This window comes from Caulobacter sp. FG121, assembly GCF_057809815.1.
Window position 1 is genome coordinate 1 of the sequence record NZ_JBMDKR010000010.1, and the last position, 113,122, is coordinate 113,122.

Consider the following 113,122-nt stretch of genomic DNA (forward strand, 5'->3'; position numbering starts at 1 on the left):
GTTCAGCACCGGCCATGCGCTGGAACACTACGCCATGGGTCGGGCGCGGCGGGCCATCGAGGCTCTGGCCAAGCTCGCCCCTGAAACGGCGACGGTCCGGCGGGGCGAGACGACAGCGGAAATTCCGGTCCAGGAGCTTGTGGTCGGCGACATCGTGGTGGTCCGGCCCAACGAGCGCATGCCGTCAGATGGCGTCGTCGTGCTTGGCGAGAGCAGCGTCGATCAGGCGCCGATCACCGGCGAAAGCGTGCCCGTCGATAAGCGGGCGGCGCCCGACCCCGCTCTGGATTTCGACAAGGCGAGCCCCGAGCATCGCGTCTTCGCCGGGACGATCAACGGCCCCGGCGCCCTGGACGTGCGCGTCGCCAGGAAGGCGTCGGAGACCACGCTCGCCCGCGTCGTGAAGATGGTCGCCGAGGCCGAGGCCCAGCAGTCGCCGACCCAGCAGTTCACCAACCGCTTCGAGCGCATCTTCGTGCCGTCCGTGCTGGTGGGCGTCGGCCTCTTGATGCTGGCCTGGGTGGTCATCGACGAACCCTTCAGCGTCAGCTTCTATCGCGCCATGGCGGTCCTGGTGGCCGCGAGCCCGTGCGCCCTGGCGATCTCGGTGCCCAGCGCGGTCCTCAGCGCCGTGGCGCGGGCGGCCAGGGGCGGCGTCCTGGTGAAGGGCGGCGGGCCGCTGGAAAATCTGGGCACGCTGACCGCCATCGCCTTCGACAAGACCGGGACCCTCACTGAGGGCAAGCCGAGGATCACCGACGTGGCGACCGCCGAAGGTGTCGATGAGCGCGAACTCCTGTCCGTCGCTGTCGCGGTGGAACGTCTGAGCGATCATCCGCTGGCGGCGGCTGTCGTCCGGGACGGCGGCGTGCGACTGAAGGACCACCCCGTTCCGGTAGCCGACGACGTTCAGAGCCTGACCGGCCAGGGCGTGCAGGCCAAGGTGGCGGGCCAGACGGTGGTGATCGGAAAGCCAAAACTGTTCGAAGACGGTCCCGGCGCCAAACCCTCCGACGCGCTGTGGAGCGAAATCCAGCGGCTCGAAACAAACGGTCGGACGGTGATGGTCGTCAAATCCGGCGACCGATACCTCGGCGCCATCGGCGTGATGGACACCGCAAGGCCCGCCGCCGAGAGCATCATCGCTCGCCTCCGCGCCATGGGGATCACCCGGATCGTCATGCTGTCGGGCGACAACCAGTCCGTGGCCGACGCTATCGCCACCAAGCTCAGCCTGGACGAGGCGATGGGCGGGCTGATGCCCGAGGACAAGGTGCGGATCATCAAGGAGATGAAGGCCAGCGAGGGAAGGGTCGCCATGATCGGCGACGGGGTGAACGACGCACCCGCGCTGGCCAACGCCACGGTCGGGATAGCAATGGGCGCGGCAGGCTCGGACGTGGCCCTGGAAACCGCCGACGTGGCCCTGATGGCCGATGACCTCAATCACCTGCCGTTCGCGGTCGGCCTGAGCCGGAAGACCAGCGGCATCATCAAGCAGAACCTGTGGGTCAGCCTCGGGATGGTCGCGGTCCTGATCCCGGCGACCCTGTTCGGTTTGAAGATCGGGGCGGCGGTGATCTTCCACGAAGGCTCGACCCTTCTGGTCGTGGCCAATGCTCTGCGATTGCTGGCCTACCGGGACAAGGCATAGGATCGGGCACCATGTTCTCCCCCCTGCGAAATCCAGCCTACCGTCGCCTGTTCCTGGCGCAGGTCGCGGCTCTACTCGGCACGGGCCTGGCGACCGTCGCCCTTGGCCTGCTGGCTCACAAGCTGGCCGGGGCCAGCGCCGGCGAGGTTCTTGGAACGGCTCTGGCGATCAAGATGGTCGCCTATGTGGTGGTCGCCCCGTTCGCCAGCGCCCTGGTCGCCCGGCTGCCTCGCAAGACGCTACTGGTCTCGCTGGATCTGGTCCGCGCGGGCGTGGCGATCTGCCTGCCGTTCGTGGGCGAGGCCTGGCAGGTTTACGCCCTGATGACCGTCCTCTACGTGGCGTCGGCGGCCTTCACCCCGGCCTTCCAGGCAATGATCCCGGACCTGCTGCCGGACGAGGCTGACTACACCAAGGCCCTGTCCCTCTCGCGACTGGCCGCCGATCTGGAGAGCATCGCCAGCCCGACCCTGGCGGCCGTGCTGCTGCTGGTCATGCCGTTCAGCGACCTGTTCGGCGGCACGGCGCTGGGGTTCCTGCTGTCCGCCGCCCTGGTGGTCAGCGCCATCCTGCCGGCGTTGACGGTCAACCGGCCCAAACCGTTCCTGCAGCGGCTCACCGGCGGGCTGCGGCTGTTTGCTCACACGCCGAGACTGCGCGGCCTGCTGGCGATCTCTATGGCGACGGCGGCGGGTGGGGCCATGGTGTTCGTCAACACCGTGGTGCTCGTTCAGTCAGGGTTCGGGCTTGGCGAGCGCGAGACCGCCTGGGCGCTGGGCGCTTTCGGCCTCGGCTCCATCGTCGCCGCCGCCCTGCTGGCGCAGCTGGCCGATAGTGTGGGAGACAGGAGCGCCATGCTGACCGGCGCGGGCGTCATGACAGCGGCGTTGTTCGCGGGGCCCCTGTTGGCCTCCAGCTACCCCGGATTGCTCGCGCTCTGGATCGTCACGGGGTTTGGCTACTCCCTGACCATCACTCCATCGGGCCGCACCTTGCGCCGGTCTGCCCATCCCGATGATCGGCCGGCCCTGTTCGCGGCGCAGTTCGCGCTCAGCCACGCTTGCTGGCTCCTGGCCTATCCGCTGGCCGGGTTCGTGAGCGCGAGGGCAGGGACGGGCGCCGCCTTCTTAGGGCTGGCCTCCCTGAGCCTCGGCGGTGCTCTTGTTGCCCTGCTGATCTGGCCGGCCCGCGATCCTGAAGAGATCGCCCACAGCCATGCCGACCTCTCGCCCGATGCTCCACACCGAGCAGATGCTGAAGGGGCAGAAGCTCGGCACGTTCATTCCTACATCATCGACGACTTCCACAGGCGGTGGCCGAGCCCGCGTGCGAGTAACAACACGAAACCTGGCTGATCCCGAAATCGGATCAACTTCTTCGGTCTGCTGCAAATCTGAACCGATGCCGCTACCTTGTCAGCGCTTCATGGCACATGACGGCCGGTCGCCAGACAGGAAGCAACTCATAGGTTGCGCCGTGGCGCCTCTTAACTCACACGGTTTCTGCTACTCGCCACCCAGCACCCGTGGGTACTTGGAACAAGCGGCGGACGTGAGACGAGACCTTGTCGCAACGTCGCGTTAGACTCGGCGTGGAGAGGGGCTTCCGGCCGACACTTCTCCGCCCGCCCGTGGGAGTACGACCTTGAGCAAACCACCGTTCCATCCCGTTGATGTGCATGTGGGCGGCATGATCCGCGCGCACCGTAGGCGGTTGGGAATGAGCCAGTCCCAACTCGCGGATGCGCTCGGGCTCACGTTTCAGCAGGTTCAGAAATATGAACGCGGGAGTAATCGTGTATCCGCGTCGAAGCTCTTTGAAATAGCCGAAGCGCTCGAGTTGTCGATCTCTACGTTTTTTGAGGGGTTGGACCGCAGCGATCCGGAAGGCACATCAATGTCGGGAGAACTGATCCAGTTTGCCAACATGCCTGGCGCGACAAAGCTTATGCACGCCTTCAGGCGGCTGACTCCCAACGTCCGAAAGGCCCTGGCGGACCTCGTCGGGGTCATGCCGCCGGACAGCGACGTTGAGGATAACGCGCACGTTGCGGTCGCCCAGCAGTAACTGCAACATCTCGTCGCGGGTGCGGATTCCAGCGAGTATCGGGCCAGCTTGGGATGGCATGACGCTGGAAATCGACCTGTAGGGGCCGTTCCAGGCCCTGAAGGACAATTCCAATTTCCGATAATGCTTATTAGACGCAATTAATTCGCAGTCGCAGCTAGTGACGAGGCACCGTGAAATCCACGTAGCGCACGGTCTCGTCGCCCATCGAAACGACGGCCGTATCCAGGCCCCTGCCGGTCAGATGATCGAACATCGGCGCAGCCAGGCCCAACTCGCTGGCCATTTCCAACAAGGCGCCCGGGCGCGTGCTTTCCAGGGCGTCCATCGCCGCCTCGAGGAGCTCCGCATTCTCCATCGGCATGTCCGCGTCGTACCGCTCAATCTTGGTCTGGCCGGTCTTGGCCAGGTGAATGTTTCCAGTCCGGTACTGGTCGGCCGAGATCACGCCGAGATCGAACGCCCGTCGAAGCACGGCGCGCGCGCTCACCTTCCACTGAAGCTTAATGTGAAAGATCAGCTCCCAGTTCAGGAAACGCGATCTCGGAAACATGTGCAGGAACGGCGCGCGCGGCAGCAGGAAGGCACTGGCGAAACGATTGGCTTGATCCTCCGTGGGGCGATCCCCAGTCTGGATCCCGCGGTGCATCACCAAGTGACCACACTCGTGGGCCAAGTCGAAGCGCAGCCGACTGAGGCTCTGCTTGGCCTCGCTGCGCACGATGATAGGACGACGGCGATCCATCGACAGCGCGTCAACCCGGTCTGAAATACCAGCGAAATAGGTGACGATGGCGCCGGCATTCTCCACGACCCGCATCATGTTGGTGATCGGCCCGGAGCTTCCGAGGCCCCAATGCTCCCGCGCCGCCTCGGCGGCGACCTCAACGTCGTCGAGGCTCTGAGCCATGGAGTCTGGGAAGTTGACTGTCGGCAGCTCGAGGCGGCTGTCAAGTTCCTCGGTCAAGGCGTCAAGGATCGAACCTCGCGCCAGCACCTGGCTGGTGATCGACGCCGGCGTCGTCGCCTGTTTGCGGAAGTGACACTGCTCGGGCCTGACGGTGGCGCGCGGCGCGACGGAGAAGAACCGCGGCGTGACGCCGAGCGCGCCAGCCAGCGCGGTCACCAGATCGCGGCTGGGTGCCTTGGCCTCGACCTCCAACTGATGGATGAACTGGCGCGTCGCGCCCACCGTCACCCCGATCTCGTCAAGCGAATAGCCGAAAGCAAGTCGCGCCAGTCGCAGCTGCTCCCCTCTAAACGGTCTCTCGGTACTCATGGCTGGCGCCTATCCTGGGAAGTCCCTCCAATCAAGACCGGTCGGCTACGCAGGTTTGGCCTTCGTATCTTGATCGGTGCCCGGAACGCGGACCTCCGGCCTGGGCAGATCGATGCCTTCGGTCGAGGGGGTTGGCAGCGGTAGGCCGACGGCCTCCATGTACGGAACGTCCCAGCAGAAGACCGAGCTCTCGCCACGCAGGCCGACGAACTTGATGCTGGCGATCGAGCCGTCGAAGTCGGTCTCGATGGCGAACCGATATGCCAAGCCGGCACCGTCTTCCTTGCCGAAGATGAAGGCCAGCTGGTTCAACTCGGAGAACGTCTGGCGGAGCGTACGGTCACTCGGCTCGTCCGCTTCGCCCTTGTAGAACCGTACCGGCACATCGCCGATCTTGAAGATGAACTGCTTCGACGGGTCCATGATGGACAGCCAGTCGAAGCCAGCGGTCTCGGCCGCCTTCAGAATCTGGAAGCGGGCGTACTGGAACGCCTTGCAGCCCAGCGTCCATCCGTCGTCGCCGACCGTCTCGTCATGTCGGATGAGCGCGTCGCTCCTGCCCTGGGCGATCAGGCCCGCAACCGCGACGATCACGTCGCGCTGCAGATGCGGGTGGTAGTCCCAAGGATTCGATTCGGACATGACGCCTCCAGATGCCTAGATCATGGGCGATATATGGCTTTTGTCAACCTGACGTGCGGGCCGCGTCTACCGCCTGTCCATGGCCTCGTCCTCTAGCCAGCGCTGCCAATCGAAGCCGATGATCGAAGCCGTCGCTTCCCGCTCCCTTAGCGAGGAAAGGAGGTTTTCGATGTCGAGGCTCGCTGGCGGCCGCCCCATGAGACCCCTCCTGTCAATCTGAAACTAGGCAGATCGCTAGGTGCGGGACAATCAAAGGATCACAACGCCGATTTCTGATCCCCTGTTCAGGTCGCTCCCGGCCTTTGAGGCGTAGGCTACCTAGACACTGACAACCGTCGGGCGAGCCCTAAGGAACACGCCGATTGTTAATAGCGCGTGGGTGTTGCTAAAGCTGTTGAGCTGGAATTCGCACGACTCACCATTGATGTTGCAGATCACCTCGGTCGCGTCGAGTACGGGACCTTTCTTCCGATAGGTCGCGTGCCGCCCAATGAGCCCATAGGCCGCCTGCGGCGTGAGGCCCCCAAACTGGTCCCGGAAGGCGCGCGAGCGGATGAAGTACCGGATCGGCTCGCCATCATCGCCCGCGCCCATGTCCGGGTAGCGGGGATGGGCGCTGACCATGCCGAACACCGCCGCGTCAGGATCGCGGTCTTCGATCATCCGCCAGAAGGTGGTCGTCAGCGTGTTGCCGAAGCGCTTCGCGAGATCTCCAATTACCTTAAAGTCGAGGGCGCTGTCTCGAGCTTCCAGAGCAAAGCGCTTCTGCAGAAAGAGCAGTTGGGCGGCGCCGAAGTTGGCTTCCGCCTCGATCACAGCGTGGCAGAGCGGGTTGAGGGTGTGTTCGTTGTCCCCGAACAGAAACTCGCGATGCCAGGGAATGATGCTGTGGCCAACCTCGTGGCCCTCGATCCAGCGGTGCTTGGGCTTCGGCACCGTCTCGTCGATAAGGATCCGCTTAGCGTCGGGCACCCAGAGCGCCGACAGTTTCGCCTTCGTGACCGCTTCGACGAGCAGCATGGGCCGCGCGAGAATCTGCTTACCCGCCACCGAGAGACGCGCGGCGACATCCTGCAGCAAGGTCGTGTTAGCGGTGCTGTAGTAACCGAGGTTGAGGCCAAGTAGGGCGCGCACCTCGGGCAGCTTGAGCGGCGGCTCCGGATTGCCCAGATCGCTGAGGATGCGCGACACAAGCTCGCGGATATCGTCCGCCTCGTATTCGCCCACCCCCTCCCCGCTCATGGGTCAGGTCGCCTGCTTGGTGAGGTACTTTACGTACTCGTTGAGGGCGCGCTGCTCTTCACGACTGAGCTTCGACATGTCGTCGGATTTGGCCGCGAAGCGCAGCGCCTCGTCCGCAAACTCTTGATCGCGCGAGACGGTCGCCCCGGACAGTTTCGCGAGCGAGCGTTCTGGGACCTTCATCACGGACGCCAACTGGTGCACGACGCGCGGCCGAGGCGGCGCCTGGGGGTTCCGCTCGATCTGACGCAGGTCTTCGACATCGACCCGCGCTCGCCGCGACAATTCTTCGACCGTCCACTGCTGCTGACGGCGGAATTGCCGGACGAACACGCCAAACGCCTCCAGCAAGCCAGGCGGCTGGGCAGCTACCGCGGCGATGTCCGGGGGAAGGAACATCCCGATAGATTCCAACACATGGATGAAGGGGCCAGCGTCCCCGTCTATGTCCGGGTCTGACTCAACCTTACGGCGGAGCCAGTCTTGAGAAATCAACATCTTCATTTTCGCTCCTCTCTCTAACTGACAAACGCCTGGGCCTGGGCCCGGGTCATTTCAAAATATCGCATCTGGGTCTCGTCAGCGCCGAGGTCGGTCATACCGCAGACGTCACGGTACCAGGACTCGGCTTGGGGCAAGGCGTGCAGGCCGATCCGACCATCAAATTCTTGGTCAACGCTCAAGCTGATCGCGGCCGCCATGAGGAGCCGCCCGATCCCTTTGAACTGCGGCTGAGGCACGAGACGAAACCGATTCCAGGGCGCCGTCGCCAAGAGATCGATCTCAACGATATGCTTGCCGCGCCCGCTCGCCTCGCGGGCAAACGTGTCCATGCGGACGAACATCAAGCCCTGAGTGACGTCCTCGGCCTCCACCGCAAAGGAGCTCCAGGCCATCATGTCCCGGCGCTCCAACCGCTTCTGCACCCATTCCCAATGGGCGTCCTGAAGGTTGTGGTCGCCGACTACCTCAAGCGTCAGCTCACCCTTGGCCCGCAATTCGGCCAGGCGCGCGTCAAATATCGGCTTCCACTTCTGGGCGAAATCCTCAACGTGCCGTTCGTCGAGTGACTGCCAAAGCGTGACCTCGACCTCCTGATCCTTCAGGCGGTCCTTAAGCAGGTAGGTCCCGAGCAAGTCCGTCATGACTCAGCTCAGCACCATCAGCTCAGCCTTCTCCTTGGTGGTGGGGTGTTCGACAAACACCTTCTCGCCGCTCTCGAGACGCGCCGAGATTGATTGGTAGAGACGCAAGGCTTGGCGCACCAACGCCGTCTTCGACAGGCCCTTCTCGTCGGCCAGCCGTTCCACAACGTCCATCTCATGGGCGCTGAGGTTTAGCGTCATCGTTCGCTTCTCAATCATCGGGGTCACCAGGGGCGGGGGTGACCTTAAATGGCACCGGCCGGCACCGCTGTCAACACTAATTAGCCAGTATTTAGCTATTGACTCCATATTTCTTAGCTACTATTTCCATACCAGTCCCCCTCGAACGCGAGATTTTCACATGGAACAATCCCCCACCCCCCCACCCCACCATGACGGCAACGGCCCTGCCGAAGTGGTCATCCACGAGACGGCCCACCTCGAGGCGTCCGAGCACGAAGGCGAGATCCAGGTCGACGAAGTCATCGACATCGAGATCTACGTCCGCGAGCAGAAGCGCGTCCCGCTGGCGCGCGCCTACCGCATCCGCATCGACAAGCCCTACTTCGAGGTCACAACGCCGAAGCTATCGGCGCGGGACCTGCTGGAATTGGCCGGCAAGCGGCCGCCGGAAGCCTACGTCCTGCGCCAGATCGTTCACGGCCAGCCGGTGAAGCTGGATCTCGACGACATCATCGATTTCCGCGCGCCGGGCGTCGAGAAGTTCAAGACGATGCTCAAGACCGCGCAGGACGGCGCGATCTGATGGCCCGCCGCGACTTCCGTCTGCCGGCCACTGACGAAGCCTTCTTGGACCACCTGGGCCTGGCCTGGGACACGATCCAGGAAGGCGGCGTCCAATGGGTCGTCCTGCGCAGCTACCGGCTTCCGGCGGGCTATGCGCCCGCCGTCGTCGACGTCGCCATCCAGATCAGCGCCGGTTACCCCGACGCGGTTCTCGACATGGCGTTCTTTCACCCGCACATCCGCCGCGCAGACAGTCGACCCATCCCGATGACCGATGGCCGGATCCAGCTTCTGACCCTGCCCTGGCAGCAGTGGTCGCGTCACAGGACCCCCGCCAACCCCTGGGTCCACGGCGAAGACGATCTCTCCAGCCACGTCCACTATATGGACGCTTGGCTGGCGGCCGAGTTCGAACGGGTGTCGCCATGAGCGGCCGGTTGCGTCTGACCGGGACGCAAACCCGATCCCTGCACAGCCACCTGTTCCCCGGCGACGGCAAGGAAGCCGTCGCCATCGCACTCTGCGGTCAGCACCGCGGGCGCGACCGCCAATTGTTGGTGCACAAGGTCATCCTGATCCCCCACGAGAATTGCGATCTCCGCACGCCCGACACGGTGGCTTGGTCCACCGACCTGATCATCCCAGCGCTCATCGAGGCCGATCAGCGCGGTTGGAGCATCGTGAAATTCCACTCGCACCCGGGCGGCTACAACGCTTTCTCCGAACAGGACGACCGGTCTGACTCCGCCCTCTTTCCGTCGATCGCCGGCTGGATCGACCACGACGTCCGCCATGCCAGCGTCGTGATGCTCCCCGACGGCGCCATGTTTGGCCGGACGGTCGATGAGTTCGGGACCTTCGCGGCCCTGGACGCCATCGTCGTGGCCGGCGAAGCGCTGCACGTCTGGCGTTACGCCGATGTCACCGGTGATGGGCCCATACTGCCGACGCCCGGCTTCGCGCTCCGGCACGCGCAGGCCTTCGGCGCCCAGACGACGCGTCGGCTGGGCGGTCTGTCGATCGCCGTGATCGGCTGTTCGGGCACCGGCAGCATCGTCATCGAGCAACTCTACCGCCTCGGTGTCGGGCGGCTGGTGATTATCGACCCCGACGTGGTCAAGGATCACAACCTCAACCGAATTCTCAACACCACTGCCGCCGACGTCGCCCTGCACCGTCCGAAGGTTGAGGTCATCCACGACGCCCTCATCAAGGTCGGCCTGGGCTCCGAAATCCTTCCAATCGCGCGAAGCCTGTTCTCCGCCGAAGCCATCGCCGCTGTGGCGGACTGCGATCTAGTCTTCGGATGTGTCGACTCCGCCGAAGCCCGCTACCTGATCAACCGGATCGCAGCCTTCTATGTCCTTCCCTACTTCGACGTCGGGGTGGCGTTGGACGCGGACGACCAGGGCCGGATCACCCAGGTTTGCGGCTACATCCACTACATGCAGCCGGACCTCTCGAGCATGGTGAGTCGCGGCGCGGTTTCGATGGAGGACGTCCGCGCCGAGGGCGAACGCCGCCGCAATCCGGCGCACTATGAAGAGCTGCGTCGCGCCGGTTACATCCGCAACGTCGACGAGGACCGGCCCGCCGTCATCAGCGTCAACACGGTCTTTTCCGGTCTGATCGTCAACGAGGTCCTCGCCCGCCTTCACGATTTTCGAGATGATCCGGGCGACCTCTACGCGACGGTCGGATTTAGCCTCAGCCAGATGGCGCTCTACCCCGAAGCGGAGACGGGCATTCCTTGCCGGCTCTTCGCGCGTCACGTCGGGCGGGGCGACACCGACCTACTGCTCGACATGCCCGAATTTAGCCCGCCGGGCGCTGCGTGATGCGGGCGCTCAAATCGCTCGCCACGGCGACAACCGTCGCCTGGCGCAGGCTGAAAGCCTGGCGACCGTTCGACGAGCGCTATCGCGTCAGCTTTGTCGAAGACCTGCCGGACCGGCCGGAACGCCGCCGACTCTATGTCATCGGCGACCCTGGCTTTCCGCTTTACGCGGCTATGGCATGTCCCCGCCGTCAGTGCGCCACGATGCTGACGATGAACTTGGCCCCGGACGACACGCCTCGGTGGACGCTCAGGCTAGAGGCGGGCGAAATTCCCACCCTCGCCCCGTCGATCTGGCGCAAGACCGCGTGCGGGTGCCATTTCTTCCTGCGCCGTGGCCGGCTCGAGTGGTGCCGCTAGATCGACCCCAAGCGCGACCCCCTCGCCCAGGCAGGAAAAAGCCAGCCGACAGCGACACAAGCACCGCGCTCATGCTCGTCGACAGCATGCTCGGGTGCCGCCAACAGGATGCGGTCCGATCGCAAGATCGGAAAGTCCGTCGTAGGCCTGGCCTCGCCGACGGACCGGGGCAACCGACAGGCCCACGTCAGGCCCCGATGCAGGCCTCCAAGAAATAGGCGTCCCCCTCACGGCCCGTCACCCGGCAGACCTCCTGGACCCGCCGGCCGGCGGGCGCGCGGGCGATATGGATCACCAGGTTGATCGCCTGGGCGATGGCGCGATAGGGAATCCGCTGGGTCACCTCCCCGATCAGATCCTCCAGCCGCGTCAGGCCCTCCATGGCGCTATTGGCATGAATGGTCGCCAAGCCGCCGGGATGGCCCGTATTCCAGGCCTTCAGCAGGTCCAGCGCCGAGCCGTCGCGCACCTCGCCGATGATGATCCGGTCGGGCCTCAGCCGCAGCGTGTCGCGGACCAGGTCGGTCATGGTGACCTGCGGCTCGGTCCGCTTGGTCAGCATCTGGATCTGGTCCGCGGCCGAGCATTGCAGCTCGGCCGTATCCTCGATCAGCACCACCCGATCCTCGGCGAAGGCGGGCTCGGCCAGGATGGCGTTGGCCAAAGTCGTCTTGCCCGATCCGGTACCACCGACGATCAGGATGTTCTGACGGCTTTCCGCCGCCGCGCGGATGATCGCCGCCTGACTTTCGGTCATCATCCCGCCGGCGACATACTCGTCGAGGGTAAAGACCACCTCCGGCCGCTTGCGGATCGCGAAGGCCGGGCTGGAGACCACGGGCATGAAAGCGCCCTGGAAGCGCTCCCCGGTCAGCGGCAAGGTCGCGCTGACCCTAGGGTGATCACGGGTCACCACCTCGCCGGCGTGGTCGGCCAGCAGGCGCAGGATGCGGTCGGCATCCGCCGCCGCAAGGTGCTCTCCGGTCCACGACCTCCCCTCCCCGATCCGGTCCACCCAGATCTTGCCGTCGGGATTGACCATCACCTCGACGACCAGCCGCTCGGCGAGGGCGCCGGCGATGACCGGGCCCATCGCCTGGCGCAGGGCCGCGACCTTGCGGTCGGTTACGACAGGATGGTGCTGCGACATGGCGCTCTCCACGGACTTGGGTTGGAAGGGGGCGACGGGTCCACTACAGGCTCCCGTCGTCATCGCCGGGCCGCAGGGCCGCGATCGGCTGGGGCGCCAGGTAATCCTCGGTCAGATGCCCCTCGGGCGCGTCCGCAGCGCCATTACCTGCGCCGGAGCGTGCCCGGGGCGGCGAGACGCCCGCAAAGCTCTCAGGAGCCGCCACCACGGCCCGCACACCCTTCCAGTCGATCGAGGCCCGCCCAGGCAGGTCGGCGGCCTCTGGGCGCTGCTCATAGGCCGCGGGCACGCCGTTGAAGTAGTCCCCCGTCCGCGCCTTGAAGAACGGCTCCTCGTAGTAGCGAATCTTGTCGGCCAGGATCGGCTTGGTGTTGTTGACGAACAGGAACTGCTTCCTGTCGTCCAAGCCCCGCACATCCTCCTCGGAGAGGATGTAGCGCTGCTGCTCCGACTGGGAGGTCGAACGGTTCGCGCGCCCGAAAAGGCTGCGCGGATCGCTGTAGCTCTCGCGCATCTCCAGCGCCTTGCCCGCCCGGCGCGTCACCTTGTCGATACTGGTGGGCTCCGAGGTCGCGAAGCAGGCCGTGATGTGCATGTTGTCGAACAGCGGCGTCTTGTCCCCGTACTTGGAGAACACGTCGTTGAAGCTCTGGCAGATCAGGTGGGCGGTGATCCCATAGCCGGCCATCTCGCCCATCGCGTTTTCCAGGAAGGGAAGACTGCCGAGCTTCGGGAACTCGTCGAGCAGCAGCAGGAGCCGGTGCAGCTTGCGCCGGCGGCGGCTGTCGAAATGCTCATGCTCCATCAGGCTGTTGATCGTCTGGCGCGTGAACACCCGCACCAGGAACGCCAGGCGGTCGGCATGGGCCTGCGGCGTGATGATGTAGAAGGACACCGGCGCCTCGGAGCAGACCAGGTCGCCGATGGAGAAGTCCGACCAGCTGGTCGCGTACTCCACCAACGGATCCGCCCACAGCGAGAGTGACGCCCGGCAGGTGGCCAGGACATTGGATTTCACGCGCTCGTCCATGGTCGAGAGCGCCGTCGCCCCCAGCAGGACCTCGGGGTGGATCTCCGCGATCGGCGCGCCCTTGGCGTCCCGCGCGAGCCCATCCGCTGCATGATAGTCCGGCCGCCAGCGGTGTTGAGTGTTCATCATCGCGTGCAGGGCCGGCTCGATGTTGATCAGCAGCCGCCGGACCTGGGCCAGGTTCTTCTTGGTGTCCTCCTCGCTGTAGAGAACGTGCAGGATGATCGCGGTGAAGAAGTCCGTCGCACTCTGGTCCCAGAAGTTCAGGTCGCCGGCTTTGCGGCCCAGCGGGTCCACCAGGATCCCGACCACGTTCTGGATATCGGCGATCTCCATCGGCCCCTTGCGGACCTCGAAGAGCGGATTCCAGCGGACGGTGTTGGGGTCGGTCGGGGAGAAATAGAAGACGTGACTGAACGTCTTCCGGTGATCGGCGGTGATGTGCCAAAGCTCGCCCTTGCGATCATAGATGAAGGCGCTGTGCGGCCAGGCGATCAGGGTCGGGACCACATGCCCGGCCCCCTTCCCGCTCCGCGACGCGCCCACGATGATCGCGTGCTCGATCCCGCCATAGGTCAGGTATCGGCCATTGAAACGGCCGAGCACCCGGCCGCTGATCTGACCGCTGGTTTGCCCGCCAGGGCCAAAGAGTTTGGCCCTCCGCACGTCATCGACGTCGGCCCAGGCATCCCGGCCAAAGGCCTTGGGCTCACGCTGCGATCGGCGGGTCAGCAGCGCCGCCGCCATCACCGGCCCCATCGCGACGGCCAGGGCAGCCAGGCCCGCCAGATCGAACGGCCTCGGGTAGCTCGGTTGGAAGCGCATGTACCAGCCGACGAACGACCAGGGCGCATAGACCCGCACCGTCCCCAGGTCGAAAGCGCCGGCCCCAAACTCACGCGGATAACCGTAGGTCTGCGCCACCATCTGGGTGGCCAGCGTCAGGCCGAGAAGGATCGACAGGGCCGCCAAAGGCAGGATGATCGAGGCGCGCGCCCGGCCGTTCATCGTCCCTCCCCTGCCCTAAAGGCCCGGAATGAAGCCACGTCCGATGACGTGCCCCAGTCCTCGGTTGAGCCGTTCGACGGCCTGTTGTCGCGCCGGCGCCGGGAAGCGCATCACCGCCTCCCGCGCAGGCCCGCCGATGTCGCGGATGAAGCGGGTTTCGTCGGGGACCTTGGCCGGCACACGAAGCTCGCCCTGCCCCAGCGCCTGGGCAACCCGCAGGTCGTTGAAGGTCCGCGTGGCGCCGGCGATCCGCTTGTCAGCGCGTTTGACTTTCCGCTCCAGGGTCCGCTTGCGACGTGCGACATCAGCGGCGGTCTCCAGCTGCGGTCCCCGGCGCGCCGCCACGTAGGCCTGGCCCTGCGGCGACCGCGCCCAGGACGCGCGGACTTCAAGCTGCAGGTCAACCCGTCGGAGCGCCGCGCGCGCGCGAGCAATGGCGTTCAGTTCGGCGTGTTTCGCCCAGATCATCCGGGCCGGATTGCGCACCCATTGCACCAGACTCAGCCGTTTCGACCGCACCTCGGCGACGCGCCCCTCGACACGAGCGAGCCGCGCCTTGGCGAGCGCACGCTCACGCGCCGCCTCCGCCATCAGCGACCGTTCAATCTGCCCGGCGGTCTCAATCTTCGGCCCGCCCAAGCCCGCCCGCTCAGCCGCCCAGCCGTCGCGCTCGGCGACCATGCGTACCCGCATCTGCTCGGCCTCCTGGACCAGTTTGGCGACCGGCACCGAGATCAGGGGCACGGCTTCCACAAGCCGATCGGCGGTCTCCTGAAAGTCCCGCCGAAGTTCAGCCCGCTTGCGGTTATGCGCGGCCGTATCGCGGTTCTGCTCGCCCCGTTCAGAGGCGATATTCTTGCGCTCCAAGGCCGAAGCCGTGGGTCCAAGGTGGACACCTGGTTCGCGGTCGAGGCCCCGCTCGGCGAGGGACAGATGCGAGACCTGCGGGGCGTCTGGGCCAAGGTGTCGGCGCAGGTGCTGGTTCTGCGTTTCGGCCCACGCCGCGCGCCACTTGCGCACCGCCTGCGGGCTCCACCATTCCGGCGGCTTTCGGCCGAATCCCGCAGGTCCGACAGAGCGCGTCGTGACCAGCACATGGGCGTGGAAATTGCGCTGATCGCCCTCTTTGCCAGGCCGATGCATCGCCACATCGGCGATCATCCCCTGCCCCACCAGATGCTCTGAAACGAAGGCTCGGACGAGGTCGCGCCGCTGCTCGAAGTTCAGTTCGTGCGGCAGGGCCAGGAGCAACTCCCGGGCCGGCACGGCGTCCTTCCGCGACTCCTGCGCCTCGGCCGCATTCCACAATACCTCGCGGTCCCGGAAAGCTGTGGGCGCACCGGCCGGCGCCAGGATTTCCGCGTGCTCGATGCCATCCTTGGCGGCGAAGTCGAACTCCATCGCCAGGCGCTCATCCACCAGCCGGTCGCCTGATCGGTAAGCCGCGGCGGCCACAACCGAGCGGCCCGCCGAACGCTGGATTGTCTGCACCTGGCAAAGGAACGACGCCATCTCTTCCCTCCCCTTGGCCGGCCCTGCCGGCTGGATCGCTAAGGGCCGCGCCCTTGGCTCAAGGCTCCACGGCCGGGTAGGCCGTCGGGGGGCTTGAGGGTGCCGGGCGGAGCCTGGCCGCGGGGTTGGTGGGCGTAGCCCAACCAACCCGTATATGCGCCATTGTCCGTAATTACTGTTCTGCCATGGATAGACCATGACGGCCATTATTGATCGGTTTAGGCCGTCCGGGGCTTTTACGACAACTAAGGTGTGCGCCATGACCACGGTCGATAAGCGTCGAAGAAACACTCGCCCGTCGAAATATCGCCCGCGAACCGGGGCGCAGAAGGAGCAACGGCGCGAGCTTTGGATCGCCCGGACCGAGGACCGCGAGCAGGCTCGGCGGGTCTCAGAAGAAGACGCGCTGAAGCTCCGATTGGACGAGCTGGAAAGCGCGCTTCGCGATGCCGGCCATGACGGCGTGCATCGCCGCCGCCACGCCACACCGCTCGAAGATATCGCCGACGACGAGCAGCGTTTCCTGGTGCTCAAGGCCCGCGTCGAACGGCTCGAAGCCCTGTGGTCGATCAACCAGCGCAAGCGGGAAACCCGCGCCAAGATCATCATCGGCGGCGCGCTGTTGGCCGAGGCCGGCGACGATCTTCTCGCCGGTGACGCCGAGCTCCTCGCGCGCCTGGTCGACATCATAGACCGCCGCGTCGAGGGCATCCGCGACCGCCTCACCGTGCGCGAGCTGCTGGGCAATGTGCCGCTCTCGCTGCGCCCCGGAGGCGACGTTGAAGAGAGCCCCGAGAGCGCCCTCCAAGCCGAAGGTGCGACCCTCCCAGACTTCGATCTGATGGCGCAGTCGGCGATGGCCGACGAGCCGGTCACGAGCTTCCTGCCCAGCGACGTCGATGCGGACTATGCCGACCTTGATGGCTCCTGGCAGGCAGCGTGATCACTGGCGCCACGCGGTCACGGTCCCGTCCTGCCGAACAAAGATCGCATGTGCGCCATCGGCCGTTTGAGGCCGGCGATCACCGCCCTCGCCTGCTCCGTCCGGAGTCTCCGTAGGCGCTGCCACGGCGGCAGGGCCAGGCGCCACGAGGGCACGGTTCTCGCCCGCGAAGATCGCGCCCCCGGCGGACTGCCAAGGGTCAGATGCCGCGCGGCCGCGAGGCGCTGCGGGCGAACGGCCAGCGCCGGGCGTCGAGCCCCCTCCCCTGCCCGCTTCCACGTAGAAGCTATGCGCGCCGATCACCGCCGAAGGCGGGGCGCCACCGAAGTTCACCAGCCCTGCCGAGACCTCGCCGCGGGCCGCCCGGCCGGCCACGATCTGCGGGTTCTGGAAGAACCTGGCGCCATTGGTCGGATCGGGTAACCGGCCCTCCAGGGCCAGGTTGATGATGGTGTCGATCCGCGCCTGCCGGGCCTCCGAGACCGCCGGCAGGCTGCGCCAGCTTCCCCCGGCGCGCATCACCGGCTCGAACTGGCGCCGGGCATTGACGACTGCCTCGACCGACCCGCCCCAGCGGCCATCGGCGAGGCGATTGATGATCGTATAGACAACGCCCGCCAGGCCACTGTCGCCCTGGTTCGCGGCCTCGGCATAGGCGACCCGCGCGATGGCCTCCCGCGCCTCGGGCGAGGAGACCAGCGTGGCCAGGGACCGGGCGGGCGGAGTGGCTCCCGCGAACGGCGTGGCGGGGGCATAGACCCCTGGGCAGTTCACGCCGGTTGGGACGGGCTGAGCCGTCTCGCCCCGGGCCAGGAGGGCGCAAAGAGCAGCAAGGGCCACAGGATCCATCATCGGTCTCCAGAGGAGTGAATTGAGGGGCTCAGCGGCCGAAAGACGCCGAGGATCTCGCGCGTCGTCACCGGCCCGAAATAGCGGCTGTCGAAGCTGTTCGGGATGCGATCGGAGAACACGAAGAACTCGCCGCGCGCCAGCGCGCGGCAACCGGCCCAGCGGGGCAAACCCACACCCCGGCTGTCATGGGAGAGCACCGGCGCGCGACGGATCCCGTTGATCGTCAGCGTCCCGCCGTCGGTGCAGATGTGATCGCCCTCCCCGGCGGCAATCGCCTTCAGGATTGGAATTCGGCGCAGGTAATCCATCTGCCCATCGGCGTAGGGAAAGGCCGGCGCGGGCGCCTGAAAAGCGATGATCGCGCCTCGGGTGGGATGCCCCAGGGTGCGGACATAGAGCCCCAAAGGCTCGCTTGGACTGCGGTTCCAGAGGAGCGCCGGCTGCGGCAGGCTGGCGCCGAGGACCGCCGCTGCAGCGACAGGAAGAATCGCCCACGCCGCCAAGGCCGGGGTCAGCCCCCTCGCCGGGCGGACGGGCGATTTTCTCATGCTGACTTGGCCTTGCCTTCGCGCTCGCAATCGAGCCACAGGCTCGTCAGCGCTTCAGGCCAAGATGTGGCTCATGCCCGGTGTTTGTGGGCTTCGGCCCCTCTCGGGCGCCCAGGCGGGTCACTGATACCCCGACGATTTGCAGAAGTTGCCAATTGGCAACTCGGCGACATCGGAGGGGTCGAGGCGCCCGCTTAGGGCCCAGAATCCGGAAGTTGCCAATTGGCAACTTCAGCCCTTTGGCCGCATCCGGAGCAGCTCGCGCTGGAAGGCCTCGGCGAAATCCGCGTTGCTGGCGTCGGCATCGAGCGCCAGTTCTAGGACCACCTTCTTCGACCCCTTGCGCGCCAGGGTGAAGAGGGTCGCGCCCGCTGCGTTGATCACGGCCGTGACCGGCTTGCCCGCCTTGGTCACAGGTTTCGCGTCACCAGCTGCGGCCCGCTTCAGGAGCGCCAGAACCTTCGGAGCGTCCAAAGGACCCTGCCCCTTGGCGATCATTTCCGCTTGCTGAACCCCCAGGCGCTTGGCCTCGGCCATCACCCGAGGGCGCGACGCGCCGTCAGCCAGGAGAGGCTTGATCTCGCGGGCATGGTTCTCGCGGAGCTGCCGCACATCGCCGAAAGCCTCGACGACGTCGGTCGGCAGCTTGGCGAGGTCGAGAAAGCGCGACAGCCAGGCCTTTGGCACTTCCAGCCGCTCAGCCATCCGCTGCGCGGTGCCGCCGTAGAAGGTTTCAATGGCGTGGCGGTAGTCCAGGGCCCGCTCGTAGTCGCTGATGTCCTTGCGAGACCGGTTCTCGACATCGGCCAGACGGAAGGCCTGCTCATCGGAGAGCTCGCGCTCCTCGACGAGGTAGCGGATATCGCGATGCTCGACATTCTTGAGGTGGCTGACCGCCCAGTGACGGCGTGCGCCGCAAATGACCTCGAAATCGTAGTCCGGGTCACCCTCCACCCGCCGCACGATCGCGGGAAACTCCTGCTCCCCCTGGGAGCGAAGGCTTTCAAGAAGATCGCCGCAGACGCTCTCGTTGAGGAGGTCGTAGCGGCGATTGTGCCGCTCCCACATCCGGCATCGAGCCGGATCAACCAGCTTGAGGGTCTTTTCCTTGATGTCACCGGCTGTGACACGGGCAAGCCCGGTCAGCCGCGTGGTCAAGCGCTCGGTCGCGGGCGCCCCGCGCTCCAGCGTCGGGGTTTCAGTGACCGCAGGGGCCACCAGGCCCGCGAGGATGGAGCGGTTCTTACCTGTGGTGGATGCCATGACCGCCCTCCCCTACCCTAAACCCAGCCGGCGAAGGTCCGGCCGATGGCTGGGCCACGCCTTACGGATCAGAAGCTCGATCTCGCCATTCAGGCGGTCGAGGTTGTTTCGGCAGCGCTCATAGGTCTTCGTCGCCGGACCCGTCAGCTCATAGACGGTGCGCAGCTGCACATTGGCATTGTCGATCTCGGCGGAGTCGAGCAGCGAGGCCGACAGCATGTCGGCGCCAAACACTGCCTCCATCATGTCGCGGATCTGGGTGTGGGCGCTCTTGCCCTCATCGACCTTGGTCGCGACGACGCGGAGGAAATGATAGCCTCGCGCGCCCAGATGGTTCTGCATGACCTCCAAGGTCTCCACGATCATCCGCAGGAAGTGGGCGGTCGAGGCAAAGTCCACGGTCGAGGGCGGTGTCGGGATCAAAAGGGCGTTGGCGGCGCGCAATACGGCCAGCGACAACATGCCCAGCGCCGGCGGCGGATCCAGTAGGACCACGTCATAGTCGATGGCCATACCCTCGACACCGCGACGCAGGCGGTCCAGGGCGTCAGGGTTCCCGCGAAGGCGCGCCGCCGCCTCATATTCCGCTTGGTATAGCCCGAGGTTCGCGGGGATCAGATCAATGCCCGGCCAGGCGGTAGCCCGGAGGCCATACTTGAGGTCCGGCTCTCCGCCGTGACGGAAGAAGGGGAGGAGGGTCTCCTCGTCGTCGATATCGATGTCGGGATTGAACCCGAAGATGGTCGTGGTGCTCGCCTGGCTATCGCAATCGATCACCGCGACCCGGTAGCCCTTGAGCGCGAGGTACTGCGCCACATGACAGGTGAGGGTGCTCTTGCCGACGCCGCCCTTGAAGTTCTGAACCGCCAGGACGATCGGCGGATCCGCGGGACCACGGCGTGGCCGGGTCCCGAAGACGTCGCGCATATGGTTGATCTCGGCCAGGCTGTAGCCTTCCCGCCGCTTCGAGGCGCTAAGCCTGGGGGCGGGGAGGCGGCCATCGGCCTCGGCCTGACGGATCGCTTCAGAGGTCCGGCCCACCATCTCGGCGGCCTTGGTGATCGTGAAGCGCAGATCGACGATCTTCTCTTCGCCGGGCGCGAACACCGTGGCCCGCAAGCGGGTGATGACGTCGTGGGCGCGGTCGCTGAGCGCCGTCATGGCGTCGAGGAGGACGGGTCCAGAGACCGCACTTTCCGCGAGTGCAAGTTTCGCCATGGCCTCCTCCTTTGCAAATCTCCAACGAGATAGCTGGAATTTGCCAAGTTTTCGGTCGGATACAATGAAGAATGAGTTAACAGCGCGCCGAGCCTGAACCCTCATGGTTCAAGGCGACGGCAAGCCAGCCTGTCCGCCGCGCCCCGTTAGAGAATTTCTTAGGGACAAAGTTAGACAGAGTTAGAGGCCGCCAAATGCTCAGGAAACCCATACGATACAAGGGTTTCCGAAAATCCCCGGTCACCAATGCCCCGAGCCGAAGGTCACTGATACCCCGTGCCTCGGGTCACCGTTCCCCCGTGGAATAGGTCACCGTTCCCCCGAGGGTGGGACCTTGCGCTTCTCAAACATGCCATCGACGGCGAGCGTGCGGGCGTCCTCGCGGGTTCGGCGCTCCGAATCAGCAGCCAGGCGAGCCAGATCCGCCTTGATCGCGGCGCGCTCGGCGGCGTCGCGGCGGATGAAATGGACGGCCGGCGAGTTGTCCGCGGCGTTGACGAAACTGACGTCGTATTCGGGCAGGTCGTTGGCGGCGACGATCCGCTTGAGCAGGTAGTTGAACTGCTTCAACGGGCTCTCACTGCCGGTCTTGTCGTGGAGCACGCTCACCCGGCACGTCCAGCCCGACGCCTGGTCGCCGGCGTGCTTGCGGGCGATCCGATAGATGGCGCGCTCAACACCGCCGGAGAGGGCGAAATAGTCGGCGTGCAGCGTCAGCAGCGACCGGTCCTTGATCACCCCCTCATAGACCCAGTTGGACAGGGTGAGCGTCAGACCCTTCGGGGCGCCGGTGACGGCGTCCGACTCCAGCATCCATTCGTCGAGCCAGCCGAACTGCGCCTTGGTGTTGCGCTTAGTCCCCCGGATCGAGGTCTGGATCGTCGTGGCCTCCAGCCGCTGAAGAGCGGCCTGGAGTTCCCGATAGCCCTTGCCGCCGGTGTCGCGCTTGATCGCCTTGAGGAGATCATAGGTCGTGGTGTGCAGGGTCCGGGGCAGGTCGTTCTCGCCGGCCTCCCGCATCTGATTGATGCGTGAGGTCGCCCAGATCAGGATGTCGGCGTCCCAGATGGTGGCGATGCCAAAAGCGGGGTTGGCGCTGACGTGGACCCAGACCTCACCGTCGGGGCTGGTGTATTCGATCGGCTTCAGGCGCTTGCGCTTCGACAGCGAGAAGAACGGTCGCTCCATGACCTCGCGCTGATCCTTCAGCGGCAGGCTGTTCATCCGAGGGACGAACAGATCAAACTCCTGCTGTCGAATCGCGCGCTTAGACATCACCAACCCCACCACGAGCGACGATCTTGGGGAAGGGCAGGGGCCTCGACCCCAGAAGTTGCCAATTGGCAACTTCTCCGAAAACACCGCCTACGGTCCCCGCCGGAGCAGCGCCTTCAGGCGCCCTGCCGACGTGGTTCTGTGGGCCTGAGAGGAGAGCCGCGGTCATGCGTCCCCCATCTCGCGAGGAACGGTGATGTTGTAGGTGCTGTCGAGGCGCCCGCCGGGCTCAAGGACGCGCTTGCCGCTGCCAAGGTCAATCGCGCCCCGCTCGAGGCGGCTCGCCCAGGCATGGCCGTGGCGATCGGCGAACCATAGCGCGAGACGCTTGACCTTGACGCTCCGACAGTCGGCCAGGAGCGCATAGAGCCGCCGTGGGCTGAGGGATGACAGGCCCTGCATCAGGACGTCGGCCTCGTGGAAGGAGGCGACCTGCGGGACGAGGTCCAGGACCTCCAGTAGGGCTCGCTCCGGCGTCGAGACGATAAGCTGGGTCTCCAGGCCGCCTGCCGAAGGGTGCGTGAAGTGTCGCTCGAACCCGCCGGCCTGCGGATCGTCGGCAAGAAGCGGGTCGGCCGTGAACAAGGTCGGCCGGTGATAGACCAGCCCGGGCCCCAAGAGCCTGCGTGCCCAGACAGGCGGCGGTGCGGCGCCGCGGAGGTAGAACGGGTTCGGCCCGTCAGGAGCGCTATAGTGGCCGAGCCCCAGCAGCTCCAAAGCCGTCCGGCCACAGACCGCGAGGAGGGGAGGGCGCAAACGCTGGAGCGACAAGGCGACCGCTATGGCCGAGAGGGCCTGGTCGGATGTGTCGCCAGCGCGCTGATAGGCCCCTCGGACGGGCGCCTGAAGCCAACCGCTTTTGACATACTTGGCGACGAGGCTTCGTGAGTAGCCATGGCGCTGCAGCCAACGGGCGTCCGCTAGGAGGCCATCGGGCAAAAGGCGCTGAAGTCGGTTTAGTTTTCCGTCCATTCGCCAACCCACAGTGCGCGTATTGACAGCATTGTAAACCCGCCGGGTTTAACAGGCGTCAAATTCGCCAACTCAAGGTGAGCGACTTACGCCGATTCCGAACCAGAGCCGAAGCCCGCCCGGCGAACCGGACGGGCTGTTGGCTTTAGGCTGCCTCGGAGACAGGGGCGTCCTGGCGATCGAGGGACTTCAGCTCGTGCTGCGGCGTGGCGACCACGACCTTGGAGAAGAAGCGTTCCTGGCCGTCCTTGTCGGTGTAGCGGTCGTGCCGCGTCTCGCCTTCAACGAAGACCTTGGAGCCCTTCGGCAGGCCACGGCTTTCGAGCCAACCGACCGTGCCCTGGTTCCAGATCTCGACCTGGTGCCACGTCGTGTAGTCCTTCCGCGTGCCTTCCTTCTTCGTGTAGCGGCTGGTGGCGACCCGCAGCGTTGCGACTTTCTTGCCGCCCGCCGTGGTGCGGATTTCCGCTTCGGCGCCGGTAAAACCGATAAGTTGGACCTTGTTCAGCATCGTCTTTCTCCATCTGCCGCCAAGAAAAGCCCCGGCGGCTCGCGGTCCCTGCCGCGATCACGCGACCTGCAAGGGCGGGGAGACGGGCCAGGACAAAGCCCGGGCGGGTTGGAAACCGGTCTGCACGAAGCGACAGCGAAGGAAGGCCGGAGGGTCCGCACCCGCCCGCCTCGCGCCAGCGGGGTCGGCTTTGACCTGGATCGCCCCGCCCTAGGTTGGCGAGATTGATCGCGCGGACCGCAGCCGGCCCGGGCTCCTCCAAGGCGCTGGTGACCGAGCTGAACCTACCACAATCAAGGATAGCGGCCCAAGCCCGCCCGCGGCAAAGGCAAGAGCAGGACCGCGCGTCACACGGTCCACCCGAAGCTGGAAGGGGAGGGGGCGTAGCCGCCGGGGGACCAGGGCGAGGACCGACCAGAGAACCAAGTCGGATCTGGCGACAAGACGTCGGCCAGCCGCAGGATCCGCCGACGCTGAAGGGGACCTGCAGCGACACCATCGCACCGAACAACGGCAGGATAGCCTCGCCGACAAGGGTCAACATCGATCATGCGGTGATTGATCGACGAACCCCTTCCCACCAGCATCGCCCGCCCGTCGAGTCGCTGGGCGTCGCGGGCTCGGTATCTGCATAAGGTTCCTATGAAAACTGACCTCGCTGAGTACCGACAGGCGCGCTCTACGGGACGAATCACCAACCCCAAGCCTGAGTGGCCGCCGGCCCGCCTGGCGCCAGGGCTTGGACTTCGTTCGGTCCCTGTTCCGCCGGGCGTGTCTGAGCAAGGTCGACACCCCGCCGCCTCACGGCGAAAGGGGAGGGGAGTGGCGCCCGCCGAAGCGGGCGCCGAGTTGGGCTAGTGCCGCGTGCTGCCCGTCCGCGAGTGGATCATCTGGTGGAAGTGGGCGATGGCGGCCGTGTCGAGCTCGAAGGGGATCGCGGTGATCTCCTCCTGACGGTCCAGCTCCTCGGCGATGGCCAGAAGGTCCCAGCATTCGGCGACCACATACCAGCTGCCGGTGTCATAGAAGTCGTGGGCGTGTTGATAAACCGCTTGAGCCATCCCCATGCTGACCATCTTTCGTCTCCCTCTTGCGCTGCCGGATCTGCGGGCTCGTTCCCGCGATCTCGCGACCGCCCAGGGCGGGTGAAAGGGAGAGGCCAAAGGACGAATCCCCGTGGAAACCGGCCTGCAGCGCAGCGAAGGTCGGAGGGTCCGCGGGGGTTCGCCTCGTCCATGCGAGGTCGCCTTTGAACCTGACCGTCCCGTCCTAGGTTCGTGAGATTGATCGCGGACGAGCTCGCCCCGCAGCGCCCAACCCGGGAGATGACTGACGGCTTGGCGCCGGCGCCGACATGCGGATCACCACAGCCAGACCCCTGACGCCCTCCGCGCCTTGGTCGCCCGCTTGAACTGGCGGCCGATCGCCGCCTCCCAGTGTAGACAAGTGGTCAAAGTCTAGAAGAATAGTCTCACAAACCCGTCAGACCCCATTGGTTGAATGTCTGTTTTCGGCCTGGAACTCAACGGTGAGAGCCCGATCCAAAGCAGAAGTTCGGCAGTATCTTGGCCAACATCCGCTGCTGACTCCTTGCGGGAGTCGGGAAGGACTGGTTCAGCGACGCCTTCTGACCTTTCCAGTAATCCTGACCGTGCCGACGGTCAGGGACGGGCCGCTTGCCTCTAGCGACGAGCGCTTTGGTCGCCAAGGATCGCCGCCACCTCGTCCGCCATCGCCAGGCGCTGCTTCTTCAGGGCTTCCAGCCGATCGTCGGCGGCGGCTTCGACGCCGGTCTCGATGCGGTGAATGTCGCGATTGACGACGTGATAGCGATCGCAGAGCGCGCTGAAGTGGCGATCCGACTGCCTGAGACGATGGAGCGTCTCGACATTGGCCGGGAATTCCTGGGCGAGCTCGTGGGCGACGTGGGTCATGGACGATCTCCTCTCTGAACTGAAGGCGAGGCTAGATTGGTCCTCAGGGAGGTGAAAATGCGCTGGATCAAGCGTACCGTGGTGGCGTGGGATGGCTCAGAGGGTTTTTCCAGCCAGGCCTGATCGTCGCTGGGTGGTCACTTGATGTTGGACAAATGGCGCGGTCCGGCAACGCGCTAGTCAGGCGTCTGGACCGGTCGCGGCGCCGAGGCGGCGCTGACCCGGCGGTTCGCGCCGGGGCGCTCCGGCAATGGAGACTCCATGGCAGGCATTGATCCAGATCGCGCCTTCTACCCCCTCAACATCGCTGTCTTGACCGTGTCGGACACCCGCACGCTGGAAACCGACACCTCGGGCGGACTGCTGATCGACAGGCTGACAGTCGCGGGCCACACGCTGGCCGCCCGAGCGATCGTCAAGGACGACGTCGGGCCGATCCGAGACCAGGTCGCGGCCTGGGTCGCCGAGGCGGGGATTGATGTCGTGCTGTCCACCGGCGGCACGGGCTTCTCGCCGCGCGATGTGACGCCGGAGGCGGTCAAACCGCTGTTCCGACGTGAGATGGACGGCTTCTCCGTGGTCTTCCACCAGGCCAGTCAGGGCACGGTCGGGGTGGCGACCCTCCAGTCCCGCGCCTTCGCCGGCCAGGCCGGCGACACCTTTGTCTTCTGCCTGCCGGGCTCCACAGGCGCCTGTCGCGACGCCTGGGACCTGGTCCTGTCGATGGAACTCGACAGCCGGTTCAAGCCCTGTTCGCTCGTGGGTCAGATCCCGCGCTTCCGGGACATCTGCCCGTGATCACCTTCGACGAGGCGGCGGTGCTCGTCGCGGGGATCGCCGGTCCGCTGGGAAGAGAATCCGTGGCCCTCGCCGACGCGAGGGGCCGTGTGCTGGCCGAGCCGGTGCTGGCCGGTCGCGCGTCTCCCTCGTCCTGTGTCTCCGCGATGGATGGCTATGCCGTGCGCGAGGCCGATCTCGCGGTGCTGCCGGTCAGTCTGCCGGTCGCCGGCGAGTCCTTCGCCGGGGCAGGGTTCGCGGGCGCGTTGCCCGCCGGCGCCTGCCTGCGCATCTTTACCGGCGCGCCTCTGCCCGACGGCGCGGACCGGGTCATCATCCAGGAAGAGGTGCGGCGGCACGGCGATCAGGCGCTGTTCGCCCATCCTCTGTGCGCGAGGCGGCATCTCAGGGAGGCCGGATCCGACTTCCGGGTCGGCGATCTGCTCGTGCCCGCCGGTCGCCGCCTGAACGCTCAACGGCTGATCGCGGCGGCGGCGGCCAATCTGGGGGCGTTGGAGGTCTTCCGGAGGCCGAGGGTGGCCATCCTGGCCACTGGCGACGAACTGGCCGCGCCCGGATCGCATGACCTTCGGCCGGACGCCATTCCGGAGAGCGTCTCGTTCGGCGTCGCGGCCCTGGCTGAGAATTGGGGCGCCCGGATCGTGTCACGCCGTCGGTGCGGCGATGACTTGGCCTTTCTTCAGGCCGCAGCAGCGGAGGCCGTCGCCGAGGCCGACGTGGTGGTGGTCACCGGCGGCGCTTCCGTCGGCGAGCGGGATTTCGCCCGTGAAATGTTCGCGCCGCTCGGGCTGGAGTTGCTGTTCAGCAAGGTGGCGATCAAGCCGGGCAAGCCGGTCTGGATGGGCCGCGTCGGCGGGACCGTCATCGTCGGCCTGCCCGGCAATCCGACCTCGGCGCTGGTGACCGCGCGCCTGTTCCTGGCGCCGCTGGTGGCCGGCCTGGCGGGACGCAACCCGCGCAAGGCGTGGGCCTGGCGATCCGTGGCCCTGGCCGGGCCGATGGGGCAGGAGGGCGATCGCGAGACGTTTCACCGGGCGCGGCTGGACCGTGGCGAGGTGCTCCTCTCGGACGACCAGGACTCGTCGGCCCAGCGCGCGCTCGCCGCATCGGACCTGCTCGTTCGACGGCGCCCGAACGCGCCGTCCGTCGTGATCGGCGATCGCGTCGAGGTTCTCGATCTCTAGGTGGCTTCAATAAACTGCGCGAACAGGATGTCGTTTTCCAGGCGCATGTGCTCGCGCAGGTCCACCGCGATGTCGCGGCAGCAGCGATAGAGCGTCTGCCAGGTCCGACAGGCGTCCACCGGCGCGGTGAAGTCCGTCGTCAGCGCCGCCAGCCGCACCAGTTGCTCGTCGACGTCGCGATGCTCCTCCTCCATTCGGCCTATCGGATGGCGGATCATTGGATGACCGCCGTCGAGCATCAGCGGAAAAAGCACCTCTTCCTCACGTCGCTGATGCGACATCAGATGGTCCGCCATGATGGCGAGATGGTCGGACAGGCCGCGCGGACAGCGCGGATGGTCCTGATGGACTGCTTCCACCCGGCGCGCCAGGGCGATGGCCTCCGGAAACTGGGTGCGATGGACGTCATGATAACGTCGGAGAATGTGATCGATCAGGGTGGCCGGACCCACGTCGGCCCAGGCCTCCTGCACGATGCGTTCAGGCGCGATAGCGGTATCGAATGGCATCAGGCGTCTCCTTCAACGCAATCCTGAACCTGTCTTCGCTCGTGCGCCTTGAAGGACGCCGGGGCGGCGCTTGACCCGCGACAAGTGGCGACCTGTCGATGATCTTCAGGTGCGACAGGCTGCGCCCCCTATCGGACGCCGCAAGGAGTCGGGAAGCCTGCCGGATCAGTTTCAACGAGGTCTCTCATGGCGTTCGACACCCCGCTGGCCGGCGAAATCTGGTCCAGCAAGTACCGCTTTGCGCCGCACGGCGGGCATGGCGACCAGGTGGTAGAGGATACATGGCGCCGGATCGCCCGCGCGGTTGCCGAGGCCGAAGACCCGGAGCTTCGCGCGCCGGTCGAGGCGGAATTCTACGACGCCTTGCGGGATCACCGCTTCCTGCCGGCCGGCCGGATCATCGCCGGCGCGGGCACCGCCCGCAGCGTCACGCTGTTCAACTGCTTCGTCATGGGGGTGATTCCCGACGACCTGGGCGGCATCTTCGACCATGTCCGGGAGGCGGCGCTGACCCTGCAGCAGGGCGGCGGGGTCGGCATGGACTTCTCGTCCATTCGTCCGGCCGGCGCCTTCGTGTCCGGCGTCGCGGCCGATGCATCGGGGCCGCTCAGCTTCATGGACGTCTGGGATGCCATGTGCCGCACCATCATGTCCGCCGGCCAGCGGCGGGGCGCGATGATGGGCTGTCTGCGTATCGAGCATCCGGACATCGAGGCCTTCATAGACGCCAAGCGGGACGGCGGCCGGTTCCGCAACTTCAACCTGTCGGTGCTGGTCAGCGACGCCTTCATGGCCGCGCTCGCGGCCGGCGGCGACTGGACTCTGACCTTTGGCGGCAAGGTTCACCGGGTGCTTCCGGCCGCGGACCTGTGGGCGCGGCTGATGCGGGCGACCTACGACTGCGCCGAGCCGGGGGTGATCTTCATCGACCGGGTCAACGCGGCCAACAACCTGGCCGATTGCGAGGAGATCCTCGCCAGCAATCCCTGTGGCGAACAGATGCTGCCGCCTTACGGCGCCTGTCTGCTCGGCTCGATCAATCTGGCCCGGCTGGTGAAGTCGCCGTTCGCGACAGGCGCGGCCATTGATGAGGAAGAACTGGGCCAGCTCACGCGGACCGCGGTGCGCTTCCTCGACAACGTGATCGACATTTCCCGCTTTCCGCTCGAGGCCCAGGAGGCCGAAGCGAAATGGAAGCGGCGCCTGGGCCTTGGCGTCACGGGTCTGGCCAACGCCCTGGCCTTTTGCGGCGCCCGCTATGGAGGCGATGAGGCCGTCGACCTGACCCGGCGCTGGCTGGGCGTTGTCAAGCGCGAGGCCTATCGCACCTCCGCCCGGCTGGCGGCCGAGAAGGGGGTTTTCCCGCTGTATCAAGCTTCCATGCTTGAGCGTCCCAACCTGGCGTCGCTTGACGAGGAGACTCGCGACCTCATCAGCGCCCACGGCCTGCGCAACGGCTGCCTGACGTCGATCGCTCCCACCGGCACGACCTCGATCCTCGCGGGCAACGTCTCGTCCGGGGTCGAGCCGGTGTTCGCCTATGCCTACAGCCGCAAGGTTCGCCAGCCGGACGGCTCGAGCCGGGAGGAGCTGGTCGAGGACTACGCCCTGTCCGTCTGGAAGGCGGTCCATGGCGACGATCCGCCGCCGGAAGATCTGTTCGTCAGCGCCCAGACGCTGACCCCCGCCGATCATCTGCGCATGCAGGCGGTCGCCCAGACCATGGTCGACAGCTCGATCTCCAAGACGGTCAACTGCCCGGAAGACATCGACTTCGAAGCCTTCGCCGACATCTACGTCGAAGGCTATCGGTTGGGCTGCAAGGGCCTGACCACCTACCGGCCCAACGCGATCACCGGGTCTGTGCTCAGCGTTCCGCCGTTGGCTACCGTCGCGCCTGTCCGGCCACCGGAGCCACATCTGACGAGCCGCCCGCAGGCGCTGGAGGGCATGACCTACAAGATCAAATGGCCGGAGAGTGATCACGCCGTCTACGTCACCCTCAACGATACCGTCGATGCGCACGGGCGGCGGCCGTTCGAGATCTTCGTCAACTCGCGCAATATGGACCACTACGCGTGGACCGTCGGACTGACGCGGATGATCTCGGCGGTATTCCGGCGCGGCGGCGACGTCTCATTCGTGGCGGAGGAACTGAAGGCGGTGTTTGATCCCCGCGGCGGCGCCTGGCTGGACGGCCGGTATGTGCCCTCGCTGCTGGCGGCGATCGGCGGTGTGGTCGAGCGGCATATGACCGGGCAGTCGCCGACGCCGTGTCATGGGGAAGGGGACCCGGACCCGGCGGCGAGGCCCGCGCCGCGTCTTGCCTGCTGCCCACGCTGCGGGGCGGCGGCGTTGGTCCGCAAGGAGGGTTGCGATACCTGCCTCGACTGCGGTCATTCGAAATGCGGGTGACGGTATCGCCGCCCGCTTGATTTGCGACAAGCGGGCGGCAGCAGCGGCTCAAGGCGGCGCGCGCGAGGGCGGGCTATGGCTGCCTACCTTTCCCAGAGTTCGTGAGTCCCGATCATGCCGTCCGCCGCCGCCCGCCGCCGCTATACAGGGCCGGCTCTCCTGAGCTTCGGCTTTCGGCCCTTCTTCCTGGGCGCGGCGGTATGGGCCGTCATCGCCGTACCGCTGTGGCTCTGGGTCCATCTCGGCGGACAGGGCGGGCCCTCGGTCGACCGCGACTGGCATGTGCACGAAATGCTGTTCGGCTACGTCGGCGGGGTCGTCGCCGGCTTCCTGCTGACCGCCGTACCCAACTGGACGGGCAGGCTGCCGGTCACGGGCGCGCCGCTTGCCGGTCTCGCCGCGCTCTGGCTGGCGGGTCGCGCGGCCATGCTGCTGGCTCCCGCGCTTCCCGCCGCTGCGGCCGTTGATGCGGCCTTCCTCGTCGTGTTCGCCGCCGTGATCTGGCGCGAGGTTCTGGCCGGCCGCAACTGGCGCAACCTGCCGGTGGCGGTGATGGTCACCCTGTTGGCGCTGGCCAACCTGACCTTTCACGCGCGTCTTTCCTGGCCGGACCTGGGTCCGCTGGCCGAGCGCGGCGCGGTGGCCATGATCGCCATGCTGATCGCCTTCATCGGTGGCCGGGTGGTTCCGAGCTTCACGCGCAACTGGATGATGCAGGCGCGGCTGGCGCCCCTGCCGACGACCGAGGACCGCTTCGACCGCTTCGGCGTGATGGCCGCCGCCGCCGGCCTGGCGGCTTGGATCGCCTTTCCCGATCATCCGCTCGCAGGCGTCGGCCTCCTCCTCGGCGGGACGGCGACACTGGCGCGGCTGGCGCGTTGGCGGACCGCGAAGGTGTTGACCGACCCGCTGGTCTGGAGCCTCCACGCCGGTTACGGCTGGCTGGGGCTGGGCCTGACCCTGACCGGCGCGAGCGTGCTGTGGCCCGGCCTGGTTCCGCGCACGGCCGGCCTGCACGCGCTGCTGGCCGGAGCCGCCGGGGTCATGACCCTGGCCATGATGACCCGCGCGACCCTCGGCCACACGGGACGCGCGCGCGAGGCCGACCGGGCGACGACCCTGGTCTATGTCGCGGCCAACCTGGCGGCGGTCCTGCGGGTGGCCGCGGCCTTCGCCGTCGCCCAGCGCGAGCCGCTGCTGATCGCGGCCGGGGGCCTTTGGGTGCTGGCCTTCGCGGCCTTCGTGCTGCGCTACGGCCCGATGCTCGTCCGCCCGCGGCTGGCCAGCTGATGCGCATCCAGGCCTTTGAGAAGGATCAAGGTGGCGCGACCCCGGCGCCCTATGTCGGGGGCGATCCCCGCGAGCCCGCCCCCATGACCCGCCTCATCGACAGTCTTGGCCGCCGGTTCCAGTACCTGCGGCTCTCGATCACCGAGGTGTGCAACTTCCGCTGCACCTACTGCCTGCCGAACGGCTACCAGAAGACCCAGCCCGCCTCGTTCCTGACGGTGCCCGAGATCGGGCGGCTGGTTGATGTCTTCGCGCAGCTCGGCGTGGGCAAGATCCGCCTGACCGGCGGAGAGCCGTCGGTGCGCCGCGATGTCGGCGAAATTATCCGCCGCGTGCGCGCGACACCCGGAATCGACAAGGCCGCCATCACCACCAACGGCTGGAACCTGGCGCGGAACATCGACGACTGGAGCGCCGGCGGCCTGACCAACCTCAACGTCAGCATCGACTCGCTCGACCGCGAGATGTTCCACCGGATCACCGGCCATGACCGCCTGCCGGCCGTGATGGCGGGCTTGGACCGGGCGCTGGAGCTCGGTGTGCCGTCGGTGAAGATCAACGCGGTGCTGCTGAAGGATGCGGCCGGGCCTTCCCAGTTTGCGCGGTTCGCCGATTTCGTCCGTGCCCGGCCCGTCGCCGTGCGCTTCATCGAGCTCATGCGCACCGGCGACAATGCTGACTATTTCGCGCGCCAGCATGTCGGCGGCCATGTGCTGCGGTCCTGGCTCGAGGCCGGCGGCTGGACACCTCGGGCGCGCGGCCATGACGACGGGCCGGCGGTCGAATACGTCCATCCGGATCACGTTGGACGCATCGGTCTGATCGCCCCCTATGGCGCCGGCTTCTGCGACGGCTGCAATCGTCTGCGGGTCACGGCGCGAGGCAGGCTGCGGCTATGCCTGTTCGGCGATGGCGGCATCGACCTGCGCGACCTGCTGGATGAGGACGCCGATCGCGATGCTCTGGCCGCCCGGGTCGTCGGGGCGCTCGGCGGCAAGGCGGCCGGTCATCGGTTGGCGGAGCAGATCACCGGCGACACGCGCCATCTGGCCCAGCTGGGCGGCTGATCAGTTCAGCGCGCCGACAGGGCTGGCGGCGCTGGCGCTGCATTCCCGCGCCGCCATGCCGACCCGGGCGGCGGAGGGGTGCAGATGGCTGTCGATCAGCCGGTCCGGCTTGGCCAGGCGGTCAAGCACGGCGGGCCGGTGGATCAACACCTCGGGGCCGTTCACCGCGACGCCATAGTCCGCGAGGTTGGCGAAGGCGCGCGACAGGTTCTCCGGCGTCATGCCCAGCAAGGAAGCCAGGACCCGCTTTTCATGCGGCAGGACCAGCGTCGGACCGCCGCCCTGGCTGACCTGTTCGGCCAGCAGATAGTTGGCCAGCCGCTCGGAGGCGCCGCGCAGCTTCTGGTTCTTCACGGTTCGCACGAGGCCGCGATAGCAGCCCGAGAGCTCCTCCGCGACGGCCACGGCAAAGCCCGCGTCTTCCTTCATGGCGCGCCGCACGGCCTCACCGGAAATCATCAGAATGTCGGACCGCTCGATCGTCCGGGCGGTCATCAGCGCGTCCGCGTCGAGCACGACGGCGGCGAGAATGAAGGTCGAGACCGGACGAAGGACGGCGAGGGTGGTCTCCTTGTCGTTCCAGGTGCCCTGCAGCTCGGCGAGCCCCTCGATCAGGATGTAGAGGAAATCGACGGGGTCGCCCTCCATCAGCAAGGTCGTGCCGGCCGGGAATTTCTGCAAGAAGCCGCCCGCGATCAAGTTGTCGAAGGTCCGCGGCATGGCGCTCTTGAACAGCGGCAGGGCCCGGACCCGTTCTATGTCAGCGCTGCGCATGGGCATGCCCGTTCTCTCCAATCGTAGAGGTTGAATTCATCGATTCGCGCGCCAGAACGCCTTGATGTGGATCAACTCGAGATGGCGTGATGATCGTCACTTGATAAACATCAAGTCAAGGGCAAACCTTAAGCAAACGGCGCCGGTCATTCGATCAATACTGACCATCAGCCCGCGGAAATATTGCTTTTCATATCCTGATTTCAGACACTCTTTGACCCGGATCAATTGTTCCATCTGATCTCTGCAGCAGAAACACGGCTGTCAGCCGGCGATAGTCGTCGGCGCGGAAGAACGGCTTCGCAGATGGTCGGGGATACGCCCAAAGCGGCGGATGGCGCCGGTTCGGCGCTCTGGATGAGCACCTTCGCCTTCACCGCCTGTTTCGCAGTGTGGACGATCTTCTCGATCATCGGCGTCCAGATCAAACAGGATCTGGGACTCAGCGAGGCCCAGTTCGGCCTGCTGGCCGGCACGCCAATCCTGACCGGCTCGCTGGTGCGGGTCCTGCTCGGCGTCTGGACCGACCAGTACGGCGGGCGGCTGGTCAATCTGATGGTCATGCTGTCGGCGGCTCTGGCCACCTTCCTGCTGTCCTACGCCCACACCTATCCGCAGTTCCTCGTCGCCGCGCTCGGTGTCGGCATGGCCGGCGGCTCGTTCGCCGTCGGCATCGCCTATGTCTCCAAGTTCTTCCCCAAGGAAAAACAGGGCACGGCGCTCGGCATCTTCGGCGCGGGCAACGTCGGCGCGGCGGTGACCAAGTTCACCGCGCCATTCGTGATGATCGCCTTCGGCTGGCAGTCTGTGGCCCAGATCTGGGCCGGGGCTCTGGCGCTGATCGCGGTCGCCTTCTTCCTGCTGACACGCGACGATCCGCAGCTGGTCGAGCGCCGCCGGACCGGCGCCAGGCCGGTCAGCACCGCGATGCAGTTCACCCCGCTGATGAAGCTGCAGGTGTGGCGCTTCTCGCTCTACTACTTCTTCGTCTTCGGCGCCTTCGTGGCCCTGGCCCTGTGGCTGCCGCACTATCTGGTCGGGGTCTACGGCCTGAACATCAAGGTCGCCGGCATGGTCGCCGCGGCCTATTCAATCCCCGGCTCGCTGTTCCGGGTGTTCGGCGGCTGGCTGTCGGACAAGATCGGGGCGCGCCGCGTGATGTACATCACCTTCAGCATCAGCGCCGTCTGCACCTTCCTGCTGTCCTATCCGCCGACCAGCTACATCGTCGACGGCATCCACGGGCCGATCGCCTTCCGCGTCGCCATGGGCCTTGGCCCGTTCATCGTGCTTCTGTTCTGCCTCGGCTTCGGCATGAGTCTGGGCAAGGCGGCGGTGTTCAAGCACATCCCCGTCTACTACCCCGACACCATCGGCTCGGTCGGCGGGCTGGTCGGCATGGTCGGCGGTCTGGGCGGCTTCGTCCTGCCGATCACCTTCGGCCTGCTCAATGATCTGACCGGTGTCTGGACCAGCTGCTTCATGCTGCTGTTCGTGCTGGTCGCCTCGGCCCTGACCTGGATGCACTTCGCCATCCGGCGGATGGAGCGGGCGCGGACGCCGCAGCTGTCCCAGCTACCCGAACTGCCGGAAATGTCCGGCTTGCACCCCAGCCCCTTCTCCGGCCTCATGCCCGACGCTCCGGCGCCGGTCGCGGCCCACAGCTGATTTTCAAGGAGAGCCCGATGGCTTCCGCCCCGACCCCCAAACATGTGCTGGCGGACTGGCGCCCCGAGGATCCGGCGTTCTGGGCCGGGGCCGGCAAGGCGATTGCCAGCCGGAACCTGTGGATTTCGGTCCCCAACCTCCTGTTGGCCTTCTCGATCTGGATGGTCTGGTCGATGGTTATCGCCAAGCTGAAGCTGATCGGCTTCACCTTCACCACGGAGCAGCTGTTCTGGCTGGCCGCGCTGCCAGCGCTGTCGGGCGCCACGCTGCGGATCTTCTACAGCTTCATCGTGCCGGTGTTTGGCGGCCGGATGTGGACCGTGCTCTCGACCCTGTCCCTGCTGATCCCGGCGATCGGCATCGGCCTGGCGGTGCAGAACCCGCACACGCCCTATCTCGTCTTCGTCATCCTGGCCCTGCTCTGTGGCCTGGGCGGCGGCAACTTCGCCTCCTCGATGTCGAACATCTCCTTCTTCTTCCCCAAGAAGGAGAAGGGCAACGCCCTGGCCATCAACGCCGGGTTCGGCAACCTCGGCGTCAGCGTGATGCAATTCCTGATCCCGCTGGTCATCGCGCTGGGCGCCTTCGCCCCGGTGGTCGGCGCGCCGCAGATCGCCGTCGAGAAGGGCGTCCAGAGTCAGGTCTGGCTGCAGAACGCCGGCTTCGTCTGGGTCCCGTTCATCCTCGCCGCCGCCGCCGCCGCCTGGATCGGCATGAACGACATCAGCTCGGCCAAGGCGTCCTTCGCGGCCCAGTCGGTGGTCTTCAAGCGCAAGCACAACTGGATCATGTGCTACCTCTACGTCGGCACCTTCGGCTCGTTCATTGGCTTCTCCGCGGCCTTCCCGCTGCTGGCCAAGACGCTGTTCCCGGCCGTTATGGTGCTCAAGATCGCCTTCCTCGGCCCGCTGGTCGGCGCCCTGTCGCGCGCCCTGACCGGCTGGGTGTCCGACAAATGGGGGGGGCAGAACGTCACCCACTGGGTGTTTCTGGCCCTCGCCGTCGGGGTGCTTGGCGTCCTCTACAGCGTCGGGGCGACCGGCGCGGCGCCGTCCTTCCCGCTGTTCTTCGCCGCCTTCCTCTGGCTGTTCTTCTGGACCGGCGTGGGCAACGCCTCGACCTTCCAGATGATCCCCGCGATCGTTCGCGCCGACATGCCCCGGCTGATGCCGAAGGCTGACCTGGCGACCCGTCTGAAGGCCTCGGAAATGGAGGCGGCGGCCATTGTCGGCTTCAGCTCCGCCATCGGCGCCTACGGCGGCTTCTTCATCCCCATGGCCTTCGGCGACTCGCTCAAGGCCACGGGTGGACCGGCGACGGCCCTGATGATCTTCTTCGCCTTCTACCTCAGCTGCGTGGCGGTGAACTGGGCGTTCTACGCCCGCCGCGAGTCGCTGCTGAACACCCACTCGCTGACCTTCGCTCCGGAGTCCGTGGCATGAGCCATACCCTTGACCGCCTCGCGTTCTTCACGCGCAAGACCGAGCTGTTTTCCGACGGCCACGGGGTGATGAACGACGATGACCGCACCTGGGAAGAAGCCTACCGGTCCCGCTGGCGGCACGACAAGATCGTCCGTTCGACCCACGGGGTGAACTGCACCGGCTCCTGCTCGTGGAAGATCTACGTCAAGGGCGGGATCGTCACCTGGGAGACCCAGCAGACCGACTATCCGCGCACGCGGCCGGAACTGCCGAACCACGAGCCGCGCGGCTGCGCCCGCGGCGCCAGCTACAGCTGGTACCTCTACTCGGCCAACCGGGTGAAGTATCCGCTGGTCCGCTCGCGCCTGTTGCGGCTGTGGCGCAAGGCCCGCGAGACCCTGCCGCCGGTGGCGGCCTGGGCCTCGATCCAGGACGATCCGGCGGCCCGCAAATCCTACACCAGCATGCGCGGCTCCGGCGGCTTCGTGCGGGCCGACTGGGACGAGGTCACCGAGATCATCGCGGCGGCCAACGCCCACACCGTCAAGCGCTGGGGTCCGGACCGGGTGTTCGGCTTCTCGCCGATCCCGGCCATGTCGATGGTCTCCTACGCGGCCGGCGCGCGCTACCTGCAGCTCCTCGGCGGGACCTGCGGCTCGTTCTATGACTGGTACTGCGACCTGCCGCCGGCCTCGCCCCAGACCTGGGGCGAACAGACCGACGTCGCCGAGAGCGCTGACTGGTACAATTCCAGCTTCATGCTGCTGTGGGGCTCCAACGTCCCGCAGACCCGCACGCCGGACGCCCACTTCTATACCGAGGCCCGCTATCGCGGCGCCAAGTCGGTGGTCATCTGCCCGGACTATTCGGAAGCCTCGAAGTTCTCGGACCTGTGGCTGCCGGTGAAACAGGGGACGGACGCCGCCCTGGCCATGGCCTTCGGCCATGTGATCCTCAAGGAGTATCACCTCGACAAGCAGGTGCCGTACTTCCGCGACTACCTGCGCAAGTACAGCGACCTGCCGATGCTGGTGCGGCTGGTTCCCCAGGACGGCGGCTTCGTCCCGGAGCGCCTGCTGCGCGCTTCGGACTTCATCGGCGACCTGGAGCAGGCCAACAATCCCGACTGGAAGACCGTGGCCATCGACGAGGCCACCGGCGAGATCGTCGTGCCCAACGGCTCGATCGGCTTCCGTTGGGGCGAGGACGGCCGCTGGAACCTTGAGGAACGCGACGCCGCCGGCCGCGAGACCACGCTGAAGCTGGGCCTCAAGGACGCGCACGACGAAGTCGCCGGGGTCCGGTTCCCCTATTTCGCCAACACCGCCACCAACGGCTTCGCCTCCACCGACCACCCCAGTGTGCTGACCCGCAACGTGCCGGTCCGCCGGGTCATGCTGAAGGACGGCGAGGCGCTGGTCGCCTGCGTCTACGACCTGTTCATGGCCAACTACGGCGTCGACCAGGGCTTCGGCGGCGACTGCATGCCGACCTCCTACGACGACCTGCAGCCCTATTCGCCGGCCTGGGCCGAAGCCATCACCACCGTGCCGCGCGAGCAGATCATCGCCGTGGCCCGCGGCTTCGCCACCAACGCCGAGAAGACCAACGGCAAGTCGATGGTGATCATCGGCGCGGCGATGAACCACTGGTTCCACATGGACATGAACTACCGCGGCGTCATCAACATGCTGGTGATGTGCGGTTGCGTCGGCCAGTCCGGCGGCGGCTGGGCGCACTATGTGGGTCAGGAAAAGCTGCGGCCCCAGACCGGCTGGGCGCCCCTGGCCTTCGCCACCGACTGGATCCGGCCGCCCCGCCAGCAGAACTCGACCTCGTTCTTCTACGCCCACTCCGACCAGTGGCGCTACGAGACGGTCGGCATCGACGAACTTCTGTCGCCCACGGCGCCGGAGGGGCCGTGGAAGGCCTCGATGATCGACTTCAACGTCCGCGCCGAACGGATGGGCTGGCTGCCCTCGACGCCGGCGCTGAAGGCCAATCCGCTGGACGTGGCGAAAGCCGCGGCGGCGGCCGGGGTTGATGCGCGGGACTACACCCTGTCCGGCCTCAAGGACCGCTCGGTCGAGCTGTCCTGCATGGACCCCGACGATCCTGCCAACTGGCCGCGCAACATGTTCGTCTGGCGCTCGAACCTGCTCGGCTCCTCCGGCAAGGGCCACGAGTATTTCCTCAAGCACCTGCTCGGCGCCTCGCACGGCGTCCAGGGCAAGGACCTGGGCGAGACCGGTCAGGTCAAGCCCGTCGACGTCGTCTGGCATGACGAGGCCCCGGAAGGGAAACTCGACCTGCTGGTGACCCTCGACTTCCGCATGTCGACCACCTCGGTCTACTCCGACATCGTTCTGCCGACGGCCACATGGTACGAGAAGAACGACCTCAACACCTCCGACATGCACCCCTTCATCCACCCGCTGTCGGCGGCCGTGGATCCGGCCTGGGAGTCGAAGTCGGACTGGGAGATCTTCAAGGCGATCGCGAAGAAGTTCTCGCAGGTCGCGCCGGAGGTGCTGGGGGTCGAGAAGGACGTCGTCCTCACCCCGATCCAGCACGACAGCCCCGGCGAGATGGCCCAGCCCTTCGAGGTGAAGGACTGGTACCTCGGCGAATGCGAGGCGATCCCGGGCAAGACGATGCCCCAGATCACCATCGTCGAGCGGGACTATCCCAACCTCTACAAGCAGTTCACCGCACTCGGCCCCCTGCTCGACAAGGCCGGCAACGGCGGCAAGGGCCTGGCCTGGAAGACGGGCCATGAGGTCGACGCCCTGCGCGACCTGAACGGCGCGGTCCTCGCGGCCGGCCTCACCGAGGGCATGCCGAGCATCAGCAGCGACATCGACGCCTGCGAGACCATCCTGATGCTCGCGCCGGAGACCAACGGCGAGGTGGCGGTCAAGGCCTGGCACGCGCTGGAGAAGCAGACCGGCCGCCAGCACGCCCACCTGGCGATCCCCAAGGAGGACGAGAAGATCCGCTTCCGCGATCTGCTCGCCCAGCCGCGCAAGATCATCTCCTCGCCGACCTGGTCGGGCATCGAGAGCGAGAAGGTCTGCTACACCGCCGGCTATACCAACGTGCATGAGCTGATCCCCTGGCGGACCCTCACGGGCCGGCAGCAGCTCTACCAGGATCACCTGTGGATGCGGGCCTTCGGCGAGGCGCTGTGCGTCTACAAGCCGCCGATCGACCTGAAGACCACGCACGTGAAGGGCCTCAAGCCCAACGGCGAGATCGAGATCGTCCTCAACTTCATCACCCCGCACCAGAAGTGGGGCATCCACTCCACCTATTCCGACAACCTGCTCATGCTGACCCTCAATCGCGGCGGGCCGGTGGTCTGGATTTCGGAGACGGACGCCCGCAAGGCCGGGATCGTCGACAACGACTGGATCGAGGTCTTCAACGCCAACGGCGCGCTCACCGCGCGCGCCGTGGTCTCCCAGCGCATCCGTGAAGGCACGACCTTCATGTACCACGCGCAGGAAAAGATCGTGAACACGCCGGGGTCGGAGATCACCGGGCGGCGCGGCGGCATCCACAACTCGGTCACCCGCACGGTGCTCAAGCCGACGCACATGATCGGCGGCTACGCCCAGCTGGCCTACGGCTTCAACTACTACGGCACCGTCGGCTCCAACCGGGACGAGTTCATCGTCCTTCGCAAGATGAACAAGGTCGACTGGCTCGAAGAGCCGCTCGAATCCCGGGAGTTCGGTCAATGAAAATCCGCGCGCAGATCGGCATGGTGCTGAATCTCGACAAGTGCATCGGCTGTCACACCTGTTCGGTCACCTGCAAGAACGTCTGGACCAATCGCCAGGGCGTTGAATACGCCTGGTTCAACAACGTCGAGACCAAGCCCGGCATCGGCTATCCCAAGGACTGGGAGAACCAGAAGAAATGGAACGGCGGCTGGCGGCGCAAGGCCAACGGCAAGATCGAACCGCGCATGGGCGCCAAGTGGCGGATCCTGTCGAAGATCTTCGCCAACCCCGACCTGCCGGAGATCGACGATTACTACGAGCCGTTCACCTTCGATTACGGCCACCTGCAGTCCGCGCCGGAGATGAAGCATTTCCCGACGGCCCGGCCGCGCTCGCAGATCACGGGCAAGCGGATGGAAAAGATCGAATGGGGGCCCAACTGGGAGGAAATCCTCGGCGGCGAGTTCGCAAAGCGGTCGCAGGATTCCAACTTCGAGGGCATCGAGAAGGAGATCTACGGGGCCTTCGAACAGACCTTCATGATGTACCTGCCGAGGCTGTGCGAGCACTGCCTCAACCCCACCTGCGTGGCGGCCTGTCCCTCGGGCGCGATCTACAAGCGCGAGGAGGACGGCATCGTCCTGATCGACCAGGACAAGTGCCGCGGCTGGCGAATGTGCGTCTCGGCCTGCCCCTACAAGAAGATCTATTACAACTGGGACTCCGGGAAGTCGGAGAAGTGCACCTTCTGCTTCCCGCGCATCGAGGTGGGCCAGCCGACGGTCTGTTCGGAAACCTGCGTCGGCCGCATCCGCTATCTCGGCGTGCTGCTCTATGACGCCGACCGCATCGAGGCGGCCGCCTCGACGCCGGACGAGAAGGATCTCTACCAGGCCCAGCTCGACGTCTTCCTCGACCCGAACGACCCGGCGGTGATCGCCCAGGCGCGTCTGGACGGCGTGCCGGAGGCCTGGCTCGAAGGGGCCCGCCGCAGCCCGGTCTACAAGATGGCCATCGAGTGGAAGGTCGCCTTCCCGCTGCACCCTGAGTACCGGACCCTGCCGATGGTCTGGTACGTGCCGCCGCTGTCGCCGATCCAGTCGGCGGCCTCGGTCGGGGCGCTGGAGAACGACGGCCAGATGCCGGACGTCGCCAGCCTGCGCATCCCGGTCCGCTATCTCGCCAACCTGCTCACCGCCGGCAACGAGCCGCCGGTGGTCACCGCCCTGGAGCGGATGCTGGCCATGCGCGGCTTCATGCGCGCCCGCACGGTCGAAGGGGTCACCGATCACGCCCTGGCCGCCCGGGTCGGCCTGACCGCCGCCCAGATCGAGGAGATGTACCGGTACATGGCGATCGCCAACTACGAGGACCGGTTCGTCATCCCCACCACCCACCGCGAGACCGCCGAGGACGCCTACGAGCTCCGCGGCGACTGCGGCTTCTCGTTCGGCAACGGCTGCTCCGGCGGCCGCACCGAGGTTGGCCTGTTCGGCTCGGACCCGCGCTCGCGCGCCAAGCCCCTCATGGAGGTCTGAGATGGCCCTTACCTACAAGGCTTTGGCCGTGCTGCTGGCCTATCCGACCGCCGACACCCAGGATCTCGCCGGGGCCGCCATCCAGGCGATCGAGGACGAGGGCATGGTCCCGGTGCAGATCCGGCGCTCGCTCGCCCGACTGGCCGACGAGCTGACCGACGGCGACCTGTTCGAGCTGCAGGAACGCTATGTCTGGCAGTTCGACCGGACCCGCTCACTGTCGCTGAACCTCTATGAGCACGTTCACGGCGAGAGCCGCGATCGTGGCCAGGCGATGGTCGCCCTGCTGGAGCTCTATCGCAGCAAGGGCGTGGAGCTGTCGGCCAACGAACTGCCTGACAACCTGCCGGTGTTCCTCGAGTTTCTGTCCCTGTTGCCCGAGCCGGAAGCGGCCTCCCTGCTGGGCGAGGCAGCCCACGTCCTGGCCGCCATGGGCGAGCGGCTGCACAAGCGGCAGAGCCCCTACCGGGCGGTGTTCGGCGCGTTGACGGCCCTGGCCGGCGCCGAGGCCGACGCAGAAGCGCTCGCCTCGCTGATGCAGGAGCCGGACGACGATCCGGGCGACTTCGAGACGCTCGACCGGCTGTGGGCCGAGACCGCGGTCACCTTCGGACCTTCCGACGTCGGCTGCCCGAAGGCTGAGAACCTGATCCAGGCGATGAACGCCAGTCCCGCGCCGGTCTCCCGACGCGCCGGCGCGGCCTGAGGAGCGGACAATGGACTTCAATCACATCCTGTTCGGCGTCTATCCGTACGTCGCCCTGTCGGTGCTGGTCATCGGCTCGGTGCTGCGCTTCGACCGTGAGCAGTACACCTGGCGCACCGGCTCCTCGCAGCTGCTGCGCCGGCGTCAGCTGGTCATGGGCTCGGTGCTGTTCCATGTCGGGGTGCTGGCCATCTTCGCCGGCCACTTCGTCGGCCTGCTGACCCCGATCGCCGTGTTCGACGCCCTGCACGTGCCCCACTCCGCCAAGCAGATGCTGGCCATCGTCGCCGGTGGCGCGGCGGGCGCCGTGTGCCTCGTCGGCGGCGCCATGCTGTTGCACCGCCGGCTGTTCGACCCGCGCATCCGCGCCACCTCCAGCTTCGGCGACAGCGCCATCCTGATCATGCTGATGGTCCAGCTGCTGCTTGGCCTGTCGACCATTCCGCAGTCGCTCAAGCACCTGGACGGGCACGAGATGGTCAAGTTCATGGGCTGGGCCCAGGGGATCTTCACCCTGCGACCGGGCGCCGCCGATCTGCTGACCGACGTGCACTGGGTGTTCAAGATCCACATCGTGCTGGGTCTGACGATCCTGCTCGTCTTCCCGTTCACCCGTCTGGTCCACATGCTGTCGGCGCCGGTCTGGTACCTCAACCGCCGGGGCTGGCAGCTGGTCCGCACCCGCCGGGCCGTGCCGCCGCCGCGCGTCGCCGCCCGCCGTCCGGGAGGCCTGTCATGAGCGCCCTTCGCTATGTCGTCACCGACGGCGTCCAGATCCCTGAAAGCCTGATCGCCCAGGAGGCCCAGAACCACCCGGGCGGATCGCCCGAGGAGGTTCGCGCCGCCGCCGCCCATGCGCTGGCGGTCAGGGCCCTGCTGCTCGACCGCGCCGCCGAGCTCGGCCTGGTCGCCGAGCCAGAACTGGATGAGCGGGGCCGCGAGGAAACGCCCGAGGAAGCGCTCGTCCGCGCTGTCCTCGCCGAGGAGGTCGATCCGGAGACCCCGAGCGAGGCGGAGTGCCGTCGGGTCTATGACGCCACGCCCGCCCGCTTCCGCACGCCGGTGCTCTACGAGGCCTCGCATATCCTGTTTGGCATCGAGGGCGACGGCGACTCGGCCATCGAGGCGGCCCGGCTCGCCGCCGAGACCATCGGTCAGGTCCTGCTGGAGACGCCCGCCCGGTTCGCCGATCTTGCGCGGGAGCATTCGGCCTGTCCGTCCGGCGCGGTCGGCGGCTCACTGGGACAGCTCGGTCCGGGCGATCTTGCGCCGGAGGTCGAGCGGGCCTTTGCCGCGCTCCTGCCGGCGCAGATCTCGTCGCGGCCGGTGCGATCGCGCTTCGGCTGGCACGTCCTGCGCCTCGATCGTCGCATCGAAGGTTGTCAGCTGCCGTTCGAACAGGTCGCCGGCCGCATCCGCATGCACCTGGAAAGCCGGGCCTGGATCGCGGCCGCGGTCCAGTATGTGGCCGACCTCGCCGATCGCGCCCGGTCGCGCGGCGTGGGTCTGGTCATCTCGGCCGACGGCGAGCTGTCCGAAGGCGCGACCCTCGGCGACATGATCGCCGACGCGGCCGCCGCGCCGCGCCTGCTGTCCTGGCTGGCCGCGACCGACGCCGGCCTGCTGGAGCGGGTTGAAGCCGCTGCGGCCGCTGACGGCGCGCCCCCTGCCGACTGGGTCCGCACCGCCGTGGCCAACTTCGTCCAGGGCGGCGACGACGAAGCCTGGACCCGCGTCATCTCCGCGGCCCAGGGCGCCGAGGACCCCGCCCTGTCGGCGCTGGGCGCGATCCTCAAGTCCCGGCTGGTCCCCGCCAAGGCCACCTTCACCCTCATCCGGAGACGCTGACCGCCATGCGCCGTCACCCTGCCGCTCTGCTGCCCATGGCGCTCGCCGCCCTTGCCGCGCCCGGCCTCGCCCATGCCGCCGAAGGGCAGGGCGACTGGATCGTCGACGCCCGCCTGCGCTACGAGTTCGTCGATCAGGCCGGCTTCGCCAACGAGGCCGAAGCCCTGACCCTGCGCACCCGGCTGGGCTACGAGACCCCGACCTGGAACGGCTTCAAGGCGCTCGTCGAGGCCGAGAACGTCACGGCCCTGTCGGACCGCTACAACAGCACGACCAACGGCCAGACGAGCTATCCGACCGTGCTCGATCCCGAAGCCACCGAGCTCAACCGCGCCCAGATCTCCTGGTCGGGCCCGAAAGCCGATGTCGTGGTCGGCCGCCAGCGCATCGTGCTGGGCAACGCCCGCTTCGTCGGCAACGTCGGATTCCGCCAGAACGAACAGACCTTCGACGCGGCCCGGGTCGCGTTCAAGGTCAACCCGGGCACGACCCTGACCTGGATCTACATCGACCGGGTCCGGCGGATTCTCGGCGACGACAGCCCCCAGGGGGAATGGGACAGCGACTCCCATGTGATCCAGCTGGAGACGAAGACCCCGGCGGGGCAGCTGACGGCCTACGGCTACCTGCTCGACTTCGGGACCGCCCCGCTGCAGTCGAGCGCCACCTGGGGCGCGCGGCTGAGCGGGTCGCGGCCGCTGGCGGCCGGCCCGTCGCTGACCTGGGACGTCGAGTACGCCCGCCAGACCGACCATGGCTCGAACCCGACCGACTTTGATCTCGACTACCTCGCCCTGGCCGCCGGCCTGAAGAAGGACAGCCGCTACATCACCGTCGGGCTGGAGCGGCTGGACGGCGACGGCCTGCGCGGCTTCGGCACGCCGCTGGCGACGCTGCATGCGTTCCAGGGCTGGGCCGACGTGTTCCTCACCACCCCGGCCAGAGGCGTGCGGGACCTGAACCTGCGCGCCGGGACCACCCTTCCGGTCGGAACGCGCAAGCTGAAGCTGGCGGCGGCGGCGCACGACTTCACCGACGCCGATGGCGGCCTCGACTACGGCCGCGAGATCGACGCCTCGGCCTCGCTGCCGCTGACGCCGACGCTGTCGTTCGAGATGAAGGCCGCCTGGTTCAACGGCGATGCCCCGGCCTTCGCCGACCGGACCAAGGTCTGGATCACCCTGGACCTCAAGCTGTGACCCGCGAGAGGGAGTCGCCCTCGCGCGGCCCCGACGGCGGGATCGAGCCGATCTCGCCGGACCTGATGGCGACCCCTCTCGACTTCTTCTTCGCCGAACACTTCCGGCATCGCCAGCTCTGCGGCCTGATTGACCATCTGAGCACGGCGACCTTCTTCGATCCCGGGCCGATCGCCGAGGTGGTCGACTTCCTCCGCTTCGAGGCGCCGATCCACATCATCGACGAGGAGGAGGACCTCTTCCCGCTCCTGCGCCGCCGCTGCCTCGCCGAAGACGAGGTTGAGGGCGTGCTCGGCGTGCTGTCGGCCGAACATAAGGCCGACGGCCTGCTCGGTCGCGCCGTGCGGACCTACCTTGAACACTGCCTCGACACCCGCGCCGCGCCGGGCGCCCAGCTGGACGGGCGGCGCGATCTCGCCGCCTTCGCCGCCCAGGAACGGCGTCATCTGGCGCTGGAGAACGCCGTGGTCCTGCCGATCGCGCGACAGCGGCTGACGCCGGAGGATCTGGCCGGCCTCGCGCGCCGGCTGGCCGCGCGACGCGGCATGGCGCCGCCGGAGCGGGGCGCGTGATCGCCGAGCTGTTCGACCGCAACCTGCGCTGGGCCGCCGGACGCACGCGGATGGACCCGGAGTATTTCCGCCGGCTGGCCGCCCAGCAGGGCCCCGAATATCTCTGGATCGGCTGCGCCGACAGCCGCGTGCCGGCCAACGAGATCGTCGGCCTCGATCCGGGCGAGCTGTTCGTCCACCGAAACGTCGCCAACCTCGCCCCGCCGCAGGACGCCAACTTTCTGTCGGTGCTGCAGTTCGCGGTCGAGATCCTGAAGGTGCAACACATCATCGTCTGCGGACACTATGGTTGCGGCGGTGTCCGGGCGGCCGTGTCTGGCCAACGCCACGGGCTTATAGATCATTGGCTCCAGCCGGTGGCCTGTCTCTGCCGGCGCGACTCGGTCGAGCTTGATGGCATCCTCGACTTCGACGCACGGGTGAACCTCGTCTGCGAACGCAACGTCCTGGCCCAGGTCGAAAGCCTCGCCGACAATCCCTTTGTCCGGGACGCCTGGGGGCGAGGCCAGCCGCTGTCGATCCACGGCTGGATCTACTCCATTCAGGACGGCCTGCTGCGAGACCTGGAAACGACGATTGAAAGCGTTGCGGACGCTACCGGTCGAGGGCCGCCCGCGCCGAAAGCCCGACGTGGCCGGCCGCGCCGGGGGCGGGCGGAATGACGCGGGACCTTCTGGTCGTGGTTCTGGCCGGCGGGGAGGGGCGTCGCATGGGCGGCGGCAAGCCGCTGCGCCTGTTCCGGGGCCAGAGCCTGATCGCCCAGGCCCTCGACCGGGCGCGCAGCTGGTCGCCACAAGTCGCCGTGTCCGTGCGTTCGCCGGACCAGGTGGGGCCGGTCGCGGCGCCGTTGGTGCTGGACGACCCGGGTATCGAGGGGCCGTTGGCCGGTCTTTCGGCGGCGTTAGCCTACGCTCGCGAAGAAGGGGCAAGTCGGCTCCTGACGCTGCCCTGCGACATGCCGGGCCTTCCCGACGATCTGGCGCGACGGCTGGAGGACGCCTTGGCGCCGGACGCTGGAGTCGCCATGGCTATCTGCGCCGGCCGACTGCATCCGGTTTGCGCGGTCTGGGACGTTGCGGTGCAGGCCAAGCTGCCTGACTACCTTGCCACGGGGCGGTCGTCGCTTCGAGGCTTCGCCGAGGCGGTGAGCATGGCGACGGTGGTTTGGGACAACGGGTCCGCTCCGGCCTTTGAAAACATCAACACGCCGATAGACCTGGCCCGAGTATCGGATAGCGTGCGCAACTAGTACGTCAACGTCAGACGCGCCGGTTCAGGCAGTCAGCCAAGTGGCGGTGCGATTCTGCACCAAGTCGATCGGGCGTGGACGAGGGGCGTCAATTTCCGGTGCCGATTGAGAGGCGTTGTGTTGGCTGGTCTGGATCGAGTGAGGAGCTGGCCGGACAGCGCGTCTAGACGACCGCTTCCTGGACGCAGCTCAATTTCCGCTCCTGGCGCATGGCAGCTATCTGGCCGCGACAGCCGCAATGTCTGCTCCCCACCCTTTTGCGACATTCTGAGAGTCTGCTTCTCGGAAAGGCAAGCGAGCCCCCCGGCAGGCCCGAAGAGCATCGTGGGTACCAAGTTCGGAGTGGGGCCTGAACACGCTCGGCAGCGCCTTCTGCGCCGCCGAGAAATCTAGCCGTTTCCCCGCCTTAGATCCGCGCTCGGATGACGACATGGCGCACACCCTTGTCGCCGGCCTTCTGTCCAAGATTGAGAGCCGGTCCGAAGGGTTGCAGACCCGCGCCGCGCTCGACGTTGAGGGTATTGGCCAGAGTCAGGACGCAGACCGGATCAAGTTCGAGCATCTCGTCGTTGGCCCGGAACGGGGCGGCCCGTCCATAACGGTCAAAATCGGCCTTGGCCAGGACCAGGGTCACGTTCTTGGACTTCACCCACTTGATCGCCAGCTTCTCGGCGCCCTTGGCGCCGGTCGTGGCCAGAGCCATTTCCGGCCACTGCTCGCGAGCCCAGTTGAGAGCATCGAAGATGCGGCCCGCGTCCTCTGCGGTGTCTGCGAGCGGCGATCCGCGGAAGGCGATGATGGTCGCCCCGGGGTCGGCGGCGGAGTGCTTTCGAGCCTTGGCTGAGCGGATGACATCCCGGGCCTCGATCTGTGCGGCGGTTGTCCTTGAAGCTCTGACGTTGCCCTTCCAGGGGCTCCAGACCTCACCAGTCGCCGTCGTATAACTGGCCGCCGCGGCGTCTCGGACGAATTCGAGGGCCATGGTGGCGACATCGGCGGCGCGGGCCTTGCGGGTGGCAGTCTGGAGTTCGGTATCGGCGATCTCCGAGCCGTCGAAATCCCGGGTCAGTCGGTTGAGGTCATCCCTGGCGCGGTCGGCTTCGCGTTCGATCCGTTGCGCCGCCGAATGGAAGGCCCCGATCAGGCTCTCCGAAGCGATTGCCTGGAAATCCTCCAGGGCCGTGTCGATGAAGACATCGAGCACCTCGTTCATCAGGGCGTGGCCGAGTTGGATAAGCGCCTCTTCGTGAGGATGGGGGCGGGGGTCGTCGAGGGTCAGGGCCTGGGCCTCGAAGTAGGTCATCTGGCCGGTCAGGGGAGCGTGTGAAGAAAACTGCATTGCGAGACATCCTTTCGGAGTGGGGTGTGGAGCCTGTCGGCTCGACGACCGTCTCGCGCCGACGGCCCGAGGCCCCCCACAAGGGCTTTGAGCGCAGCGTCCCTTGTGGGGGGCCTCGGACGGTGGCGAGGTCTCAAGAGCCAAAGGGCTGCAGACCGCCACGCAACTGTGTCTCGTGTGGATTTCGCGCACGTCGGGCCGGCCAAGCTGTCCACGAAGGGCCAGAAATGGCCCGCGCCGAAAGACCCCTGACCTCAAAGCGCTAGCGCGCCGTCCTCACCGGCCCCTATGGGGCGGGGTGCATGGCCGCATTGATGCGGCCCTCAAGCTCCAGGCAATGGGCCATCAGCTGATCGAAGGGTTCGGCGTCATCGAACAGCAGGCCATCAGCGACCATGGCCTCATAGTCTGCCGCGAGGACGGCGCGGGCTTCGCCCTCCGGCGCCAGATGAATCGCGCCATGCACGGCCGCCTGATAGTCGATGACCGCCTTGCCCGCGTCCTTTTCGACAAAGAACATGGCCTTGTGATCGGCGACCGCCTGGGCCAGCGCCTGGTCGGCGATGGCAGCTTGCGCAAAACCCGCATCATCGAGCCGCGCCAGGTCATGCCAATGCCGAGCGAAACGGTCACCCCGCAGCCGGCCTTGGGCGCAGAAGACGTGGATGGCTGTCGCCTTCTCCCAGAAGGTGCGCTCAGCCCGCATCACCATTGGCCGCGCGGTCGGAAAGACCACGCCTTCGACAAGTCCCGCGGCGTCGCAGACGACGTCGTGCAGCGCGCTGGGTTCACCCGTGGACCGGGCGCCAAACTCCAGCATGACCGCCGGTGCGACATAGCCCGAGCCGGTGGCCAGAGGTTCGTATTCGACAAAGACTTTCTCGCCTTCGAGCCGAAGCCGCGCGGGCGCCCCCTCGACCGTACGTCTGGCCTGGAGGGTTGGTAGGACGTGATCCTCGACCCATCGCGGGAGCCGCTGGCCGACCGCCTTGGTCCAGCGCCGCTCTTCGCCGCGTGACGCCGGCAGGGCGTCGCCGGTCTCTCCCACCAGGTCCGGCGCGAGCGCGCGGATGTCATAGGTAAGATCGACGTCTTCGGAGAACCGCCGGATCACGCCGTAGGCCTTCGAGAGCGATGTCCCACCCTTGAAGACCAGATGCTCGCCAAGCGGCGAGGAAAAGCAGGGCGTCGAGCGCCCAGACGACCCAGATGTCTTTCTCGAGCAGGTGCGCCGGCCGCCCGGATGCGGACGCGGCGACCGCCAAGGCTTCACGCCGCTCATCGGCCGAAAGCTTGAGAAAGGCCTCAGACATGGGCGAACGACTGGCTCACCTGCTGCGCGAGCCAGGTCGGAAGCAGAGGCGCGGCCTTGGCCAGCGCCTGAAGGTCCGAGGTGGGGAGCGTGCGCCGCAGGGTGAGCAGCGCACCCTCGGCCTTCGAGGGGCCAAGCCACGCCAGGGCGCGCAGGATCTCACCCGCGGGCCGCCCGGCCAGCACGAGTTGCCAGGCCGGAGCGTGCCGCATCTCGACCGATTGGCGGCCCAGCCGCAGCGTCCGGCTCGGACCCGAGGTCAGATAGACGCTGCGCACGGGCACTTGCGGGGTCAGGCCCAAGGCATTGGCCGCTGCTGCGCCGTGCGACGCGACGGTTTCGCCGCGCAGCTCGGCAAGGCCAGCCACGACCTTTTCCGTGGTGGGTGCGCGAGCCCCAAAGCGGCTCTCGACGGGCCGGACATAGAGGCCCCGGCCGGCGCGCAGCAGTTTACCCCGCCGCGCGAGCCGCGACAGAGCCTGGTCGACAGCCGCGCGCTGGCCCAGGTGCAACAACCCCTTGGCGGTCAGCAACGCGCCCTCCGGCACAGTGCGGCTGTGTTCGAGAATCTCTTCCGTCAATCGTTGCATGGGTCACCTGAGTGTCAGAATAAATAGGGCTACTTCTGACAGTTAGCAACCCACGGGTTAGGGAACGGTTTCCACGGCTGACCGACCTCACGCCGCCAGGGATGTGGCGACCGCATCCGCGCGGCTGAAGGCCACCAGGTGATCGACCGCACGCTGCGCATGGCCCGAAGCCTCCAGCAACGCCGCCGGCCGCTCCTTCAAGATCGCCGCCCAATGGGCCAGATAGGCCGCATGGCCATCCAAAAGCTGAGGACGCAAGCCGATCCGCAAGCCCAACGCCGCCGCACCGATCTCGGCCACCAGCTCCTCGAAGGCATAGGCCTCGTCGCCGAACCTGGCCCCAAATTCCCGGTTCAGCCGGTGCGGCGCTCCAGTCCAATGGACGGCCTCGTGGGCGAAGGTCGCCTGATAGTCATCGACCGTGCCGAACGCCTCCGGTGCCGGCAGGCAGATGACGTCGCGGGCGCGGTTGTAGCAGGCCACACCGCCGCCGAGTTCGATCTTGGCGGGGATCGCGTCCAGCAACGCGCTGCGCGCCGCGGCCCGAACGGCGGGATCGATCTTCGGAGCCCGAAGGTAGGGCTCGGGGCAATCTGTCAGCTGCTCGGCGTTAAAAACCGCGTAGGCCTTCAGGTAGTGCAGCACCCTCGGATCGTCCTCGGACGCCCCGGGCGACGCGGCCTCACCGCCGTCGAGAACTCGTGTTTTGTAGAGGATCGCGGGCGAGCTCTTGGCCCCCTTCATGACCGGCGCCCCGATGCCAAGCGCCTGACGGAAGGTGAACCAGTAGGGCGAGGCATAGCCGCCCATGGCCCCCGCGAACGACAGCAGCCAGGCATTGCTGCCGGTGAAGGGCTGGCCATCGGATCGCAGCGGCAGGCTGGGATCGGCGCAGGCGACCCACGCCTGCCTCCAGGGCGGAACACCGCGTTCGATGCGCGCGATGAGATCGGCCATCATCGGCTCAAGGGGATTGGTCATGGGGTCCTCAGGGGTTTTTGCGCCGGGCCCTTTCCCGGATCGCTCAACCCTTTCGGTCCCTGCCTTTGTCCTTTCCCGGCACAGCCGGCCGGCCCGATGCGGCGGGCCCAGCTCCGGCAGGATAGCTACATCAGCCCCAACGCCTTGAAGCTGGCGACGTCAGCCCGCCCGACAACCACATGGTCATGCACCGCGACACCCAGGGTCCTCCCGCCATCGATGACCTTCCTCGTCATCTCGATGTCGGCGGCCGACGGTGTCTGATCGCCGGATGGATGATTGTGCACCAAGATCACGGCCGAGGCCGACAGTTCCAACGCCCGGCGCATAACCTCCCGGGGATAGACCAGGGCATGATCGACGGTGCCGTGGTTCATGATCTCGTCGGCGATCAACTGGTTCTTCTTGTCGAGGAAGAGCACCCGGAACGCCTCGCGCTCGCAGTGGGCCATCGTCAGCTTCAGGTAGCCGAGAAGGGCTGACCATGAGGACATGACCGAGCGTCCTGGCAGTTCGGACGCGGCGAGGCGGCGCGCGGCGTCGTAGAGCAGCTGAAGGTCGAGGGCGACGCCGGCGTCGACGATCATGCACAGAGCGGCGAAGTCAGCCGCCAGAACCCTTCGCAGACAGCCGAAACGACCCAGCAGCGCCGCGGCGTTGGCCGGAGCGCCACAAGGCATGGACCGCGAGAGCAGGAGTTCGAGCGCCTCTGCGTCGTTGAGAGCCGCAAGACCGCCGGCTTCGGCCCTTGCCCGAAGCGATGCGGTCGAGGTGACGGCGCGCGAGGGGCCGGCGTAGCGCGCCGTCACCTCGCCCACGCCTGGAAGGTCGCCGAAGAGATCGGGCGCCTGAAGATGGGGGAGAGCTTGGACATGGGAGCCTTGGGTCGTCGGCGCCGGACCTCTTCCCGGATCGCTCACCCCCCTCGGTCCCTGCCTTTGTCCTTTCCCGGCGCAGCCGGCCGGGGCCCTCGGCGCCAGGCGCTGGAGGGCCGTGAGCGCCAAAGCCCACGGCCCTCGTCGCTCAGGCGGCGGCCGGGAGCAGCGTCTGCGGCGGCCACTTCGCCAACAGCGCCGACAACACCTGCGGTTTCTCCACCGGCACGAAGACGCGAGGCGTGTAGTTGATGATCTCGACGAAACAGCCAAGCAGCGTGAAGGCCGAGCGGTCTGCGGCGGCCCCCACCACCTCGATCCGATGACGATCCATCACCTTGGCGCGTCTCAGCCAAAACCCGCCGGTCAGCATGATCGAGGTGTTTTCAGTCAGGACCAGATGGGCGGCGTTCGAGTCTTCACCGACCACGCTGGCCACGTCGCTCAGGCCCAGCGCGATCTTCAGGCCCGGGACCTGCCCGGCGTCGAGCACCCGGCCCAGCCAGCGGCGACCGTCCGGCGCCTTGAGGCGCCGCACCGACGCCTGCTTGGCCGGCAGGCTCTCCCAGACCGGCAGGAGGAGGCCGGTCACCAGCACCAGCTCGCGCGTGATCCAGGGATCGGCCGCGGCGATCTCGGCGTCCCAGGCGGCCTGCCAGATCGGTTCAGGCACGATCTCCCAAGCCGATTCCTCATAGACTTTGAGGGGCGAGACGCCGCGCTTCTCGGGCCGGATGATCCGTACCGCCGGCACCAGGCGGTCGTCGTCGTCGGTCGTGGTCAGGCCCTTCACCACCAGGCCGGCCCGCCCCGAGCGGGCGTTGACCACATACTCCAGAGTCTCGGGGTTCAACCCGCGCAGCGCCTCGCCGGCGCCGGTCAGCACCCGCCGCGTGCGGACCTCAAAGGTCATGATCTTGGTCTGCGCGCCGGTCAGGGTGTCGGTGCGGATCACCTCCTCCGACTTGATCGCCAGATCGTCGGCGACGATGTCCTCCATCCCCCGGTCGAGAGCGCCAGAGGCCGACGCCCGTTCGAGGATGCTGGCCAGGATCTCGTCGAAGGCGGTGAAGAGACCGTTCTGGTCCTCGATCCGCAGCGCCAGCAGGCGATTGAGGAAGGTGTTCATCGCCGGCATGTCGTCGGACTTCTTGAGATTGCCGTCGGCATCCAGCAGCTTCAGCCCGGTCCTGGTCTCGAACGTCTCGCGGCTCATGGCTTCGACCGACCCGAAGTGCAGGGCCACGAAGAAGGCCTGCAGAGCACGGTGCGCCCACGGACTTTCCAGGTTGTCCTCTGGCCGAAACAGCCCGTTGCCCGCCGATCGGCGCTCACCGCGGGTCAGGGCGCCCAGACTGTCGAGCCGCCGCGCGATGGTGCTGAGGAACCGCTTCTCGCCGTGGATGTCGGTCGTCACCGGCCGGAACAGCGGCGCATGGGCCTGGTTGGTCCGGTGCGAGCGACCAAGGCCCTGGATGGCGCCGTCGGCGCGCCAGCCGGGCTCGACCAGGTAGTGGGCCCGCCGCTGCTGGTTCGCCGCGCCCAGGTCAGCGTGGTAGCTGCGCCCGGTGCCGCCCGCGTCGGAGAACACCAGCACCCGCTTCTTGCCGGACATGAAGGCGTCGGTCTCGGCCTTCGCCGCCGAGGCGCCGCGACGCTCGACGACGCGCCTGCCGCCGCGCAGCACAACCCGGCGCGCCCGGCCGGTGATCTCCGCCACGGCGTCGGTCCCCAGCGTGTCGAGGACCGCGTCCAGCACGCCGCAAACGGCCGGAAGGCACGCGAGGTGGGTGACGAGTTCTTCGCGCAGCCGCAGCGCCTCCTGGCTGGCGACCGGCACACCATCGACCATGACCGGGATCATGGTGACATTGCCCTCCTCGTCCTCGATCGCCTGCATGGCAGTGACCGGAAAGGCCCCCATCAGATAGTCGAGGACCTGGTCCTTCGGCGTCATGTCGATGGTCAGGTTGTTCCACTCCTCCGGCGGAATCTCGGCCAGCCGGCGCTCCATCACCGCCTCGTTGGTCGAGACGATCTGCACCACGGAAGAGCGGCCCTGCGCCAGATCGGTCCTGATCGCCGCAATCAGGGTCGGGGCCTTGAGGCCCGCCAGCAGGTGCCCGAAGAACCGCAGCTTCGCGCCCTCGAAGGCCGAAAGCACCGCTGAAGCCGCCTGGCCATTGGTCGCCTTGCCATCCTCGGTGAGGCCAACCGCCTCCAGGGCCGCCCGCAGATTCTGATGGATCAGCTGGTAGGCATCGGCCCAGGCGTTCCATATCTCGATGTCTTGAGCGGCGAGGGGGTGCCGCAGCGCCTCGTATTCGACGCCGTCGAAGGAAAGGGAGCGGGCGATGTAGAGCCCGAGCGCCTTCAGTTCGCGCGCGATCAGCTCCATCACCGCCACGCCGCCCTTGTCGACGGCATCCATGAAGGCGTCGCGGGTGTTGAACGGCGCCTCCGGCCCGCCCCAGAGCCCAAGCCGCGCGGCATAGGCGAGGTTCTCCGGCGTCGTCGCGCCGGTCGCCGAGACGTAGAGGATCCGGGCGCCGGGTAGACGGTTCTGCAACGCCAGACCAGCCATGCCCTGCTGCGAGGCCTTCTTCGGCCCGCGCGAGCCCTTGCCGCCGCCGGCGGCGTTGGCCATCGCGTGCGCCTCGTCGAAGACGATCACACCGTCGAAGTCAGCGCCCAGCCAGCTGACGATCTGATCGAGCCGGGATGGGCGATCTCCCCGGGCCGGCTGACGCAAGGTCGCGTAGGTGGTGAAGAGGATGCCGCGATCCAGGCGAATGGCGTCGGCCTGCTTCCAGGCGCTCTGCGGGGTGATGTCCGAGCCCGCCCCGCCGATGGCGTTCCAATCGCGCCGGGCGTCCTCAAGCAGGGCGTCGTTCCGCGAGAACCACACGGCCCGAACCCGGCCCTGGGCCATGTTGTCGGCGATGACCCCGGCGATCTGACGGCCCTTGCCGCAGCCGGTGCCGTCACCGAGGAAGAAGCCGCGCCGAAACTGCACCGCGCCCTGGGTGCCCTCGGCCACCAGGTGGACCAGGTGGGCAGCCTCTCCCAGCACCCACGCGCCCGGCAGGCTGCTGGCATGAGCTTCGCCAGCATAGATGATGGTCTCCATCTGGGCGTCGGAGACCAGGCCCTGCTCGACAATCCCAGCCGGTAACACCGGACGGTAGCTCGGGGCGGGCGGAGAGACCGAGGCCATCGGCCCGGATTCCACGAGCGGGGAGGGGTGTGGTCGCGCCTGCGCCAGATCGACCCGCCCGAGCGCGTAGGCCTGGTAGAGGCCGACATCGTGGCCTTCGCCGGACCAGTCCTTCACCGCATAGGCGACCGGCGCCGTGGTGGACAGGAACCCCAGCCGTGACGAAGGTGTCGCCAGCGCCCGGGCCCGAGGCGTCAAGAAGGCGACGTTGGAGACGGCTCGGAACTGGCGAGGCTGAGCCGTGGGGCGAGCAGCGACGCCCGCCGCCAGACGGGCGGCGTCGGCCAGGGTCTCGCAAGCCTGAACCGGGCAGGGGGAGGGGACGCTCCCCTCGGCGCGGTCGATCACCAGAAGCCCGGTCTCGACCGAGGTTCCGTGCTTGGCGTAGGCCCGTTGCGGGAACACCAGCATCGCGATGAGGTGCCCACGGCGGCCGAGGGCCTGCATCGCGCCGCCGTCCTCGAAGAGCCGGGTCGGCACGATCGCCGAGAGCCTGCCGCCTTCGGCCAGGCAATCGAGCGCGGCGTGCAGATGGCCCTCCAGCTGCTGAAACGGCGGGTTGGCGATGACGGCGTGGAAGCTGCCGGAACCGGGCAGGATGTCCTTCAGCAGGACCGCGTCATGGCGGGTGCGCGAGGCTCCCGGAAACAGCCCGTCCAGAATCTCGGCCCGACCGGGGGCCAGTTCGTTGAGGTCGAGCACCGCGCCGCACGCCTCGGCGACGATGGCGAGAAGGCCCGTGCCGGCCGAAGGCTCAAGCACCCGGTCGCCGGGGCGGATCTGGGCGGCGGCCACGGCCAGGGCGCTAAGCTCCGGCGGCGTGGAGAACTGATCGAGCGCCACCTGCTCTTCGCTGCGCCGCGTGTGGGTCAGGGTCAGCTCGGTGACGCTGGCCAGCAGGGCGACGATCTCGGCGGGCGCGTCCTCGAGCCGGCTGATCTGAGGCGCCAGGCGGCGCAGCTGCAACACCACGGCGGCTTCCATGGCGTCGTAGGCATCGCGCCAGCACCAGGCGCCGTCGGCGTCCGAGCCGCCGAAGGACATGGTCATCACCCCCGCCACCAGCTTTCGGTCGAGCGCACGCGAGCGGTTGAGATGGGGAACCATGGCCCGCGCGGCGGCCAGAATGTTGGCGGCCTTGTCAGAGGCGGAACCAGAAACCTGCGCCTGGGCGAAGAGCGGAAGGAAGGCGTTCATGAGAAGCGTCCAGATCACCTGCGGCGGAGGGCTCCTCCCTCCCGTCCCGTCAGGCTCACCTGACGCCTCCCTCCCTCCATCCTTTCCGGGCCCAGACAGCGAAAAGCCCCGCCGGCTGGCGCCGACGGGGCTCTCTGTTCAGGGCCGATAGTCAGCCGATCAGGCCGCCAGTTGTCCCTCCGAGGACTGGGCCGTTTCCGGCGCTTCGGAAGGCTCTTCGTCAGCCGCCGGCTCCTCGACCTCGTCCTCCAGGGAAGCGTGGCTCTCCCAAGACAAGGCCGAGGGCGCCCATTGCCGTTCCGCGGCGGCCTGGGCCACGAAGCAGACCAGCTCGTCCTTCTTCAGGGTCCGCGCCCGATCGTCCGAAGCATCCATCTCCTCAAGCAACGCCATCAGCTGCTTCTTGGAGTGAACCGCCAGATAGCCGGCGTCAGGCGTCCAGTGGCTGGCGATATCGGACCCGCAAAGTTCGGCGATCTCGGCCGCTTCGGCGCGGGCGGCGTGACGGATCGAGCTGGTGCGCGCCTCGCGGACATCGAGCGAGATGGCCACCAGCTCGGCCAGCAGCGCCATCTTCTCCCCGTGCGCCAGGCCCTCGATCCAGGCGATCGGCCGAAGGCCGGAGGTCTTGTAGGCCTCGCGACGCGCCTCAAGTCTGGCCCGCACCTCACCGTCGAGCGCCGGAATGGCCGGGGTTTGGCCACGGCGATAGCCGCTCGCCGAGACCGTCACCGCCGACGCCTCGGCCGAAGCCCCGCCGTGCAGCGCCAGATGCTTGAAGAGCTGGGCCAGGAGGGCGGTCAGCGCGACGCTGGGGTTATCGGCCAGGTCGCGGATCAGGCCGCGCGTGGCGACATCGGTGCGAGTCTCGTGGAAGACGTGACTGGCGCCTTCCACATCGACGTCGGCCTTGGGAAACTCAACATCCGGCTGGCTGCGCCCATAGCGCCCGTCAAGACGCCCGCCTTCGCCGGTCTCCGCCTCCTCATCGGCGTCGTCCTGGGCGATCACCGGATTGGAGAAGAAGCTGGCGACGACGCCGACCTCGGCGTCCGGAGACAGGATCACCGCCCCGATCGTGCCGCCTTCGAGCGAGGCGGCGGCGAGCTGCCGGTCGGCCTGCAGAAGAGCCAACAGGCCCTCGACCTCGTCGGCCGCCAGATCAGCGCCGGCCAAGGCCTCATGCGCCTCCCTGACAACCTGCTGGGCTTCCTTGTAGGCCGCTCGGGCGGTCTCGCTCATCCCCGCGACGTGGACGTAGGGCAGGTTGAAGAAGCCGTCGGGCGCGCGGTAGCCGCGGCTCTGGCCGATGAACACGAGCAGGCCTTCGGCCTGCAGCGCGGTCACCAACGGCTCCGTGCGCTGGCGCCACAGCTCGGTCAGCGTATCGGGGTCCAACAGAACGTCGGGAAGCTCGCCGAACAGGTCGGATTCGACCCGCCCGCCGATGGCCGCGTAGCGCTGCGGCCCCACCAGGGCGAAGCGCGGATCGTTGACGTCGGTGCGGCTCCGCTCGACGCGGGCGGCAAGCTGGTAGTCCTGCAGATAGCCATCGAGGGCGGTCTGGGCGATGTCGGCCTGCTCGTCGGCATCGGTGATCCGGGCCAGCTGACGGGCCTGTTTCAGGGTGATCTTGCCCAGACGCAGGGCCTTCAACGCCTTGGCGTGCAGACCTGCCAGGGCCGAAAGACGCTTGATCTCCAGCTCATCATAGCCGAGCGCGCCGGCGATGGCGGCGGTATCCATCTTCGACTTGCGCAGCTTGCCGATAGCGACGATCACATCGGCGATGTGAACGGGCGTGCGCTCAGCGGCCGTGAGGATGGTCGCCGCGGCCTGACTTTCGCGGGTGGAGAACACCTCGCACTTCACCGGCCAGTCCTGCGCAATCCGGCCGGTGTCCAGGAGCTTGCGGAGCGCGAGCAGCCGGCGGCGGCCGTCCAGCACCATGAAGGGCCGCTCCTTCCTGGCGCCAGGTCGCACGCACAGGGGCACGACAACGTCAGCCTTGAAGATGGTTTCGGCCAACCGATCGATCTCGTCGTCGGCCGGCTCCTTGGCGCGAAGGTTCTCCGGCGCGATCTCAAGATCGCACAGGGGCACGAACTGGGTGTTGGGAACGCCAGCGGGGGTTTCAGCAGCGGGGGTCATGGGGATTATCTCCGGCGTCAGAGGCGAGGGTCATCCTGCCCCTTGGCGCACCCCCTCCAGCCCTCCCTCTCTCCTTTCAGCAGACGGTTCACAGCCACACGTCTGGGCCGACAGGGCGCTGTCCCAAGCGGCGCCAGCGTCTGAATCGCACCGACGGAGCCGGAGGACCAATTTGAGTGGGGAGCGGTATTGGGGCCGCGCAATCGTTCGCATCCGAAGGGCGCCACGAGCGGACGTTGGCTCGGCGGCGGAAAATGGACGCTCAGCGCAGTAGCCATCAATGTCCGCTTCCGCATCGACAAGGTCGAGCGCCTCTTCAGCGCTTTTCGCGACAATTTCAGACTAATTGACGCCGCTGGCCGCGCGGTTGAGGGGGCCGGTGGCGCTAGCTGACTTCAAACCACTTCAAAACTTCTTCGCCTTGGCGAGCAATGCCAGCCCGGTTTTGCGGTCGCGCGCAGAGCGATTACGCCAGCTCCGTTTCCGAGCGATCGCACGGAGAGCGAAAACGCCGCGTGATCGGCCGTCATCTTGACGGCGCTCTGACGGCCTCCGCGCGTCAGTCGCGCGCGTGCACGACCTCGAGATTCGGCATTCCCCAGCATTGATAGCCCATGTCGATCGCCATGATCCCTAGGCCCTCGGTCTCGATTTCTCCGCGTACGCCAGGTCCCAGCGGGTGGGGGGAGCGGATGGCAGGGTTGCCGCCGCCGTAGGCAAACGGCGGGAAGATCAATCCGTCGCGATGGACATCGGCCCGGACCAGCAGCGCCGTGCCGCCGACTGCGTCCAGTCTCACAAGGTCAGGCCCGCCGCGCAGGTCGCTCATTCCGAGAGACCCGTGCGCCCGCCAGGCGTTCAGGTCGTAGGTCTCGCCGCCAGGCTCGCGCACGCAGTGGGGGTGGACGATGTCGCGTTCGGCCCCGAGCAGGCGCTGGATCAGGTCGGCCGGATAGTCGACCACATCGACGTCGAGCCAGAGCACCCAGTCCTGGTCCTGCAGGGCGTGGAACAGGAGATGGTTGCGCGCGCGGGCGAGCGTCTTTCGCCGTGGCAGTTGGTAGGCGTATTCCCAGCGGGGTGTTCCGGGCGGCATCTGCAGGCCGAAATGCTTGCGCCACAGGTCGGCCCCGGCGAACGTCCGGCGCAGGTCCGCCAGTCTGCGCTCGACCTGATCGGCCGTGTCGTCGGCGCTGTCGCCCTCAAGAAATCCCAAGGCGATGCGCGGTCTCGGATAGTTCAGTCGCTGCAGGCCGGCGAAGTAGCCGTCGAGATGTCGCCCCGCGTCCTTCATCGGCGTCAAGATCAGGATGGTCGGGTCGATGCCCATGGTGTCGCCTCGCTGCCTTGCCTCGCGATTTCGCTGCCGGCGCCGCCGCTGTGACGGTATCGGGCATTTCGTCGCCGTCGAGTCCCCGTCCTTGCGCCTTGCCCACGTGACGCCGCCGGGCCAACACTGAAATCCAGCGATTGAACCGGACTCCGTGATCCATGCCGAATGATCTTCTCTCGGAGATGAGGCGCCGATCCACCGGGGCCTTCCCGGAAACCGGCGTGGCGGGGAGGGGGATCGTCACCTGCGCCGGCGGCGCTCGACTGTTCACCAGCGCCTATGTCTTGATCCGGATCCTGCGAGAGACTCTGGCCTGCCGCCTGCCCATCCAGCTCTGGCATTTCGGCGGCGAGGAGCTCTCTCCGGTGATGCGGGCGCTGTTGCTGCGGTATGACGTGGAACTGGTCGACGCCACGTCGGTGCTGGAGCATTTTCCGGCGGACATTCGCGATGGCTGGCAGTTGAAGGCCTACGCCGCCGCCAACTGCCGCTTTGCCGAGGTCTTGTTCCTAGACGCCGACCAGACCCCGGTGCGGGACCCGGAATTTCTGTTCGACAGCCCGCAATACCGGCGGGCTGGCGCGGTTTTCTGGCCGGACATCATCGACCTGCGGGCTGACAATCCCATCTGGGACTGGGTCGGTCTGGCCGGCGAGGCCTGTCGCTCCTGGGAGAGCGGCCAGTTTCTCGTCGACAAGCGCCGGCACTGGGCGGCTCTGCAGATGGCCCTGCTGCTAAATGAGCGGGCCAGCGCCGTCTATGCGATGCTGTACGGCGACAAGGACACCTTTCTGGTCGCCTGGCGGCTAGCTGACGCGGCGGTCGAGGTCGTGCCCCATCTGCCCTTCACCGACCATCGGGTCCTGGTCCAGCGCGACTTCGACGGCGCGCCGTTGTTCCAGCACCGGACGAACAGCAAGTGGAGCTACCACGCCACTCAGTATCAGCTGGACGGGTTCGTCCACATGAAGGCCTGCCTACGCTTCCTCGAGGACCTTCGCGCGGCATGGAACGGCCGGCTGTTCTTCCCGCCCGACCGCAGCCTGGCGGCGCGGGAGGAGGAGGGGCGGCTGGAGCGGACCTCGGGCCTACGCCTGATCCTCCTAGCGGACCACGAAACGGAGCTGGACCTCCTGGAGGGTCACCAGATCGGGCGGGGTCAGAGCGTGGATCGGCAGAACTGGTATGTCATCGAGACCGGCCGGGGCTTCGAGCTCATCCTCCATGACGGTGATCAGGTCACCTATCGCCTGTCGTCGAGCCAGCCCGGCGCCTGGCGGGGCGAACGTGTCACCAGTCCCGAGAATGAGGCGCGGGTGGATGAGGATCGCGCCGGTCGCGAGCCAACCCAGGCCGATGACGGCGTCGGCGGCCTGCTCGCGGCGGTGGTCGACGCCAGTGGCTACCGGGCCCGGGCGACCCCCCGGTCGCGTAGCCAGCTGATATCGGTCCTGAGAATCCTGCTGCACGCCGAGCCCGGTTTGCAGCAAGCGCTGAAGGCCATGGCGGCCCGGTCGGTGGACCTGCGGGAGGTGGTCGAGGAGGTGCTCCGGACGTTCGCCGCGCAACGCATCCAGCCTGTCGACAAGTCCGTGGCGATCAGGGTGCTCGGCGCGGGGTACAGCCCCGCTGACGCCGACGGGCAATGACGAGCACACGGCCCAGAGCCCTGATGCTCGCGCCCGCCATGCCCTCAAATCGGGGCAATGGCCTGGCCATGCGGTTGGGGCAATTTGTGGAGGCGCTCACGAGGGGTTTCGACGTTGACCTGATTGTCGCGCCCGTCGCTGGAACCGTTACGCCCGAGGGGCGGCGATGGGCCGAGAGCCTCGGCGCGCGGGTCGATGTCCTCGAACCGCGAGACATGCTCGATACGCATCTGGCGCTGGTCATGCAGGTCGACGATCCCGAAGCCCGGGCCTTGGCGTTCGCCCGCCTTGGCCTGCCCAGCCTGGCGGCGCGGCTCTCGACCACCGCGGCGTTGCGCTGCCGCGAAATCGTGGCGGGCCGGGACTACGACCTGATCCACGCGTCGCGGAGCTATTGCGCGGCCCTGGCCCTGGCGCTTGGCCGTCGGGCGGGCGGCGGGCACGAACCCGTCCTGACCCTCGATCTGGATGAGGACGACGAACGCGTCTTTTCCGGGCTCGCCGCTCTCGCCGACCGGCGGGGACCGGCGCGGGCCGGCGACTGGGGCAGACTGGAGGCGCAAGCCTTTGGCCGCCTGACCCGCAGCAGCATTCCGCGGTTCGACCGGGTGTGGGTCTCGTCGCCTGCGGACGCGGCCCGTCTGCGCCCAACGCCGCCGAGGCCCGGTCTGAAGGTCGTGCCCAATTCGATCGCAATGGGCAGGCGTTTCCTCCGGCGCGATGACGGCCGGACGCTGATGTTCGTCGGCTCCATGGGCTATGAACCCAATGAGGACGCCGTCGCCTGGTTTCTCGGAGCCATCTGGCCAAGGCTCCGCGCTGCGGCCGGACTTCGTGTACGGGTGGTGGGGTCCAATCCCACGGACCGGCTCCGCCGGCTCGGTCGGCAAGCCGGCGTCGAGATCGTCGGCTGGGCTCCGGATCTGCACCGCCACTACGCGGAGGCGACGCTTTGTATTGCCCCCATCCGGGTGGGCGCAGGCACTCGCATCAAGCTTCTGGAAGCGACCGCTCATGGGGTTCCGATTGTCTCCACCAGCCTCGGCGCGGAGGGGCTTGGTTTGAAGAACGGCCAGCATCTCTGGCTCGCCGACACGCCCCGGCGCTTCGCCGCCGCGATCGATGAGGCCCTGTCGCGGCCGGTCGAACGGGCGCGCCGTTCACTGGCGGCCAGGGCCTGGGTCGGGCGACATTTCGATCGACCGGCCGTCGTGGCCCGTCTGGCGACGGCGTTTCGCGCGCTCTTGTGACCCGACGGGCCTGCTATAATCTGCCCCGTCATACCCGACCATTGGATCGCGATCATGACCGTTGAGCTGACCGCGACCTTCGAGCAGACATCCGGAAGCGAAATCAGCCAGACGTCGGACGGGGTGGTCGTCTACCAGCCGGAACGCGAGCGGGTTCACTACCTCAATCCCACGGCCTCCCTGGTCTATGATCTCTGCCGTGAAACCCAATCCGTCGCGGCGATCGCCGCCTATCTGCAGGATGCGTTTTCCCTGCTCGAGCCGCCTCACGACGAGGTCAGGCTGTGCATTGAGCAGCTGGCGACGGAAGGCCTGATCAGCCGGTGCTGAGCGTCATGTTCCGCACCTTCAGGCGGGACGTTCACGTCCACTGTCCGGACCAGGGCGCCGCGGACCAGCTGGCCTTTATCGGATGCAACGCAGAGATCGAAGGGCCCGCTCGCGAGCGGCTGGATTTGCACATCGAGGCGGTCCACGGATTTCTCAGGCTTGAGAGGTCGAATGGCGCGGCCGTGGAGGGCTCGGCGGTGGTCATCCTGGACGAACTCTACCGTCTGCGGTTCGAGATGGTGCGGGCCGAATGCCCGGGCGGCCTGTTTCTTCGCGCCGGGACGGTGACGACAGACGCCGGCCACATCCTGTTTGTCGGCGAGGGCGGGGCCGGCGTGTCCACGCTGCTGCTTCATCTCGCCGACCGGGGCTGGCCGGTGACCGGCGACGATCAGGTGATCGTCGAGGGGCGGGGCGCGCGGCCGTTTCCCAATGGCCTGCGGGTTCGCCCCGGCGCCCTGAGCTGCCTGTCGCCGCGCGCCGCGGACATCGTGCGGGACTCACCGCGCATACCGGGCTGGTTCGACCAGCCGACCTACGCGATCGCGCCGTCGGCGTTCGGGCGACCCTGGACGATCGGATCGCGACCGCTTCTTCACGTGATCCTGCTGGAAGGCAATCATGGTGGAAGATCCCGACTGCGATCGCTCGACCGAACAATTGCAATGGAAGAGATCTTCAAAGATCTGCTTTTGCCTGCCGAAGGGCGCGCGCGGTCTCTGGCGGCGTTCAATGCTCTGATGTCTTCGGCCGACTGTTGGCGATTGTCGGTTGGCCGCCTTGACGATGCCGAACGCTTACTCCAAGGATTAGCGGGTATTGATGACCAGCTTGGGTCATCGGAGGTGTGGCATGCCGGTTGATGACGAGACCAAGGGTGTGAATCGCCGCCTCCTGCTGATGTCCGCCTGGACCGTCCCCGTGGTGGCGTCTTTCGCCCTTGGCGGCGTGGCAAGCGCCGGGGAGAAGATCTGGGGCGGCACCATGAACTCGTCAGTTGGCGCGGGTGCGATGGCCAGGACGCCGAACGGCTCCCTGGGCTCCCCCGCCAAGACGGCCACCCCCAAACCCAAGTAGCGCTGTTGCGTCGATGCGCCGACCGGAGGGTTGCCGGTTGATGGACGCCTCAAGGGAAGACGTCGCGCCTGGCCGTGTCAGCGCCGCGATGATCGTTCGCAACGAAGAGGCGTTCCTCGACGATTGTCTGCGATCGATCGTCGATGAAGTTGATGAGATCGTCATCGTCGACACCGGCTCCGTCGATCAGACCCGGGAGATCGCGGCGCGCTACGGGGCCCGGCTCATCGAGCGGCCCTGGACTGACGATTTCAGCGCGGCGCGCAACTGCGCGCTCGACCACGCCACCGGGGACTGGATCCTCTACATCGATGCCGACGAGCGGCTGGCGGTTCCATCTCGGGGCGCCTTGAGAGCGGCAATTGGTGATCCCGAGGCCGTGGCGTTTCGGGTGCTGTTTCAGCCGCAGGTCAACTACACGCCCTATCGCGAGATACGGCTGTTCCGCCGGGACGACAGGATCCGGTTCCGCGGCGTGATCCACGAGACCGTGCACCCCGATCTGGAGAGCGTGGCCCGGTTTGACGGGCTGTCGATCGGCTGGGCGGACATTCGCCTGAACCACGTGGGGTATGAGGGCGACCTGACCCCCAAGCATCATCGCAATCTGCCCCTGCTGGAAGCGGCCGTCAGGGTGACGCCGGAACGGGTCTTCCTGTGGATCGACATGGCTCAGGCGCTCGCCGGGCTGGGGCGACGGCCGGAAGCCGTACGCGCCTGCTGGACGGCTCTCAGGGCCGCCGCGGCGCTGCCGGATGAAAAGCAGAACAGCGACGCGGCCCTGGCCTGGCAATGGCTGGTGACCCTGCATCTGCACGCGAACCCTCTCCGGGCCGTCGCCCTGGCGCGTCGCGGCCTGAGCGCCCACCCTGAACACCATGCCCTGCGGCTCATGCTGGCCAATGCCCTGTTCGCCGCCGGCGAAGCCGCGCCGATTCCAGATCTTCTGGATCCCCTAATCGCCATCGACGGGGAGACGTTCGAGGATCCCCTGGTGGCCTATGACAAGCGCATCTTCGGCGAATGGGCGCATGACTTGATGGGCGCGGCCTGCGCCCGTCTGGGGCGCCGCGCCGAGGCGGGCGAGGCGTTCCGCCGGGCCGCGATCCTGGCGCCGGACAGCCTCGCGTACCGGACCAAAGCGGCGGCATTCTCCTAACGGTCTGCCGGCGGCGCCGCCGCCACGATCAGGGGGTGGCTAAACCCTGTTATCTGATAACGTGATCGTCCGGGGTTGTTTCAGGGAGTGCAATAAAGATGAAGGTGTCCGCTTCAGTAGCGTTGGCTATGGTCGTCGCGCTGACATGCCTCCCCGCCCAGGCGGCGCCCGCTCCCCCGGTGGCGAGCGCGCCCGTTGGTCTGAAGAGGACCATCGCCGTAGAGAGCTTCGGCGGGGCGGAGGTGTTCGGCGGCCTCGTGGCCGGAGACGGACTTTCAGCGCTGCTGACCGATCTGCTGGTGGCGGACGGTCGCTTCGTGGTAGTTGAGCGCAGCGCGCTCGCCGGCATTCAATCCGAACAGCAGCTGGGGCAGAGCGGTTCGACGACCAGCGAAACCGCCGCCGGATCGGGCAAGTTGATCGGCGCCAGCTATCTGATCCGCGGCGCGGTGACCGCCTACAACCCCAACGCCGGCGGCGGAGGCGTACGCATGGGCGGCATACCCGGCGGCTCGGCCCTGGGCCTGGGCGCCGGCATGCAGGGCCGCAAGACCACGGTGACTGTGTCCCTGCGGCTGATCGACACCACGACGGGCCAGGTGGTCGCTACCACCAGCGGCGATGGCGTCGCCAAGACCACCGAAATGGACGCCGGCCTGGTTGACCTCAACAACGGCGCGACGCTTGGCCTGACCCGGCTCAAGGGCACTGCGATGGGCAAGGCGGCTGAGGACGCCATGCGCAAGGCGCTGGCCAAGATCGTCCTGGACACCCAGCGATCACCCTGGACGGGGCTGGTGGTCGATGTGCGCAGCGACACTGTAATCCTCAACGCCGGCGCCGACCAGAACGTCACCGCCGGCATGACATTTGGCGTCTATCGCCGCGGCGAGACGCTCACTGACCCTGGCACCGGCGAGGTGCTGGATGTCGACATCCAGCGCCTTGGATCGGTTCAGGTGGAAACGGTCCGGGAAAAGGTCTCGATCGCCCGGATCGTCGAGGGGCAATCACCGCAACGCGGCGACCTTCTCAAGGCGGAATAGATCGGGTTTGGGGGAAGTATCATGAAGCTGCATCTGGCCACGGCGCTTGGCGCACTGTTGCTCTGCCTCGCCGGCCCTGCGCTGGGTCAGCTTCCCAAGGGCCCGATTGATCCGTTTCCCGGACCCGGCCCTCACAAGGTCATTGATCTGTCGATCAACAAGCGCGCCACCGGCCCCGTCGTCGCGGGCCAGACCGCGACCTTCGTGCTGGATGTGACCAACAGCGGCAACGCCGCCGTCAACAGCGGGATGGGCATCCAGGTCATTGATCCCTTGCCCAACGGCTTCAGCGGTCCGATGACCGGCTTCGGCTCCGGCTGGTCCTGCGGCCAGGTCGGCGGAAGCCTGATCTGCAACTGGGTTGGCGGGACCATCCTCGCCGGCGCGCCGTTTCCGCCGATCACCATGACCGCGGTGGCAGGCAACCGCGAGGGCTACGAACAGTGCGCCCGGGTCCGGATCTCCAAGGTCCAGGACATGCGCCCGGGCAACGACAACGATTGCGTCACCGGACGGGTCGAAAGGCCCCAAGGCGGCCGTTACGACGTGCGGATCCGCAAGGACGGTCCCGCGACCGTCGTCCTCGGCCAGATCGCCACCTTCACGATCCAGGTCACCAATCAGGGGCCCTCACCCGTGGGCGGGACCATCGGCCTGACGGTGACCGACTCCGTGCCGGCCAACTTCACCAACGTCGCGGCCACCGGTGTCGGCTGGAACTGCATCCTCGCCGGTTCACAGCCCACCCAGGTGACCTGCACCTATGTCGGCGCCCCGGTGAACGCCACCCTGCAGTTCCCGGTCATCACCATCACCGGCAAGGTCGAGAAGGGCGGACCCTATCTCAACTGCGCCGAGGCGGACTTCCGCAAGGCCGAGGACGGCAATCCGCGCGACAACAGGGACTGCGCCGAAGGCCGCGTGACGGAAGGCGGCAAGGGCTACGACGTCGGCATCCGCAAGACCTACACGCCCTCGCCGGGGACGGGTCAGCCGGCGACCTTCACCCTCAATCCGTTCAACAACGGCCCTTCCGCGGTGTCCGCCGCCAGCGGCGTCCAGGTCACCGACACCCTGCCGGCGAACTTCCAGCCCAACATAACCGCCAGCGGAACGAACTGGAACTGCTCCGTCGCCGGCGGTGGCCCATGGACCGTCATCTGCGGCTACACCGGCCCATCCGTCGGAACGGGGCCGCTGCCGCCGATCCAGATCCAGGCCATGCCCGGCGAACCGGGCAAGTTCACCAATTGCGCCGAAATAGGCTTCGATAGAGAAACTGATCGCAATCCGCGCGACAACCGCGGCTGCGTGGACGGCGAGGTTTCGCGGCCGACGGGCGGCAAGCCGGACATCGACATCTCCAAGACGGCCCTTGAGCAACCCTGGTCATGGCCGGCGGGGACCGGCGTCTATCGGTTCAAGATCTCCAACATCGGCGACGCCGCCGTGCCGGCCGGACACACGGTCACGCTGACCGAGACCATGCCAGCGGGGATGGTGCTGATCTCGATGCCCAACGCCTGGAGCTGTACGCCAGGGGCGGGGACCGCGGGACCGGCGACCATTACCTGCACCTATGTCCTGACCGCCGCGCTCAACCCCGGGGCCTTCATCCAGTTCGACATGACCGTCGGGTTCAACGGCAAGAAGGAACCGCGCTACCAGAATTGCGCCTCCGTCGCGGTCGCCGGCAAGACCGGGGCGTGGCGCGAGATCAACATGGCCAACAACCGCGACTGCGAACCGACCGAGGTTAGCGGCGGCAACAGCTATTTCAACATCGGCATCGACAAGACCGGACCCTCGGCCCTGACCGTCGGCCAGACGGGGACCTACACCCTGACGGTGACCAACGCGTCCACCACGCCGCTGGACCTCACCACCTATACGCCGCCGCCCTATGTGACGGTCTACACGCCCGTGATCACGGTCACCGACACCCTGCCGGGGATCTTTAACCCGCCGGTGACGGTCAGCGGCGGCCCGAACTGGAACTGCACGGCCACGGGTCTGGCGATCAGCTGCACCTACATCGGCGGCGGCATTATCCCGTCGGGCGCGCTCCTGCCGCCGATCACGGTGAGCGCCACGGTCGGCAAGACCGGCATGACGCAGAATTGTGCCGTGGCCAGTCTCGGCGGCGGCTGGTTCATCGTCGACATCGCCGCGGCGAACAACACCGACTGCGTGCCCGTGGTGGTCCGCGATCCGGTGCAACCGCCGAGCCTTCAGATCAACAAGACCGTGCTCGACGACTGTTTCCAGAACGGCAACGGCAATGACATTCGGTGCACCTTCCGCATCACCGTGACCAACACGGGCGGCAGCGCCTGGACGGGCCCGGTGCAGTTCACCGACACCATCCAGCCGCAGGGCGCCAGCAACACCGTCCTGGTGGGCGGCCAGCCCGCCGGCTGGACCTGCTCGGGCAGTCAGCCGATGGTCTGCAACACCAACGCGCCCGTCACCATCGCCGGCGGCGGCAGCGTCTCGGCCGACTTCACTGTCGACATCATGTCGCCAATCATTCCCACCCAGAACTGCGTCAGCCTGGTCTCGCCGATCGCCCTGGGGCCGGTCTGCGTGCCTTTGGGCAACTCACCGCCGCCGCCGCCGCTCTTCCTCGAGAAGGTGGTTGATCAGGATTGCACGGGTTCGACGCCGTTCACCGCCTGCAAGTTCTCGATCCGGGTCTTCAACTACACTTCGACGCCCTACACCGGGCCGCTGACCCTGAGCGACACGATCTTCGGGCCGTCGGGACCGCTGGGCGGCGGCGTCAGTCTCGCCTCGCCCCTGCCGCCCGGCTGGACCTGCACCGGCGCGCAGCCGGCGCTCTGCAGCATCGCCAACATCACCGTTCCGGCGATGGGGAACCTCCTCGTCCCGCTGAACATGACCGTGAGCAGCGCGATCCCGCCGACCAACAACTGTGTGACCCTGACCGTTCCGCCGAACGGGACCGCCTGCGTCAACATGGGCTCGACCCACTTCGACCTGGGCCTGGACAGCAATCTGCTGCCGGCGCCCAACTCGGGAAACCAGAAGGAGTTCAGCTTCTGGGTTTCCAGCAGCCCGACGGTGATCAACGGCTCGGTGCTGGTCTTCAATGGTTCGGTGACGACCAGCGGGACCCTGTCGCCGATGCTGGTCAGCCCGACCGGCTGGTCCTGTAGCGGACCGTGGACCGGCTTTGTCTGCAGCAGGACGGTGACAACGGGCGCGTTCTCGGGCGCGCTGATCCCCCTGCGCCTGCGGACTACCTATCCGCCCGGGGACGTGGGCCTGCCGGTGACCTTCACCGGTCAGATCCAGATGAACGGCAACGGCGACCCGGTCACCTCGAACAACAGCCGGACAGTCACCACGACCCTTCCTTGAGCCACCCCTGAGGAGTCTGAGCATGGCGACGCAAATTTCCGACCGCGACCGGACGTTCAGGGGACGACGGTTCCTCGCCCCGGCCGCCGCGATTCTGGTCGGTCTGGCCTCGGCGGCGCCGCCCTCCGGCGTGGCCGCCCAGGCCTCGAACAACCCGATCGTCCAGGTCATCTGCGTGGTGAACGGCGGAACGGCGCAGACGGTGCGCGTGACCTATCCGGCCATGGCGGTGAAGAACCTGCATGTCTTCACGCCGATCTCCGGTGGTTCGAACGTCGTCATCTACCCGTCCGGCGCGGCCAATCAAGTTTACAGCCTGGTGGTGCCGGCCGGCAGCTACAAGATGAAGTACGCGACCCAAACGAGCTACGGCGGCTATCCGCCCGGCCTCAACACCTACAACCCCGTCATCGTCATCCCACCGTTCAAGATCGTCGGGCGAATCTGCGAGCGCAGCCAGGCCGTCGGAACACCGTCGTCGTGACAGAGGATAGAGCCATGCTGAAGTTTTATGGGGTGATCCTGGCCTTCGCGGCTTCGAGCCTGATCGGTGTCTCGGCGCCGGTGGCCCGGGTCTCGCCGGGTAAGACCGGGCCCGACTGCGCTGCCGTGTTCCGCGCCAACCAGACAACGATCGAGACCCTCGCCGGTCAGGGGAACACCACCGACATCCAGGCCATCTTCGTCAGAGCCGGTTGCCCCGCGCCCTCCGTCGGTCTGCCGTCCGCGCAGCAGCGCGCGCCCAGTGCGACGAGCGTCAAGATCAAGTGCCGGTTCAAGCTGCTGCCGCCCTCACTGATCTGCACCTTCTGAACCGGGCGATCCTGCGGAACTCCACGATCACGCCTAGCCAGCAACACGATCGGCCGCTGGAACGCGCCTGCCTTCTTTGCTTGACCCAGCAGCATGGGACAATGTCTCGATGCGCTTCTGAATCAGTGCCACCTTCAACTATCAGCACTGCCTAAATCGTCGATCAGCCTTCACGAGCGGCCCAACCAACCCGTTAGGGCGACGTCGCGACTTGGGTCGAATGCCGCCTCGTTCCAATCGCCAAGGTCGCCGGGCGGCAGCTCGACCCAGGCCTTCAGGCCGGCCCGGACCAGTTTGGCGCGCAAGTGCTCAGCCGAAGCCTCACCATCCTTGCCGCGATCCGCAGCGATCAGCACCGAGCGCACGCCGGGCGGCGCGACCCAGCTTCGCAGGTTGCGGGTCGACATCAGCGACCAGGCCGGAAGCGAGAACCGTTCACCGGCCGAGAGCGTGGTGAACACCCCCTCGGCGACCAGCATCTCCGGCGCCGCCTCATCGATCCGAACCGCTGCCCCGGCGGGTACGGCGCCGACCGTCTTGCGGTTCAGACGCAGGTCCGCCGCCCGATGGGCATTGGGCGCGAGATAGGTCAGCTCGACGGCGGTGAAGAGCCCCATGGCATCGCTGACACCCACCAGGAGGGCGGGGCGATGATGGCGGCTCTCCGCGGCATAGGCCGAGACCGGCGCATGGCCGCAATGGCGAAGCACCTGCGGTCCTGGCAGGGCGCGCGTGATCGCCCGCAGCTGGCAATGGCGTTCGGAAGGGGTGTTCGGCACGGCCTTTCCAGCCTCCCAGATCCGCCGGGCGGCGTTCAGGCGCTCGATCGTCGTGCCGGTGTTCCCGGCCGCCGAGGCGCGGCGCGATTGGCTAAGGGTGGTCGGGGCGTTGTGAGCGTCCACCAGGCCCTCGCCGCGCAGGTGATCGAGCACCGCGCGCCAGTCGCCATCCCCGAAGGTGTGGACGATGATCCGCCCCTCCTTCAGCAGCAGCGAGACGGATCGGTCGGCGGCGCTGTGGCCCGGCGCCGGAATATTCGCCCTCTGGCCGCGATCGTAGAGATCGCCGCCCAGGGCCTGGACGATGGGTCTCAAGGACATGGCGACCTCCCGGGACTGCCTGACCAAAGTTCACCCACCCCAGGCCTGCCTCCACCCTTTCCGTCCGCGGCCGCCGGCCGCTCGGAATCTGACCCCGGGGGCGTTGCGGGGGCAGCCCCCGCTGGTGGGGGTAGGGGCAGGCCGCAACGCCTGCGACTTAAGGGGGAGGGCGCTCCCCCACCAAATCCAGAGACGCCAATCACTCGCTGAACCCGAGATCCCTCTCGGCATCGCAACTCGCAGGCCTGAAATTGACGGGATAGCCCGGGAAATGGCGGCGCAAAATCGTCACAGGCGGCGATCAGGAGGGCGACAGCCATGTGCTTTTATAGCAAGATAAGCCCATCATGAGTTTGGGGCATCCCGTGATGAACACTGATCAGATCGCGGGGGACGAGGGCCGGAGCGAAGAAGCTTGGGTCATCGGCGCGAACCCTGAGCTGGCCATCCGGGCCCGCAATGTCTCGATGTATCTTGAGCGCGGCGGCTCCCTCAAAGAGGTCCGGCTGACCGAGAGCGAACACGGCGACTGGAGCGTCTGGCTGCGCCTGGCCGGACGCACCGGAGAATACCGGCTCGCCAAGTTCAAGTCCGACGCCCCCAAGCTCTATCGCGACGTCAGCCTGGCGGTCGCCGCCTGCCGCGACGATTTCGGCTATTTCGGGCCGATCATTCTGTCGACCGACCGTCATCCAGGCGACGTTTCCGGATAGGCTCTCAACGGTGCCTAGCCATCCACATTATTCGTCATAATTGATGATTTGACGTGGAGTCTGCTTTTTAACTCGGCAAATTTGCCTAGTTTTCTGAAACCAGACAACTCTTTAATCTTGACGAACTATCATCGCTGGGTGATGTAATTCCGCAAAGGCGACGACTTATGCGATTTACACCCCTACTGACGGATGATGCACTCCTTGTGGAACTCGGCGCCGGTTTGGAGCGGGCGCGACTGGAGCGCAACCTGACCCAGGCGCAGGTCGCCAAGCAAGCCGGGGTCTCCAAGAGCACCCTCGAACGGCTGGAAGGGGGCGCCTCCAGCCAGCTTACCAATCTGATCCGGGTTCTGCGGGCCCTCGATCTTCTGGAGGGGCTCAACCAGCTTCTGCCAGAAACGCCAATCAGTCCAATTGAACAGCTGAAGCTGCGCGGCAAGACCCGCCAGCGCGCCTCCACCCCCAGAACCGAGCGTGCGGGCAAGACGGCTCCCTGGCGCTGGGGTGATCGGACATGAGCACCCTGGCCCAGGTCAATTTGTGGGGCAGCCGGATTGGCGCCGTATCCCTTGCGGACGGCGCCGCCGATGCGGTCTTCGAGTACGATCCCGCCTTTGTCGGTAGCGGCATTGAACTCTCACCCCTCAAGATGCCGCTCGGTCGCCAAATCTACAGCTTCCCGGGCCTTGCTCACCGTTCGTTTCATGGACTGCCCGGGTTGCTGGCCGACTCATTGCCGGACAAGTACGGCAACGCCTTGATCGACGCCTGGCTGGCGACCCAGGGGCGGACGCCCGAAAGCTTCAACGCCGTCGAACGGCTTTGCTACACAGGCGAGCGGGGCATGGGCGCGCTGGAGTTTTCACCCGTTCTCGGCCCAACGCCTCAACGCGCCACCAAGATCGCGATCGACGCGCTGGTCGAGCTTGCCTCCGAAGTCCTGACCCATCGCAACACCCTGGCCACGTCGTTCGCCGACGCCTCCAAAGCCAATGCTTTGAAAGAAATCCTGCGCGTCGGCACCTCCGCGGCCGGAGCGCGGGCCAAGGCGGTCATCGCCTGGAATCCCCAGACCAACGAAGTCCGTTCCGGCCAGATCTCCGCCGGCGACGGCTTTGATTACTGGCTGCTGAAGTTCGATGGCGTCGAGGGCAACAAGGACAAGGAGCTGGCGGACCCGAAGGGCTACGGCACGGTGGAGTTTGCCTATGCGCAAATGGCCCGGGCCGCAGGCATCACGGTCAGCGAATGCCGGCTGCTGGAGGAGGGAGGACGGCGCCACTTCATGACCCGGCGCTTCGATCGCCTACCGGGCGGCGACAAGCTGCACATGCAGTCACTGGCGGCTCTGGCCCACTTCGATTTCAACGATCCGCTCAGTTATTCCTATGAGCAGGCTCTGCTGGTCATCCGCCAGCTCGGCCTGACGATGGATGAGACCGAGGAACAGTTTCGGCGGATGGCGTTCAACATCGTCGCCCGCAACCAGGATGACCATGTCAAAAACATCGCCTTCCTGATGGACCGCGCCGGCGGCTGGAGCCTGTCGCCAGCCTTTGACATCACTTGGAGCTACAACCCCGACGGGGCCTGGACCTCGAAGCACCAGATGTCGATGAACGGCAAGCGAGACGGCTTCACGCGCGAGGATTTCCGGGCCTGCGCCAAAACGGCGGGCCTGAAGCGCGGCCGCGCCGAGCTGATCCTCGACGAGGTCATGGCCGCCGTCCTGCGTTGGCGAGATTTCGCCGATGCGGCGCAGGTCGCTCCAACCTGGCGCAATGACATCGCCAGCACGCTACGCACGGAAATTCCCGCCTCCTGACGCCTGGGGCCGGAGGACTAACCGCCTTCGGTCGGAGCAGGACCTGCGCCTGTCAGGCGCCGAACGGCCGGCTCATTCGAGGCGGCCTTCAACAGGCCGTCCCAGCTGTCCGGCGGAGCGCCCTTGTCCAACATCCCCCGGAAGACAGCATAGGCGTCGGTCTTGGCGCCATAGGTTCGCAAGGTCGTCTCGTCGTTGACCCAAGCGTAGACGATGATCCTGCTTTTGGAGTCGTAGCGGAAGAACAGGCGAAACCGGCCGCCGCCGAACTTTGCGCGAAACCAGTGCTTCCTATCCGCGCCCAGGGTCGTGCCCTGGCGATATTCGGCGCGGGCGGGATCTTCGGGAATGACCTCGAAGATCAGGCGCCGCAGCGCCGCCAGCAGCTTGGCATTCGCCCCGGATTGATAGTTCTCGGGCTTCCTGGCCCTCTCCCGCTCGACCGCCGCCACCAGTTTGTCGAGCTGATCGAGAAGGAGCGGGTGGGCAAACAGGTCCCAGCCTTGGACAGCGACCATCGGTTAGAGCGCGACCTCACCCTCAATGGGGGCATTGAGATCGATTTCCAATCCAGCGGTCAGGGCCTCGATCCGGCCCCGCAGGTCCGACGAGATCGACTGAACCCGCTCCGGATGGGTGCGAATATCGGTCGCCAGGAACTCCAGAAAAGCGCCCAGCGCCGGGTCATCCGCCGCCTCGACGCGGTGAAGACTCACACCGTGCTCGTCGATCCGGTAGGCGATCTTGCCCCCATAGTCGGCCCCGAGCGCCTGACGGACCGCTTTGGGTATGGTGGTCTGACCTTTGGCTGTGATGGTGGCGACCTTCTCAATGCTCGGCATGGCAAAGACTCCTCAACCAGAATGTAAGGGAAAATCCTTACATTCACAAGTGGCGAGATCGGTCACGGCCGGCCAGCCCAGACTTTTCGGGGATCCAGTTCGTCCGCAATGAAGCGCCGCAGTCGATCATCCCGGTCTGCGTCATCAAGGGCCTGGTCTTCGAGCGCCATCGAATGGCTGATTGCCGCGAGCTCCCTGTGGGCGACTGCCCGAGCAGCCATCTCATAGCTCCGCTCAAGCGGCTGCCGTGGAACGAACACGTAGACCAGTTCACAATCGAGCGCCTCTGCCAGACGCCTCAGGCTAGCCAGCTGGATCGTGCCCTCCTGTTCGGACCGTTCGAGCTTCTGGACGGTCGACTGGGAGACACCCAAACGCCGGCCAAGCTGCCCACCGGTCATGCCGAAGGCCTCACGGATAGCCCGAATCCAGCCCCGTGGTGGTCGCCTGGTATTGAGTGCCCGATAGGGGGCCAGCACGCGGTCCAGAGAGCGGCGGGCCTCGGCTGCAGTTTTGGAACGGTCCATAACATGGCCTATAGGCTGTTTTAGCCGGCTATGAAAACACCCTGTGGGCCATATACCATTCGCTGAAACGCCGCGGCTCATCGTTTGCGCACCGTCAGCACCACCTGGTCAACGAAGACGCCGACGGCTTCGGCGGCCAGCTTGATGGCCTCGATATAGTCGCGCTTGATCCGGTCGGCAGCGATGCCGGTCGGGGTCGAAAGCGTGATCACCCCGTCGCTGATGCCGTGGAATCCGACGCGGTTGAACCAGCTCCCGTGGGCGCCGTCTTTGATCAGTCGACGCAGCTCGGCGTTGATCTCCGGCCAAGGCGCCTCATCGGCGCCTGGAGCGAACATCAGGGGCAATGGCGCCGGTTTCGGGACCGGGACGGGCGTCGGGATCTGGTCGGCCGGCGGGATCTCCCCCTTCACCCGCATGATCCGGGCGAGGTTCAGCCGCAGATCGGGCGCGCCCTGGGCGGTTCGGGTGACCATCCAGCCGAAGTATTTGCAAGGGCTCTGGATGGCCGGATCTTCCAGCGCGATGGCCAGCATCGCGATCACTCGTGGCCCGTGGCGGGCCCAACCCCAGCCGACCGACAGGGCGTTGTTGCGTTCGATTTCAGGAAGCCAGGTTTCCGCCGCCGCGGCGATGCGGGCGACATCGGCAGGCCCTGCGCTGGCGGGGTCGGCGAGGATATGATCCCCCACCAGCGCGGCCAGTCTCGGACAGACCTGGACGGCGGCCCTGAGCTCCTGGCGCACCATTTCCGCCGCTGCGGAGGGTGCGGATTGTGCGCCACCCAAGCCGCTTGCTCCCTTCGGAGAGCAAATGGCGCTGGACGTGCCGTCGCTGTGGTGTTGGCCCGAGGATCCGTTGCGTTTGCTGCTTGCGGGAGGCGGAGCCGGACGCGCGAAGGATGAACTTCGCGGCGTAGGCGCGTCCTTATCCTGTACAGAGGAACTGTCGTTCTTATGGGACTGTTCTAGGCGCCGGGATATAGGCGCCTGGGCGGCATATCTCTGCGCAAACACCACTGGCTCAAGGTACTGGGCTCGGCGAGCTTGCGCCGCCTCGCGAAACGCGGCGTCAGCGGTTTCCATTTCGTCCAGGCGCGCCACGAGTGGGGCCAGGTCATAGGCTTCGACGCCGGCGGGGCGGTTAGCACGATTGTAGTCACGGACCATGTAGCCGGCCGCCTCCAGGCCGCGCCGGTTGGCCCGCGCCGTGCTCTCGCTACAGCCGAGGTAGTCGGCGATCAGCGCCGTGCTCGGCCACACGCAGGCGACGTCCTTCTCCAGGCGGTCCTGATTGAGGTGCTCGACATAGAGCAGCAGGGTCATCCGCTGCTGGATGGTGAGCGTAGGCGTGCCCTTCAGCACGGCCGCGGCGATGCGCGCGATGCTTTCGCCCGGGCTCCAACGCCAGGCGCGGGCCTGCTCGCAGACCGCGTCGAAGTTGGGGGCTCGCTTGGCGAATCCTGGTCGCCAGTCGTCCTCGGATAATGCGCTTTGCATGTCGTCCCTTCGTGCTGGGACGAGGCCGTTTCGACGGTTCGAAACCGGCAGGCAGAAGACAACAGGTCTCCCATTCGGGCCTTGACGACGCAAAAAGCGCCTTCTAGGTTGGTCCCGATCAACAAGCCGCTCTGACACGGCATCCTGCGATTTCCGAAAGCCTCCAGCTCCAACTGGGGGCTTTCGCCGTTTTGGGGTCTCGTCTAGGTCAAGGTGAAGTCCTCATGGGCGACCAGGCGCGCGCAGAAGATCTGGCGCGCGACTCAGTCGGGCTCAGCGTTCAGTGAGTCTGGGCGAAGCTGAAGGCTTGGAATTGCACCATTTCGACCAAAAAGGGCCGATTCGGGCGGTTGACGGATATTCAGAAACGAGTCCCTGACGACCGACTCAGGGATCTACCGCTTGTGGTCGGAGGACTTCACAGGGCCAGCCGTGGTAGGTCGGCGCCGCCGATCGGCGCGGGGCCAACGCTACGACGCCCCACTCGGCGGGTTGGCCTTGCGCCACGCCTGGAAGCCTCGATCCGCCTCCATGAAGGTCGACAGGATGTGGGGCACGAGCTGTTCGAGCGCGATGTCCTGGGCGTTGCTCTGGGCGTAGGCGCGCTGATAGTCGACCAGGTCGACGGCGAGCTTGCCGCGCAGCCGCAGGCGCAGGTCCGTCACCTTCTCCTCGAGGTCGATCTTAGCCAAGGACAGGGTAGGCTTGACGGGTCGCGTCATGGGCGTCTCCTTTGATGGACTGAAGGAAGCGGTTGATCGCCGCGAAGGCGAAGTCCGTCAGCTTGAGATTGAGGCCGTCGGTGTGCCGGCGAATGCGCAGGCAGAGCGGCCGGGACAGGCGCACCGAAACCCGGTCCTTGGCCCCGCGAACGGCGGGGAAAGCGATCTCGACGCCGCTCTCCAGCGCCTCCACCAACTCTCGAAACGCGCGCTCATAAATGAGCCGCACACAGCCACGAGGATTCTTACGCGTATTCAGTCGTTCGGCGGCCGACACCATGTCCTGGTGCAGGCCCTCGGACAGGAACAGCCCGAGCTTCTCTGCGGTCTGGGTCACTGGAACTCTCTCTTACTGGTAGGGGGCGAGGATCATGTCCTTGTTGACGATGACCTGGAGGGGCCAGCCAGCGCGCACGGTGATCGTGGCCTGGCGGTTCAGATCACGCTCAGTAATCCTTTGACCGACCTGCTGGGCCTGGTTGGAGACGCCGCTGGCGGCGCTGCTGACCACCAAGCCGCCGGAGCTTCGGTCGCCGGCGTCCTGGGCGGACGCCGCGCCGATGCTGAAAATCGTTGAAAGCAGGATGCCGCGCGCCAGCTCGCCAAAATGCCCGTCCGTGCGGTCGCGAAGGCCGCTGGCGCCGGCCAGGTCGGTCCCGGTCATCGAGCCGATATTGATCGACCGGCCGTCGGGCATGACGATCCGGTTCCAGGCGATCAACGCCCGCTGCTGACCGTAGGCGACCTGGCTGTCGTACTGACCGATCAGCCGGGCGCCCTGCGGGATCAGCACGACGCGCCCGGTGACGTGATCGTAAACCGGACGAGTCACCTGGGCGATGACCTCGCCCGGGAGATCGGAGTTGATCGCGGTGATGAGAGCGGCCGAGATCAGGGTTCCCGCCTTCACCTCCCATGGACTGAGCGGCGGCAGCAGCGGGTTGGCCAGGTAGTCTTCGGATTGGGAGCCGGCCAGAAACTGGCGCTTGGCGCCCTGGCCATTCTGCGGTTGCACCTCCGCCGACCGCTCGACCGGCGGTGCGGCCCGGCCGGCGAGCCCCGCCAACCCCGCCGCGGGCGCGGCCACATCCCTATCGGCCACCTGCACCGGCTGTCCGCCGAAGAAGGGACCGGCCGCGCGCGCCGCCCGGGCCTGATCGCGAGCTTCCTGAACGGCGGGGTCCACCGGCGGCGCAGGGGGCGCGGCAGCGACGCCGGCCGCCGGCTGTCCCGCCATGTCCGCGCTGGGCGGGGGCAGGGTGGCCATGCCCGGCGCGGAGGCCTGCAGGCCCGGATCGCCGTACCCCTGCGCGAAGCGGTTGGCGATCTCGGGACGCTGCGGCGTCTGAGTATCGGCCGCCGCTTGCGGATCCTGGTCCTTGGCCGCCCGCGTGTGGGACCCGCCAAAGCCGAGATAGAATCCCAAGGCCACGACGCTGGCCAGCGCGGCGGAGCCGGCCAGCAGGTATTTGCGATTCCACCGGGTCACCGGCGGACGGGGACCAGTCAGCACGCTGGCCGGTGAGGCCTTGCGCTCCGGCGCAACCATCGGTCCAACGCCCTCGGAGGGCGGGTCGGGGGGCAGATGGCTCATATCAGCGCGCCCCGCCGGTGCGGGATATCCGCACCACGATCTGGCGTCCCTCGCCGAGCCGCAGTTCCGCGACATCGATCATCCGGTCGACGACGTAGTAGCCGTTGGCGAACCGGTAGTTGACCAGCTCGGCCTGCTTGTTCGGGCCGATCAGGAAGAGCGGCGGGGCCTCTGTGGCCGCGAGGTCGGCGGGGAACTGGATGTAGGTCTTCAGGCCATCATCAAAGACCCGCAGGGGCTGCCAGCGGGGACCGCGCCGGGCTCCGATCGGTTGGATCCGATAGGCGAAGTTCAGGCGGTCGATGGCGATGCTGCTGGCCACGACCGCCTGGTCGGCCGCCGCGCGAGCCGCCTGCGCGTCGCGCATCTCTTCCTGCGGATAATTCCAGCTGATCACGCTCGTATAGGTCTCGCCCTCATGGCTGACCGCTTCGAGCAGATAGGACCGCTGGTCCGTCGTCAGGATGATGTTGGTCCGCAGGCCGCCGCGGATTGGCTTGACGAAGACGATCACCTGCTGTCCCGCCCCGGCGCCCTGGACTGTTTCGCCGAGCACCCATCGCACCGTGTCGCCGGCCGCCTTGGAGATCAGCTTCTCACCAGGCCGAAGGGTGATCGCGGTCAGAAACCGCGGGCTGGTGTGGACCACATAGAGCCGTCCCGGCTCGAAGTCGTAGTAGAGCGCGGCGTTGAGGTATGCGCCGGCCGAGGGCAACGACCGCGCATCGTCATTGCCCGCCTGGACGGTCCGCAGCACCGGCGAAGCAGGGACCGCGCGGCGCACAGGCCGACGGCGAGGCGGCGGAACCGAAACGGCCGTGGCGGCTGCTCGTGGCGGCGCAACTACCACGGTCAAGGCGCGCGGCGGCGCGGACGGCGGAACGGCCCGCGCAGGCATCGGCTGAATCTGGGCCGAGACGTTGGAACTGCCCGCGAGAGCGAGCCCAATGACGAGGCTGGTGGCGCCGCAGGCCCGGAGGAATGTGTGTGTCATGACTAAAGCTCCCGGCTCCACTGAAACGAGGTGATGTAGATGCCGAGGGGGTTGGCCCGGAGTTCGGCCTCGTTTTTCGGCGCGTTGATCTTGGCGGTGAACAGGCCCGTCCAGTTCTCGGTGGCGCGGGTGGCGCCCTGGTCGAAAGTCGTCTCCCGCCATTGCACCTGGTAGGTGTTGGGGCTGCGGGCGAGGACGGAGACGATCTCGACGCTGACCGCCTGAGCCCCGGCGTTGGCGAAGGGGTCGTGGGTCTTGGCGTAGTCGTTGAGCTGACCGATGGCGGAGCCCGCCACGAACCGATAGGCGGCCGTCCAGTTGTCGCGGATGACGATCGCATCGATGCTTTTGGAGCGGGTCCGCGTCACCCAGTCGGCCAGGAAGTAGCCGGTCTCCGCCGTCGATGGCTTGTAGCTTTGCCCGGCGACCTCGATGCGACCCGGCCTGCCGTACTTGTCGATCGGAACCACGAAGGTAGCGATGTTGGTGTTGCTGGCCTGGTAGATGAACCCGCCAAGCGACAGGGCCGCCAGACCCAGCGAGCAGAAGGCGGCGAGCCGCCAGTTCTTCGCCTGCGCGACGGCCGAGCCGATGCGATTATCCCACTCCTGCGCGGCGCGCTGATAGGGGCTCTCGACCGGTGCGGAGCTGCCGTAACGATCTTGCGGTCTCCTGAAGGCGTTCAACATGGCGGTTCTCCAGGGGCTCTAGGACTTGGGTTCATCGTCGGGACGGATCGGCGAGGCCGACATCCCGGGGCTATTCGAGTCGCCGCTGGCGGCCGCGGTCGCGGCGCTGGTGCGCGCCGCCGAGCCCAAACCGCCCCGGCGGGTCCGGGCTCGCGCGACGATCGGCGACGTAGAATCGCCGTCGCCGGCGGGGGCTTCCGGCCTGGATGCCGACGGGCCGCCCGAATCCGGCGGGGGCGCGCTGCGGCTGGCAGAGGCCGGACTAGGAGTGGGCGCCGGCCCTTGGCTGGGAGACGGGCTCGGGCCGCCGCCGCCGCCGCCGCCGCCGCCGCCAGGGGCTCCTCCACTTGACGACAGGCCGCCAGACGCAGCCCGCGCTGCGGCCACCTTGGCGCCGCCCGCCGCCGCGCCTTGCGCGATTGCGCCGCCCGCCATTCGAGCCGCGAGGCCGACGCCGGCGACACCGGCAGCGACACCCGCCGCGCCCATCAGGGCGCTGCCGGCGTTGAGCTGCGGGCCGCCACTGATCAGCGCGCCGGCGATGGCGGGGATCTTCAGCGCCAGCATCACCATGACGACGGCCCCAAGGAGCAGCCCGACGTCCTCGTTGATGTCAGGAGCGGCCGAGACCGTGTAGCTGTCGAATACCGTGGTGCCGAGACTGACCACGATGGCCAGCGCCATGAGCTTGATACCAACCGAGATGACGTAGCCGATCGCGCGTTCGCTCATGAACGAGGTCTGGGTAAGCACGCCGAACGGCACCGTCACGAAGGCGATCAGGGTAACGATGTGGAACTCGATGATCGTCACCACGATCTCGATGGCGAGGATGACGAAGGCGATCAAAATTCCAATGGCAGCGACCAAAGCCATCAAGACAACGTCGATATGGGCAAAGAACTCGATCGGTCCCGGAGCCACCTCTTTGACGTAGAGCATGAGGCCCTTGACCACCTCGATGCCCGAAATCACGATCTTGGAGGGTGAGGTCGTGAAGTCCGCCAAGCTCATCGCTCCGCCACCTGCCTTCAGACCGAGCGCGGCAAAGCCGTTGACGACCGTCTTTGTCAGGCTCGCCCACTGGGTGACCAGGAAGGCGAAGAAGCCCACGAGGAGCACCTTGCGGACGAGCGAGGCTAATACGTTCTGGTTTTCATCGATCGCCCAAAGCAGCGCCGTGATGGTGATGCTGATGACGACGAGCGCCGCCAGCGTTCCAGCCACATCGCCTTGGATCAGCCCAAAGCCTGCATCCACCTGGCTGCGGAAGCGGTTCAGAAAGTCGTCGAGTACTGCGGGGTCGGCGGTCGCCATCATCGTCTCCTGGACACGCGCCTAAAGGCCGCTTGGGTTTTCGACCCGGCCGCGAGGCTTCTTGACGTCCCAGAAGCGGTTACTTTCGACGGCGCCCGCCGCGGCCAGAGCGTTCACGCAGTTGCCGGACTTGCCGAGGCCGCCCGGATCGTTGCGGCATCGCTCGAGCATCGCCCCTCGCTCATCGGCGTGGGCGAGGTAGTAGGCCTTGTCATGGGCAGGCCCAGCCGGGTTACATCCGGCGAGCGTCAGCGCGACCAGGCCCAAGAATCCGAGCCGGCGCATTACAGATCCCCCGGGTTCTTCACGCGGCTGGCGGGGTGCTGGACGTTCCAGTACCGCTGACTCTCGGCCGCCGCCGCCGCTCGGGCGCCTTGCGCTTGGGCCTCGGCGGTCTGCTGAGCCCGCCCCTGCGTGATCAGGATGGTCTGGAGCTGGGTGAGCTGGGTGCTGAGGCTCGCCAGCAACTGATTGGTCGCCTGTATAGCCGCCGTCTGCCCCGCGGCGTTCTGGGAAGCGGCGACCGCCGCGTTGACGGCCCCGGCGGTCGTCGGCTGCGAGCGAACGATCAGGTTCTGGGTCGCCATGGCCTCTTGGAGGGTCTGGCGGCTGTTGGCCTGCCATCCGGCGAGCGCCTGCCGTGTCTGGGCAAAGCTCATCCCCTTCAGGTCGGTCGGATAGGCCTGCTGAAACTGCTGGGCGAGGTTTTGGCCCTGATAGCCGATGCCCTGCGCGGTCTGGAGAAGCTGCGTCGCCTCGGATGCGATCTGTTGCAGCGGACCCGTGACGTCGACGCCAAGCTTCTGCAGCATGGCCGCCTGGCTGGCGACCTGCTGCTGAAGTTGCGTGATCATCTGGAGCTGTTGCTCCACCTGCTTGATGGCCTGGACGATGGCCTGCGGGTCGATGACAGCGATCTGCGCCTGCGCCGCCGGCGGCGCTGTCGTGCTGAGACCCAGACTGAGGACCGCGACAGCGGCGGTAGTGGCGACAAGCCTACGCATGGCGAGAGTCCTCCGAGGGGGGTGGGGAAGGGGAAGTGACCAGCGGTCCAGAAGCGTCCGCGCGCTCGAAGAGCGGCTCGGTCAGCGCGCGGAACAGGGCCGCGGCGGCGAACAGCACAATCCCGAACACCAGCAGGAAGAAGTTGTGGTGCAGTGGCGTCGCGAAGATCGCGACGAAGCCGGGCGCACAAAGAGCCAGGAACAGTAGCCGCCGACGCCGGCGTGTCCGGGTCCAGCGCGATGGCGCCCGAGACGCAAGACCCGCGAAGGCGTTGATCCAGGGGGCGACGTGAGGCTGGCGGCCAGGATGGGCCTCGGCCGTTTCATCGGGTTGGCGAGGCATGGTCATGCGACCCTCGCCTCGACGAGTTGGTCGCTAAGGTATTTCGCGACGTCCGGGTGTCCGACCGCCGCGAAATAAGCCGGCGCAAACCCGGCCCGCCCGTGCTCCTCAAGGAGCGCCGTAATGAGCTGCTGATCGCCGGGCGAAGAGGCGCCCACAGTCGCCAGGGCCAGGGGTCCAAGGCCCAGCTCGAACAGCCGGTTGCCGGTGCTCGACTGATAGTAATATTCCCGCTTGGGCGTGGCGTTGGCGATGATCCTGACCTGCTGCGCGTTCAGGCCGAACGCCTCGTAGAGCGCCAGGATCTGTGGCGTCTGGGCATCTGGGTTGGGCAGGAAGACCCGGGTCGGGCAGCTCTCGATAAGGGCCGGCGCGATCGACGAGTTGGCGATGTCGGCCAGGCTCTGGGTGGCGAAGACCACGGCGACGTTGAACTTGCGCAGCGTCTTCAGCCACTCGCGGATCTTCGCGGCGAAGGCTCCCCGATCCAGGAAGAGCCAGGCCTCATCGAGGACCAGCAATGTCGGCCGGCCGTCGAACCGCTTCTCGAGGCTGCGGAAAATGTAGGTGAGAACCGGGGCCAGGGCGGCCTTGCTGGTCATCAGGTCCGACATCTCGAAGGTCTGCCACCGGGCGTCCGACGAGAGGTTTTGTTGGGCGTCAAGCAGATGGCCGTGCGGCCCGCTAAGGGTGAAGGGCGCCAAGGCCGCCTTCACTGTGTGATCCTGGATTGTCGCTGCCAGCAACGTCAGGGTGCGCTGTTCACGGGGGCCGGCCGCGAGATTCTTGATCGCGCCCCAGATCTCTTCCTTTACCGGCGGCGTGATCTCCACGCCCTCGGCGGCGACCAGATCCTGCACCCACTCCTGCGCCCAGGCGCGGTCCTCGGCGCCGTCGATCTCCGCCAACGGCTGGAAAGCGAGTTCGCCCTGGTCGCCGCCAAGGTGAAAGAACTGCCCGCCGGTGAGCAGCGTGGCCGCGCGCGAACTGGCGCCTTTGTCGAAGAAGAACACCTGGGCCTCGGGGTAACGAAGCCACTGGGTGGCGATCGTATTGAGCAGCACCGATTTGCCGGCGCCGGTCGGGCCCACCACCATCGTGTGGCCGACGTCGCCTTGGTGCAGGTCGAAGCGGAACGGCGTCGATCCAGCGGTTCGCGTGACCATGAGGGGTGGCTGGCTGCCGGGATGGCCGCGCTTGGCGCACTCGGCGGTGAGGTGTTCATTGCGCGTCGGGCCGGGCCAGATGGCCGACATCGGCATCATGTCGCAAAGGTTCAGGGAAGAGACGAATGGCCGGCGCAAGTCGGCATAGGCCTGCCCCGGCAAACTTCCGAGCCAGGCCTCGACCGCGTTGATGTCCTCGACCTTGCAGACGAAGCCCACCCGGTTGATGGCGCCCTCCACCTCACGAACCCGGTCGGCCAGCCGGTCGGGGTCGCGGTCCATCAGAGTGACGGTCGCGGTGAAGTAGCCGATGGAGGCGAAGTCGCCGCCGAGGATCGCCAGGGCGGCGTCGGCGTCGTCAGTCTTGGCGGCCGCGTCCGGGTCTTCCAGTTGGGAAGGCTCGTGGGTGATGGCCTCCTTGAGCAGGGCCATGACCCCCTTACGCTTGGCGAACCAGCGTTTGCGCAGCGTGGTCACGGCCCGTCGGGCGTCTTCCTTGTCGAGCGGCATATAGCGGCACACCCAGCGATAGCCGACGCCCAGCTCGTTGAGGCGGTCGAGCAGTCCGGGGGACGAGGTCGTCGGGTAGGCGCGCACCGATATCGTGCGGATGAAGCTCTTCCCGAGCCTGGGAAATAGTCCGCCCTGGAAGTCATCGTCGGTGAGGAAGGCGTCGAGATAAGCCGGCGTTTCGGGGGTGCGGACGTAGTGGGGCTTGGTCGAAACGCACCCGTGCAAGTAGGTGAGCGTCTCATCGTCCGAGAGCTCCCGCACGCGGGGCATGATGGCGGTCAGGATATCGACGACCTGACGAACCGTGCCGAGGAAGTCATTGAGGGCGGCGCGATACATCCCAGCTGCGCCGCGGCCGGATGGCGCGTTCTCTAGCAGGAGGCTTTCGGTGGTGGTGACCGCCTCCTCGGGCGGCAGGTAGGTGAGGGTGAGAAAATAGCGGCTCTCGAAGTGCCGTTCCTCCGCCTCGAACGCCGCGCGCCGTTCATCGTCGATGAGGTCGGACACCGGGTCTGGAAACTCGCCGGCCGAGTAGTCCTGGGAGGCCGCACGGAGCGCCTCGATGTGTAAACACCAGCGCGAGCCGAGACGGCGAAGGGCGTTGTTGAGCTGGGCACGGATCGCCACAAGGCTGGCATCGGTCGAACTGGCGAGGTCCGGTCCCCGGAAGCTGAGGGTCTTCTGGAAGCTGCCATCCTTGTTCAGGACGAGGCCGGGGCCGATCAGCGCGACCCAGGGCAGATGGTCGAACAGGCGCTCAGCCTTCGGGCGGTATTCCTTCAAATAGAGCAAAGTGAAGTCTCCTCCGAGAAAGCCGAGTGCCAACATCGGGCTGGCGCCGTTGAGCCAGGACAAAGGGGGAGGGGAGCCCAAACGCGCGGGCCGCCCCGACGAAGACAGGCTGCAGGCCGTCAGGCGTCCCAGTAGGGCTTCTGCCGGATGTGGCGGCCGAGCACGTCGAAGAAGTGGGGGTCGCGCTTGGTTAGCCAGTAGGCGCAGAAGTGGACCGCGAGGCCCAAGGGGATGCCGATCATCGGGACCTGGAGCCCCAGGGCGAGGGTCGCGGTCACGGTGCCGTTCAACACCGCGATCATCCGGGGCACGCCGCCGATGGTCACCGGCTCGGACAGCGAACTGTGGAAGCCGATCTCAAAGCCTTCGATCCGGGATCCCGCCATCCTAAAACACCGCGCCGGCGGTCAGGTTGAAGAAGCTGGTCACGAAGGTCGTCGCCGTGAACGCGATGGCCAGGCCGAACACGATTCCGATGCCTTTGCGCATGGCCGACCCGCCCTCTGCGAAGGCAAAGCCAAGTCCGGTGATGACGATGGCGATCACACCGATCGCCTTCGCCACCGGCCCGGCGAGCGAATTCATGATCGTGGTCAGCGGTCCTTCCCAAGGCATGGCCGTGCCGCTGCCGGCCGCCAAGGCCGGCTCCGCCATCACGAGAGCCGCCCCGACGGCGAGCAGCAGAACAGCCCCCATCGGGTGGCCCAAAGTGATCCAACGACAATTTCTGGAGATGGGTCTCATCACTGGATCCTTCCGTCTCGACAGCCCGTGAAGGCCGGGCCGCCCAACCGTGGGTTGGAGCAGACGGTGGGTCAAGGCCTTTTATTACCTAAAAGGCTCCTAATGTGCTTATTTGTGTAATTTAGAGTTGTGCCAGCAGACGCGGCTGCGGGGTCACTCCGGCGATCAATCAGATCGGCGCGAGCGACAGCTCCATCTCGAAGGGGCCGCCCTCTTTCCCCTACGTAAGGGGCCATTTTTAGGCGGAAGCCCGAGTTCTGTGGGCTGTTGATTCGCCGTGCCAGATGGATCGCCTGAGCCGGGCGGCCGACTTCCCAGACCATCACGTCGTTCGGGTTGATCAAATAGGAATAGGCGGCCGCAACAACCGCGCGACACGCACTGTATGCGTGATCCCGGCACCGGATGGCGCATCGGCGATCGTTAGAGCCGTTCGAGCGAGGCTTTCAGCTTCTCGCCAACGATGGCGGCCTGGGTCTTTAGGGCGGGATTGTCGATGGACTGCATGGATGCGGCGGGATCGATGGCGGCGACCTCTACCCGACCATCATCTGCTTCCTGAACGATGACATTGCAGGGCAACATCAGGCCAACCTTGTCCTCCAGCAACAGGGCTTCGTGGGCCAGGGCTGGGTTGCACGCGCCGAGGATCAGGTAGGGGCGGAACTCGACGCCGATCTTGGTCTTGAGCGTCTGACGGATGTCGATCTCGCTGATGACGCCAAAGCCCTCGTGGGCCAGCGCCGCCTTCACCCTGACGACGGCGTCATCGAAAGGCGCGGCGAGCGTCTTTGAGAAATAGTAGCTCATGGCGGGTCCGATCCGTTGAGGCGAGGCACGCGACCTAGTGCGCCATTCCGCCGCAAAGGCTCTTGTCGGCCATGACCCGCTGCTCGGGGGTCAGGACCCGATAGAGGCCGGTGACCGCCGTCCGGACCTTGTGAAGCGCCTTCAGGTGCTCTTTCATCATCATTTCGTGGTGGGCGAGGCGCTCGGGAAGAGGCTTGGACATCATCATCGCCATCATGCCGTCGCCGCCCATCATGCCGGGCATGCCGCCGGGCTTTATGGGCATCGGCATGGTCATGCCGGCGGGCATGGGGTGCGTGTCGGCCTTCACGGCCGCCGCGAAGGCGTTCGAGGCCCGGAGTTGCCTGTCAGTGATGCTGAGCTCGGTCCTCAGGCCTGACAGGCGCTGCTCGGACAGGCCCATGCAGTGCAACGGCCCCATGCCCATCATTCCATCCATGGCCATCATGCCGCCCTTTGCGGCGGGGGCGGCCGGTGCGGCGGGAGCGGCTGCTGGATCGGCGGCCGGGCCGTGATCACGAGGCGGCGCGGGTTGTTCAGCCGCATAGGCCGAGGTTGCTAACCCGAGGGCGGCGACGAACAGCAGGGGCTTGAAGGACATGGACATGGCGTTTGGCTTTCTGGACCAGGCTGGTCCGATCAGCGCAATATCCACCGACCTGTCCCTGCATCCTTGATCTGTCGCAATCACACCGCCGGGCGTTACGTTCCAGTTTGAGCGAGAGATGGGCGGTCGGACGCCGCTTGGTCTGCCAGATCACCGGTTCATGCGGCGGCTCCGATTCCGGCTTTCGCGCGAATGGGTCATGCGCGTGGATCCAAATTCGCGCCGGACGTTCATCCATGTGGTCCAAAGGGAAGCCTTGGGGACTGAGGTCGGCCTTCCCAGGTTGAGCATGCTGGGAAACACGGGCGGAGAATGACAGTGGAATCCTGGGCCGGAGCCGAGCTGCTGAACAGAGGGTGCTTCTGCATCACGCTTGATCGCAAGGCTCTGCAAAGTTCGCTGGATCGGGAAGCCGGGGCCGCGGGATTCGCGGCGAGCCTGGCTCGCTCTCATCCGCTGCTGTTTTCGAATGTCCCGGTATTCGTGCCGGCCGAGACCATGGCCGAGATGGCGCGGGTGGTGACCGCGGTCGAGGCCGCCGCCCGGTTGCCCGGATACCAGGACGCGGCCCTGGCCTGGGCGCCGGCGATCGCCCAGGCGGAGTTTGGCCCCCTCGGCGCCCTCATGGGCTACGACTTTCACGTCACGCCGGACGGTCCACGGCTGATCGAGGTGAACACAAACGCCGGCGGCGCCTTTCTCAACGCCGTCCTGGCGCGGGCCCAGAGCGCCTGCTGCGCCGAGGTCCTCGCGCCGTTCGATATTCGTCCCTCGGAAGGGTTCGGAGACCGGATCGCCGACATGTTCGTCGCTGAGTGGCGGCGTCAGGGACGACCCGGCCGGCCGGCGACGATCGCCATCATCGACGACCAGCCGGAGGAACAGCATCTCTATCCGGAGTTCCGGCTGGCAAAGGCTTTGCTGGAGTCGCGGGGGTTCAGGGCCATCATCGCCGATCCGGGCGATCTGACCATGACCGGGGGCCGTGTCGCGGTTGGCGGCGAGCCTGTCGATCTCGTCTACAACCGGCTGGTCGACTTCGCCCTCGACGAGCCGCGACACGCGGTGCTGCGGGCCGCCTACCGGGCCGGCGCGGTGGTCGTGACTCCAAATCCGAGGGTCCATGCCCTCCTCGCCGACAAGCGCAATCTGACGCTCCTGTCCGACGCGGACCGCCTCCGGCGCTGGGGGCTCCCGCAAGCTGATATTGAGCTTCTCGACAGCGCCGTACCAAAAACCGTGATCGTCTCGGCCGCCAACGCCGATGACCTCTGGCGGGACCGGCGGCGCCTGTTCTTCAAACCGGCCGGCGGCCACGGCAGCAAGGCCGCCTATCGCGGGGACAAGATCACCCGCGGGGTCTGGGACAGCATTCTGGCGGGCGCCTATGTGGCCCAGACCTTCGCCGCGCCGGGACCGCGGATGATCGAGCACGGAGAGACGCGCTCGGAGCTGAAGGTCGATGTGCGGCTCTACGCCTATTCCGGGGAGGTCTTGTTGGCCGCCGCGCGTCTCTACCAGGGCCAGACCACGAACATGCGAACGCCTGGCGGTGGGTTTGCCCCGGTTCTGGAAGTTCGCGCGGCGCCGACGGCCGTCTGTACCTGAAGAGGCGCAATCCACGCCCGATGGCTGGCCAGATAGGCGCGGGGCCGACGATCGGCCGCCGCGCGCATCTGGCCCGCAAGCCGAACCTCTATTGAGGCGTGGGGGCCGGCGCCGTGGGAGCGCTCGCCGACGTCATCATCGCCGCGCACTTGTCGTGCATGGCTTCCATCTCGGCCTTGGTCTGCGGCTTGCCGCCGGGCCAGGTCGGGGCGCCGGTCTTGTCGCGGCCGTGGTCGTGGGGCGCCTTCGGGGCCATCTGGTCGCCCATGACCGACTTGCACATGTCGTGCATCTGCGCGTCGGTAAGCGGCGCGGCGGCGGCAGGCGTCGCGGCTGTATCGGCCGGGTGGTGGGGATCCTGGGCCAGCGCGGGAGCGGCCATCAGCAAGGCGGCGCTGGCGGCCGCCATCAACATAGTTCTCATTATCGGGCCTCCCTATCGCGCTCAACCAGCGCTGCCCGGTACGACGTGTTCGGCGCGGATCATTACGGGTGGCGGGACGCCAGCGACGCCGCTCGGAGCGTTGGCCGCGCTGTAAGAGTTCGCCATCGGCGACGTCATTCCTCCCTGTTGGTCGTGGGCGCCGTGGCGCCGATGCGGCTCGATTGAAGGGCGGTTTCATGGCTGAGCTTTGGGTCGACCAGTGGAGGCCGGGGTACGGGCCGCTGCGGCGCGACGCGGCGACAGTAGTGCGCATCGAGGCCCTCGCGGCGCGCCTGGTTGAACGCCACGCCTGGCCGGACCGGGAGTCGGTCTACCGGGTTCTCGCCGCCGCCGACCGACTGACCAGCGCAGCGATGTGGGTCGTCGGCCATATGACCTATGCCCGAAAGGTGGACCTGAGCGGTGCACCGCTCCCCGCCGAAGACTTCAAGGCCGCCCCCGAAGGCCACATGGGCGGGTCGCTGAACATGGTCCCGGCCTTCGTGGGCTATCTCGCCGCCAACGTGCTGTCCGGCAAGACGCGGTCCTGGATCATGGGGCAGGGCCACTGCGTGGCGGCGATCGAGGCGGTCAACACCCTGACCGGCGATGTCTCGCCCACGCAGAAGGGTCGCTACGACCGCACCGAGGCCGGCCTCTCGCAGCTGGTCTCCGACTTCTATTCCTACGCCATCGGCGCTGACGGGCACCCCTCCGTTCCCCTCGGCAGCCATGCCGGTCCCAGCACGGCCGGAGCCGTGTCCGAGGGAGGTTATCTGGGGTTCGCCGAAGTCGCCGAGACGGCCTTGCCGTCGCCCTTGTAGGCTCGCTGGGCCAGGACCTGGACGTCCGACGCTGACATCGCCCCCATCGGCTTTCCGGTGGTCGCCGACAGAATGACCGGATCGCCACTGGCGGGTTTCAACGACCACACGGGTCCGCGCGGAGTCGCCTTCAGCTGGGCCTCGACCGGCTGAAGACCGGCCCGCCGGGTGACCTCCGCGACAGGCATCGCCGCATCAATGGCGAGCGGCGAAGGCTTTGCGTCTGCCACATGATGCTCGCTGCGCACCCGTTCGATGGGAATGGCCGTCATCACCACACCCCCGGCGACCCAGAAGAGCACCTGGATGCCGACGATCAGGGCGATCTACTTGTGCAGCTGTATCGACCAACGAAGCATGGCTCACTCATTCAGACAGGGCGCGCGCAGACAGGGCGCGCGACAGGATGCTGGCTCCCGGCTGCGCTCACAATGGCAATGATCACCGCTCTCGGGCGGCAGGTTGAGTCCGGCCCATAGTCAGACGGGCGGCCACGGTCCGGGTCATTCAGATCACCGGCTCGTGCGGCGGTTCTGGCGGAGGTTTGCGCATGAAAGGGTCGTGAGCGCGCATCCAGTTCCGCGCCGGGCGCTCGACCAGATGGTACGTCGCCATGGAAACAACCAGCGTGGCGGCGAAAACGCCGATCCAGGCGAACCAGGCCGCCGCTCCGCTGATCCCGGGCGCGACCCTGTCGAGTGCGTGGAAGTAGGCGATGTCGACCGGCAGGTGGGTCATGTAGACCGAGTAGGAGACCTCGCCGAGGTAGACCAGCCAGGCGGCGCTCATGATCCCGCGCGCACTGCTCTTCGACGCTTCAGCCAGCGAGAAGATCAGCAGGCCGAACGCAGGCCAGATCAGGGCGTCGCTGAGGCCGAGCGATGCGGCGATGATGATCCAGCCAACCGCCGCCGCCGCGCCGCCCAGGGCGAGCCCACGCGGCAGGGAGATCGTCCTGCCGAGTTGATAGAGCGCCGCGCCCAGAAGGAAGGCGGGGATGATGCGGATGAAGCCCAGGCGGGTCACCTCCGATAGCGGCAGGCCGTGGCTTTCCACAGCCCAGAACGTCAGGGCGAACACGCCCAGCGCGACGAGGACCGCCGCCCAGGCCGCCCGCTTGAACGCGAGCACCAACATCGCCGCCGCCGGGAAGGCGAGATAGGCGAACCATTCCGCCGAGATTGACCAGGAGGGGAAGTTCCACTGCACCGAGGGCGTCGTGCCCCAGGCATGAATCAGCAGCAGATGCTGCGGCAGCACCGCCGGGTCGAAGGCGACGGGATCGAAGGTAGCGCCCATCTTCATCCCCACCAGCCAGATGCCGATGGTCGCCGCCAGCGTTACCAGATGGACCGGGTAGATGCGCGACAGCCGCGCCCACAAAAACGAGCCGTAGTTGAACGTCTTCGCCTCCCATCGGGAGAGATAGACGTGGCTGAGGATGAACCCGGACAGGATGAAGAACAGATCCACGCCGAGGTAGCCCTTGGCGACCAGGCCGAGCCGGTCGACATCCAGTCCGAGGTGGTCGCGGAAGTGATAGGCCAGCACCCAGATCGCCGCCACGATCCGCAGCGATGTCAGCGGCCGGATGTCGTTCGGATACATGGCTCGCCCCCGCTCGGCGGCCTTTCCGCAGCGCCGGTCAGGCGCATGGGTCAGGCAGTCCTTGAAGGGCTATACGGCTGGCGGGCGCCGACCCCTCATGATCGGCGCCCCGTCGTTCGCGGACCCTAGAGTTTCACGGCGCGAAGCCTGAGCGCGTTGCCGATGACGCTGACCGAGGACAGCGCCATGGCCGCCGCCGCGATAGCCGGTGAGAGCAGCAGGCCGAAGACCGGGTAGAGAACCCCCGCCGCGATAGGCACGCCGCCGACGTTGTAGATGAAGGCGAAGACCAGGTTCTGGCGAATGTTGCGCATCACCGCTCGCGAGAGCGTCCGTGCTTTCAGGATACCGGTCAGGTCGCCTCCCAACAGGGTCACACCGGCGCTCTCGATGGCCACGTCTGCGCCCGCGCCCATGGCAATGCCGACATCGGCCGCCGCCAGGGCTGGGGCGTCATTGACGCCGTCACCGGCCATGGCCACGACCCGGCCTTCGCCGCGCAGACGCTGGACGACCGAAGCCTTGTCCTGGGGCAGCACTTCGGCCGCGACCTCGGTGATGCCGAGGCGATCGGCGACGGCCCGCGCCGTGGTCTCGTTGTCGCCGGTCATCATGACGATGCGCAGGCCGGCGGCCTTCAGTTCGTCGATCGTCGCCCGCGCGTTGGCCTTGATCGGGTCGGCGATGCCGATGAGGCCGCCGAGGGCGCCATCCAGCGCCACCAGAACCACCGTCGCGCCCTGACGACGCAGGGCGTCGGCCTCCGCCTCGAGGGGCGCGATGTCCGCGCCCTGTTCCTGGACGAAGGATCGGCTGCCGATGGCGATCTTGCGGCCATCCACCACGCCGACGACGCCGCGGCCGACCGGGGAGTCGAAGTCGGTCGCCTCTGCGAGAGAGACGTTTTCGTCCTTCGCCGACCGCAGGATGGCGTCGGCGAGGGGATGTTCGCTGCCGCGCTCAAGACTGGCGGCAAGGCGGAGCAGCTCAAGCCGATCAAGGCCGGACACGGGCTGCAGAGCGGTCACCGCCGGACGGCCTTCGGTGAGGGTGCCGGTTTTGTCGACGACGAGGGTGTCGACCTTCTCGAAGCGTTCGAGGGCCTCGGCGTTCTTGATCAGCACGCCGGCCTGGGCGCCCCGGCCGACCCCAACCATGATCGAGATGGGCGTGGCCAGACCCAGCGCGCAGGGACAGGCGATGATCAGCACCGACACGGCGGCGACGAGGCCATAGCTGAACCGGGGATCGGGTCCGACGATTGCCCAGACCGCGAAGGCGATCACGGCGACGGCGATGACCGCCGGCACGAACCAGCCCGACACCTTGTCCGCCAGACGCTGGATCGGTGCGCGGCTGCGCTGGGCCTGGGCGACCATCTGGACGATCTGCGACAGCAGGGTGTCGGCGCCCACCTTGTCGGCGCGCATGACGAATGACCCGGTCTTGTTGATCGCGCCGCCGATGACGGCCTCTCCGACCGTGCGGGTCACCGGCATGGACTCGCCGGTCACCATGGACTCGTCGAGCGAGGCCCGCCCTTCGACAATCTCGCCATCCACGGGAACCTTCTCGCCCGGGCGCACCCGCAGGCGGTCGCCGACGACGATGAGATCCAGGGTGGCTTCCTCATCGGTCCCGTCCGGGCGGATGCGCCGCGCCGTCTTGGGCGCGAGGTCGAGCAGGGCCTTCAAGGCCCCCGAGGTGCGTTCACGGGCGCCCAGCTCCAGCACCTGCCCAAGCAGGACCAGTGCGGTGATCACCGCCGCCGCCTCGAAATAGACCGGGACACTGCCATCCATGTTGCGGAAGGCGGCGGGGAAGACGCCGGGCGCGGCGACCGCCACCACGCTGTAGGTCCAGGCGACCCCGACGCCCATCGCGATCAGGGTGAACATGTTGAGGTTGCGAGTCTTGAGCGAGGCCCAGCCCCGCTCGAAGAACGGCCATCCTGCCCACAACACCACCGGCGTCGCCAGGGCGAACTGCACCCAGTTGGACAGCTGGCCCGGCATTAGTGCGTGCAGGTTGAAGAGATGGCTGCCCATCTCGATTACGAAGACCGGCAGGCTTAGCGCCACCGCGACCCAGAACCTCCGCGTCATGTCCGCGAGTTCCGGGTTGGGACCGGAGTCGGCCGTGACGGTTTCCGGCTCTAGCGCCATCCCGCAGATCGGACAGGAGCCGGGGCCGACCTGACGGATCTGCGGATGCATGGGGCAGGTGTAAATCGTTCCGGCCGGCGCGGGCGGGGCCTCGGCGCGATCCTTGGACAGGTATTTTTCCGGATCAGCCTGGAACTTCGTCTGGCAACCGGCCGAGCAGAAGTAGTAGTCCGCGCCCGCATGGCTGGCATGGTGCGGCGTGGCCGCGGGATCGACCGTCATCCCGCACACGGGGTCGAGGACGCCGTTCGCCACCTTCGCTTTGCCGGCGCAGCAGCTATGTCCCGCGTGATCTTCGCCGTGTTGATGGTCGGCCATGGTCGCCTCCAGTTGACTTGCCTTCGATACCCCCAAGGGGCATATTGCGTGTTGGATGTATACCCCCACGGGGCATTTTTCAACTACCCCGTTGGGGTATAGTTCGGACGAGATCGAGAGGTTCCATGCAGCGTGAAAACAAACCCAAGCTCCTCAACCGCCTGAACCGGATCGAGGGTCAGGTTCGTGGCATCGCCCGGATGGTCGATGAGGATCGCTACTGCATCGACATCATGACGCAGCTCCAGGCGGTGCGAGCGGCCATGGCCAAGGTCGAGACCGAACTGATGCGCGAACACATCGACCATTGCGTCACCTCCGCCTTCAGCAGCGGAGACCCGGAAGACCAGCGACAGAAGGCCGATGAACTCGTCACGCTGCTACAGCGGTCGATGCGATGAGCGCCGCCACCTTCAACTACGCGGGCCGTCAGGTATGCCCTCATGAAGGCGAGGGGTTCGGCGAGGCCGCGCGTAAGTCTGGAGACAAGCGGCATGGTCGGCGGGCCGAACCTATGGAGAGACCCGGATGAACCCCGGACTGCGTAATCTCCTGATCACGGTCGTCCTCGCCGTCCTGGCGGCTGGAGGCGGCGCTTCGCTGTGCGCCTACTATGTGATCAGCCACCAGACCGCCGGACCTTCGCTGCACGACATGGTCCACCGGGATCTGAAGCTGACCCCGGAGCAGTCGCGCAAGCTCGACGCCATTGAGGAGAAATACGCGGGCGAACGCAAAGGGTTGGAAGCCGATGTCCGCGCGGCCAACCGTGAACTGGCCGCTGCGATCCGCGAGGGCCACAAGGACTCGCCGCAGGTCGAGGCCGCCATTGATCACCTGCACATGGCCATGGGTGCTCTGCAGAAGGCGACCATCGCTCATGTGTTCGACATGCGGGCCGTCCTGACCCCGGAGCAGGCCAAGGCGTTCGACGCGGAAGTGATCGCGGCGCTGACCCAAGAGGATCGGTGAACCCGGACCTAGAAGCTCCCGATGACCAGCTTGCCGCCAGTGCAGTCGCCGGCGACGGGCGCGCCTTCGCTCGACTGATCGCCCGCCACAAGGACGCGCTCTATCGGTTCATCCGCCGCTACACCGGCAACCCTGACGAGGCCTACGATCTCCTCCAGGAGACCTTCGCGGCGGCCTGGACGGCCCTCAGTCGCTATGACGCCGCCCGATCCTTTCCGACCTGGCTGCGGAGCATCGCGCTCAACAAATGCCGGGACTGGTCCAGGCGACGCGCAGTGCGTCGTTGGCTCACATGGAGCGATCCCATTGATGGCCAGGTTGGACTGAACCTGACGGACGATACGCCGTCGCCCGAGGCGGCGGTGCTGGACCAGCAACGCCTATCCCGACTGGACCGAGCCGTGGCGAACCTGCCGCAAGGGCTCAAGGAGCCGCTGATCCTGACGGCCCTTGAAGAACTCAGCCACGAAGACGCCGGCCGCATTCTCGGGTTGACCGCCAAGGCCATCGAGCTGCGGGTCTACCGGGCGCGCAAGGCGCTGGCGGAAGCTCTGGCCCTCGACGAGGTCTAGGCTTTCTTCGCGTGCGACGACCAGTGGATGTGGGTGATGAGCCAGGCGCCCTTCACCCGCTTCAGCACCATGGTTTCCGTGCCCTCCCGGTCCACCGGCTTGCCTTCATAGGTTCCGGTCGTGCGGCTCTGGGTCATGACCACGGCGAATGAGCCGCTGGTCGAGACGCGCCGGCTGACCACCTGGTCGGTCATGCCTGCGCTGTAAGCGATGTCGCCCGGCAGGTGGCCGGTGACGTATTCGTCCTTCGAGACCTCCACCCAGCCCTGCTCGTAGATAACCGCGTCGTCGGCCATTAGCGCGGCAACAGCGACGGCGTCGCCACGCTTCATTGCTGTATGAAACTGTTCGACGACCTGGAGCGGCGACATCGTCGCGGCCTCGGCCGGCGGCGCGCTGGGGCCCGCAAGCAAGACCACCGAGCCGCTGAGCGGCAGAAAGGCCAAAGCGAAGATCCGGAAGGGCTTCGCGAGGGAAGCTCGCCTGGCGACGATTGCCGAGGTGGGTCTTTCAGGGGTCATGGATCTGCCTTTTCCTGGCGAAGCAATGCGACAGCGCGCGGGGGACTATCTGGGCTCGACGCCGGCCGGCCGACGCGCCGGGAGGACTTCCTGTTCCCCGTTCGGACGATTGCGTTCCAGATCAGCAATCAACTGCTTCATTTCGGCGATCTCGCGAACCTGGGCCTCGATGATGCCATCGGCCAGCTTCCTGACCCGGGGGTCGCGAATCTTCGCACGCTCGCTGGTCATGATCGCAATAGAATGGTGCGGGATCATCGCCTTCATATAGGCGACGTCGTCAACGGTCGTCTGGCTGCGGACCAGCCAGAGTGACCCAGCGAACACCAAGACCGCCGTGACGATGATGGCGAGGTTCAACCTCGCGTTCTGATACATCTTGAGCATGAAGAGAAGCATGGTCAGCGCCATTGTCGCGCCCATGAGAAGCGCCATCCAGGCTCGAGTCTGGCTAAACCAGACATGATCCAGGGCATAGGTGTTCAGGTACATCAGACCGAACATGACCAAAGTCGAGGTCGCGATCATTGCGGCAAAACGGGTGTAGCTCATAACAACAATGGCTCTTGGTTGCTGCGCTGAAGTCGTCTGTCTAAAACCTCAGAAGGGTCACGGTTCCAGTCGGATCAGAACCATGCGCGCACGCCGATGACGAAGCTGGTCGCCTGGTCGTCCTTGCCCAGCGCGCGGGCATAGTCGGCCGTGCCGCCGAACTTGCGGTCAAACGAGACGCCGACGTAGGGGGCGAACTCTCGCTTGATCTCGTAGCGGAGCCGCAGGCCCAGCTCGATGTTGGCGACGCCGGAACCCAGCGCCAGTTCGGGAATATCCCGGCCGGACAGGTTGGCCTCGACGCGGGGCTGCAGGATCCAACGCTGGGTCAGGCGCAGGTCGTAGGTTCCCTCCAGTCGGCCGAGCAGCTCGCCCTTGCTGGACAGGAACAGGGCGCCCGATGTCTCGAACCAGTAGGGCGCGACACCTTCGAAACCGACCGTGGCGTAGGTGCGCTTCGGCCCCGACTGGAAATCCTGTCGAAGGCCCGCCTGAAGATCGAAATAGGGGCTGACGGCGCGCGAATAGAGGGCCTGCACCTCGGCGGCTTCCAGCTCGTCAGCGCCTTCGCCCTCGGTCTTCGCGACGAACCGATTGAGATCACCGCCGACCCAGGCTTCGCCCTCCCAGCGATAGCCGTTCTCGCCGTCACGAACCTGGAGTTCGCCGAGGCTGAGCATCACCTTGGAAATCAGGCTGCCGCCGTGCTCCATCCGCAGCTGAGCGCGGGCGCGGGCCATCGCGGCGGGATCGAATACGCCATCGGCGGCATAGTCTGTCGGAACCGGCGGGGCGGGCTCATCCCCCACCTCAGCGTCAGCGCCGCCGTGATCCATGCCTTCCATGCCCGGCATGCCGGCCATGCTGTCGGCAGCTTGCTCGCTTCCGGGCATGGAAGGCATCGTGTCGGCCGCTGCCGACGCATCGTTCGGCCCCGGCTCGGCGGCAGGCGGGGACACGGCCGGGCTTGCCGGCATGGTCGGGGGCATCGGGTGGCCAGAGTGCTGGGCAAGGGCGGGGCCGGCGGCAGCCGCCAGCAGCACCGTCAGGATCGCGGCGGCCTTCATGCGCCGTCTCCCGACATCGGGCGGATGCTGACCACCCGGAACATGCCCGCGTGCATGTGGTAGAGCATGTGGCAGTGGAAGGCCCAGTCGCCGGGGGCGTCGGCGGTTAGGTCGAAGGTCACTTTGCCGCCCGGCGCAACCGTCACGGTGTGCTTGCGTGGACGCCTGCCCTTCGGCCCGACCAGCAGCTCGAAGAAGTGGCCGTGGATGTGCATCGGGTGGGCCATCATCGAGTCATTGACCAGCGTCACCCGCACCCGCTCGTTCATCCGGAAGGGGATGGGTTTGGTCACCTCGCTGTAGGTCTCCCCGTCGAACGACCACATGAACCGCTCCATGTTGCCGGTCAGGTGCAGCTCCAGCGCGCGTGACGGGGTCCGCGTGTCCGGGTTGGGATCGAGCGCCTCAAGGTCGGTGTAGAGCAGCACCTTGTGACCGACATTTTCTAGGCCTTGGCCAGGCTCGCCAGTGCGGTCCACGGGCATGGGCGAGATGGTCTGGACACCCGGCCCCATGGCCACCTGCGGGGCATTTTCGCCGTTGCGCATGGACATATCCATGTCCATCGCCATGCCGCCCTCACCGCCCATATCCATGCCGGACATATCCATTCCCATGTCCTTCATGGTGGCCAGCGGACGCCCTCGCAGGGGCGGGACGGCCGCGACCATTCCCGAACGGGGCGCGAGGGTAGCGCGGCCCATGCCCGAACGATCAACCGCCTCAGCGACAAGGGTGAAGGCCCTGTCCTGCGTCGGCTGGACGATGACGTCGAAGGTCTCGGCGATCGATATCTGGAACTCCTCGACATCGACCGGTTTGACGTTTTGCCCGTCCGACTGGACGACCGTCATCGAAAGGCCGGGGATGCGGACGTTGAAGATGGTCATGGCGGCGGCATTGATGAACCGCAGCCGCACCCGCTCGCCCGGATTGAACAACGCCGTCCAGTTGTCGTCGGGGCCGTGGCCGTTGATCAGGAAGGTGTAGACCGACCCGGTGACATCGGAGACGTCGGTCGGGTCCATCCGCATCTTCGCCCACTCGACCCGATCCTTGAGGTTCTGGTCCTGGCCGGCGAGCAGGTCGGCGACGGTCTCTTTCTGGAAATTGAAGACCCCGGCCTGTTGCTTCAGCTTCCGGAAAATCTCGTGTGGATGCATGAAGGCGAAGTCGGAAAGCACCACCACATACTCGCGGTCATAGGCGACCGGATCGGCATCTTTGGGTTCGATCACGATGGGACCATAGTGCCCCTCCTGCTCCTGAAGGCCGGAGTGGCTGTGATACCAGTAGGTCCCCGCCTGCTGGACCGGGAACTCATAGACGAAGGTCTCGCCGGGCTTGATGCCCGGGAAGCTGACACCGGGAACGCCGTCCATCTGGAAGGGCAGGATGAGGCCGTGCCAGTGGATCGAAGTGTCCTCGTCCAGGTCATTGGTCACCGCGATGCGGGCGATCTGGCCTTCCTTCAGCCGGATCAGCGGCCCCGGCACGGTGCCGTTGATGGTCACCGCATGACCCTTGCGGCCATCGACCGGCCAGGCCGTATGGCCGATGCGCAACTTGATATCTCCGCCGGAAACGGTGGGAAGGTCTCTGACCAGGCCGGGGGAATTACTTCGCGCCCAGGCGGGGAAGAGGCTGGTCATCGCCAGCCCGGCTCCCAATAGGCCGGCGTTCTTCAAGAGCATGCGACGGGCGATTGTGGGCATCAAAACCTCGGTTGGACGGAGCCGGCGAAGCGACGGCTTCCTGTCAGTTTTTCGGATCGCCCCACGCCCCCGAGGACAATCCAGCGCAATAGGGGAACGTCAGAACTTCATATGCGCGGCGCCGTGAGTGACCACCGCCCCGAAATAGGCCTGCACCAGGATCAGCACCACGGCGACGGCGAGCAGCGCCTCATAGCCGCGCGAACTCAGACGCATAGCCGCCTGGTCAGCTGGCCTTTTGAGGAACCACAGCGCCAACATCAGAAATGGCATCGCGGTGCCTAGCCAACGGTGGATCGTCAGGACGAGACCGTCTTCAGGTGTCGGCAATCCCGCGTTCAGCCATCCCAATGGCGCGGCGACAAATGCGCCCGCGACGGCCACGGCGAGCAGGGTCTTGTTGCTCGCGGTGTGGATCGGACGACGCCGGACCACAGCCAAACACTCCAGGAAGGCCACCGTTACGAGCAGCGCTATCGGAAAGTGAACGATCGCGGGGTGCCACATGCCAAGCCAGGCCATCAACCGACCCTCAAAGGTCTTGGGCCTCGTCATATCCATGCCGGACATCATGCCGCCGTCACCGTCACCTGACGGCCAGGCCATGTCGGTGACAGGCATATCCTCGGGCGATACTGGCCCAGCGGCTGGCCCCGTCGTTGCGGCCGCTACCGGCGCGGGATGTTCCTCGCCCTCGTGGGCGCTGAGGGGCGAGACGGCGATGCCCGCCGCTAGCACCAGTCCCAGCAGGCCGGTCAGCCAAGGCCTCACAGTCGTGTTCGTCATGGCATTCGCCCCGTTGTCTCTTCGGTGGTGGTGGCGGAGGGAACCGTCAGGACCACCCACGCGCCTTGCCTCACATCACATGGATTTCGGAGACGACCGGCTTGCCGTGTTCGTTTTTCAGAACGAAGTGGACCTTCTTGCCGACCGTGACGCCCTTCAGAACAGCGGCGGACTCGACCTTGAACTTCATCGTCATGGCGGGCCACTTCAGCGCGGCGATAGGTCCGTGCGCGATCACCACCGTGCCGGCCTTGACGTCCACCGCCTTGATCACGCCTTCGCCGGACGCGGCCTGGGGCGCGGCGCCATGGTCTTCGCCGTTGTGGGCCAGAGCGGGAACGGTCATCCCGGCGGTCGAAAGGGCAGCGGTCAGCGCCGCGATCATCAGACTGGACTTCATCACAAACTCCTCAGGTCTCTCGGTTCGGTGCGCCTTGGCGCTTCAGGTGGGTATACGCGCCCGTCCCGGGCAGCCCTCATCGCCTGGGTGATGAGGGAGGAAGAAAAACCCTGAATCATCTGGGGGATTTGAAAAGCTGGCGCGTATAATTGAGGGAGCGCACCGCTCTGGACGCCGGACATGAACGACCGATTGGACAGCTTGCTGACGCAGCTCCGCGACCAGGATCTGGATCGCGAGCTGAGCGCTGTCGAATATGATGTGCGGCAGCGCATTGCGCATGACCGGGCGGCCAGGACAGGTCTCGCACCAACCCGCATGGCGGCGGTCGGCGTAGCGCTCCTCTTGGGAACCAGCGTCGGCGGCCTGACCGCCGCTTCGGCCATCGCCGCGCCCAAGCCGTCGATCTTCGCGAGCGCCGACGCCCTCGCTCCCTCGACCCTGCTTGAAGGGCGGCGATGATCTAACCTCTGCTCGACCCGCCAAGTGCGGTCAGTGAGCGACGTGGCCGTGTCTGTGATGCAGATCGGGAAAGTGCGGATGGCTGTGGATCAGGCGGGAATGTGCGTGCCTGTGCGTATGCGGTTCTCCGACCGGATCATCTGGATGATGCTGGTGTTGATGGTGATCGTCATGGACATGGGCGTGCTCATGCTCCAGCGGCTCGTGGACATGATCGTGGTCGTGACGCTCGACGAGGTGCAGATACAGGCCCACCGCCATCAACGCCGCCGCCAGCGCCAGAGGAACGGTCAGGGCCTCGCCGAACATGGCGATAGCCAGCAACGCGCCGATGAACGGCGCTGTCGAGAAATATGCCCCCGTCCGGGCCGTGCCGAGGAAGCGAAGCCCCAGGACGAACAGCACCAGACTGACCCCGTAACCGAGGAAGCCGACCACGCCTGCCGCCGCGGTAAGCCCTATGGATGGCAGCTTCGCCCCCAACGACAGTGCGAGGGTCAGGTTCACGGCTCCAGCGACCAAACCCTTGATCATGGCGATCTGCACAGGATCCGAGCCGCTGACCTTGCGGGTCAGATTGTTGTCGATGCCCCAGGCCAGACAGGCTCCGGCAATGGCGAGCGAGCCGGTGCCGACGCCGCCGAACCTCTGACCCGGCTGCCACGACAGCAGCACAGCACCGCCGAGGATCGCCAACGCGCCGAGCAGCAGCCGTCGATCCACGTTCTCGCGGAAGGCCAGCCAGGCGATGGCCATGGTCGCCAGCCCTTCGAGATTGAGCAGCAGAGCGGCGGTCGAGGCTGCCGTGGTGGTCAGGCCGATCATCAGCAGAAGGGGACCGGCGACGCCGCCTGACAGCACCACCAGCGCCATCCAGCCCACATCCTTGCGGCCAAGCTGAGCCTCGCCGGTCGATCGACCGATGAGTCCACGGCCGAAGTGAATGATCGCCAGTCCAAGGCCAGAGCCCAGATACAGCAGCCCCGCCAGTAGCCACGGGCTAACGCCGTCGCCTAGCAGCGCCTTGGCCAGCGGCGTGCTGGCCCCGAACAACGCCGCTGATGCGAGGGCGAGTGGGGCGCCCGGCCACGCCATGTAGGACTTCAGGTTCATTCGGTCCTCGGCAAGGGGTTGAGTTTAGATTGACCACGCGAGGGCCCCCAGCATGCCTAGCTGGGGCTACTGCGCCTGGATAGCCGTCACCTCACCCGTTCCGCCGGCCATCTTCAGTTCGAAAGAGACCTTGTCGCCGACCTTCACGGCGTCGAGCAGGCTGGCCGGGGTCGCCTTGAACTCCATCTCCATGGCGGGCCATTTGATTTCGGCGATCGGGCCGTGGTCGAGGGTGATCGTGCCGGCGGTCTTGTCGATGGCCGTGACCGTGCCGGTTCCCTTGGCCATCATCGCGCCGGCCATGTCCATGCCGGGGGCCATGCCGTCAGCGCCTGGGGCCGCCGTCGGGGCCGCCTGTTCGGCATTGACCGCTGGCGCGGGCGTCTTCTCGCCACAGCCCGCGAGGACTGTTCCCATAGCGGCGACGGTCAGGATCAGGGTGAGGCGCTTCATGGTGTGTCTCCTTGTTGAAGCGGTTGAACGGAACGGGCGCGACGCCGCCGCAGCAGCAGCCAGGCGGCGGGAACGATGAGCATCGACAGCAGCGGCGCGGTCAGCATGCCGCCGATCATCGGGGCGGCGATGCGGCTCATCACCTCCGACCCGGCCCCATGGCCGAGCAGGATGGGTAGCAAGCCCGCGAGGATCACCGCGACGGTCATGGCCTTTGGTCTTACGCGCAGCAGCGCGCCTTCCCTCACGGCGGCCTCGACCTGAGCGATGTCCGGGTGGTCGCCACGTTCGGCCAGGGCGTGCTTGAGGTAGATCAGCATCACCACCCCGAACTCGGCGGCGACACCTGACAACGCGATGAACCCGACGCCGGTTGCGACCGACTGGTTGTAGCCGAGCAGATAGAGGGTCCAGATGCCCCCGGTGAGGGCGAACGGCAGCGTGCCCATGATCAACGCCGCCTCGTCGAACCGCCGGAAGATCACATAAAGCAGGACGAAGATGATCAGCAGCGTGGCCGGCACGACCAGCTTCAATCGCGCCATGGCCCGCTCCAGGAACTCGAACTGACCGGAGTAGGCGATGGAAACGCCGGGCGAGAGCCGGACATCCCTGGCCACGGCCGTGCGCAGGTCCTTGACTACGGACGCCAGATCGCGCCCGCGCACGTCTACATAGACCCAGGTCGAGGGCCGCCCGTTCTCGGTCTTCAGCATCGGCGGGCCGTCGGCGACCGTGACCGCCGCCACGGTTCCCAGCGTGATCTGCTGGCCGGAGGGCGTCAGGATCGGCAGGGCCCGCAGGCCGTCCAGGCTATCCCTGATCTCGCGCGGATAGCGGACGCTGATCGGGTAGCGGGCCAGGCCCTCGACCGTCTGGCCGATGGTCTCGCCGCCGATCGCGCCGGCGACGATTTCCTGAACGTCGGCGATGTTCAGGCCGAACCTCGCGGCGGCGGCGCGGTCGATGTCGATGTCCACGTAACGCCCGCCGGTCAGCCGCTCGGCCAGAGCGGAGCTGACGCCCGGCGCGCGCCGGGCCACCGCTTCCACGTCGTGAGCGATACGGTCCAGCTCGGCCAGGTCGGCGCCGGACACCTTGACCCCGATGGGGCTCTTGATGCCGGTTGCCAGCATGTCGATGCGGTTGCGGATCGGCGGCACCCAGACGTTGGCCAGGCCCGGAACCTGCACCGCCCGATCCAGTTCATCGACCAGCCGCTCCGGGGTCATGCCGGGCCGCCACTGGTCACGCGGCTTGAACTGGATGGTGGTCTCGAACATCTCCAGTGGCGCCGGATCGGTGGCGCTCTCGGCGCGGCCGGCCTTGCCGAACACGCTCTTCACCTCCGGCACGGTGCGGATCATGCGGTCGGTCTGTTGCAACAGCTGCGAGGCCTTGGCCGCCGAGAGGCCCGGCAGGGCCGAGGGCATGTAGAGCAGGTCGCCCTCGTCCATCAGCGGGATGAACTCGCCGCCGAGCTGGGACAGGGGCCAGGCGGTGGTGGCGAACACCAGCGCGGCGATGACCAGCGTTGTCCGGGGCCGGTCCAGCACCCAGTCCAGCGCGGGTCGGTAGATCGCGGTGAGCCAGCGGTTGAGGAAGTTGTCCTGCTCCGCCGGGATGCGGCCGCGGATCAGCCAGCCCATCAGCACCGGCACCAGGGTCACTGACAGCAGCGCCGCGCCTGCCATGGCGTAGGTCTTGGTGAAGGCCAGCGGCGAGAACAGCCGACCCTCCTGCGCCTGCAGGGTGAACACCGGCACGAATGACAGGGTGATGATCACCAGGCTGAAGAACAGCGCCGGCCCGACCTCGACGGCGGCGTCGGTGATCACTCGCCAGCGTTCCTCGCCTTCGAGGCGCTCGCCGGGATGATCGTGCTCCCAGCGCTCGATCTTCTTGTGGGCGTTCTCGATCATTACCACGGCCGCATCGACCATGGCCCCGATGGCGATGGCGATGCCGCCCAGCGACATGATGTCGGCGTTCACCCCCTGCAGCCGCATGATGATGAAGGCGATCAGCACCCCCAGCGGCAGGGTCAGGATGGCCACCAGCGCCGAGCGGACGTGCCAGAGGAACAGGCCGCAGACCAGGGCGACGATGAGGAACTCCTCGCCGAGCTTGGTGGTCAGGTTCTCGATGGCCCGGTCAATCAGCTGCGACCGGTCATAGGTGGTGACCACTTCCACGCCCGGCGGCAGGCCGCGCTTCAGCTCATCGAGCCTGGCCTGCACCGCCTTGATGGTGGCGCGGGCGTTCTCGCCGGAGCGCAGAATGATGACCCCGCCGGCGACCTCGCCCTGGCCGTCCAGTTCGGCGATGCCGCGCCGCATCTCCGGCCCGATCTGAATCGTCGCGACGTCGCCGAGCAGAACCGGCGTCCCTCCCGCGGCGCGCAGCGGCACGGCGCGGAAATCGTCCAGGGTCTTCAGATAGCCGCTGGCCCGGACCATGTACTCGGCCTCGGCCAGCTCCAGCACCGAGCCGCCAGTCTCGCCGTTGGCGCGGTTGATGGCCAGGGTGACCTGCTGGTGGGTGACGCCATAGGCGGCCAGTTTCACAGGGTCGAGCACCACCTGGTACTGCCTGACCATGCCGCCGATGCTGGCCACCTCGGCCACGCCAGGCAGGCTCTTCAACTCATAGCGCAGGAACCAGTCCTGCAGACTGCGCAGCTGCGAGAGGTCGTGGCGGCCGGTGCGGTCGACCAGGGCGTATTCGTAGACCCAGCCGACGCCGGTGGCGTCCGGGCCCAGGGCTGGCCGCGCGGCGGCCGGCAGCCGGCCCTGGACCTGGTTGAGATATTCCAGCACCCGGGAGCGGGCCCAATAGAGGTCGGTCCCGTCCTCGAACAGCACATAGACGAAGCTGTCGCCAAAGAAGGAATAGCCACGCACGACCTTTGCGCCCGGTACGGACAGCATGGTCGTGGCCAGGGGATAGGTGACCTGGTTCTCGACGATCTGCGGGGCCTGGCCGGGATAGCTGGTGCGGATGACGACCTGCACATCGGAGAGATCCGGAAGCGCGTCGACGGCGGTGGTGCGCACCGCCCAGACACCGGTTCCGATGACCGCCAGAGCCGCCAGAACGACGAAGAAGCGATTGGCGACCGACCAGCGGATGAGGGCGGCGATCACGGCCGATCTCCGATCGGACGGGCCGCGACGCCGGCGAGGCTGGCCTCGGAGTCGATCAGGAACTGACCGGAAGCGACAACCTTCTCGCCGTCCGCCAAGCCGGCGAGAACTTCGGTCTTGCCGCCCGCTTCACGGCCCGTCCGGATCTCCGCGGGTTGGTAGCGGCCGCCGTCGAGGGCCAGCATGACCAGGGTGCGCTTGCCGGTGCGGATGACGGCTTCCGACGGGACCAGCAGGGCGGGACTTGCGGTCGCGCCGAGCTGAACCGTGGCGAACATGCCGGGTGTCAGTCGACCGCTCCGGTTGGAAAGCTCGATCCGCGCGGTCAGGGTCCGGGTCTCACCCTGCGCCTCGGGAAGCAACGTCGAGACACGGCCGGCGAAGGTCTCGCCGGGGAAGGCGGCGAGCGTCACGCTGACCGGCGAGCCCGCCCGAACCTGACCGGCCAGGGCTTCCGGGATGGCGGCGTTGACCCAGACCGTGCCCAGCCCGCTGACCTCGGCCAGGGTCTGGCCGGCCATGACGGTCATGCCGGCCCTGACGCTCAGGGTGCGGATCACCCCGCCGGTCGGGGTCGAGATGGTCACCACCGTTTGCGGCCGGCCGGTGCGTTCGATCCGGTCGATCAGTCCATCGGACATGCCGAGCAGAACCAGTCGCTGCCGCGCCGCTCTCGCCAGGCCCGCGTCGCCGGTGCGGCGGACCGCGAGATACTCGGCCTGGGCGCCGCCCCATTCGGTGACCAGCACGTCGGCCAGCGGCGCCCCGGCGCCGACGAGGTCGCCCGGCGCGCGGTTGTAGACCCTTTGCACGAACCCCGCGGCCCGCGCCTGCACGATGGCCACGTCGCGCTGGTTGAAGTCCACCATGCCCGTCGCCGTGAGACCGGAGGGCAAGGTTCCGCGCGTGACGACGACAACCCGGCCGCCGAGGTTCTGCAGGCTGGCCGGATCGATGCGAACCCCGGCTTCGCCGGTCTCTTCGGCATATTTCGGGATCAGATCCATGCCCATGGAAGACTTGCCCGGTCCGGGGTAGCGCTCCGCCGGCAGCATCGGGTCATGCCAGTAGAGGATCTTGCGCCCGGCCTCCTTGGCCGGCGGCGCCGGATCGGCCGATGGCGAACCCAGGCGCGCCAGGCCATAGCCGCCCGCGCCGGCGATCAGCACCAGCGCCACCGCCGCCATCGCGACCTGGGTCCGTGAAAATCGATCGAACGCGCTCATGATGCGTCGCTCCCGTAGGTGATGTTGATCCGCACGGCCTCGCGCAGCGCGTCGGCCTCCTTGTCGAGGAGATCGAGCTTGGCGTCGGCGAGGGCGGTGAAGGCGGCCAGGACGTTCGGCAGGCCGGCGGTTCCGGCCGCATAGCTCGCGGTCTCCAGGTCTGCCCGGCGAAGCGCCAGCGGCAGTCGGCTGTCTCGCGCCCGCGCCCAGAGTTCCCGACGCATCTGCCAGGTGGCGAGGTCACCATCCAGCTCGGCGGCCAACTGCCGTCGCGCAATCTCCCGATCAACCCTCGCGCGGTTGGCGTCGGCGGACCGGGCGTCGATCATCGGCCCTTGCCGCTCTCCCTTGCGAAGCGGAAGAGACACCGTGACCCGCGCCGAGACCATGTCGCCGAACGTCGGGTCCCGGCGCTGGTAGGCCAGTTCCCAGCTCCAGTCCGGCGCCAGCGTGGCCCGCGCTCCCGACAGATCCGCGTCGGCCAGCCTGGCGCCCGCGTCGTAGGCCAGCAGGGTGGGATGGCGGTCGAGGCCCGCCCGCAGCAAGACCGGGTCAACCTCCCACCGCGGCGGCTCGCCGCTCACCGAGGCCTCCGGATCGCCTGTCCACCGCACCAGCGCCGCCCTGGCCTTCGCGAGGTCGGCCATCAGCGCACTGCGACGATCGGCGATGGCCAGCAGCCATTCGGCCGGATCGATGGTCTCGGCGGGCCTTGCCCCGCGCATCACGGCCGAGGGCGCCGTGCCGAGAATTGGCGTGAGGGCCTTCTCCACCTCGTCCAGCGCCGCCAGCCGCGCCTTGGCGTAGTAGAGGTCGACCCAGGCCTGGGCGACGGCCAGCCGGACCGCCCTCCTTTCAAGGCCTGTCTGGGCGTCCGCCATCCCAATCTCGGCGCCGGCGCGTTCGACCGCCGCCCGGCGGGCGAGGCGGCTGGGCATGTCCTGCATCACGCCGACGCTGGCCATGGTCATTTCGTCCGCCCCAAAGCGACCCGCCATGGGGCCGCTGATTGGCAGGTTCTCGACCCCCAGGGCCAGTTTGGGGTCGGGCAAGGACCCGGCGCCGCGGCTGGCCGAGCGCGCCGCGTCAACGCGCAGGGCGGCGGCCTTGAGGCTCGGCGCGGTCTCGCCGGCGCGGGCCAGCGCTTGATCAAAAGTCAGCGGCTCGGCGTGGGCCGATACGGCGGTGGCGCTCAGGGCAAGCAGCCACGCCAGTTTCAAGGGAGACATGCTCCAAACTCCTCATGACGGCGCGCGAGCGCCAGCGGCCGGCGCACAGAGGAGCCGGCGGTCAGTCGAGGGTCAGAGCGCGATGGGAGGTCGTATGTCCCGGTCGGGCGGCAGGGACGCAAGCGTCCGCGTCGGGGCCTGGAAGAGATCGGCCTGGTCGAAGGCGATAGTCGCGACATCGACGCTCGCGGCGGGCAGCGCGGCGGCCGTGGCGAAGCAGGCCATGCCCGGCTTGCAGGGCGCCGTCTGGTCGGGGGCCCCCTTGCCATGATCGCAGCAATCCATCTCGGCGTGGTCCGCCATAGACATGCCGGTCGCTTCCATCTGGCACGGTGTCGCCGACATGGCGCGCGCCGAGGGCGCAGCGACCAGCGGCAAGGCCAGCGCGGCGGTCCAGACCAGCAGAAGGGCGAGCAATCGGATCAGACGAAATCTCCTGAGCATCAACGATGCCCCCAAGTGGCAGGAGACTCAATGACTCAAGTCAATAGCTGTCGTCCTGCTGCCCCAATCGCGGAGCATCCGGGTCCTGGATTGTCAAAAAGGCAAACGAACTATGATCAATAATCGGCTGAGTGAGGACCTCGCCAAAGTTCCGGCGGTCACGCTGGGATTCTGGATCATAAAAGTCCTGGCGACCACGCTGGGCGAAACAGGCGGCGACACGCTGTCGATGACCTACAATCTCGGCTACCTGATCAGCAGCGCCATTTTCGTCGTTCCGCTGATTGTCCTTGTGTTCGCTCAGGTGGCCGCTGGCCGCTTTCATCCTTTCCTGTACTGGGCGACGATCATCGCCTCGACCACGGCGGGGACGACGATGGCGGACTTCGCCACGCGGTCACTCAGCATCGGCTATGCTGGCGGATCAGCGCTGCTGCTAGGCTGCGTTCTAGTCTCGCTCCTTGCCTGGCGGCTTGCGACCGGCAGCGTCGCTGTCGAGACCGTAAGCGGCGCACGGTCTGAAATCTTCTACTGGATCACGATCACCTTCTCCCAGACTCTGGGCACGGCGCTGGGCGACTGGGCAGCGGATGACGGTGGGCTGGGTTACCTTGGCGGCGCGGCTGTCTTCGGAGGAACGCTGCTTGTACTGGTCGGAATCTGGCGGTTCACCAGCGTGAGCCGGGTACTGCTGTTCTGGGTTGCGTTTATCCTGACCCGGCCGTTGGGGGCCACGGTTGGCGACTTCCTGGATAAGCCGCTCGCCAAGGGAGGTCTGGACCTAAGCAGGCCGTTGGCGTCGGCCGTTCTGCTGGCTGCGATTATTGCGTTTGTCATGCTGATCCCGCAACGCCCCGGCGCGCACCCCCGAAGCAGCTAGCGGAGCTGGTCCAACCGCTCGATCCTGTCGGCGAGGTGGGCGAGCTCAACCTCCACCCATGGCAAACAAAGATCAGAATCGTTCGCAAAAAGACTTGCGCCTCTAGTGGCTTGAGGGTTTAGGCCGGGTCCAGCCTTCGAAGGATCTTCCATGTCTCTTTCGCCAGATCGCCGAGAACCCGGACTGCATCGTTTCCTCGGCCTTCTTCCGGTCGCTCTCGCCGTCGTTTTCGCGCTTCTGTTGGGCACGAACGCCCAAGCCGCCGTGACACCGGCGGAGACCGTGTGGCGGCTTCTCGATTATGTGGCGGTTGATTATCCCGGCGCCGTTCGAGACGGGCGCATCATTAGCGCCGCCGAATACGCGGAGATGTCGGAGTTCTCCGAGACGGTCGTCACGCAGATGGCCACCTTGCCGCCAACCAAGGGCAAGCCGGGTCTTCTGAAGCAGGCCGAAGCCCTGAAGCTGGCCATCGCAGCGAAGCGGTCGCCCGCCGAGGTCGCCGGTCTGGCCCGTGGGTTGGCGACCGACCTGTTGGCGGCCTACCCCGTGCCACTCGCCCCCTCAACGGCGCCTGATCTGGTGCGGGGCGCCACCCTCTACAGCGAAAATTGCGATTCCTGCCACGGGGCGACCGGAGATGGAAATGGCCCGATGGCGAAAGGGCTCGACCCCGCTCCCATCGCGTTCACAGATCAGGACCGAGCCCGAAACAGAAGCGTGTTCGGTCTCTATCAAGTCATCGAGCATGGGCTGGACGGGACGGCTATGCCGAGCTTCGCTCACCTTTCGTCGGGCGACCGCTGGGCGCTGGCGTTCTATGTCGGCGGCCTGTCCCAGAACGAGAGGGCCAGGAGCCGGGGAGAGGCACTATGGAAGGCCGACGCGGACCTTCGCGGCCAGTTCCCCAATCTGGAAACACTGACCAAGACCACACCTGCGGAACTGGCCCGGACGGTTGGAGTCGGCAATGCTGACGACCTCATGGCCTATCTGCGGCGGTCGCCCGGTGTGCTGGCCGAGAAGCGCGATGCCTCGCTGGCGTTCGCCAGGAGCAAGCTGAGGGCCACGGTCAACGCCTACGCCGCCGGAAAGACCCGCGATGCGGGGGCCATGGCCCTATCCACCTACCTGGATGGCATCGAGCCGTTCGAGCCCGCTATCGCCGCTCGTGATCCCAAGCTTCTGGCCCGGATCGAGGCTGCGATGGGCGAGTTCCGTTCCCGGATCGGTCGAGGCGGCTCCATCGATAGCGTCCGGCAGCAGGCGACTCTGATCGAGGGACTTCTGGATGATGGCGATTCGGCGCTTGCCCCGGCCCAGGCCGACACGACGGCGGCGTTCGTCGGCGCCTTCACCATCCTGCTGCGCGAGGGGCTCGAAGCTCTCCTGATCGTCGTCGCCATGATCGCCTTCCTCAAGAAGGCCGAGCGACAGGATGTGCTCCCCTATGTCCACGGTGGATGGGTGGCCGCACTTGCTGCCGGTGTCCTCACCTGGGCAGCGGCGACCTTCTTCATCTCCATCAGCGGTGCGCAGCGTGAGTTGACCGAGGGCTTCGGCGGCCTGTTCGCTGCAGCCGTTCTCCTGAGCGTCGGGATATGGATGCACGGGAAGAGTCAGGCGGACGCTTGGCAGCGATACATCAGGGAACGCCTGTCCAAAGCCCTGTCGCGGGGCTCGGCGTGGTTCCTGTTCCTGCTGGCCTTCGTGGTGGTCTATCGCGAAGTCTTCGAGACGATCCTGTTCTTTGCCGCTCTGTGGAGCAAGGAGACGGCGGGCGCGGTGCTGGGGGGTTCGGGGCTGGCTCTGGCGGCCTTGGCGGCAATTGCCTGGGCCATGCTGCGTTACAGCAGCCGCCTCCCCATCGCCAAGTTCTTCGCCTTCAGCGCGGCGCTGGTCGCCATCCTGGCCTTCGTTCTGGCAGGAAAGGGTCTCGCGGCCCTTCAGGAAGCCGGGATAGTTGCGGCTA

Annotated in this window: 108 protein-coding genes (1 of these 108 cut by a window edge); 45 read left to right on the forward strand and 63 right to left on the reverse strand. The window is 66.8% G+C overall.

Annotated elements, in window-relative coordinates; all coding sequences use genetic code 11:
- From ACODSL_RS18420 to ACODSL_RS18430, 3 genes are all read left to right on the forward strand, one after another.
- Positions 1-1,654: heavy metal translocating P-type ATPase (locus ACODSL_RS18420; RefSeq protein WP_488902192.1), on the forward strand; the 1,654-nt coding region annotated here is incomplete at its 5' end.
- Between the two features lie 11 nt (positions 1,655-1,665).
- Positions 1,666-3,009, forward strand: a complete 1,344-nt coding sequence (locus ACODSL_RS18425; protein ID WP_488902193.1) for an MFS transporter — start codon at positions 1,666-1,668, stop codon at positions 3,007-3,009.
- A gap of 289 nt (positions 3,010-3,298) precedes the next feature.
- Positions 3,299-3,721, forward strand: a complete 423-nt coding sequence (locus ACODSL_RS18430) for a helix-turn-helix domain-containing protein (RefSeq protein WP_488902194.1) — start codon at positions 3,299-3,301, stop codon at positions 3,719-3,721.
- A gap of 157 nt (positions 3,722-3,878) precedes the next feature.
- Here the strand turns inward: ACODSL_RS18430 and ACODSL_RS18435 are convergent, their stop codons facing one another.
- The 6 genes from ACODSL_RS18435 to ACODSL_RS18460 all read right to left on the reverse strand — a co-directional run bounded on the left by ACODSL_RS18435 (position 3,879) and on the right by ACODSL_RS18460 (position 8,230).
- The gene (locus ACODSL_RS18435) at positions 3,879-5,000 is read right to left on the reverse strand and encodes a helix-turn-helix domain-containing protein (RefSeq protein WP_488902195.1); all 1,122 of its coding nucleotides are present in this window, start codon (positions 4,998-5,000) and stop codon (positions 3,879-3,881) included.
- Positions 5,001-5,045: 45 nt separating this feature from the next.
- Positions 5,046-5,642 (reverse strand): hypothetical protein, encoded by a 597-nt coding sequence (locus ACODSL_RS18440; protein ID WP_488902196.1) that lies wholly within the window; start codon positions 5,640-5,642, stop codon positions 5,046-5,048.
- A gap of 318 nt (positions 5,643-5,960) precedes the next feature.
- Positions 5,961-6,869 carry an ImmA/IrrE family metallo-endopeptidase gene (locus ACODSL_RS18445; RefSeq protein WP_488902197.1) on the reverse strand — a complete coding sequence of 303 codons (909 nt, stop codon included), beginning with the start codon at positions 6,867-6,869 and terminating at the stop codon, positions 5,961-5,963.
- Positions 6,870-6,887: 18 nt separating this feature from the next.
- Positions 6,888-7,388 (reverse strand): helix-turn-helix domain-containing protein, encoded by a 501-nt coding sequence (locus ACODSL_RS18450; RefSeq protein ID WP_488902198.1) that lies wholly within the window; start codon positions 7,386-7,388, stop codon positions 6,888-6,890.
- 14 nt (positions 7,389-7,402) lie between these two features.
- Positions 7,403-8,029: a hypothetical protein gene (locus ACODSL_RS18455; RefSeq protein ID WP_488902199.1), complete on the reverse strand. Its 627-nt coding sequence runs from the start codon at positions 8,027-8,029 to the stop codon at positions 7,403-7,405.
- Positions 8,030-8,032: 3 nt separating this feature from the next.
- Positions 8,033-8,230, reverse strand: a complete 198-nt coding sequence (locus tag ACODSL_RS18460) for a transcriptional regulator (protein WP_488902200.1) — start codon at positions 8,228-8,230, stop codon at positions 8,033-8,035.
- A 160-nt stretch (positions 8,231-8,390) separates the two neighbouring features.
- Here ACODSL_RS18460 and ACODSL_RS18465 point away from each other — a divergent pair, with 160 nt between their 5' ends.
- The 4 genes from ACODSL_RS18465 to ACODSL_RS18480 are packed head-to-tail and all read left to right on the forward strand — an operon-like array spanning position 8,391 to position 10,973.
- Entirely contained in the window at positions 8,391-8,795 is a 405-nt protein-coding gene (locus ACODSL_RS18465; protein ID WP_488902201.1) for a multiubiquitin domain-containing protein, read from the forward strand.
- Positions 8,795-9,205 carry an E2/UBC family protein gene (locus tag ACODSL_RS18470; protein ID WP_488902202.1) on the forward strand — a complete coding sequence of 137 codons (411 nt, stop codon included), beginning with the start codon at positions 8,795-8,797 and terminating at the stop codon, positions 9,203-9,205. The genes ACODSL_RS18465 and ACODSL_RS18470 overlap by 1 nt, the downstream gene beginning before the upstream one ends.
- Positions 9,202-10,614, forward strand: coding sequence for a ThiF family adenylyltransferase (locus ACODSL_RS18475; protein ID WP_488902203.1), 1,413 nt, complete (start codon positions 9,202-9,204; stop codon positions 10,612-10,614). The genes ACODSL_RS18470 and ACODSL_RS18475 overlap by 4 nt, the downstream gene beginning before the upstream one ends.
- Positions 10,614-10,973 (forward strand): ubiquitination-like system serine protease family protein, encoded by a 360-nt coding sequence (locus ACODSL_RS18480; protein ID WP_488902204.1) that lies wholly within the window; start codon positions 10,614-10,616, stop codon positions 10,971-10,973. The genes ACODSL_RS18475 and ACODSL_RS18480 overlap by 1 nt, the downstream gene beginning before the upstream one ends.
- A 187-nt stretch (positions 10,974-11,160) precedes the next feature.
- On the opposite strand, the gene trbB is transcribed toward ACODSL_RS18480, so the two are convergent.
- The 3 genes from trbB to mobQ are packed head-to-tail and all read right to left on the reverse strand — an operon-like array spanning position 11,161 to position 15,673.
- The gene (gene trbB, locus ACODSL_RS18485) at positions 11,161-12,123 is read right to left on the reverse strand and encodes a P-type conjugative transfer ATPase TrbB (protein WP_488902205.1); all 963 of its coding nucleotides are present in this window, start codon (positions 12,121-12,123) and stop codon (positions 11,161-11,163) included.
- 43 nt (positions 12,124-12,166) lie between these two features.
- Positions 12,167-14,161 (reverse strand): type IV secretory system conjugative DNA transfer family protein, encoded by a 1,995-nt coding sequence (locus tag ACODSL_RS18490; protein WP_488902206.1) that lies wholly within the window; start codon positions 14,159-14,161, stop codon positions 12,167-12,169.
- 15 nt (positions 14,162-14,176) lie between these two features.
- Positions 14,177-15,673, reverse strand: coding sequence for a MobQ family relaxase (mobQ, locus tag ACODSL_RS18495; protein ID WP_488902207.1), 1,497 nt, complete (start codon positions 15,671-15,673; stop codon positions 14,177-14,179).
- A gap of 259 nt (positions 15,674-15,932) precedes the next feature.
- On the opposite strand from mobQ, the gene ACODSL_RS18500 reads away from it, so the two are divergent.
- Positions 15,933-16,616 (forward strand): hypothetical protein, encoded by a 684-nt coding sequence (locus tag ACODSL_RS18500; RefSeq protein WP_488902208.1) that lies wholly within the window; start codon positions 15,933-15,935, stop codon positions 16,614-16,616.
- Here ACODSL_RS18500 and ACODSL_RS18505 read toward each other — a convergent pair whose 3' ends face one another.
- The 9 genes from ACODSL_RS18505 to ACODSL_RS18545 all read right to left on the reverse strand — a co-directional run bounded on the left by ACODSL_RS18505 (position 16,617) and on the right by ACODSL_RS18545 (position 25,189).
- Positions 16,617-17,465 carry a cell wall hydrolase gene (locus tag ACODSL_RS18505; RefSeq protein ID WP_488902209.1) on the reverse strand — a complete coding sequence of 283 codons (849 nt, stop codon included), beginning with the start codon at positions 17,463-17,465 and terminating at the stop codon, positions 16,617-16,619.
- Positions 17,465-17,971 carry a S26 family signal peptidase gene (locus ACODSL_RS18510; RefSeq protein WP_488902210.1) on the reverse strand — a complete coding sequence of 169 codons (507 nt, stop codon included), beginning with the start codon at positions 17,969-17,971 and terminating at the stop codon, positions 17,465-17,467. Before ACODSL_RS18510 ends, ACODSL_RS18505 begins: the two co-directional genes overlap by 1 nt.
- A 276-nt stretch (positions 17,972-18,247) precedes the next feature.
- On the reverse strand, positions 18,248-19,279 hold the full coding sequence (locus ACODSL_RS18515) for a ParB/RepB/Spo0J family partition protein (RefSeq protein ID WP_488902211.1): 1,032 nt from the start codon (positions 19,277-19,279) through the stop codon (positions 18,248-18,250).
- Positions 19,280-19,291: 12 nt separating this feature from the next.
- Positions 19,292-20,497, reverse strand: coding sequence for an AAA family ATPase (locus ACODSL_RS18520; protein WP_488902212.1), 1,206 nt, complete (start codon positions 20,495-20,497; stop codon positions 19,292-19,294).
- Between the two features lie 309 nt (positions 20,498-20,806).
- Complete coding sequence (locus ACODSL_RS18525; RefSeq protein WP_488902213.1) at positions 20,807-21,772, reverse strand: replication initiator protein A; 966 nt, start codon at positions 21,770-21,772, stop codon at positions 20,807-20,809.
- Between the two features lie 165 nt (positions 21,773-21,937).
- Complete coding sequence (locus ACODSL_RS18530) at positions 21,938-22,744, reverse strand: type IV toxin-antitoxin system AbiEi family antitoxin domain-containing protein (RefSeq protein WP_488902214.1); 807 nt, start codon at positions 22,742-22,744, stop codon at positions 21,938-21,940.
- Positions 22,745-22,889: 145 nt separating this feature from the next.
- Positions 22,890-23,255 (reverse strand): single-stranded DNA-binding protein, encoded by a 366-nt coding sequence (locus tag ACODSL_RS18535; protein ID WP_488902215.1) that lies wholly within the window; start codon positions 23,253-23,255, stop codon positions 22,890-22,892.
- A gap of 854 nt (positions 23,256-24,109) precedes the next feature.
- Entirely contained in the window at positions 24,110-24,322 is a 213-nt protein-coding gene (locus ACODSL_RS18540; RefSeq protein WP_488902216.1) for a hypothetical protein, read from the reverse strand.
- A 615-nt stretch (positions 24,323-24,937) separates the two neighbouring features.
- Positions 24,938-25,189 (reverse strand): HP1242/YdcH family protein, encoded by a 252-nt coding sequence (locus tag ACODSL_RS18545; protein WP_488902217.1) that lies wholly within the window; start codon positions 25,187-25,189, stop codon positions 24,938-24,940.
- A 261-nt stretch (positions 25,190-25,450) separates the two neighbouring features.
- Between ACODSL_RS18545 and moaB the strand changes: the two genes are divergently transcribed.
- A complete protein-coding gene (gene moaB / locus ACODSL_RS18550; RefSeq protein WP_488902218.1) occupies positions 25,451-25,987 on the forward strand; it encodes a molybdenum cofactor biosynthesis protein B in 537 nt (178 codons plus the stop codon).
- A complete protein-coding gene (locus ACODSL_RS18555; protein WP_488902219.1) occupies positions 25,984-27,171 on the forward strand; it encodes a molybdopterin molybdotransferase MoeA in 1,188 nt (395 codons plus the stop codon). The genes moaB and ACODSL_RS18555 overlap by 4 nt, the downstream gene beginning before the upstream one ends.
- On the opposite strand, the gene ACODSL_RS18560 is transcribed toward ACODSL_RS18555, so the two are convergent.
- Positions 27,168-27,680 carry a hemerythrin domain-containing protein gene (locus ACODSL_RS18560; RefSeq protein ID WP_488902220.1) on the reverse strand — a complete coding sequence of 171 codons (513 nt, stop codon included), beginning with the start codon at positions 27,678-27,680 and terminating at the stop codon, positions 27,168-27,170. The two genes, ACODSL_RS18555 and ACODSL_RS18560, sit on opposite strands and share 4 nt — an antisense overlap.
- 186 nt (positions 27,681-27,866) lie before the next feature.
- Between ACODSL_RS18560 and ACODSL_RS18565 the strand changes: the two genes are divergently transcribed.
- The 3 genes from ACODSL_RS18565 to moaA all read left to right on the forward strand — a co-directional run bounded on the left by ACODSL_RS18565 (position 27,867) and on the right by moaA (position 32,452).
- A complete protein-coding gene (locus ACODSL_RS18565) occupies positions 27,867-30,095 on the forward strand; it encodes an adenosylcobalamin-dependent ribonucleoside-diphosphate reductase (protein ID WP_488902221.1) in 2,229 nt (742 codons plus the stop codon).
- A 114-nt stretch (positions 30,096-30,209) separates the two neighbouring features.
- Complete coding sequence (locus tag ACODSL_RS18570) at positions 30,210-31,385, forward strand: NnrS family protein (RefSeq protein WP_488902222.1); 1,176 nt, start codon at positions 30,210-30,212, stop codon at positions 31,383-31,385.
- Between the two features lie 83 nt (positions 31,386-31,468).
- Positions 31,469-32,452 carry a GTP 3',8-cyclase MoaA gene (gene moaA, locus ACODSL_RS18575; protein ID WP_488902223.1) on the forward strand — a complete coding sequence of 328 codons (984 nt, stop codon included), beginning with the start codon at positions 31,469-31,471 and terminating at the stop codon, positions 32,450-32,452.
- On the opposite strand, the gene ftrB is transcribed toward moaA, so the two are convergent.
- Positions 32,453-33,232, reverse strand: coding sequence for a transcriptional activator FtrB (gene ftrB, locus ACODSL_RS18580; protein WP_488902224.1), 780 nt, complete (start codon positions 33,230-33,232; stop codon positions 32,453-32,455). It lies immediately after the preceding gene.
- 351 nt (positions 33,233-33,583) lie between these two features.
- Between ftrB and ACODSL_RS18585 the strand changes: the two genes are divergently transcribed.
- From ACODSL_RS18585 to mobA, 11 genes are read left to right on the forward strand one after another with little or no spacing between them, the layout of a single operon-like run.
- Positions 33,584-34,894, forward strand: coding sequence for an MFS transporter (locus tag ACODSL_RS18585; RefSeq protein WP_488902225.1), 1,311 nt, complete (start codon positions 33,584-33,586; stop codon positions 34,892-34,894).
- Between the two features lie 17 nt (positions 34,895-34,911).
- Positions 34,912-36,336 (forward strand): MFS transporter, encoded by a 1,425-nt coding sequence (locus tag ACODSL_RS18590; protein WP_488902226.1) that lies wholly within the window; start codon positions 34,912-34,914, stop codon positions 36,334-36,336.
- A complete protein-coding gene (locus ACODSL_RS18595) occupies positions 36,333-40,064 on the forward strand; it encodes a nitrate reductase subunit alpha (RefSeq protein ID WP_488902227.1) in 3,732 nt (1,243 codons plus the stop codon). Before ACODSL_RS18590 ends, ACODSL_RS18595 begins: the two co-directional genes overlap by 4 nt.
- Positions 40,061-41,584 (forward strand): nitrate reductase subunit beta, encoded by a 1,524-nt coding sequence (gene narH, locus ACODSL_RS18600; protein ID WP_488902228.1) that lies wholly within the window; start codon positions 40,061-40,063, stop codon positions 41,582-41,584. Before ACODSL_RS18595 ends, narH begins: the two co-directional genes overlap by 4 nt.
- 1 nt (position 41,585) lies before the next feature.
- Entirely contained in the window at positions 41,586-42,290 is a 705-nt protein-coding gene (gene narJ / locus ACODSL_RS18605) for a nitrate reductase molybdenum cofactor assembly chaperone (RefSeq protein ID WP_488902229.1), read from the forward strand.
- Positions 42,291-42,300: 10 nt separating this feature from the next.
- Entirely contained in the window at positions 42,301-43,029 is a 729-nt protein-coding gene (gene narI / locus ACODSL_RS18610; RefSeq protein WP_488902230.1) for a respiratory nitrate reductase subunit gamma, read from the forward strand.
- The gene (locus ACODSL_RS18615) at positions 43,026-44,138 is read left to right on the forward strand and encodes a peptidylprolyl isomerase (RefSeq protein WP_488902231.1); all 1,113 of its coding nucleotides are present in this window, start codon (positions 43,026-43,028) and stop codon (positions 44,136-44,138) included. The genes narI and ACODSL_RS18615 overlap by 4 nt, the downstream gene beginning before the upstream one ends.
- A gap of 5 nt (positions 44,139-44,143) precedes the next feature.
- Positions 44,144-45,337: an alginate export family protein gene (locus ACODSL_RS18620; protein WP_488902232.1), complete on the forward strand. Its 1,194-nt coding sequence runs from the start codon at positions 44,144-44,146 to the stop codon at positions 45,335-45,337.
- Entirely contained in the window at positions 45,334-45,909 is a 576-nt protein-coding gene (locus tag ACODSL_RS18625) for a hemerythrin domain-containing protein (protein WP_488902233.1), read from the forward strand. The genes ACODSL_RS18620 and ACODSL_RS18625 overlap by 4 nt, the downstream gene beginning before the upstream one ends.
- Positions 45,906-46,571, forward strand: a complete 666-nt coding sequence (locus ACODSL_RS18630) for a carbonic anhydrase (protein WP_488902234.1) — start codon at positions 45,906-45,908, stop codon at positions 46,569-46,571. Before ACODSL_RS18625 ends, ACODSL_RS18630 begins: the two co-directional genes overlap by 4 nt.
- Positions 46,568-47,158 carry a molybdenum cofactor guanylyltransferase gene (mobA, locus tag ACODSL_RS18635; RefSeq protein WP_488902235.1) on the forward strand — a complete coding sequence of 197 codons (591 nt, stop codon included), beginning with the start codon at positions 46,568-46,570 and terminating at the stop codon, positions 47,156-47,158. Before ACODSL_RS18630 ends, mobA begins: the two co-directional genes overlap by 4 nt.
- A gap of 406 nt (positions 47,159-47,564) precedes the next feature.
- Here mobA and ACODSL_RS18640 read toward each other — a convergent pair whose 3' ends face one another.
- The 8 genes from ACODSL_RS18640 to ACODSL_RS18675 form a co-directional block, all read right to left on the reverse strand.
- On the reverse strand, positions 47,565-48,497 hold the full coding sequence (locus ACODSL_RS18640) for a DUF2493 domain-containing protein (protein WP_488902236.1): 933 nt from the start codon (positions 48,495-48,497) through the stop codon (positions 47,565-47,567).
- 286 nt (positions 48,498-48,783) lie between these two features.
- Positions 48,784-49,611, reverse strand: a complete 828-nt coding sequence (locus tag ACODSL_RS18645; RefSeq protein WP_488902237.1) for a nucleotidyl transferase AbiEii/AbiGii toxin family protein — start codon at positions 49,609-49,611, stop codon at positions 48,784-48,786.
- 191 nt (positions 49,612-49,802) lie between these two features.
- Positions 49,803-50,399 carry a DUF6088 family protein gene (locus tag ACODSL_RS18650; RefSeq protein ID WP_488902238.1) on the reverse strand — a complete coding sequence of 199 codons (597 nt, stop codon included), beginning with the start codon at positions 50,397-50,399 and terminating at the stop codon, positions 49,803-49,805.
- Positions 50,400-50,486: 87 nt separating this feature from the next.
- Positions 50,487-51,380, reverse strand: a complete 894-nt coding sequence (locus ACODSL_RS18655; protein WP_488902239.1) for an ArdC family protein — start codon at positions 51,378-51,380, stop codon at positions 50,487-50,489.
- A 125-nt stretch (positions 51,381-51,505) separates the two neighbouring features.
- Entirely contained in the window at positions 51,506-52,189 is a 684-nt protein-coding gene (gene radC, locus ACODSL_RS18660) for a RadC family protein (RefSeq protein ID WP_488902240.1), read from the reverse strand.
- A gap of 214 nt (positions 52,190-52,403) precedes the next feature.
- Positions 52,404-56,669, reverse strand: coding sequence for a strawberry notch-like NTP hydrolase domain-containing protein (locus tag ACODSL_RS18665; RefSeq protein WP_488902241.1), 4,266 nt, complete (start codon positions 56,667-56,669; stop codon positions 52,404-52,406).
- Between the two features lie 159 nt (positions 56,670-56,828).
- Positions 56,829-58,820 (reverse strand): ParB/RepB/Spo0J family partition protein, encoded by a 1,992-nt coding sequence (locus ACODSL_RS18670; protein WP_488902242.1) that lies wholly within the window; start codon positions 58,818-58,820, stop codon positions 56,829-56,831.
- Positions 58,821-59,379: 559 nt separating this feature from the next.
- Positions 59,380-60,150: a glycosyltransferase family protein gene (locus tag ACODSL_RS18675; protein WP_488902243.1), complete on the reverse strand. Its 771-nt coding sequence runs from the start codon at positions 60,148-60,150 to the stop codon at positions 59,380-59,382.
- Between the two features lie 185 nt (positions 60,151-60,335).
- Between ACODSL_RS18675 and ACODSL_RS18680 the strand changes: the two genes are divergently transcribed.
- The 10 genes from ACODSL_RS18680 to ACODSL_RS18725 all read left to right on the forward strand — a co-directional run bounded on the left by ACODSL_RS18680 (position 60,336) and on the right by ACODSL_RS18725 (position 70,861).
- On the forward strand, positions 60,336-61,802 hold the full coding sequence (locus ACODSL_RS18680) for an alpha-mannosyltransferase (RefSeq protein WP_488902244.1): 1,467 nt from the start codon (positions 60,336-60,338) through the stop codon (positions 61,800-61,802).
- 23 nt (positions 61,803-61,825) lie between these two features.
- Positions 61,826-63,052: a glycosyltransferase gene (locus tag ACODSL_RS18685; RefSeq protein WP_488902245.1), complete on the forward strand. Its 1,227-nt coding sequence runs from the start codon at positions 61,826-61,828 to the stop codon at positions 63,050-63,052.
- A 54-nt stretch (positions 63,053-63,106) separates the two neighbouring features.
- Positions 63,107-63,382 carry a PqqD family protein gene (locus ACODSL_RS18690; RefSeq protein WP_488902246.1) on the forward strand — a complete coding sequence of 92 codons (276 nt, stop codon included), beginning with the start codon at positions 63,107-63,109 and terminating at the stop codon, positions 63,380-63,382.
- Between the two features lie 5 nt (positions 63,383-63,387).
- Complete coding sequence (locus ACODSL_RS18695) at positions 63,388-64,245, forward strand: hypothetical protein (protein ID WP_488902247.1); 858 nt, start codon at positions 63,388-63,390, stop codon at positions 64,243-64,245.
- Positions 64,235-64,459 carry a hypothetical protein gene (locus tag ACODSL_RS18700; RefSeq protein ID WP_488902248.1) on the forward strand — a complete coding sequence of 75 codons (225 nt, stop codon included), beginning with the start codon at positions 64,235-64,237 and terminating at the stop codon, positions 64,457-64,459. Before ACODSL_RS18695 ends, ACODSL_RS18700 begins: the two co-directional genes overlap by 11 nt.
- 40 nt (positions 64,460-64,499) lie before the next feature.
- Positions 64,500-65,618: a glycosyltransferase family 2 protein gene (locus ACODSL_RS18705; protein WP_488902249.1), complete on the forward strand. Its 1,119-nt coding sequence runs from the start codon at positions 64,500-64,502 to the stop codon at positions 65,616-65,618.
- A gap of 128 nt (positions 65,619-65,746) precedes the next feature.
- Positions 65,747-66,664 (forward strand): CsgG/HfaB family protein, encoded by a 918-nt coding sequence (locus ACODSL_RS18710; protein WP_488902250.1) that lies wholly within the window; start codon positions 65,747-65,749, stop codon positions 66,662-66,664.
- Positions 66,665-66,685: 21 nt separating this feature from the next.
- On the forward strand, positions 66,686-70,048 hold the full coding sequence (locus ACODSL_RS18715; RefSeq protein ID WP_488902251.1) for a hypothetical protein: 3,363 nt from the start codon (positions 66,686-66,688) through the stop codon (positions 70,046-70,048).
- 22 nt (positions 70,049-70,070) lie between these two features.
- Positions 70,071-70,532, forward strand: a complete 462-nt coding sequence (locus tag ACODSL_RS18720; RefSeq protein WP_488902252.1) for a hypothetical protein — start codon at positions 70,071-70,073, stop codon at positions 70,530-70,532.
- Between the two features lie 14 nt (positions 70,533-70,546).
- Entirely contained in the window at positions 70,547-70,861 is a 315-nt protein-coding gene (locus tag ACODSL_RS18725; RefSeq protein ID WP_488902253.1) for a hypothetical protein, read from the forward strand.
- Between the two features lie 170 nt (positions 70,862-71,031).
- Here ACODSL_RS18725 and ACODSL_RS18730 read toward each other — a convergent pair whose 3' ends face one another.
- Entirely contained in the window at positions 71,032-71,961 is a 930-nt protein-coding gene (locus tag ACODSL_RS18730; protein WP_488902254.1) for a DUF7146 domain-containing protein, read from the reverse strand.
- Between the two features lie 368 nt (positions 71,962-72,329).
- Between ACODSL_RS18730 and ACODSL_RS18735 the strand changes: the two genes are divergently transcribed.
- The 3 genes from ACODSL_RS18735 to ACODSL_RS18745 all read left to right on the forward strand — a co-directional run bounded on the left by ACODSL_RS18735 (position 72,330) and on the right by ACODSL_RS18745 (position 74,502).
- The gene (locus ACODSL_RS18735; protein ID WP_488902255.1) at positions 72,330-72,674 is read left to right on the forward strand and encodes a hypothetical protein; all 345 of its coding nucleotides are present in this window, start codon (positions 72,330-72,332) and stop codon (positions 72,672-72,674) included.
- 206 nt (positions 72,675-72,880) lie between these two features.
- Complete coding sequence (locus tag ACODSL_RS18740) at positions 72,881-73,195, forward strand: helix-turn-helix domain-containing protein (RefSeq protein ID WP_488902256.1); 315 nt, start codon at positions 72,881-72,883, stop codon at positions 73,193-73,195.
- The gene (locus ACODSL_RS18745) at positions 73,192-74,502 is read left to right on the forward strand and encodes a type II toxin-antitoxin system HipA family toxin (protein WP_488902257.1); all 1,311 of its coding nucleotides are present in this window, start codon (positions 73,192-73,194) and stop codon (positions 74,500-74,502) included. Before ACODSL_RS18740 ends, ACODSL_RS18745 begins: the two co-directional genes overlap by 4 nt.
- 17 nt (positions 74,503-74,519) lie before the next feature.
- Here the strand turns inward: ACODSL_RS18745 and ACODSL_RS18750 are convergent, their stop codons facing one another.
- The 18 genes from ACODSL_RS18750 to ACODSL_RS18835 all read right to left on the reverse strand — a co-directional run bounded on the left by ACODSL_RS18750 (position 74,520) and on the right by ACODSL_RS18835 (position 88,665).
- Positions 74,520-75,020, reverse strand: a complete 501-nt coding sequence (locus ACODSL_RS18750) for a type II toxin-antitoxin system YhaV family toxin (RefSeq protein ID WP_488902258.1) — start codon at positions 75,018-75,020, stop codon at positions 74,520-74,522.
- Between the two features lie 3 nt (positions 75,021-75,023).
- The gene (locus tag ACODSL_RS18755) at positions 75,024-75,344 is read right to left on the reverse strand and encodes a type II toxin-antitoxin system PrlF family antitoxin (protein WP_488902259.1); all 321 of its coding nucleotides are present in this window, start codon (positions 75,342-75,344) and stop codon (positions 75,024-75,026) included.
- Between the two features lie 62 nt (positions 75,345-75,406).
- Positions 75,407-75,871: a mobile mystery protein A gene (locus tag ACODSL_RS18760; RefSeq protein ID WP_488902260.1), complete on the reverse strand. Its 465-nt coding sequence runs from the start codon at positions 75,869-75,871 to the stop codon at positions 75,407-75,409.
- 77 nt (positions 75,872-75,948) lie between these two features.
- Complete coding sequence (locus tag ACODSL_RS18765) at positions 75,949-77,463, reverse strand: DnaA N-terminal domain-containing protein (RefSeq protein WP_488902261.1); 1,515 nt, start codon at positions 77,461-77,463, stop codon at positions 75,949-75,951.
- 377 nt (positions 77,464-77,840) lie between these two features.
- Entirely contained in the window at positions 77,841-78,092 is a 252-nt protein-coding gene (locus ACODSL_RS18770) for a DUF2274 domain-containing protein (RefSeq protein WP_488902262.1), read from the reverse strand.
- Positions 78,055-78,429: a hypothetical protein gene (locus ACODSL_RS18775; protein ID WP_488902263.1), complete on the reverse strand. Its 375-nt coding sequence runs from the start codon at positions 78,427-78,429 to the stop codon at positions 78,055-78,057. The genes ACODSL_RS18770 and ACODSL_RS18775 overlap by 38 nt, the downstream gene beginning before the upstream one ends.
- 12 nt (positions 78,430-78,441) lie before the next feature.
- A complete protein-coding gene (locus ACODSL_RS18780) occupies positions 78,442-79,686 on the reverse strand; it encodes a TraB/TrbI/VirB10 family type IV secretion system protein (protein WP_488902264.1) in 1,245 nt (414 codons plus the stop codon).
- A gap of 1 nt (position 79,687) precedes the next feature.
- On the reverse strand, positions 79,688-80,680 hold the full coding sequence (gene trbG / locus ACODSL_RS18785) for a P-type conjugative transfer protein TrbG (protein ID WP_488902265.1): 993 nt from the start codon (positions 80,678-80,680) through the stop codon (positions 79,688-79,690).
- Positions 80,681-80,682: 2 nt separating this feature from the next.
- Complete coding sequence (gene trbF / locus ACODSL_RS18790; RefSeq protein WP_488902266.1) at positions 80,683-81,369, reverse strand: conjugal transfer protein TrbF; 687 nt, start codon at positions 81,367-81,369, stop codon at positions 80,683-80,685.
- An 18-nt stretch (positions 81,370-81,387) separates the two neighbouring features.
- Positions 81,388-82,686, reverse strand: a complete 1,299-nt coding sequence (gene trbL, locus ACODSL_RS18795) for a P-type conjugative transfer protein TrbL (RefSeq protein ID WP_488902267.1) — start codon at positions 82,684-82,686, stop codon at positions 81,388-81,390.
- A gap of 21 nt (positions 82,687-82,707) precedes the next feature.
- On the reverse strand, positions 82,708-82,971 hold the full coding sequence (locus ACODSL_RS18800) for an EexN family lipoprotein (RefSeq protein ID WP_488902268.1): 264 nt from the start codon (positions 82,969-82,971) through the stop codon (positions 82,708-82,710).
- Entirely contained in the window at positions 82,971-83,690 is a 720-nt protein-coding gene (locus ACODSL_RS18805; protein ID WP_488902269.1) for a TrbJ/VirB5 family protein, read from the reverse strand. The genes ACODSL_RS18800 and ACODSL_RS18805 overlap by 1 nt, the downstream gene beginning before the upstream one ends.
- Positions 83,683-84,039 (reverse strand): hypothetical protein, encoded by a 357-nt coding sequence (locus ACODSL_RS18810; RefSeq protein WP_488902270.1) that lies wholly within the window; start codon positions 84,037-84,039, stop codon positions 83,683-83,685. Before ACODSL_RS18810 ends, ACODSL_RS18805 begins: the two co-directional genes overlap by 8 nt.
- Positions 84,036-86,504, reverse strand: a complete 2,469-nt coding sequence (gene trbE / locus ACODSL_RS18815; protein WP_488902271.1) for a conjugal transfer protein TrbE — start codon at positions 86,502-86,504, stop codon at positions 84,036-84,038. Before trbE ends, ACODSL_RS18810 begins: the two co-directional genes overlap by 4 nt.
- Before the next feature lie 119 nt (positions 86,505-86,623).
- Positions 86,624-86,890, reverse strand: a complete 267-nt coding sequence (locus ACODSL_RS18820; protein WP_488902272.1) for a VirB3 family type IV secretion system protein — start codon at positions 86,888-86,890, stop codon at positions 86,624-86,626.
- 1 nt (position 86,891) lies between these two features.
- A complete protein-coding gene (locus ACODSL_RS18825; protein ID WP_488902273.1) occupies positions 86,892-87,200 on the reverse strand; it encodes a TrbC/VirB2 family type IV secretion system protein in 309 nt (102 codons plus the stop codon).
- A gap of 471 nt (positions 87,201-87,671) precedes the next feature.
- A complete protein-coding gene (locus tag ACODSL_RS18830) occupies positions 87,672-88,058 on the reverse strand; it encodes a DUF302 domain-containing protein (RefSeq protein ID WP_488902274.1) in 387 nt (128 codons plus the stop codon).
- 34 nt (positions 88,059-88,092) lie between these two features.
- On the reverse strand, positions 88,093-88,665 hold the full coding sequence (locus tag ACODSL_RS18835) for a Spy/CpxP family protein refolding chaperone (protein ID WP_488902275.1): 573 nt from the start codon (positions 88,663-88,665) through the stop codon (positions 88,093-88,095).
- 318 nt (positions 88,666-88,983) lie between these two features.
- Here ACODSL_RS18835 and ACODSL_RS18840 point away from each other — a divergent pair, with 318 nt between their 5' ends.
- The gene (locus ACODSL_RS18840) at positions 88,984-90,273 is read left to right on the forward strand and encodes a hypothetical protein (RefSeq protein ID WP_488902276.1); all 1,290 of its coding nucleotides are present in this window, start codon (positions 88,984-88,986) and stop codon (positions 90,271-90,273) included.
- Positions 90,274-90,361: 88 nt separating this feature from the next.
- Here ACODSL_RS18840 and ACODSL_RS18845 read toward each other — a convergent pair whose 3' ends face one another.
- Positions 90,362-90,697, reverse strand: coding sequence for a hypothetical protein (locus tag ACODSL_RS18845; protein WP_488902277.1), 336 nt, complete (start codon positions 90,695-90,697; stop codon positions 90,362-90,364).
- 197 nt (positions 90,698-90,894) lie between these two features.
- On the opposite strand from ACODSL_RS18845, the gene ACODSL_RS18850 reads away from it, so the two are divergent.
- Positions 90,895-91,521, forward strand: a complete 627-nt coding sequence (locus tag ACODSL_RS18850; protein ID WP_488902278.1) for a phosphoketolase family protein — start codon at positions 90,895-90,897, stop codon at positions 91,519-91,521.
- Here the strand turns inward: ACODSL_RS18850 and ACODSL_RS18855 are convergent.
- The 3 genes from ACODSL_RS18855 to ACODSL_RS18865 all read right to left on the reverse strand — a co-directional run bounded on the left by ACODSL_RS18855 (position 91,470) and on the right by ACODSL_RS18865 (position 95,612).
- Entirely contained in the window at positions 91,470-91,793 is a 324-nt protein-coding gene (locus ACODSL_RS18855; RefSeq protein WP_488902279.1) for a hypothetical protein, read from the reverse strand. The two genes, ACODSL_RS18850 and ACODSL_RS18855, sit on opposite strands and share 52 nt — an antisense overlap.
- Before the next feature lie 235 nt (positions 91,794-92,028).
- Positions 92,029-93,129, reverse strand: coding sequence for an acyltransferase family protein (locus tag ACODSL_RS18860; protein ID WP_488902280.1), 1,101 nt, complete (start codon positions 93,127-93,129; stop codon positions 92,029-92,031).
- A gap of 125 nt (positions 93,130-93,254) precedes the next feature.
- Positions 93,255-95,612 (reverse strand): heavy metal translocating P-type ATPase, encoded by a 2,358-nt coding sequence (locus tag ACODSL_RS18865; RefSeq protein WP_488902281.1) that lies wholly within the window; start codon positions 95,610-95,612, stop codon positions 93,255-93,257.
- A 125-nt stretch (positions 95,613-95,737) separates the two neighbouring features.
- Here ACODSL_RS18865 and ACODSL_RS18870 point away from each other — a divergent pair, with 125 nt between their 5' ends.
- The 3 genes from ACODSL_RS18870 (at position 95,738) to ACODSL_RS18880 (ending at position 97,156) form a co-directional block, all read left to right on the forward strand.
- Positions 95,738-96,013 (forward strand): metal-sensitive transcriptional regulator, encoded by a 276-nt coding sequence (locus ACODSL_RS18870; protein ID WP_488902282.1) that lies wholly within the window; start codon positions 95,738-95,740, stop codon positions 96,011-96,013.
- 127 nt (positions 96,014-96,140) lie between these two features.
- Positions 96,141-96,584, forward strand: a complete 444-nt coding sequence (locus tag ACODSL_RS18875) for a Spy/CpxP family protein refolding chaperone (protein ID WP_488902283.1) — start codon at positions 96,141-96,143, stop codon at positions 96,582-96,584.
- The gene (locus ACODSL_RS18880; RefSeq protein ID WP_488902284.1) at positions 96,581-97,156 is read left to right on the forward strand and encodes an RNA polymerase sigma factor; all 576 of its coding nucleotides are present in this window, start codon (positions 96,581-96,583) and stop codon (positions 97,154-97,156) included. The genes ACODSL_RS18875 and ACODSL_RS18880 overlap by 4 nt, the downstream gene beginning before the upstream one ends.
- Here ACODSL_RS18880 and ACODSL_RS18885 read toward each other — a convergent pair.
- The 6 genes from ACODSL_RS18885 to ACODSL_RS18910 form a co-directional block, all read right to left on the reverse strand.
- Positions 97,153-97,602 (reverse strand): YybH family protein, encoded by a 450-nt coding sequence (locus ACODSL_RS18885; protein ID WP_488902285.1) that lies wholly within the window; start codon positions 97,600-97,602, stop codon positions 97,153-97,155. The two genes, ACODSL_RS18880 and ACODSL_RS18885, sit on opposite strands and share 4 nt — an antisense overlap.
- Before the next feature lie 120 nt (positions 97,603-97,722).
- Complete coding sequence (locus ACODSL_RS18890; RefSeq protein ID WP_488902286.1) at positions 97,723-98,229, reverse strand: DUF305 domain-containing protein; 507 nt, start codon at positions 98,227-98,229, stop codon at positions 97,723-97,725.
- A 74-nt stretch (positions 98,230-98,303) separates the two neighbouring features.
- Entirely contained in the window at positions 98,304-99,296 is a 993-nt protein-coding gene (locus ACODSL_RS18895; RefSeq protein ID WP_488902287.1) for a copper resistance protein B, read from the reverse strand.
- Complete coding sequence (locus tag ACODSL_RS18900; protein ID WP_488902288.1) at positions 99,293-101,011, reverse strand: copper resistance system multicopper oxidase; 1,719 nt, start codon at positions 101,009-101,011, stop codon at positions 99,293-99,295. The genes ACODSL_RS18895 and ACODSL_RS18900 overlap by 4 nt, the downstream gene beginning before the upstream one ends.
- A gap of 99 nt (positions 101,012-101,110) precedes the next feature.
- A complete protein-coding gene (locus ACODSL_RS18905; protein WP_488902289.1) occupies positions 101,111-101,632 on the reverse strand; it encodes a DUF2231 domain-containing protein in 522 nt (173 codons plus the stop codon).
- Positions 101,633-101,867: 235 nt separating this feature from the next.
- The gene (locus ACODSL_RS18910) at positions 101,868-102,197 is read right to left on the reverse strand and encodes a copper-binding protein (RefSeq protein WP_488902290.1); all 330 of its coding nucleotides are present in this window, start codon (positions 102,195-102,197) and stop codon (positions 101,868-101,870) included.
- 180 nt (positions 102,198-102,377) lie between these two features.
- Here ACODSL_RS18910 and ACODSL_RS18915 point away from each other — a divergent pair, with 180 nt between their 5' ends.
- On the forward strand, positions 102,378-102,659 hold the full coding sequence (locus ACODSL_RS18915) for a hypothetical protein (protein ID WP_488902291.1): 282 nt from the start codon (positions 102,378-102,380) through the stop codon (positions 102,657-102,659).
- Between the two features lie 30 nt (positions 102,660-102,689).
- Here the strand turns inward: ACODSL_RS18915 and ACODSL_RS18920 are convergent, their stop codons facing one another.
- The 6 genes from ACODSL_RS18920 to ACODSL_RS18945 all read right to left on the reverse strand — a co-directional run bounded on the left by ACODSL_RS18920 (position 102,690) and on the right by ACODSL_RS18945 (position 110,270).
- A complete protein-coding gene (locus ACODSL_RS18920) occupies positions 102,690-103,772 on the reverse strand; it encodes a DMT family transporter (protein ID WP_488902292.1) in 1,083 nt (360 codons plus the stop codon).
- Positions 103,773-103,838: 66 nt separating this feature from the next.
- Positions 103,839-104,225 carry a copper-binding protein gene (locus tag ACODSL_RS18925; RefSeq protein WP_488902293.1) on the reverse strand — a complete coding sequence of 129 codons (387 nt, stop codon included), beginning with the start codon at positions 104,223-104,225 and terminating at the stop codon, positions 103,839-103,841.
- Positions 104,222-107,371: an efflux RND transporter permease subunit gene (locus ACODSL_RS18930; RefSeq protein ID WP_488902294.1), complete on the reverse strand. Its 3,150-nt coding sequence runs from the start codon at positions 107,369-107,371 to the stop codon at positions 104,222-104,224. Before ACODSL_RS18930 ends, ACODSL_RS18925 begins: the two co-directional genes overlap by 4 nt.
- Positions 107,368-108,597 carry an efflux RND transporter periplasmic adaptor subunit gene (locus ACODSL_RS18935; RefSeq protein ID WP_488902295.1) on the reverse strand — a complete coding sequence of 410 codons (1,230 nt, stop codon included), beginning with the start codon at positions 108,595-108,597 and terminating at the stop codon, positions 107,368-107,370. The genes ACODSL_RS18930 and ACODSL_RS18935 overlap by 4 nt, the downstream gene beginning before the upstream one ends.
- Complete coding sequence (locus ACODSL_RS18940; RefSeq protein WP_488902296.1) at positions 108,594-109,826, reverse strand: TolC family protein; 1,233 nt, start codon at positions 109,824-109,826, stop codon at positions 108,594-108,596. The genes ACODSL_RS18935 and ACODSL_RS18940 overlap by 4 nt, the downstream gene beginning before the upstream one ends.
- A 72-nt stretch (positions 109,827-109,898) precedes the next feature.
- Complete coding sequence (locus tag ACODSL_RS18945) at positions 109,899-110,270, reverse strand: hypothetical protein (RefSeq protein WP_488902297.1); 372 nt, start codon at positions 110,268-110,270, stop codon at positions 109,899-109,901.
- Between the two features lie 112 nt (positions 110,271-110,382).
- Between ACODSL_RS18945 and ACODSL_RS18950 the strand changes: the two genes are divergently transcribed.
- A complete protein-coding gene (locus ACODSL_RS18950) occupies positions 110,383-111,150 on the forward strand; it encodes a COG4705 family protein (RefSeq protein WP_488902298.1) in 768 nt (255 codons plus the stop codon).
- Between the two features lie 150 nt (positions 111,151-111,300).
- Positions 111,301-113,122, forward strand: partial view of an FTR1 family protein gene (locus ACODSL_RS18955; protein ID WP_488902299.1) — the 5' portion only. The gene runs 143 nt beyond the window's last position; only the first 1,822 of its 1,965 coding nucleotides appear in the window; it begins with the start codon at positions 111,301-111,303; its stop codon lies off the right edge, out of view.

Coding starts and splice junctions, on each gene's coding strand:
- ACODSL_RS18700 (WP_488902248.1), top strand. CDS start 64,235: ATGCCGGTTGATGACGAGACCAAGGGTGTGAATCGCCGCCTCCTGCTG.
- ACODSL_RS18455 (WP_488902199.1), bottom strand. CDS start 8,029: ATGACGGACTTGCTCGGGACCTACCTGCTTAAGGACCGCCTGAAGGAT.
- ACODSL_RS18945 (WP_488902297.1), bottom strand. CDS start 110,270: ATGCTCAGGAGATTTCGTCTGATCCGATTGCTCGCCCTTCTGCTGGTC.
- ACODSL_RS18875 (WP_488902283.1), top strand. CDS start 96,141: ATGAACCCCGGACTGCGTAATCTCCTGATCACGGTCGTCCTCGCCGTC.
- ACODSL_RS18905 (WP_488902289.1), bottom strand. CDS start 101,632: ATGCCTGTCACCGACATGGCCTGGCCGTCAGGTGACGGTGACGGCGGC.
- ACODSL_RS18830 (WP_488902274.1), bottom strand. CDS start 88,058: ATGAGCTACTATTTCTCAAAGACGCTCGCCGCGCCTTTCGATGACGCC.
- mobQ (WP_488902207.1), bottom strand. CDS start 15,673: ATGGCGTCGTTCCTTTGCCAGGTGCAGACAATCCAGCGTTCGGCGGGC.
- ACODSL_RS18435 (WP_488902195.1), bottom strand. CDS start 5,000: ATGAGTACCGAGAGACCGTTTAGAGGGGAGCAGCTGCGACTGGCGCGA.
- ACODSL_RS18725 (WP_488902253.1), top strand. CDS start 70,547: ATGCTGAAGTTTTATGGGGTGATCCTGGCCTTCGCGGCTTCGAGCCTG.
- ACODSL_RS18425 (WP_488902193.1), top strand. CDS start 1,666: ATGTTCTCCCCCCTGCGAAATCCAGCCTACCGTCGCCTGTTCCTGGCG.
- ACODSL_RS18895 (WP_488902287.1), bottom strand. CDS start 99,296: ATGAAGGCCGCCGCGATCCTGACGGTGCTGCTGGCGGCTGCCGCCGGC.
- narJ (WP_488902229.1), top strand. CDS start 41,586: ATGGCCCTTACCTACAAGGCTTTGGCCGTGCTGCTGGCCTATCCGACC.
- ACODSL_RS18525 (WP_488902213.1), bottom strand. CDS start 21,772: ATGTCTAAGCGCGCGATTCGACAGCAGGAGTTTGATCTGTTCGTCCCT.
- ACODSL_RS18770 (WP_488902262.1), bottom strand. CDS start 78,092: ATGACGCGACCCGTCAAGCCTACCCTGTCCTTGGCTAAGATCGACCTC.
- ACODSL_RS18715 (WP_488902251.1), top strand. CDS start 66,686: ATGAAGCTGCATCTGGCCACGGCGCTTGGCGCACTGTTGCTCTGCCTC.
- ACODSL_RS18505 (WP_488902209.1), bottom strand. CDS start 17,465: ATGGATCCTGTGGCCCTTGCTGCTCTTTGCGCCCTCCTGGCCCGGGGC.
- ACODSL_RS18925 (WP_488902293.1), bottom strand. CDS start 104,225: ATGAAGCGCCTCACCCTGATCCTGACCGTCGCCGCTATGGGAACAGTC.
- ACODSL_RS18595 (WP_488902227.1), top strand. CDS start 36,333: ATGAGCCATACCCTTGACCGCCTCGCGTTCTTCACGCGCAAGACCGAG.
- ACODSL_RS18755 (WP_488902259.1), bottom strand. CDS start 75,344: ATGCCGAGCATTGAGAAGGTCGCCACCATCACAGCCAAAGGTCAGACC.
- ACODSL_RS18440 (WP_488902196.1), bottom strand. CDS start 5,642: ATGTCCGAATCGAATCCTTGGGACTACCACCCGCATCTGCAGCGCGAC.
- ACODSL_RS18870 (WP_488902282.1), top strand. CDS start 95,738: ATGCAGCGTGAAAACAAACCCAAGCTCCTCAACCGCCTGAACCGGATC.
- ACODSL_RS18450 (WP_488902198.1), bottom strand. CDS start 7,388: ATGAAGATGTTGATTTCTCAAGACTGGCTCCGCCGTAAGGTTGAGTCA.
- ACODSL_RS18475 (WP_488902203.1), top strand. CDS start 9,202: ATGAGCGGCCGGTTGCGTCTGACCGGGACGCAAACCCGATCCCTGCAC.
- ACODSL_RS18805 (WP_488902269.1), bottom strand. CDS start 83,690: ATGCGTAGGCTTGTCGCCACTACCGCCGCTGTCGCGGTCCTCAGTCTG.
- ACODSL_RS18680 (WP_488902244.1), top strand. CDS start 60,336: ATGAGGCGCCGATCCACCGGGGCCTTCCCGGAAACCGGCGTGGCGGGG.
- ACODSL_RS18545 (WP_488902217.1), bottom strand. CDS start 25,189: ATGACCCACGTCGCCCACGAGCTCGCCCAGGAATTCCCGGCCAATGTC.
- ACODSL_RS18940 (WP_488902296.1), bottom strand. CDS start 109,826: ATGTCTCCCTTGAAACTGGCGTGGCTGCTTGCCCTGAGCGCCACCGCC.
- ACODSL_RS18730 (WP_488902254.1), bottom strand. CDS start 71,961: ATGTCCTTGAGACCCATCGTCCAGGCCCTGGGCGGCGATCTCTACGAT.
- ACODSL_RS18750 (WP_488902258.1), bottom strand. CDS start 75,020: ATGGTCGCTGTCCAAGGCTGGGACCTGTTTGCCCACCCGCTCCTTCTC.
- ACODSL_RS18620 (WP_488902232.1), top strand. CDS start 44,144: ATGCGCCGTCACCCTGCCGCTCTGCTGCCCATGGCGCTCGCCGCCCTT.
- ACODSL_RS18860 (WP_488902280.1), bottom strand. CDS start 93,129: ATGTATCCGAACGACATCCGGCCGCTGACATCGCTGCGGATCGTGGCG.
- ACODSL_RS18810 (WP_488902270.1), bottom strand. CDS start 84,039: ATGACCATGCCTCGCCAACCCGATGAAACGGCCGAGGCCCATCCTGGC.
- ACODSL_RS18920 (WP_488902292.1), bottom strand. CDS start 103,772: ATGAACCTGAAGTCCTACATGGCGTGGCCGGGCGCCCCACTCGCCCTC.
- ACODSL_RS18650 (WP_488902238.1), bottom strand. CDS start 50,399: ATGCAACGATTGACGGAAGAGATTCTCGAACACAGCCGCACTGTGCCG.
- ACODSL_RS18590 (WP_488902226.1), top strand. CDS start 34,912: ATGGCTTCCGCCCCGACCCCCAAACATGTGCTGGCGGACTGGCGCCCC.
- ACODSL_RS18855 (WP_488902279.1), bottom strand. CDS start 91,793: ATGACGGCCATTCCCATCGAACGGGTGCGCAGCGAGCATCATGTGGCA.
- ftrB (WP_488902224.1), bottom strand. CDS start 33,232: ATGCCCATGCGCAGCGCTGACATAGAACGGGTCCGGGCCCTGCCGCTG.
- trbB (WP_488902205.1), bottom strand. CDS start 12,123: ATGTCGCAGCACCATCCTGTCGTAACCGACCGCAAGGTCGCGGCCCTG.
- moaA (WP_488902223.1), top strand. CDS start 31,469: ATGACCCGCCTCATCGACAGTCTTGGCCGCCGGTTCCAGTACCTGCGG.
- ACODSL_RS18900 (WP_488902288.1), bottom strand. CDS start 101,011: ATGCCCACAATCGCCCGTCGCATGCTCTTGAAGAACGCCGGCCTATTG.
- ACODSL_RS18460 (WP_488902200.1), bottom strand. CDS start 8,230: ATGACGCTAAACCTCAGCGCCCATGAGATGGACGTTGTGGAACGGCTG.
- ACODSL_RS18735 (WP_488902255.1), top strand. CDS start 72,330: ATGAACACTGATCAGATCGCGGGGGACGAGGGCCGGAGCGAAGAAGCT.
- ACODSL_RS18865 (WP_488902281.1), bottom strand. CDS start 95,612: ATGGCCGACCATCAACACGGCGAAGATCACGCGGGACATAGCTGCTGC.
- ACODSL_RS18565 (WP_488902221.1), top strand. CDS start 27,867: ATGGCGTTCGACACCCCGCTGGCCGGCGAAATCTGGTCCAGCAAGTAC.
- ACODSL_RS18490 (WP_488902206.1), bottom strand. CDS start 14,161: ATGAACGGCCGGGCGCGCGCCTCGATCATCCTGCCTTTGGCGGCCCTG.
- ACODSL_RS18950 (WP_488902298.1), top strand. CDS start 110,383: ATGATCAATAATCGGCTGAGTGAGGACCTCGCCAAAGTTCCGGCGGTC.
- ACODSL_RS18570 (WP_488902222.1), top strand. CDS start 30,210: ATGCCGTCCGCCGCCGCCCGCCGCCGCTATACAGGGCCGGCTCTCCTG.
- ACODSL_RS18480 (WP_488902204.1), top strand. CDS start 10,614: ATGCGGGCGCTCAAATCGCTCGCCACGGCGACAACCGTCGCCTGGCGC.
- narI (WP_488902230.1), top strand. CDS start 42,301: ATGGACTTCAATCACATCCTGTTCGGCGTCTATCCGTACGTCGCCCTG.
- ACODSL_RS18685 (WP_488902245.1), top strand. CDS start 61,826: ATGCTCGCGCCCGCCATGCCCTCAAATCGGGGCAATGGCCTGGCCATG.
- ACODSL_RS18710 (WP_488902250.1), top strand. CDS start 65,747: ATGGTCGTCGCGCTGACATGCCTCCCCGCCCAGGCGGCGCCCGCTCCC.
- narH (WP_488902228.1), top strand. CDS start 40,061: ATGAAAATCCGCGCGCAGATCGGCATGGTGCTGAATCTCGACAAGTGC.
- ACODSL_RS18915 (WP_488902291.1), top strand. CDS start 102,378: ATGAACGACCGATTGGACAGCTTGCTGACGCAGCTCCGCGACCAGGAT.
- trbF (WP_488902266.1), bottom strand. CDS start 81,369: ATGTTGAACGCCTTCAGGAGACCGCAAGATCGTTACGGCAGCTCCGCA.
- ACODSL_RS18835 (WP_488902275.1), bottom strand. CDS start 88,665: ATGTCCATGTCCTTCAAGCCCCTGCTGTTCGTCGCCGCCCTCGGGTTA.
- ACODSL_RS18695 (WP_488902247.1), top strand. CDS start 63,388: ATGTTCCGCACCTTCAGGCGGGACGTTCACGTCCACTGTCCGGACCAG.
- ACODSL_RS18615 (WP_488902231.1), top strand. CDS start 43,026: ATGAGCGCCCTTCGCTATGTCGTCACCGACGGCGTCCAGATCCCTGAA.
- ACODSL_RS18520 (WP_488902212.1), bottom strand. CDS start 20,497: ATGGCGAAACTTGCACTCGCGGAAAGTGCGGTCTCTGGACCCGTCCTC.
- ACODSL_RS18800 (WP_488902268.1), bottom strand. CDS start 82,971: ATGCGCCGGCTCGGATTCTTGGGCCTGGTCGCGCTGACGCTCGCCGGA.
- ACODSL_RS18820 (WP_488902272.1), bottom strand. CDS start 86,890: ATGGCGGGATCCCGGATCGAAGGCTTTGAGATCGGCTTCCACAGTTCG.
- ACODSL_RS18665 (WP_488902241.1), bottom strand. CDS start 56,669: ATGAACGCCTTCCTTCCGCTCTTCGCCCAGGCGCAGGTTTCTGGTTCC.
- ACODSL_RS18465 (WP_488902201.1), top strand. CDS start 8,391: ATGGAACAATCCCCCACCCCCCCACCCCACCATGACGGCAACGGCCCT.
- mobA (WP_488902235.1), top strand. CDS start 46,568: ATGACGCGGGACCTTCTGGTCGTGGTTCTGGCCGGCGGGGAGGGGCGT.
- ACODSL_RS18850 (WP_488902278.1), top strand. CDS start 90,895: ATGGCTGAGCTTTGGGTCGACCAGTGGAGGCCGGGGTACGGGCCGCTG.
- ACODSL_RS18675 (WP_488902243.1), bottom strand. CDS start 60,150: ATGGGCATCGACCCGACCATCCTGATCTTGACGCCGATGAAGGACGCG.
- trbL (WP_488902267.1), bottom strand. CDS start 82,686: ATGGCGACCGCCGACCCCGCAGTACTCGACGACTTTCTGAACCGCTTC.
- ACODSL_RS18935 (WP_488902295.1), bottom strand. CDS start 108,597: ATGAGCGCGTTCGATCGATTTTCACGGACCCAGGTCGCGATGGCGGCG.
- ACODSL_RS18530 (WP_488902214.1), bottom strand. CDS start 22,744: ATGGACGGAAAACTAAACCGACTTCAGCGCCTTTTGCCCGATGGCCTC.
- ACODSL_RS18720 (WP_488902252.1), top strand. CDS start 70,071: ATGGCGACGCAAATTTCCGACCGCGACCGGACGTTCAGGGGACGACGG.
- ACODSL_RS18780 (WP_488902264.1), bottom strand. CDS start 79,686: ATGAGCCATCTGCCCCCCGACCCGCCCTCCGAGGGCGTTGGACCGATG.
- ACODSL_RS18825 (WP_488902273.1), bottom strand. CDS start 87,200: ATGGGGGCTGTTCTGCTGCTCGCCGTCGGGGCGGCTCTCGTGATGGCG.
- ACODSL_RS18655 (WP_488902239.1), bottom strand. CDS start 51,380: ATGACCAATCCCCTTGAGCCGATGATGGCCGATCTCATCGCGCGCATC.
- ACODSL_RS18560 (WP_488902220.1), bottom strand. CDS start 27,680: ATGCCATTCGATACCGCTATCGCGCCTGAACGCATCGTGCAGGAGGCC.
- ACODSL_RS18535 (WP_488902215.1), bottom strand. CDS start 23,255: ATGCTGAACAAGGTCCAACTTATCGGTTTTACCGGCGCCGAAGCGGAA.
- moaB (WP_488902218.1), top strand. CDS start 25,451: ATGGCAGGCATTGATCCAGATCGCGCCTTCTACCCCCTCAACATCGCT.
- ACODSL_RS18670 (WP_488902242.1), bottom strand. CDS start 58,820: ATGACCCCCGCTGCTGAAACCCCCGCTGGCGTTCCCAACACCCAGTTC.
- ACODSL_RS18745 (WP_488902257.1), top strand. CDS start 73,192: ATGAGCACCCTGGCCCAGGTCAATTTGTGGGGCAGCCGGATTGGCGCC.
- ACODSL_RS18540 (WP_488902216.1), bottom strand. CDS start 24,322: ATGGGGATGGCTCAAGCGGTTTATCAACACGCCCACGACTTCTATGAC.
- trbG (WP_488902265.1), bottom strand. CDS start 80,680: ATGACACACACATTCCTCCGGGCCTGCGGCGCCACCAGCCTCGTCATT.
- ACODSL_RS18585 (WP_488902225.1), top strand. CDS start 33,584: ATGAGCACCTTCGCCTTCACCGCCTGTTTCGCAGTGTGGACGATCTTC.
- ACODSL_RS18845 (WP_488902277.1), bottom strand. CDS start 90,697: ATGAGAACTATGTTGATGGCGGCCGCCAGCGCCGCCTTGCTGATGGCC.
- ACODSL_RS18690 (WP_488902246.1), top strand. CDS start 63,107: ATGACCGTTGAGCTGACCGCGACCTTCGAGCAGACATCCGGAAGCGAA.
- ACODSL_RS18760 (WP_488902260.1), bottom strand. CDS start 75,871: ATGGACCGTTCCAAAACTGCAGCCGAGGCCCGCCGCTCTCTGGACCGC.
- ACODSL_RS18640 (WP_488902236.1), bottom strand. CDS start 48,497: ATGCAGTTTTCTTCACACGCTCCCCTGACCGGCCAGATGACCTACTTC.
- ACODSL_RS18515 (WP_488902211.1), bottom strand. CDS start 19,279: ATGGCATCCACCACAGGTAAGAACCGCTCCATCCTCGCGGGCCTGGTG.
- ACODSL_RS18500 (WP_488902208.1), top strand. CDS start 15,933: ATGACCACGGTCGATAAGCGTCGAAGAAACACTCGCCCGTCGAAATAT.
- ACODSL_RS18890 (WP_488902286.1), bottom strand. CDS start 98,229: ATGAGCTACACCCGTTTTGCCGCAATGATCGCGACCTCGACTTTGGTC.
- ACODSL_RS18910 (WP_488902290.1), bottom strand. CDS start 102,197: ATGAAGTCCAGTCTGATGATCGCGGCGCTGACCGCTGCCCTTTCGACC.
- ACODSL_RS18705 (WP_488902249.1), top strand. CDS start 64,500: ATGGACGCCTCAAGGGAAGACGTCGCGCCTGGCCGTGTCAGCGCCGCG.
- ACODSL_RS18470 (WP_488902202.1), top strand. CDS start 8,795: ATGGCCCGCCGCGACTTCCGTCTGCCGGCCACTGACGAAGCCTTCTTG.